This window comes from Bradyrhizobium sp. SZCCT0148, assembly GCF_018129985.1.
In the GTDB taxonomy this organism is placed as follows: Bacteria; Pseudomonadota; Alphaproteobacteria; order Rhizobiales; family Xanthobacteraceae; genus Bradyrhizobium; species Bradyrhizobium japonicum_H.
This window is the reverse complement of record NZ_JAFCKT010000003.1, coordinates 342,501-454,611: the sequence shown is the minus strand read 5'-3', so window position 1 is coordinate 454,611 and position 112,111 is coordinate 342,501. Positions and strand designations below refer to the sequence as shown.

Genomic DNA, 112,111 nt, shown 5'->3' with positions numbered 1-112,111 from the left:
TGGTTCGAGAAGACCGATGTCGACGGCCTCAACGTGGCCTTTGCGATCTCGCCCGGCGATTTCGAGGATATCGCCGATATGCTGGTGCCGGAGCTGACGCGGCGCGGACGGTACAAGCCGGAATACACCAAGGGCACGCTGCGGGAAAAACTGTTCGGCGACGGGCGCGCAAGGCTTGATGCGCCGCATCCTGCGGCAGGATATCGGGTAGGAAAGAAGGGGTAGTTGCCACACCCACGCTGTCATCCCTCGGCTTGACCGGGGCATCCAGTACGCCGCGGCCTATCGAGGAATCACAGCCGTCTCTGGAATACTGGATCCCCGATCAGGTCGGGCGATGACAGCTGAGAACGTGGCGAGTACGAGTACGGCAGCGACCGCCTACACCTTCCCGTCCACCATCACCTCGATCAGCTTCGTGCCCGGCCGATTGAACGCCGACGCCAGCGTTGCCTTCAGTTCGCGGGGATCGCTGATCCTGATCGCCTCGCAGCCCAGCGCCCTGGCGACGCCGGCGAAATCCACCGGCGGATCGATAAAATCCATGCCGACATAATTGTCGTCGCCATGAAAGGCCAGCAGGCGCTGCTTGATGATGCGGTAACCGCCATTGTTGGCGATGACGACGTTGAGCGGCAGCTTGTGATGCGCCGCGGTCCACAGCGACTGGATCGAATACATCGCGCTGCCGTCGCCGGAGAAGCACACCACGGGGCGATCCGGATTGGCGATGCTGGCGCCTACCGAGGCCGGCAGGCCCCAGCCAATGCCGCCGGAGGCAAGCCCGTGATAGCCGTAGCGATCGCGATGCGGTCGAAGCGCCGTTACCTGGCGGCTTGAAGTGAGGCCCTCGTCAACCAGGATGGCGTTGTCGGGCATCGCCTCGACCATCTGCAGCACCAGATAATCGGGATCGATCGGGCTGCGGCCGGCGCTCTTGCCGATCTGCTCGACCAGTGCGGCGCGGCGCGCGGTCCAATTCTGCGGCGCCAATTCGGCGAGGCGCTGCTTGGCGCGGCCCGCGAGCGTTGCGCCGCCCATCTCCTTCAACACCGGAATCAGCGCGCGCAAGGTTTCCTTCAGATCCGCCTTCAGCGCGATCTCGGCGCCGTAGTTCTTGGCGATCTCCCAATCGACGAGGCCGATCTGCACGATACCGAGTCGATCCGGCAGCGCATCGACCTCGCTGTAGACAGACATCCGCAAGGGATCGCCGCCGAGCGCGATCAGGAGGTCGTAAGGTGCAAGCGTATCGCGCGCCACCTTCTGGACGCGTGCCAGCGTGCCGACGAAACTCGGACTCTCCGAGAGGAAATGCGAGCCATAGGGCGTCGAGGACTGGTAGGCGGCAGCGCCAAGCAGCTCGGCGAGTTCAGCCGCTTCCTTGAGCGCGTCGCTCTTCACCACCTCGTCCATGGTGACGATGACGGGACGCTCGGCTTTCAACAGCCGCGCGGCAAACGCCCTCAGCGCCTCGTCCGACGGCCTTGTCCGCGCGTCGATGCGGGTGGAGCGGCCGAGATCGATGCCGGCTTCGCTGTTCAGGATGTCGCCGGGCAGCGAGATGAACACCGGACCGGTCGGCGGCGTGGTCGCGATCTTGGCGGCACGGCGCACGATGCGCGGCAGGTCTTCCAGACGTGTCACCTCCACCGCCCATTTCACCAGCGGCTCGGCCATCCGCACCAGCGGGCCGTAGAGCACCGGCTCCATCAGGCCGTGGCCCTGCTCCTGCTGGCCGGCGGTGAGGATCATCGGCGTGCCCGTGAACTGGGCGTTGTAGAGCGAGCCCATGGCGTTGCCGAGGCCGGGCGCGACATGAACGTTGCAGGCGACGAGCTTGCCCGAGGCGCGGCTGTAGCCGTCGGCGATCGCGACCACCAGGCTCTCCTGCATCGCCATCACATAGGTGAGATCGGGATGGTCCTTCAGCGCATGCATGATCGGCAGCTCGGTGGTGCCGGGGTTGCCGAACAGATGCGTGATGCCCTCGTCCTTGAGCAGCGCGAGAAAGGCGGAGCGGCCGGTGATCTTGTTCTTCATGTTTCCTCCAGGAGCGGACGTTGCCGCAAGGACGAAGGCATGATGGCCGAAGGCGCGGCAGTGACGCAAGGAAGTGTGGTCATGGCTGCGTTGCGTTGGACGGTCTCGTGTCCCGGACGCGGCGCAACGTGCAACGTTGCGCCGCAGAGCCGGAACCCAGAATCCGCACCGCACTCGCTGCTGCATGGGCCCCGGCTCTGCAGCGCGGCACTCGCGCCGCACTGCGTCCGGGGCACGAGAACAGCGTATGTCGAGCTACATCTCTTCCCGCCCCAGCTCGAACGGGTCCTCACCGCCCGCCCGATTTTTCTTTTTCGACCGCTGCCAGACCACGCCCGGAAAGCCTTTCAGCGGCACCAGGGGCTCGCCGGTATAGGCCCACTCCTGCAGCTCCTCGATCGCGATGTGATAGAGCGGCTGGCGACCGGTGCGCTCCCGAAAGAGCGCGCGCGGAATGTTGACCATGTGCGGACCGCGCGGACGTTCGTAGGCGATCGGCGTGCCGCACTGCGCGCAGAAGCTGCGCGTGGTCTTGGTCGTCTTGTCCTCGTAGCGGGCAAGAGCGGTTTTGCCGGATGTGATGCGAAAGCGCTTCTTCCAGCTGCCGACATAAGTGGCGTAGGCGGCGCCGTGAGCGCGGCGGCTGGCGGCCGAATGATCGTGCCAGGCCCAGCGCGCGGGGACGTCGATCTCGAAGGTGACCTTGCCGCAAAGGCATTGCCCGGTGGCGATCCCTGCGGCGGTGGCGGCTTTGGCCATGGTGTCTCCCCGTCGTCAATGTGGGGACAACAATACATCATTGTCATTCCGGGGCGCGACGAAGTCGCGAGCTATGGTGCGCAATTGCGCACTTGAGAATCCATCGCGCGGCAAACCAGGCCTGAAAGGATTCCCGGCTCGACGCTTCGCGTCGCCCGGAATGACGGAGGGACCTAGGCCGGCGCGAGCTCGCCGTAAACGGGATAGTCCGTATACCCCTTCTCCTCGCCGCCGTAGAACGTCGCGCGATTGTACGGCGTGATCGGATAGTCGTGCTCGAGACGCCGCGGCAGGTCAGGATTGGAGATGAAAATGCGGCCGAAGGCGATGATGTCGGCGTGGCCGTCGGCAATCGCAGCGTTCGCGCTCTCGCCGGTGAAGCCGCCGGCGGTCATCAGCACGCCGCTGTAGAGCGGACGGAACAGCACCATCGCCGACGGCACGTTCTGCCAGTTGACCTCGGCGCGACCCGAGCCGCTCGAGCGCGGCTCGATGAAATGCAGATAGGCGAGGCCGAGCTTGTCGAGCGCCTTTACCACGTAGGTGTAGAGCGGCATCGGATCGGGCTCGCCGGAATCATTGGCGATGCCGTAGGGCGACAGCCGTACGGCGACGCGGTTCGCACCCCAGACATCGATCGCGGCCTGCGTGACTTCGAGCAGCAGCCGGGCGCGGTTCTCGATCGAACCGCCATACTGATCGGTGCGCTGATTGCTGCGCGATTGCAGGAATTGCTCGAGCAGATAGCCGTTGGCGCCGTGGATTTCGACGCCGTCGAAACCGGCGGCAAGTGCGTTCTTCGCGCCCTGCCGGAACGCCTCGACGATACCCTTGACTTCATCGGTCTCCAGCGCGCGCGGCGTTTCATAGTCCGAGATCTTGCCATCGGCGGTCATCGCCTTCATGCCCTCGGCCTTGATCGGGATGGCCGAGGCCGAAACCGGCAACTGGCCGCCGTGGAAGGAGGAATGCGAGACGCGGCCGACATGCCAGAGCTGGAGGAAGATGATGCCGCCCTTGGCGTGCACCGCATCCGTCACCCTGCGCCAGCCGGCGATCTGCGCCTCGGAATAGATGCCCGGCGTAGCCGGGTTGCCGCGGCCATGCGAGACCACCGGCGAGGCTTCGGCGATGAGCAGACCGCCCGGCGTGGCACGCTGGGCGTAATATTCGGCGTTGAGCGGCCGCGGCGCAAAGCTCTCGCGCTCGGCCCGCATGCGCGTCAACGGCGCCATCGCGACGCGATGCGCAAGCTTGTACGGACCGACCTGCAGCGGCTTGAACAACGCTTCGAATTTCATGTGATCCCCGGAATGATCGATGAGAGAGCGGGGATCATATGAGAAAGAGCGGCAGCCCGGAAGCCGCCTGGGTGGATGGCTGGCCAGCCGAAAGCTGCGACAGACGCAAAAAAGCCCCGGGCAGGGCCCGGGGACTTGGAGTCCATCCAGAACGGCGGATCAGTATTTTGCGACGACCGGACCGGCACCGAACTTGTAGTTCAGGCCGACCCGCGCGATGTGACCGGTAAAATCCGCGGTTGCGTCGAGGCCGCGCGCCGGGCCCGGAGTGAACGGGAACAGCGGATTGAAGATGGTGTATTTCTCGCTGCCGAGATCATAATAGAGATATTCGAGCTTGACGCTCCAGTTCGACGCAAAGCGGTACTCGCCGCCACCGCCGACGGCCCAGCCCACGCGCCAGCTTTCCGACGTCCCCGCACTACAGATCACGTTGAGGCAGGGCGTGCCGGCCGCAAGCGTGGGATCCACGATCGAGGTCGACGCCTTGACGTGTCCATAGGCAAGACCGCCGGTCGCGTAGAGCATCAAGTCGGGTGTCACGGTGGCACCGATCCGGCCGCGCACGGTCCCCAACCAGTCGACCTTCTGCTCTTGCCTCGTCACGATGTCCGGGAAAACCGGCAGGGTTCGGGAGACCGTCGAGCTGCCCTTGATTCCGGCAGCGGCGATATCGGCTTCGACGCCCCACACCAGGGAGCCTGTCTGCAAATTGTAGCCGGCCTGCACGCCGCCCAGCACACCGCGCGGGTTCGTTGCCAGCGAGGGCGGGATGAGGCCGCCGGCGAGGGCCACGTCGAGCACACCCGCAGTGAAGACTGGATCGTGCGGCGCGAGCTTGATCGCATCATCGCTCCAGCCATAGCCAACATTCACGCCGGCGTAGAAACCCGACCAATTGTAGGCGACCGGCAATTGCGGCGCCTTGTAGAGCGGCGCACGTGCGGCCATATCGGCCGCGAACGCGGGCTGCGCCGCGGCGACGCCCAGAGCCGCGAGCATGATCGAAGCGAAACGGAGCATTCCTGATATCCCAACCCGAACCTTGACGTTGACCAGCACTAACCGGCCGACGTTCGAAATGGGATAACAATCCTTGCGAGATCGCGGACGACGGCCGCTTCTAAATCGCTTGTAGCGTCCGGGCAACAACTTGTGGTCGTCGCAAGCAGACTCTCGTCGCCGCAAGCAAACGAGTCGCTGAAGCCCGGACGCGATGGCGCGTCAGGCCGTCTTGATCCAGACGGACTTCACGTTGAGATATTCCTCGACATGCTGCTTGCCGGACTCGCGGCCATAACCGCTCATCTTGTAGCCGCCGAAAGGCACGGCCGGGTCCATCGCCTGGTAGCAGTTCACCCACACCGAGCCGGCACGCAGCGACTTTGCAACCGCATGCGCCTTGCTGACGTCGCGCGTCCACAGTCCCGAGCCGAGGCCAAAGGTGGTGTTGTTGGCTCGCTTGACCAGCTCGTCCATGTCCTTGAACGCGATCGCGGAGATGACGGGGCCGAAAATCTCCTCCTGCGCGATGCGCATGTTGTCCTGCACGCCCGCAAACACCGTCGGCGAGACGAAGAAGCCCTTCGACAGCGCGCCTTCGGTGACGCGGCCGCCGCCGGCGAGCGCCTTCGCGCCTTCCTTCTGGCCGATGTCGAGATAGCTGGTGACGCGCTCGAGCTGCTGCTCGGACACCAGCGGACCGATCTGGGTGTTGGGATCGAGGCCGTTGCCGATCTGCAGCTTCTTGCCAAATTCGGCGACGCGGCCGACGAACTCCTCGTAGATCGACTGCTCGACGAACAGCCGTGTGCCCGCGCTGCAGATCTGGCCCGAATTGGCAAACACCGCCATCGCCGCACCCGGCACCGCGGCGTCGAGATCGGCATCCGCGAACACGATGTCCGGCGACTTGCCACCGAGCTCGAGCGAGACGCGCTTGAGGTTACCGGCGGAGGCACGGATGATCGACTGTCCCGTGACGTGCGAGCCGGTGAAGGCGACCTTGTCGACGTCGTGGTGCGAGGCGAGCGCGGCGCCCGCGGTCTCGCCATAGCCGGGCACGACGTTGATGACGCCGGGCGGAATGCCCGCCTCCATCGCCAGCTCCGCGATGCGCAGCGAGGTCAGCGGCGCCTCTTCGGCGGGCTTGAGCACCACGGTGCAGCCGGTCGCGATCGCCGGGCCGATCTTCCAGATTGTTGCGGTAAGCGGCCCGTTCCAGGGAATGATAGCGCCGACGACGCCGATCGGCTCCTTCAGCGTGTAGGAGAAGATTTCGCCAGGCAGCGAGTTCTCGATGGTCTCGCCGTGGATCGCCGTGGTCTGGCCGGCATAATAACGCAGCATGCCGACGGCGCGCAGGCGATAGGCGCGGGTGCGGCTGAGCGGCGCGCCCATGTCGAGCGTGTCGAGCTGCGACAATTCGTCGAAATTCTTCTCGACGAGGTCGGCAAGCTTGAGCAGCAGATTCTGTCGCTCGAACGGTTTGACTTTGCTCCAGGGGCCCTCGAAGGCGCGGCGGGCCGCGGCAACCGCACGATCGATGTCTTCCCTGTCGCCCTCGGCGACGGTTGCGAGCAATTCACCGGTAGCAGGGTTATGGGTCTCGAAGCGCTTGCCTGAGGCGGCATCGATCCATTTGCCGTCGATCAGCATCTGCTTGTATGACCCGTTGGCGAACGGATGGCGCGTGATCGGAATAGCCTGCGACACAGCCATGGCTGCACTCCCTGTCAGGTGTTTGAGTGGTTCGATCTGGGCGGGATCGCTGGGCTTGAGGATACAGCCGCGCCGGATAGGCGTAAAGGCAGCGTCGAACGAAGACCTCCCATGCCGACTTGTGCAGGGCCGGACTGCTGCCATGCTATAGTTCGACCGAGAGCTGTTCCCCGGAGACCATCATGCCACATCCCGCCATCGTCAAAGACAATGTCGCCGTGATCACAGGCGGCGCATCCGGAATCGGGTTTGCCGCCGCGGCTGCCTTCGCGCGCGCCGGCATGAAGGTCTGCATCGCGGATGTCGACCGGGAACGGCTGGCGGACGCCGCGACAAAACTGTCATCCATCACGTCTGCCACAAACGTGATGACCTCAGCCGTCGATGTCAGCAGCGCGGAGAGCGTGAGGGAACTGGAACGCACCGTGAGCGCGCAGTTCGGCGGAACGGACCTGCTGATGAACAATGCCGGCATCCAGCCGGGAAGCACGCTGTTCGGCGAACCCGACAATTGGCAACGCATCATCGCCGTCAACATGTGGGGCATCATCAACGGCTCGCGCATCTTCGCGCCCAACATGATCGCTCGCGGCAAAACCGGCCTCATCATCAACACCGGCTCGAAGCAGGGCATCACCACGCCGCCGGGCGACCCCGCCTACAATGTCTCCAAGGCCGGGGTTAAGGCATTTACCGAAGCTCTGCAGCACGAGCTGCGCAACACGAAAGACTGTCGCGTCGCGGCACATCTGCTGATCCCCGGCTTCGTCTTCACCGGCCTCACCGCGAAGGGGCGCACGGAGAAGCCGGCCGGCGCCTGGACGCCGGAGCAGACGGTCGATTTCATGCTGGCGCGGCTGGAGGCCGGCGATTTCTACATCCTGTGCCCTGACGACGACGTGCCGCGCGCGCTCGATGAGAAGCGCATCCAATGGGCAGCCGGCGACATCGTGGAGAATCGCCCGCCGCTGTCACGCTGGCACCCGGATTATGCGGATGCGTTCGCGAAATTTGTGGAGGGGAAGTAACTCTCAACCCTCAAGGTGAGGAGCGCGCCCTTGCGCGCATTTCGAACCATGCAGGCTCTGCTGCAGCGGGCGCGGCTCCATACCTCCAGACACCCTCTTGCTGCCGAATCCTCGGATGAGGGTTTGGAGAATTGGCGGCGCGGCAAATCCGCGCAAAGCGCCCTACAGCGTCTCTTGCTGGTGCCCGCAATTCTTGCAAGCGAACTTGACCCGGGTCTGGCCTTTTTCCGCCTGGACCCGATTCGGCGCGCCGCACTTGCCGCAGACGGCCTCGATGCGGGTCGCGCCCTGCTTGACGACGATGGTCTTCTTTTCCATCGATTCGCGGATCAGGCGCTCGGCCTCCTCACGCAGCGATTGTTTCGACAAAGCTCGTCTCCGCCTCTGGAAAGCGCGAGAGCCATATCGCACCTGCGTTCGAAGTACAATGCGGGATGCGGATCGGAAGGCCCGCTCGGAACGTCATTCCGCATGGTCGGCCAAGAGAGCCGCGGCTCGTCGCTCCGCGGCTCTCTTGCTCGTCGTCCGGATTTGCACAAGGTAGATGTCTCACGCCGCCTTGGAAACCTCCATCAGCAACCGTTCGGCCTTGGCATCCTCGATGCGATTCACCAGCCGGCTGCTCTCGTGATTGTCACGCACGGTCTTGGTCAGGGTGATGCAGGTCTGGATCAACATGACGATGCCCATGGTGAGATAGCCCTTCATCCAGAAGTCGATCGGCAGGAAGAAGATGCCGATGGCGATGAGGAACGCGGAGGCTGCGAAAGACGCGTACGTGAAAGTCACCCAAGCGCTGCTATGGGGTTGGCCGTTCTGGTTCATGATGGTCTCCTGTTGGTTCGAATGATGACGGGGTTGGGATCAGGCGGTCGGCGCGCGCTTGGACTTCAACCGGACCAGCACGTCGTCCGCAGTCGTCTTCAGCCGGGGGCCAAAACCCTGTTCGGCAAGTCTCTCGGCGGTGGCGAGCGGTCCGGTGGCCGCATCGAGCTCGACCAGCACATCATCGGCGGCCTGGGTTTCCATCTGCCGCTCGCGCAGGCGCCGCAGGGTGCTCTCCGCCTCCGGCAGCGTGGATTCGTAAGGCCGTGCCGCCTCGATGCCGCTGCGGCGAAGTGAGCGCACGGCCTCCGAGGCTCGGGCGATGCGGCGGCCGCGATCGAGTTCGGTAATGCGGGCCTGCGCGGTTGCGACGTGGCGTTTCAACCGGGCGATTTCTGTCGCGAACAAGGCGCGGGCCGTCATCGCCGCATCACGGTCGGCCTCCAGGCCTGCGATCGCGTCGGCGGCGTCCCTGGCGAGATCCTCGCGGCCACCGTCGAGCGCCGCAACCGCGCGCGTCTCGAGATCGGCGATGCGGGCGACGGTCGCCTCGAGCTTGCGGCCCTCCTGCTGGTCCTGCGCGATCGCCAGCGCCAGCGTCCGCTTGCTGCGCTCGACGGCGGCAGCCGCATCGCGCATCTGCTGGTCGAGAATGAGGAGGGCGGCCCGGTCCTCCAGTTCCTCGCCGGCGGCGGCCACGCTGCCGCGGAAGAGTGTTACGACGGTCTTGAACATCTGCTGCTCCCTGTTTATGAGCGTTGCTCACAGACTATTTGTAGCAGTATGCTTGAACATTGTTCAAGGAAATTTTGAGCAATGCTCAAATATTTGATGGCGCATGTCTAAGGCCTTGGAACGTCGAGAAAAACTTCGATCCGACCTTATTTTGGCGGCGGAACGGATGATCGCCGACCGTGGATTGTCGGGGCTGAAAACCCGCGATCTTGCCCGCGAGATCGGCTGCGCCAACGGCGCGGTCTATAATCTGGTGGCCGACATGGACGAGCTGATCCTGCGGGTGGGCTCGCGCACGCTGCGGCGGCTCGACGAGACGCTGAGCGCGGCGGAAGGCTCGAGCGCCATCTTGCCCCAGGAGACGCTGGTGCGCATCGCCATCGCCTATTGCGATTTCGCGGCGGAAAATCTTCAGCTCTGGCGGGCACTGTTCGAACACCGCATGGAGGCCGACAAGATCGTTCCCGACTGGTCCGTTGCGGATCAGATGCAGCTGTTCCGCCACATCCACCAGCCGCTGATCTCGCTGTTTCCAGAACGCGGCCCGGAAGAACTCGGAATCACCGCGCGCAGCCTGTTCTCCGCGGTGCATGGCATGGTTGCGCTGGGGCTTGAGCAGAAGCTGGTCGCGGTGCCGCTGCCGGCGCTGCGCAAGGAAATCGCAGGCCTCGTGCGAGCGATGATTGACGGACTGATCGCGCGGCCCGCGCAGAGCCGCGCAGCAGCGGGATCGTAGGGATCTCGCGGCCATCAACGAACGCAACACGCTCTGCTTTGCCCGATCTGAATCTCGACGAGAACTAGGAACGATCATTCCGAGGGCCTGTTGACACGCATAGATTCCCACAGAGCGCGAGCCCTCCCATGTATCACCACGTCAAGAAACTGATGTTCACTGTTCGCGTCGACGAACCCGATCCGCGCTTCGGCAATATGCTGCTCGAACAGTTCGGCGGCGCCAATGGGGAACTCGCGGCGGCGATGCAATATTCGATTCAAGGTTTGAATTGCGAGGATCCCGATCGCAAGGACCTCTTGATGGATATCGGCACCGAAGAGCTTAGCCATCTCGAAGTCGTCGGTTGTCTTGCGCGCTTGCATCTTGCGCCTTCGAAGAACGACCGTCAGGCGGCGGAGGCCGATCCGCTGATTGCGATTGCCGGAGGCGGCGGCGTCAATCTGTTCAATTCACAAGGCAATCCCTGGACCGCCGACTATCTCAAGATCACCGGCGAACTCGACGTCGACCTCCGCAGCAACATCGCCGCAGAAGCGCGCGCGAAGATCGTCTATGAACGGCTGATCAATTTCTGCGACGACTCGGGCAGCAAGGACGCGCTCCAGTTCCTGATGACGCGGGAGATCACTCATATGAAGGCGTTCGCGCGAGCGCTCGAAAGCCTGTCGAAGCCGGCCTTCAGCATCGGCAGGCTCGCGCCGACGCCCGGTCTCGTGAACCAGTATTTCAACGACTCCACCGGCAGTGGCGACCACGGCGAAATCGACACCCGCGGTCCCTGGAATGAAGGCGAGGACTGGGTGTTCACGGAATCACCCGCTCTGCAGTCCACCGATGCCGGCGCCGGCACATCCATCGTAGCAGAGAGTTCATCACCCGTGGACGAGATGGGCCTGACCGAACTCCTGCTCCATGAACTGCGCGACATTCTCCATGCCGAGAAGCAGTTGACCAAGGCGCTTCCCAAGATGGCGCAGGCCGCCCGCTTCGACCAGCTGCGGGAATTGTTCGAGCAGCATCTGGCCGAGACCGAGAATCAGGTCGAGCGCATCAACGAATGCTTCGAACTGCTCGGCGAGACCGCAAAAGCCAAGCCCTGCAAGGGCATGATGGGCCTCATCGAGGAAGGCCAGGAGGTCATGCAGGAAGCCGAGGACAAGGAAGACGCAGCCGCCGACCTTTCACTGATTTCTGCGGCTCAACGCGTCGAACATTACGAGATGTCCGGCTACACCACCGCGCGCAATCTGGCGCAGCAGCTCCGGCATAGCGCGGTGGTCGCCCTGCTATCCAAATCCCTCGCCGAGGAAGAAAACGCCGATCTCCTGCTCAATCAGGTCGCGCGCTCGCTGATGTCGGTTGCGAAAATGCCTGCCGCGGTGGAGCAGGCCGAATAAGAAGCGCCTGTCGCGACGCACGGACGTATCGACTGAAACCGCCTCGCGCAGATGCGCGGGGCGGTCAGCTACGACACCGGCACGATCATCCGTGCCCGGTGGCACACACCTTGCCTCTCGATGCCGGACATTACCGGACAGGAGGCCCCCATGAGCCGTTCGCTCTTTCATATCAGCCGCCGCAGCGTGATCGGCGGCGTAGGCGCCGCCGGCATCAGTGCCGTCGCTCCGCCCCTTGCCTGGGCGCAGGGACGTAGCGAGACGCTGCTGGTGGTGCAGGAGCTGGGTCCGAACTCGCTGGACATGCAGGGCGTCGGCGCCAACCAGACCGTGAACGGGCTCTCGTGGAATTGCTACGACCGCCTCCTTTCCTACGCCTCCAAAACGCTGCCGGACGGAACGATATCGTATGATCGCGAGAAACTCGCGCCCGAACTCGCCGAGAGCTGGGAGGTCGCAGCCGATGGCATGTCCTGCACCTTCAAGCTTCGTAGGGACGCGAAATTCCACGACGGCACGCCTGTTACCGCCAAGGACGTCAAATGGTCGTTCGACCGCGCGGTGAAGGTCGGCGGCTTCCCGACCTTCCAGATGTCGGCGGGATCGCTGGAAAAGCCCGAGCAGTTCTTGGTCGTCGACGATCACACCTTCCGCATCGACTATGTCCGCAAGGACAAGATGCTGCTGTTCAACGTCGCCGTGGTCGTGCCCTTCATCATCAACTCGGAACTGGCGAAGAAGAATGCTAGTCCGGACGACCCCTGGGCATTGACGTGGCTCAGGAACAACGAGGCCGGCGGGGGCGCCTACAAGATCGAAAGCTGGAAGCCCGGCAGCGAGACCGTGCTGGCGCGTTTCGACGACTGGAAGAGCGGACCCTTGCCGAAGATCAGGCGCGTGATCGCGCGAGACGTTCCCTCCGGCGGAACGCGTCGCGCTATGCTGGAGCGGGGCGACGCCGACTTGTCCAGCGGCTTTGCGCCGCGCGATTTCGACCAGCTCATCAGGGAAGGCAAGGTCAAGGTGTCGGGCGTGCCGATCCCCAACGCGCTCTGGTACGTTGCCCTGAACACCGCAAAGCCGCCGTTCGATAATATGAAGCTGCGCCAGGCCGTCGCCTGGGCGATGCCATATGAGCAGATCCAGAGCAGCGCATTCTTCGGCCGTTCCGTTCCGATGTACGGAGGAGCGGCTGAAGTCTCGAAGCCGGTCTGGCCGCAGCCGTTTCCCTATGTCACAGACCTGGACAAGGCCAAGGCCTTGATGAAGGAAGCAGGTTTCGAAACCGGCCTGGAGACGACGCTCTCGCTCGACACGGGCACCGCAACCGTCGGCGAACCCACGGCGATCCTGATCCAGGAGAGTCTCGCCAAGATCGGCATCAAGGCATCAATCGAAAAAATACCGGGCGCCAACTGGCGCACGACACTGAACAAAAAGGAGCTGCCGCTTGCGCTCAACCGGTTCAGCGGCTGGCTCGACTATCCCGAATATTATTTCTACTCGAATTTCCACGGCAACAATTCGATCTTCAACATCTCCTCCTACCAGAACAAGGAGATGGACGCGCTGATCGACAAGGCCCGCTTCACCACTGATACCGCCGAATACGACAAGGCGGTGAAGGATTTCATCGCGCTCTGCATCCGCGACGTGCCGGTCGTTCCGCTCAACCAGCCGATCCACGACGTCGCCATGCAGAAGGGCATCACCGGCTACGAGTTCTGGTTTCACCGCGAGCCTGATTATCGTCAATTCGCGAAGGGCTAGTTTCGACCAGGTGGATCTGGCCCGAGGCGGCCCGCGCCTGCTCGATCGGAAAGCCCCGCGTCAGCCGCGCCTCGCTCGCGCGCAGCGCTGCTGAATCAAGCGTGCCTTTCCGCGAGCCGTCCAGGGCGCAGGCGAAGACGCGGTAGAATTGCGCGCCGTCATAGGCGACCAGCAGCAGGTCGACACCGGCATTGATCGCCTCGACCACGGCCTTGCAGACGTCGTTCTGGTAGATCGCACCCATCACGAGGTCGTCGGTCATCACCACGCCCTGATAGCCCCATTTCTCACGGATAATGCCATCGACGACGCGCTTGGAGTGCGAGGCGGCGCGTTCGGGGTCGACCGCGGTGAGCGTGACATGGCCGACCATCAATGCGCTGCGCGAATGCGACAGCACCTCGCGGAACGGGAGCCAGTCGGTTGCTTCCAACTCCCCGACCGGCGCGTCGAGATTGGCGCTGAAATGATGCGTGTCGGTACGGACGCGGCCGATGCCAGGAAAATGCTTGAGCGTGGCGCCGACGCCGGATTCTTCCAGCCCGCGTACATAGGCGCGCGCGATCGTGCTGACGACGGCCGGATCGGTTGCGATTGCGCGCTGGCCGATCAGCGTGTGGAAATCGAGGCGGTTGCGCCGCGCCGGCGGCTTGAGGTCGAGCACCGGCGCGAGATTGAGGTTGACGCCGAGGTCCGCAAGCTCGCGTCCATGGATTCGACCGAACTCTTGAGCCTTGGCTTGCTGGTCCTCGGGAGCAAGACCGGCGAGCGTCGCCAGCGCCGGCACCTTGGTCAGCGGAGGCGCCAGATGCCCGACGATGCCGCCCTCCTGGTCGGCGGCGACGACCAGCGGCGGCAGGCCCGCCGCGCGCCTGATATCCTGGAGCGCCGCGATCTCGGTCCGCAGCGCCGCGACGGTCCGGCCACGAATGTTGTGCCGGGTCACATAAACACCGCCGATCAATCCCTGCTCGGCAAGGCGCGCGACCTCGGGAAACGAGGAAAAGCCGACCATGAAATGAGGCCCGAGTTGTCGCGCCTCAGCGACACTTGCGCCGAGGACGTCGTGCTTGCGCAGCTCGAACTTCAGGTGCGCCGCGGACATCAGGACCGGCGGCAGGCACCAGAGCGTGACCAGCAGCTTGCCCGTAATGGTTCGCCACCCCCCTTTGCGCAGCAGCAGGATGACGATCGCGATGCTTGCGACGACAAGTGCGATGTTTCCGGCGCCGCGCAATGGGACAAGATAGGGATCGTTTTTGTTCGCGGCCGCGAATGCGACGACGGGCACGGCAAGCCAGAGCAGAATGAGACCGATACGACGGAGGAATTGCATGATGCATCACGCGCTGCGAGGGGCGAATGCTTCGCACCTATCAAAGCAATTGACGCCGGGCGAGAGGCAAAAGCGCGCCTGCACGAAAACTGCAAAAGACTCCTGAAACCGTGCAGACGATGATCCCGGCTTCTGCACAAGCACCGTTCAGACTTCGTGATGCCACCCATCACGAAAGGTCTTTTCGCATATGACAAGCCTGGCTTCGACGATCGTAGAGGACATCAAACCGATCGGTCATGCCTCGATCCCCGCCAAGGTCGGCCTCGCCCTGGTGCTGGCCGCACTCGCCGACTGGCTGTTCTACGGGCAGCGGATCGGGCTCTCGCTGACGCTTTTTGCGATCGCGCTCGCCGGGGTGTCGGCGCTCTTCAATCACATGTCCCTGGACCTGCGCCGCGCCCTGATCGGCTCGGCCGTCCTCGCCGCCGGTCTGGTACCAATTATCGAGGATCTCAACACGCTGTCGTTCGTGATCCTGATCGCGTCGCTGGCGATTGCGCTACTGCTCGTGACCAATGCGGAAACGATTGGGCTCGCCGACCGCGCCCGCGCGCTGCGCAACTTCGTCCTGCTCGGACCCTTCAGGTTTTTCCTCGATGCGCCCCAGGCGTTCAACGCGTCGGCGCTGACCCGCGGCATCGCACGCTGGCTGCTCCCTGCAGCACTCAGCGCGGTTTTCGTCGCGCTTTTCGCCGCTGCCAATCCGGTGATCGAGCAATGGGTTTACCTGCTCAATCCGAAGCTTTTCCTCCAATATGTCAGCGTTCCGCGCGTGCTGTTCTGGGCCTTGATGCTGGCACTGGTCTGGCCGTTCATCCATGTACGCTGGCGTCGCAGGACGATCGTCACCACCGCCGTCGTGGACGGCCCTGTGCCGCCACTCCCGCCGCTGGTCTCGGTGGAGTTTCTCGGTCCCTCCACCATTCTGCGCTCGCTGATCCTGTTCAATTTGCTGTTCGCGGCGCAGTGCATTCTCGACGGGATCTATCTCTGGGGCCATGTGGCGCTGCCGGACAATCTGACCTATGCGGGTTACGCACATCGCGGCGCCTATCCGCTGATCGTGACCGCCCTGCTCGCCGCGGCCTTCGTGCTGGTGGCGATGCGCCCGGGCGGGCCGGCCGAAAACTCGAAGGTGATCCGGCCGCTGGTCTATCTCTGGGTCGGGCAGAACGTGCTCCTCGTCGCTTCCTCCATTCTTCGCCTCGACCTCTACGTCGACATCTACATGCTGACCTACTGGCGGATCGCGGCCTTCATCTGGATGGGGCTGGTCGCGCTCGGGCTGATCCTGATCGTCGCCCGCATCGCCCTCAACCGCTCCAACCAATGGCTCGTCGGCGTCAATCTGCTAGCGCTCGCGATCGTGCTCTACGGCTGCTCGCTCGTGAACTTCGATGCCTTCATCGCCGACTACAACGTCACACACAGCCGGGAGGCATCCGGAAAGGGCCTGCAGATCGATATCAACTATCTCCTGACGCTCGGGCCGCAGGCACTGCCCGCGATCGACAAGGCCATCCTGCTGCGGTCCGGCAATCCCGAGAGCTGTCTTGTGTCGCGCCGCGACCGCCTTGTAGAACAGCAGCGCCAGGATCTGGCCTGGCGGAGCTGGAGCTTTCGGAGCTGGCGGCTGCAGCGCAGGCTGGACGCGCAGGCGAAAGACCAGTCCGGCAGCCCGCCGGCAGGGTGAGCGGAGAGTTTCTTGGCGCATCGCATTCTCATCGTCGACGACGAAGGCCATATCCGCGAGGTCATCCGCGTCGCCTTGAAGAAAGCCGGCATGGACGTGATCGAGGCGCGCGACGGCAAGGAGGCGCTCGCCCGCTTTGCCGTCGACAGGCCCGATCTGATCGTGCTCGACATCGGCATGCCCGAGTTCGACGGCCTCGATGTCTGCCGCGAGATCCGTAGGAATTCCGACGTGCCGATCCTGTTCCTGTCGGCGCGCGACGAGGAGATCGACCGCATCCTCGGCCTCGAAATCGGCGGCGACGATTACGTGACGAAGCCGTTCAGCCCGCGCGAGCTGGTGGCGCGGGTCAACGTCATCCTGCGCCGGCTCAGCCCGCGCAATGGCGAGGCCAAGGCAAGCCCGGCCGCGCTGTCGCAAGGCGGCCTGCTGATCGACCCCGAGCAGCATGTCGCGACCTTCTCAGGCACGCCGCTGAAGCTGACCGCCATCGAGTTCGGCATCCTGCGCGCGTTCCTGGCCCGGCCGACGTCGGTGTTCAGCCGCGAGCAGCTGATGCGGGCGGCCTATCAGCTCAACATCCAGGTCTCCGACCGCACCATCGACAGCCACATCCGCAACATCCGCGCCAAGCTCGCGGCGCACAATTGCGAGAACGTCATCGAGACCATCCACGGCGTCGGCTTCAAGCTCGGCCGCTGTGAGAAGACGGCATGAGCGCAGCGCCCGACAAATGGCGGCCGTCGCTGGGGCTCGTCATCTTTGCGGTGCTGACGACCGTTGGAGTGCTGCCGCTGGTCGGCCTGTTCTTCTTTCGTCTCTACGACAACCAGCTGATCCGCCAGACCCAGGCCGAGCTGATCGCGCAAAGCCGCGTGCTGGCGACGATCTTTGCACAGGAGGTCACGGCCAGGCTTGACGGCGGCCTGACCCTCGGCGCCGAGGTGTCGCCGAACGTGCTGCCCGACCCCGGCGACCAGGTCACCCCGATCCGTCCCGCGCTCGACCTCACCGCCAACGATCTGCTGCGGCGGCGGCCGGACGCGCAGGCCGCGCCGCATCCCGCGCAGGCCGCCTATGTCGAGATCGGCGCAAGGCTGACGCCGATCATCCGCGAGACCCAGAAGGTGACCCTGGCAGGCTTTCGCATTCTCGATCCGCAAGGCGTCGTGATCGCCGGGCGGCAGGAGGTCGGCCAGTCGCTCGCCCATATCGAGGAGGTCGCCGATGCGCTGCATGGGCAATATCGCGCCACGTTGCGCAACCGCGTGCCGGACAAGCCGCCACCGCCGATCTATTCCTTCAGCCGCGGCCTCGGCGTGCATGTGTTCTCGGCGATGCCCGTCATCGTCAACAACCGCGTCGCCGGCGTGATCTACACCACGCGAACGCCGAGCAACATCTTCGACCACCTCTACCAGGAGCGGGCCAAATTCGTGCTGGCGGGGCTCGCCGTCATCCTCGGCACCATCGCGATCGGCCTGGTGTTCTCGCGCACCATCACGCTGCCGATGCGCGAGCTGATCGACCGTGCCGTGCGGATCGGCCGCGGCGACCGCGAGGCCTTCCAACCGCTCCGGCACTACGGCACGCGCGAGTTCGCCCATCTCTCGCACAGCTTCCTCGGCATGGCCGAGCAGCTCGCGCGTCGCTCCGACTATATCGCGACATTCTCGGCCCATCTGACCCACGAACTGAGATCGCCGCTGACCTCGATCAAGGGCGCCGCCGAGCTGCTGCAGGATTCATATCAGGGCAGGTCCGAGGGGCTGACGCCGGCGGAGCAGAAGACGTTCATCGCCAATATCCTGTCCGACACTCAGCGGCTGGAAGCGATGGCGCAGCGGCTGCGGGAGCTCGCCCGCGCCGAAAGCCTGCCGCAGAACGAGCGCACCGAGCTGGCGCCCGTGATCGCCGACCTCAAGAACCGGTTTCCGGCCAGCGCCATCGAGGCCAGCGGCAGCCTCGACCGCCCTATCGGCATGTCCGGCGAAAAGGCGCTGATCGTGCTGTCGCATCTCGCCGACAACGCGATGCGGCACAAGGCCGGGACGATCAAGCTTGAGGCTGTAGACGAGCGTACGACCCTGCGTCTGACGGTGAGCAATGACGGCGAGCCGATTTCGGCGCCGAACCGAGACAGGATCTTCGATGCGTTCTTCACCACCCGCCGCGACCAGGGCGGCACCGGGATGGGTCTCGCAATTGCGCGCGCGGTGATGGCGAGCCATGGCGGCTCGATCAGGCTGACGCCGACCGAAACCGGCGTCGCCTTCGAACTCCAATTCCCGATCGCCTAGATTGCGAACACCCAGGCGGCGACGATGGTGCCAATGGTGACGAGACCAGCGATGGTCCAGCCGGCGGCATATTCCAGCTCAGGATGACCGGTCGCCCGCATGATCTCTGCCGGATCGGCGGTATGCTTGTGTGCCATGACAGCCTCGCATGTTTTTCCCCGCGTCTTATGTAAGTCGCATCAGCCACCATTAGGTTCCATCACGGAAATGCGAGGGAATGACGCAGCTCGGCTTGTTTGCCGTCCCTGACGAAAGCCCGGCCGGCCTTCGCTACACGGACAATTTTATCGAACCCGCCGTCGAGCAATCCTTGATCGGCCGCATCGCAGCATTGCCGCTCGAGCGCTTCCAGTTCGGGGCGTTCGAGGGCAACCGCCGGGTGGCGTCGTTCGGCTATCGCTATGACTACACGCTGCAGCGGCTCGCCAAGGCGGAGCCGATCCCGGACTGGCTCATGCCGATGGCACGTCAGGCCGAGATCTGGGCGGAGCTGCCGGAAGCCAGCATTCGGCAGATACTTTGTACCGAGTACGAGGCCGGAGTCGGCATCGGCTGGCACCGCGACAAGCCGCACTTCGACAAGATCCTCGGCCTGTCGCTCGGCTCAGCCTGCAAATTCCGCTTCCGCCGCCGCAGCGGCGACAAATGGCAACGCCACACGCTCGAAGCCCGGCCGCGCTCGCTCTACATGATAGAGGGCGAGGCACGCTTGCAATGGGAGCACAGTATCCCGCCGGTCGAGGCTCGTCGTTACTCCATCACCTTCCGGACGATGAAGCAGGCGTAACGGGGCCGACAAGCAAAAAATGCGAAAACAACCCCATGCAAAGTAGAACGCCCGTTTTGCCCGCGGCGCGGCCACGCCGCACAAGGGTTTGACACATCGGTGTAAAACCGCCGCCTCGCGCAATCACGCAGGCTTGCCGTCTTGCCTTCCGAATCCGGTTGCATGCTAGATTGGCCCGCATTCCACGGCAGGAGGGACGCATGGCCGACAACAAGGCAAAGCGCGGCGGGACCGATCGGGCGCTGATTGCTCTCAGCGAAAAATATGAAGTCGCCTACTGGTCGAAGAAGTTCAAAGTGACCCCGGCCAAGCTGAAATACGCCGTCAAGAAGGTCGGCCATTCCGTCAAGAAGGTCGAGGCTTACATCAAGCTCCAGAAGCACCGCGCCTCCGACAAGAGCCGGATCGCGCTGGGCGAGGCCTATGAGGTCCGCTACTGGTCGAACAAATTCAAGGTGCCCCCGGCCAAGCTGAAGGCCGCCGTCGCCGCGGCCGGCCATTCCGCGAAGAAGGTCGGGGCCTATCTGGCCGCCCAGAAGGCGGCAAAGAAGAAGAAAGCCGCCAAGACGACGACGAAGAAGGCGGCCAAGCGCAAGAGCGCCGCCTGAGACCTTGGTCCCAGGGAGCCATGGCTTCACACAGGGCTTTGTCATCGCCAGCGCGACCGGAGGCTGCTGGCCGCACGCGCCGGCAAGCGTCTCGCTCCCAAAGCTGGGGGATCGCGTCGGTGTCGCCGTACGAAAGGCGCCCCGAAATCGCCTCAAGGCGGACGAATAAGGCGAATTGAAAAGACAGGCCAAACCTGCGAACCAATATGAGGGACGCAAGGCCGGCATCAAAATGAAGAATTACCTCGCTTTTTTCCTGTTACTGACCCTCACGACGGCCTCCGCGCATGGCCCTGTGCCGGCGCGGTTGACGGCGCCCTCCGACCTCATTCGGACAGGCCTGACCGATTCCGACACTACGGCTGGCGGCACCGCGCGGCTGTGCGAGCAGGTCACCTTCTCCCGGGGCCTGCGGTACGGCGAGAGCGAGGCCAACGTGCTCGACGTCGCCACCAGTACGACCAAGGCGGATACGCCACGGCCGGTGCTGGTGTTCGTGGCCGGCGACACCTTCACCGGCGACCGCGCCGCGCCCGAGCTGTCGCGCCAGATCCAAGACCAGGTCATGTGCTTTGCCGCCCGCAACGAGATGATCGGGGTGCGCGTCAACTATCGCCTGGCTCCCGGCGCGACCTGGCCGATGGGAGCAACCGACGTGGCGGCGGCACTGTCCTGGGTTTACGGCAATATCGACCTGTTCAACGGCGATGCCCGCGAGATTGTCGCGATCGGCTACGGCGCCGGCGCCTTCCACGTCGCAACCCTGCTGGCACATCCCGAACTCCAGGCCGACCGCGCTGATGTCGCTGCCGTCGTGCTGGTGTCCGGCATCTACCGCGCCGGCAAGGACGCCAGCGACAGCGAGAAGGCCTATCTCGGCGTCGACGCCAGCAAGTACAACACCCGCTCGGTCTTTCCCGGCATCCTCAATGTCGATGTGCCGATCGTGCTGGCCTGGGCCGCGGACGATCCCGCCGGTATCGTGGCGCAGGGCGAGACCCTGAAGAAAACGCTCTGCGGCGCCGGCCACTGCCCGCGCGCCTCGCTGCTGCGCAGCCGCGACGGCATCGCCGCCGCGTTCGGATTGGATGGATCGGGCGACAGTCTTGCTGAACCGACCATGCTGCTGGTGAAGCAGCTGGAGGCGCGGGGGCTGCCGTAACGGGGCGGCGGCGACTAACTTCAACCGCTTGCTGGACCAAGCAGGGTCAGAAAAGCGATTCGAGTCAGCGTCACCCTCACACCGGCTTCAGCGAGGCCAGCGCGTTCTCCAGCAGTGAGCGCACGCGGGCGGCATCGCCGGACTTCACCACGGCCGGATCCAGATAAAGCTCCAGCCCCGGCGCGCGCTCGGTGATGACGCCGCTGCGCTCGGCCGCCGCGTCGTCCAGTGCGTCGACGGAATAGGGGATGACCTCGCGGCTGATGCCCTTCATGGTGATCGCGGGCAGCGCGTGGGCGCGGACGATGTCGCTGACCAGCGCAAAGGTCTCGTAGCTCAGCACGATACCGCCGGGTTCGGCGATCGATTGCAGACGCGCGGCGAGGTTCGCCTCCGCACCGATGATGGTGTAGTCCATGCGGTCGCTGCTGCCGAAATTGCCGACATTGCAATAGCCTGAGTTGATGCCCATGCGCGAGCGGAACGGCTGCTCGATGCCGGACGCCCGCCATTTCGCATTGAGCTCGCCAAGCCGCTGCTGCATGCGCCAGGCCATCTGCAGGCAGGCCTGCGCGTCGGCGCGATCGCCCCTGGTCTCGGGATCGCCAAAGAAGATCAGCATGGCATCGCCGATGAACTTGTCGATGGTGCCGCCATAGTCATGTGCGATCGCCGACATCTCGGTGAAATATTCGTTGAGCAGCTGGGTCAATTGCTCCGGCTGCAGCCGTTCGGCGGTCGCCGTGAAATTCTGGATGTCGGAGAAGAAAATGGTGAGCTTCTTGCGCTCGGTGTGGATGGTGACGTCCTTCTGGCCCGAGAAGATGCTCTTGTAGACCTGGGGCGGGATGTAACGCGAGATCTTCATCGACAGCGACGCCAGGAAGTCGTTGGCCGATTCGAGCTCCTTGTTCATGCCCTTGATACGTCTCGCCTGACGACGCTGGAGCGAGAGGAACGACAGGCCGCTGCCCGCCGCGATCAGGAAATAGGCCAGCAGGAACTTGAACGAGAAGATGTTAGCGGCGATCGGCTGCGCGATGATCACCTCCTGGATGCCTCTGACGTCGCCGACCTTCCAGTCCTTCTTGGGGCTTTCAGGGTGGCTGTTGTGACAACTCACGCAGGCGGGCCCCATCGTGACGGGGGCAACGAGGCGGACCTTGTCGTTGAACAGCGAGGTCTCGGTGTCGACGATCTTCTGCTCGGGATCCCTGCGCAGCGCATCCAGCGCGTCCTTTTCGAACTTGTCAAGCTGGTGCGGCGCGCGGTTCTGGAACGGGAAGTCCGAGACGAAGCGGTAGGTGATGTTCTCCTGCTGCGCGCCGATCACCCGGCCGAGCTCCAGCGACAGTGTCGCCGGGATCGGGATCGCACCGGGTACGGACTCGTAATTGTGCACGACCTTGGTGGTGCCATCGGGGTTGGCCAGCACGCGGCCGACCACGTTGGAGGCGTAATAGCCGCGCACGCTGGTGATGACCGAATTGAGATCGACCGCCTGCCGCCGCAGCGCCGTCTTGCTCAGCTCGGCCAGGTCCAGCCACACCGCGAGCGGCAAAGCGAGCAGGAGGAATGCGATCACGATGCCCGTGAGCAGGCCGCTCTTGCGCTGTTCTTCGGAGATCTCTTGTTTCACTCTGTGGCTCCGTTGTGTGCGATTTTGTCGCAAATTGCCAGGAATATGCGACAAGGAATGCGGCGGCACAGAGCCAAGAAACGACGGCCGGCGCAACCCCATTGTATGGTGGTCAGGCGAGACGGCTTTTCGTTTGATCACGGATGCTTAAGATCGGGCCGAACCTGCATCCGCCCCCGCCGGAGAGACCCATGACCGAGACCATCCGCATCAAGCGCTTCAACGCGCGGCCCGTGATCGTGCCGATGAACCTGCCGCTGCAGACCTCGACCGGCTCGGTCGCCAAGGCGCCGCTGGTACTGATCGACTGCGAAACCGACCAGGGCGCGGTGGGGCGCGCCTATCTGTTCTCGATCACGCCGTCGGCGTTGAAGCCGCTGACGGCGATGGTCACGGAAATGTCAGAGCTGCTCACCGGCGACGAGCTGCTGCCGTTCGAGATCGAACGCAAGCTGACCCAACGCTTCACCCTGCTCGGCCTCGCCGGCCTGCAGAGGCTGGCGCAATCCGGCATCGACATGGCCGCCTGGGACGCGCTCGCACGCGCCAAGGGCCTGCCGCTGGCCCGGCTGCTCGGCGGCGCGCCGAAGCCGGTCAGGGCGTACAATTCGAAGGGGCTCGGCATCATGCCGGCGGGGGCCGCGGTCGAAGAGGCGCACAAGCTGCTGGCCGAAGGATTCCAAGCCGCCAAGATCCGCGTCGGCCGGCCCGATGCGCGCGAGGACCTCGCCGTCGTCCGCGCCGTGCGCAAAGCCGTCGGCGATCATGTGACGCTGATGTGCGACTACAATCAGGCGCTGACGGTCTCCGAGGCGATCCGCCGCGGCGAGATGCTCGACGATGAGGGCTTGACCTGGATCGAGGAGCCGATCCGCCACGACGATTATGCCGGCTGCGCCCGCATTGCGGACGCACTGCGCACGCCGGTCCAGATCGGCGAGAACTTCGACAGCGCCTTTTCGATGCAATCCGCGCTCTCGGCGGAAGCCTGCGACTACGTGATGCCCGATGTGCAGCGGATCGGCGGCGTCACCGGCTGGCTGCGCGCCGCATCGCTCGCCCATGCCGCCGGCATCGAGATGTCGACGCACCTGTTTTCGGAGGTCAGCGCGCATCTGCTCTGCGTGACGCCGACCGCGCACTGGCTGGAATATGTCGACTGGGCCGACGCCGTGCTGTCGACGCGGTTGACGGTCAAGGACGGCTTTGCGCTGCCGAGCGAGGAGCCGGGCAACGGCATCGCGTGGGACGAGGCGGCGGTGAAGAAGTATTTGGTCGAGTAGATTGTAGTCCGGGGATGCTCCTTCGCGTGTTCGTCATTGCCTGTCGAACACGCGCTTCAAGAGAGGGCCTTTCGTCGTTCCGCCCTCATTGGATGTTGAATCGCGCGCCCGGGCATTCGTTGGTCACGGTCGTCGCGATGAGCTGGGCAGCGAGCGAGGTCGGTTTCGGGACCGCGACGATCTTCCAACGTCCCTGCTTGTTGAGCCAGAACCGCCCCGTCGTGGTCGCGACGCGGCGCTCGGTGTATTTCTTCGTCGAGATCAACGGAACCTTCGACTTCGGCGCGGGGACTTCCTTCCAGCCCTCGAACGAGTAGAACTCCTGGAAGAAATAGTGCCACTCGATCTTTTGATATTCATGGTGCGAAACGACAACCCGGACCAATGAATTTCCGGTAAGCCATTCCGAACCCATCGGGTCGGGCTCGATCTGCAGGCACCTCGTGTGGAGCGGCTCCTGGACCTGAAGCAAATTCACGCGCTGACTTTGCGTCAGCATCGCCGAGGTCAGTGGCTGCCCCACATTTGGGTCGTTGGCGGGCCCGGAGCAGACCGGCACCGCAGGCGGGCCTTGTCCGGTCCATGGGTTGTTGGTGCAATAGATGTAGCGCGACCAAGACGACCAACCGTTGGACGCCGTTTCCTCCGCCTTGCCCGTCTCGCGGTTCCAAACACCGGTGAACTTGACCGTCTTCGTCGGCGGACAGGCCGTTTGAGGAGGGCCACTCCACCAATGGCTGGTCTCGAACTCATAGATGGACTGGTCCGGATGCGGGTACATCACTGCCTTGTAGCTGGTCAGCGCGTGGTACTGCGAGCACCCTTCGCCCTTCGTGTCGAGCCAGCAGACAATCGGAAAATTCTCGCTCGGCCAGCACCCAGCATGCGCCGAAGACGACCCCAGAATGGCTGACACCAGAGCCAATGCGAAGAGATAAGCCCGCATGGTCAATCCTCCCATCTGCATCTTTTGATTGAGGTTGCCTCGTTTCGTCGCCGCCATCTTGATCAAGATCAACGCATTGATTCCAACGACGGAGCCGTCTGGCAGAGAGGCGACTCCGCCGAACGTCCGTACTCGCGAACTCATGCCAGCGCATCGGTGGGCGCTGCGCATGCCGGTCCAGATCGGTGAGCATTTCGACAGCGCCTTCTCGATGCAGACCGCGCTTGCGGTGAAAGCCAGCGCATCGGCGGCGTCATCGGCTGGCTGCGGGCCACCGCGCTCGCCCATGCCGCCGGCATCGAGATGTCGGCACATCTGTGCTCGGAAATGAGCGCGTATCTGCTCTGCGTGACGCCGACCGCGCATTGGCCGGAATATGTCGACTGGGCCGGCGCCGTGCTGTCGACGTGGCTGACGGTCAAGGACGGCTTTGCGCTGCCGTGCGACGAGCCCGGCAACGGCATCGCGTGGGACGAGGCGGCGGTCGCCAAATATCTCGTGACGTAAAGCGCCTGCTACGGCCGAACGGCGGCGATCATGCTTAGCTCGACCGGAGCGCCCCGCGGCAACTCGGCGACGCCGACGGACGTGCGCGTGTGACGACCACGATCGCCAAGTCGCTCGATCAGCCGGTCGGAGGCCCCGTTCATGACTTGCGACTGCTGGGTAAATCCAGGCGCTGAAGCGACGTATCCCACGAGCTGCAGGACCTGGACGATCCTGTCCTCGCCGCCAGTTGCATGGTTGATGGCGGAAACGCAGAGATCGGCGCAGAGGGCAGCAGCTTCCTGCGCGGCCGCGATGTCGACGCCTGCTCCGACCTTGCCCACATACAGCAGGTCTTCGCCGCGACGCGGCAGCTGGCCACTGACATAGGCGAGCCCGCCATGAATGATCACCGGCAAGTAGTTGCCGCCGGGCTTGTTCACGCTGCTCATCTCAATCGCCTGCCTTCTCTTCACACCCGGCGAAGCGACGCGTTTCACCGAACGCCACAACGCGATCGCACCAAGCTCATTGCCGGGTCTAACGACCGGACAATGGCAGGCGGCCAGTCATGGATCAAGGCTGTGCAGCCGGATCCCGCCTGACTAGAGCTTGCCTCCGCGCATTGCCTAGCGCTGGCGAGCACGATAACGATCCCCCATGACCACCTGGCGCCCTCACCCCCAGATCCGCGTTGTCGCGATCGGCCTGCACTGGCGGAACGGGCGGCTGCTGGCGGCCGAAATCCGCGACGACGCCGGACGCATCAAGGGCGTACGCCCGCTCGGCGGCGAGATCGAGTTCGGAGAGAGCTGGCGGACCGCTCTGGTGCGGGAATTCCACGAAGAGCTCGGCATCGACGTCACCATCACAAGCGAGCCGTTGATGATGGAGAACATTTTCGTGCACGAAGGCACCATCGGACACGAGGTGATGTTCATCGCCGAGGTGACTTTTCCGGACGGCGCGTTCGGCGGCCAGGATCGCATCGATTTCCGCGAGGACAGCGGCGAGCAGATCGTGGCGCGCTGGTTCGACCTCGCCGATCTCGACGTGGAGGGCCGACCTCGCCTCTATCCAACCGGACTGAAGGACGCACTGCTCGGGCCGGCGGGCCGGCCCGTTTGACAGTCGCTCGCTACCACGCCTCCGCGCCGGGGATTTTCTTCCGCACCGCCACGCGCTGGATCCAGATGCAACGACGGACGGATCTGTTGGAGCGGCCGACGGCGGATATCCCCTGGCCGGCCTGAAGCAGCGGCACCACATTCTGGCGCAGCTCACGACAACGCTGAAGCTCGGCCTGCCAGTCGACGATCGCGGCATCGGCGCGCGAGGCGATCAGCGACAGCGCCGCCGCGGCAAGGCAGCTCGCCTGCATCAAACCTTTCACCGGGAGGCGCCTCCATCCCGCCGGTAGCGAAAATTGCATTGAGGCGCGCCCTGCATGATCGTCTGCGTGCGCGTAAGCCTGATATCTGGACCGAACCCTTCCGCGATTGCGAAGTCCGAGCTGCAGACCATGAGAAATCCGAGCTCAGGCTCGCCGAGCGCCTTGTAAAACTCGGCATAGGCGCAGCGCGTGACGTCGATCGCAAAGGCGTCTGCCGTCTGCTCGATGACGTCATAGGCGAGCGCGCCGTCGCTTGCATAGGTCTTGAAGGCCGACGAGACGGCCTTGCCGAGATCGGTCTCGCTCTTGTCTTTGTTTTGAGCCTTCCAGAATTCCTCGCCGAAGCCGCGGTAGAGGTCGCCGAGCGCCTTGCGCACCAGCGCGTCCGCGCGCGCCTCGCCGAGCTCGGCCTGGAGCGCCTTGACCAGCGGCACCAGCACCTGCGCCTGGATTTTTGCTCGCTCGATGACGGATATGCTCATGGGGCGCTCGCGTCGGAAGGCCACATCATAGTGAGGATCAAGCGTAAGCATAACCTCGGCGGCGACGGTTGGCTAACTCTTGGCCGGGTGGGCCAGACGGCCAGCCACGACCCGCGCCCCGGGATTCCTTTCGGCCGGCTTGACCTGTCCGGGTCCGAGAACTTCGAACACCGTCGCCCCGGCAGCGAGCAGATAATCCGTGATGATGCGCCGGTGGCATCGCCGCCACAAAGTCTCCGCGCACATAGTGGCGCAGCGCTGCACCTGCCCGAGAGCACGCAGATGCGCGAGCCCTTCGTGAAAGGCCGTACCCATGGCGTGGTCGGCATGCGGCGGCGGCCGCCTGCGCCCTATGGCTGGCTCAGCTCGTTCGATTGTGAGGAGGCGTAAGACGCGCCGGTCCGTCTTCGCTGTGCGAGCCCGGACACGCTTCGATTGAGATCGTGGCTTGCCGAGCCGTAGCTCGCTGCGGCGGCCCGCCTGCGCCCTATGGGTTTCGGCGCGGCATCCTTCTCTCGCTATCGCGAGCGAAGGATGGTGGGCGCGACAGGGATCGAACCTGTGACCCCTACCATGTCAAGGTAGTGCTCTCCCGCTGAGCTACGCGCCCTAATAGTCCACTTGCGTCGGGTGGGGTCCCTATAACGGACGAGGGGACCCTGTGCAAGGACGGAACAAGGCCGATTTAGGCGGCCAGCATCTTGTTCACTTCGCTGACCAATTCGCGCAGATGCACGGGCTTGGACAGCACCTTGGCGTTCTTGGGGGCGTCCGAATCCGAGTTCAGGGCGACCGCGGCGAAGCCGGTGATGAACATGATCTTGATGTCGGGGTCGAGTTCCGAGGCCCGGCGGGCAAGCTCGATGCCGTCCATCTCGGGCATCACGATGTCGGTGAGCAGCATCTCGAACGGCTCTTCCCGCAGCCGTTGATAGGCGGCCATGCCGTTGTCATGGGACGAGACCTGAAAACCGGCGTTTTCCAGCGCCTTGACCAGGAAACGGCGCATGTCGTTGTCGTCTTCGGCGAGCAGGATCTTTGGCATGGCAGGAATCGTCGCATCCCCAGAGGATATCAGCAGAGATCACTAAGCCCGACAGAGGGTAAATTTGGGGTGAAAATCTTTACCCTGAGCCGGCCGCGCTGCCGGACTCTTGTGAACCGGAAAACCGCTCGAAGCAATCGAGCCGCGGCGACCCATCCTCGCCTCCCTGCCCACACGGTTAAGACCTGTTCCAATCACCATCACATCTTTTCGCTTGGCAGAATGGTTGCGATTCCCGACAATGACGACACATAAGAGCCGCTCGATCGGCCGAATCGATGCGGTCTGGCCGCTGCCAGATCCCGGCGCGAAGGGACGAAGCCTGAGAAGATGACCCGGTTTGACGGCGAGATGTCGCCAGCCTTCGAGATCTTTGAGCCCGCGCAATGGCGCGCGCCCGTCATCTTCAACTCGCCCCATTCCGGCTCGACCTATCCGGACGAATTCCTCGCCGCGTCCAGGATCGACCTGCCGACGCTGCGGCGGTCCGAAGATTCCTTCATGGACGAGCTGATCGGCCATCTCAGCGAGCGCGGCTTTCCGACCGTGCGGGTCAACTTTCCCCGCTCCTATGTCGACGTCAACCGCGAGCCCTATGAGCTCGATCCCCGCATGTTCAGCGGACGGCTGCCGAGCTTCGCCAATACCCGCTCGATGCGGGTCGCCGGCGGCCTCGGCACCATTCCGCGCGTGGTCGGCGACGGCCAGGAGATTTATCGCGAGCGCCTCCTGGTCGACGATGCGCTGGGTCGGATCGAGACGCTGTACAAGCCCTACCACCGCGCGCTGCGCCGGCTGATCAACAAGGTGCACCAGATGTTCGGCACCGTGGTGCTGGTCGACTGCCATTCGATGCCGTCGGTCGGGGTGAGCAGGGACGAGCCGCGCCGGCCCGACGTCGTGATCGGCGACCGCTACGGCACGAGTTGCACCCCGCTGCTGCCCGACCGGGTCGAGGAGACCATGACCGGGCTCGGCTATTCGATCGGCCGCAACAAGCCCTATGCCGGCGGCTTCATCACCGAGCATTACGGCAATCCCGCGAGCGGCCTGCACGCGGTGCAGCTCGAGCTCAACCGCGCGATCTACATGGATGAGCGGCGGCGCGAGCGGGGTGCGCGCTTTGCGCAGGTGGCGTCCGACTTCGGCGTTCTCGCCGACGTGCTGGCGACCACGATTCCGTTCGGCGATCTCGGCCCGTTCCAGGCCGCGGCGGAATAGGGGCCGGCTTTTCGTCGTCAGCTCGTGTGGTGTTGACTGGCGCGAACGCGCCGTCGCTTCGCTTTCGCTGCGCAATTCGAAACGAAACACCTGCCGGAAAAATAAAAAAACCTGCACCAAGAAAAAAGGGCCGCTTCTTATGAAGAAGCGGCCCAAGTCTAGGGAGGAAACGCCCAAGGAGGGCAGCGGTAACGCAAAGCGCTACCGCACCGCAACAATATGCGACCGCGCCGCACAAAGTGCAAGGGCTTTTGAGCGGTTTCCCATGCAATACGCACATGGCTCAATTGCTCCCACGGAAACCCAGATTCAGTTTCTTTGATAAGGAAATTCAATGGGTTGATAGTCATTTGCATACGAACAAGGCATGATCGGAACTAAGTTTTCAACTCTATGATCGATATTTGGCCAGCGGATGACTTCGATAGGGCAGCGGGCTTCGGCATCCAAAATACCAGGGTGCAAATGCAAGACATCGCTGCACGTCGGCGGCGAATTAAGCTAGGCAGAGGAAGCTCATTCCACTTTCGCTTTGAGGATTCGGCTTGTGACGGTGATCGACTTCTCCGCCTTCATCGGACGGCTCGCCACCGCCTCCGGCGAAACCATCCTGCCGTTCTTCCGCACCTCGCTGTCAATCGACGACAAGAGCAAGACCAAGGATTTCGATCCGGTCACCGAGGCCGATCGCGCCGCGGAGGCGGTGATGCGCCGGCTGATCAAGGCCAACTTCCCCCAGCACGGCATCGTCGGGGAGGAATTCGGCAACGAGCGAGAGGACGCCGACTATGTCTGGGTGCTCGACCCCATCGACGGCACCAAATCCTTTATCGGCGGCTTTCCGATCTGGGGGACGCTGATCGCTTTGCTGCACAAGGGCGTGCCGGTGTACGGCATGATGCACCAGCCCTTCATCGGCGAGCGTTTCTCCGGCGACAATGGTTCGGCCACCTATAATGGCCCGTCCGGCGAGCGCCGGCTCCAGGTCCGCCGCTGCGAGTCGCTTTCGGAGGCCACCACCTACACCACCAGCCCGCTGTTGATGAACGAGCGCGACCGCGCCATTTTCAACCGCATCGAGCAGGGCGCGCGCCTGTCACGCTATGGCGGCGACTGCTACTCCTATTGCATGCTGGCGGCAGGTCATGTCGATCTCGTGGTCGAGACCGAGCTCAAGCCTTACGATATCGCGGCACTGATCCCGATCGTGACCGGCGCCGGCGGCGTCGTCACCACCTGGGAAGGCGAGCCGGCCCAGGGCGGCGGCCGCATCATCGCGGCCGGCGACGCCCGGGTTCACGAAGAAGCACTGAAGCTGCTCAACGGCTAATGAGCGGGGAGCCTGCATGAACACTCGCCGCGCGCTCCTCCTCACATTCCTGCTTCTGCTGCCGACGCTGGCATCCGCGCAGAATTTTCCCACCAAGCCGATCAAGCTGATCGTGCCGTTCCCGGCCGGCGGGCCCAACGACATCATCGCGCGTGTGATCGGCCAGCGCATGTCGGAGCTGTCAGGCCAGCCGGTGCTGATCGACAATCGCGGCGGCCAGGGCGGCGTGCTCGGCACCGACGCGGTGTCGAAGGCCGCGCCGGACGGTTACACCATCGCGATTTCCAGCGCCGGCGCGCTCGCGATCAGCCCGAGCATGGAGAAGGTCGCCTACGACACCTCGAGCGATCTCACGCCGGTCACGCTGGTCGCGACCGTGCCGGAAATGCTCGTGGTCGCCACCAACGTGCCGGCGAAAGACATCGGTGAGCTGATTGCGCTGGCCAAGGCGCAGCCCGGAAAGCTCAACTTCGCCTCCTCCGGTCCCGGCAGCCTGCCGCACCTCGCCGGTGAATTGTTCAAGCTGACGGCCAGGATCGACATCGTGCATGTGCCCTATCGCGGCGCGGCGCCGGCGGTGAACGATCTGCTCGGCCAGCAGGTGCAGATGACGTTTCTCGATCTTCCCGTGCTGCTGCCGCAGGTCAAGGCGGGCGCCTTGCGGCCGATCGCGATCGGCTCGGCCGCGCGCGCGCCGACCGCACCCGATGTGCCGACTCTCGCGGAAGCCGGCTTTCCCGATCTGCGCGTCGAGAACTGGTACGGCATGGTCGCGCCGAAGGGCACGCCGACCGAGATCGTCACCGCGCTGCATGCTCTCGCCACCAAGGCCATGGCGGACCCGGCGGTGAAGGAGAAGCTCGCGGCGCAAGGCGCGACGCTGGTCGGCGACGAGCCGGAGCATTTCCGCGCATTCATCGCGGACGAGACGAAGAAGTGGGCCAAGGTGATCAAGGACGCGGGCGTCGAGACGGCGAAGTAGCGCACTCTCCCACCCTCCTCCGGAGGCGTGAAAACACGCGTCGCCTCATACCGCCTCCGCCCTCAAATGCTCAACCAACATTTTGGCCGGCCGTGGCAGCGCCTTGAAGCTGCGTGCGCAGATCACGAGACGGCGGTTGGCGAAGGCATCGCGCAGCCGGATGATGGCGAGCGGCATCAGCTTCGCGCAGCGGCGGGCGGCGGCTTCGGGGATGAGGGCAACGCCGACATCGGCGGCGACCATCTGGCAGATCGCGTCGAAATCGCGCAGGCGCGCGCGGAAATGCGGGCGCATGCCAAGCCTCGCGGCGTGCTTCGCAATATGCATCTGGAGCGCCGTGGCGCTGGTCAGGCCGACGAAGTCGCAACTGCCCGCTTCCTGGAAATCGATCTGGCGGCGGCCGGCGAACGGGCCGCGTTTCGACGTCACCAGCGCCAGGCGGTCCTCGCTGAACAGGAAGCGCTCGATGTGGTCGGGCAGCGCGTGCTCGGCGGCGAAGCCGAGATCGGCGGCTCCGGCCGTGATTGCGGCTGCGATGTCGGTGCTCTCGCGCTCCTCGATGTCGACTGCGACATCGCGATGCTCGCGCAGGAAGCCGGCCAGCGCCTTCGGCAGGTGCTCCGACAGGCCCGAGGTGTTGGCGAGGAAGTGCACGCTGGCGCGCACGCCCGAGGCAAAGCCGGCGAGATCGCCGCGCATGGCGTCGATCTGATGGATCACGAGCCGCGCGTGGTCGAGCAGGCTCTCGCCGGCTGCGGTCAGTTCGACGCCGCGTCGTCCGCGCTTGAGCAGCGCAACGCCGAGCGCGTCCTCCAGCCCCTTGATGCGCGCGCTGGCGGAGGCCAGTGCCAGGTGCGACCGCTCCGCACCGCGCGTGATGCTGCGCTGGTCGGCGACCGCGATGAAGAGCTGGAGGTCGACGAGGTCGAAACGCATGGCAGGTCTCCGCAGACTTCGTCTCAGACGAAGGCTTGCTCCGTAACCTCCAGATTGTGCGGAGGCGCCGCTTCGGTCAATGTGCGGCGATGATCGACCCGCTCCTCATCCTCATCGCCGCCGTCTTCCTTCTCGCCGGATTCGTCAAGGGCGTAGTCGGGCTCGGCCTGCCGACGGTGTCCATGGGCCTGCTCGCGGTGAGCATGGCGCCCAGCCGGGCGATCGCCATCGTGATCGTGCCTGCCATCGTCACCAACATCTGGCAGACCTTCGTCGGTCCGTATTTGCGCGACATCCTGAGGCGGCTGTGGCCGTTGATGATCGGCACCGTGGTCGGCTGCTGGCTCAATGCCGGCGCGCTGACCGGCCCCCATGCACGCTACGGCACGATCGTGCTCGGCGTCCTGCTGGTGATCTACGCCATCATCGGGCTGAACAAATTCCAGTTCCACGTGGCGCCCAGAAACGAGAAATGGGTCGGCGGCGTGGTCGGTGTCGTCACTGGCGTGATCTCGGCCTCGACAGGCGTGCAGGTGATCCCCTCGATGCCGTTCATGCAGGCGATCGGCATGGAGAAGGACGAACTGGTGCAGGCGCTTGGCGTGTTCTTCACGACGGCGACGCTGGCGCTCGCCTTCAACCTCACCGCCAGCGGATTGCTGACGCCGGCCAATGCCGTCCCCGGCGCCATTGGCATGGCCATGGCCTTTGCCGGCATGTTCATCGGCCAGTCGGTGCGCGCACGAATGCCGGCCGATGCGTTCCGCCGCTGGTTCCTGATTGCGATGATCCTGCTTGGTGTTTATCTGGCCGGCAGCGCGCTGGCGAAGGAGTTCGCGTAAAGCGTTTGCTGGGTGGCTTACAAAAGCCCAGCTCCCGTCATTCGTTCGAATGAGCCTATCGCGTCTCCAGCATGGCGACGCGGATGCCGAGATAGATGAAGAGGCCACCGAGCGCGCGATTGACCCAGGCGATCGCGCCTTCGGACTCGCGCAGGCGGTGGGCGGCCTTGGCCGCGAACGCGGCCAGCACCAGGCACCAAAGCGTCCCTGTAAAGATGAAGATCAGGCCGAGCGTCAGGAAGGCGAGCGGCTTGTGTGCGGAATCGACGGCGACGAATTGCGGCAGAAAGGCCAGGAAAAACAGCGCGACCTTGGGATTGAGCGCGTTGGTGAAAACCCCCTGGAGGAAGACCCGCCGCAGCGAGCTCCGAACCGGCTCGTCGAGCGCCGCCGCCAGCACCGGCCGTGACCACAGCATCTGAAGCCCGGTGACCACGAGATAGGCCGCGCCGACCAGCTTCAGGATCGAGAAGGCGGTCGACGAAGCCATCAGCAGGGCCGAAAGGCCGATCGCAGCGGCCGCGACATGGACAAGACAGCCGCAACTGATGCCGAATGCGGCCGCGGCTCCGCCTCGCCAGCCCATCTGCATGCTGCGGCCGATGACGTAGACGGAATCAGGCCCTGGCGTGATGTTGAGCAGCACGCCCGACAGGATGAAGAGCCAGATTTCTTGAATGCCCAACATGCGAGATGCCTCTGCAGCCGCCCGGACGGTCGCGGTTCCGCTTAGTCGGTTCGCCCCTCGCCGTCCACCGTCGGGATTGCGTAGGATTTACCTCGAATTTGCAGGGCGGATCATACTTCCGCTCGGCCACATCTGCTTTATAAAGGCTGGTTCTTGAAATGCGGGATTCGGCCGACCGCCACGCTGGGGTGGGTTTGCCTTCCCTTGGAGCTCCGGACAATGGAAAGACGTCTGGCTGCCATCGTCTGCGCCGATGTCGCCGGCTATTCGCGCATGATGGGTAGCGACGAGGCCGGCACCCATGCTGCCTTCAAGGCCCATCGCAGCGCGATCCATCCCATCATCCTCAATCACGGCGGCCGCGTCGTAAAGAACACCGGCGACGGATTCCTGCTGGAATTCCCCTCGATCGTCGGCGCCACCGAGGCCGCCATCACGATGCAGACGCTGATGGCGGAGCGTAACCACCATCTGCCGGCCGACCGCACCATGCAATTCCGCCTCGGCATCCACATGGGCGACGTCATCGCCGACGAGGACGAGGTGTTCGGTGACGATGTCAACATTGCCGTCCGCCTGGAATCGGTGGCGAGCCCCGGCGGCTTTGCGATCTCGGCCAAGGCGTACAAGGAGGCGAGCAAGCATCTGACTGTCCCGCTGGTCGATGCCGGTAATCATCGCTTCAAGAACATCAAGGACCCAGTCGGGGTCTGGACCTGGACAGCCGAAGGTGCGCCAGCGCTCGCGCCCCAGTTTCGGGAGGCGTCCGCCCTCTCGCAACAGTACCGCACCGCGATCGTCGGCGTGCTGCCGTTCGCCAATCTCAGCGATACCCAGGACGAGTATTTCTCCGACGGTCTCACCGAGGATCTGATCCACGCGCTGTCGCTGCAGTCCTTCTATCGCGTGCTGAGCCGCAACTCGACCTTCGCCTTCAAAGGCACGAACACCAGCACCCGCCTGATCGCACGCGAGATCGACGCCACCTATCTCGTTCAGGGTTCGGTGCGGCGCGCCGGAGCCAAGATCCGCGTCACCGCCGAGCTGATCGCGCCGGAGACCGGCGAGCAGCTCTGGACCGGCCGCTACGACCGCGACATCGGCGACTTCTTCGCGATGCAGGACGAGATCACGACCAATCTGTCCGCCGCCATCGCCACCGAGATCGTCCGGGCGGAAGCCTCGGCGCCCGCGCGGCTCTCGACGGACGTCACCGCCTGGGATCGCTTTCTCAAGGGACTGTCGCATTACTACCGGCAGACCAAGGAGGACCTGACTGCCGCCGTCGACCTGTTCCGGGAAGCCATCAGGGTCGATCCCAAACTGTCGATCGCGCACGCCTATCTCGCCACGATCCAGATCCAGAGCATCCAGTTCGGCTGGGTCAAGGGCACGCGCGAGATGTGGGCCGAGGCGATGAACCTCGCTGAGACCAGCGTCCGGCTTGACCCGCGCTCGTCCTTTACGTTCTCGATCCTGTCCTGGGCACATGCCATGGAAGGGCATTACGAGGCAGCGATGGACGCGGCCAAGCGCGCGGTCGCGCTCAATCCCTACGATATGGGCGCGCGCGGCGTGCTCGGCATCTGCCATTTCGTCATCGGCGAGCACCGGGAGGCGATCGAGCTGTTCTCGATGGCCGCGCAGCGCGACAACAGCGACCCGCGCTACCAATGGGCGGCGCTGAACGCCTTCAGCCATTATCTGTTGCGCCAATATGACGCGACCCTGTCATGGGCGCGAGAGCAGCTCTACATCAACCCGAACCACATGCAGGCGCTGGCGATCCGCGCTGCGGCCCTGGCACAATTGGGGCGGACCGCCGAGGCGAGCGAGGCGACCGGCGTGCTGATGGCCAACTACCCAACCCTCAATGTCGATCGTCACTTGCGCAACTTCCATTGGAAGCGGCCTGAGGATCTCGCCCATTATCGCGAAGGGCTGCTGAAGGCCGGCGTGCCGCTCGCAAAGCTGACCTTGATTCAGAGTGACGTCAAACGGGCCGCGGAGTCCTGACCAGCAGGCCGCGGCTCCCCCTGAAGTTGTCCCGCAGTGCTCCGGCCAGCACCTGCCTGCCCTTGTTGACAGGACAGTGAATTGGGCCACACTTCGCCACACGCTGAAGTAGTATAAGCAGCTGTCGGTTTGTTAGGACTTTTTGCGCTTGATCGGCGCCTCATTTCCGCGATTCGCTGTTTTCAGGATTTTGGGCCATGCATGACCCCGCTTCGAAGCCGCCGCTCGTCCCCTCGATCCAGGTCTCACCCAACAATCCCTGCCCATTTCTGCGCGGCCTTGTCGGCGAAGGTTTTGTCGAGGGTGGCACTGTCCCGCTCGGCAAGCTGTCGGAGACGATCGCGAATGCGACCGGCGAAACCGGCCTGAAGAAGGCGTCTGCCCGGCTCCAGGTCCGCGGCGTGGCGCTCATCGCCAACGGTCTCGGTCACATCCTCAAAAGCATCGGTTCGGGCGCGCAACTCGATGCGCTCCGCGGCGGCCCGCTCGACAAGCACGGTGCCGGCTCGCGCATCCTCGGCGTCGACGGAAAGGTCAACGAGGACGAGATCGCGCGGTTCGCGAGTTTCGGCCGGACTTACGCCGATCCGAACGGCTCCGAGCTGGGCCTCAACGCCTCGGAAATCGACATCTTCATGCGCGACAACCTCAAGCGCGCCGGCAGCGCCGCGCGCTGGTACTACCCGCTGCTGATGAAGTTTGAATGGCCAGTCCTTCTGAAGATCATCGGCAAGGGCACAGGCGATAATCGCTATCTCAGCGTGGCCGACGTGCGCACGCTGTTCAACGAGCGGCAACTCCCCGCGCGGATCAACCAGCGGCTCGTATCGCAACCGATACTGTCGACCTGCCAGCGCGTGGTGCGGGGTGCCCTCAAGCTTGCGGTCCTGCTGATCGCCATCGGCCTTGTCACCCTCGTCGCGGTGGCCGAATTCCCCAATCAGGTTCGTGCCGTGCTGCCGCAGAAGGGAGTTCTCGTAAATCTCTTGCCGCCGCCTTTGCCAGCCGTACCGGAGACCAAGGCCGCCTTCTGGCTCGAGCAGAACTGGTCGCTGAAGGACCGGCACTGGTTCCACCACGCCAGCCAGGGCACCGCAACCTTCCCGGTGCCCTATGACTGGTTCATGGCACTGGAGCAGCCGCGGCTGCATCTGTTCTCGAAGCCGGGCATGATCAAGGAGAGCGCCTATCTCGAACGCTTCGGCTTCATTCCGAGCCCGCAATCGATCCAGACCGACGCCACGACACTGCGCCGCTTCGGCTACGCCAATGTTTATGAGACGGCGCAGGCGCCGGACTGGTCGGCCAGGTGGACGCCGGCGGAGAATGTCGACGGCCTGCCGGTCGGATTCGCGCGAATGACCGGCGTCGTCGATCCCGCGACCGGGCGTCGCGAGGAGGACAAGATCGGGCTGACCTGCGCGGCGTGCCACACCGGCCAGATCCATTACCAGGGCGTGGACGTGCGCTTCGACGGCGGGCCGGCCATGACCGACCTGAAGAAGCTTGAGCTCTCAACCGGCCTGTCGATCGCCTACACCCTGTACGTCCCGTTCCGCTTCCAGCGCTTTGCCGATCGCGTGCTCGGCCCCGATGCCAGCGAAACGGACCGCGCTGCGCTCAAGCAGAAGCTCAGCGCGATCGGCACGTTCCTGATCGATTGGGCCAAAACCCAGCAAAAGACGGTTGAAAGCAAGAAGACCTGGAACGGCAGGCAGCAGCAGGACACGGAGGAAGGGTTCGGCCGGCTCGATGCTCTCAATCGGATCGGCAACCAGGTCTTCTCCCAGGATCTCGCGCTGAGCGGGATCAAGGGGTTTGAGAAGAACCTGCACGCCCAGGACGCGCCGGTCAGCTACCCCGCGATCTGGACCGTGCCCTGGTTCAAATTCGCCCAATACGACGCCTCGATCGAGCAGCCCTTGATCCGCAACGCCGGCGAAGCGCTCGGCGTGACCGCGCTGCTCAACCTGTCCGACGCCTATCCGGAGGATCGGCTGTGGCGGTCGTCGGTGAACATCAGGACGCTCGGCTGGATCGAGGACATGCTGAGAGGCCCAGATCCGTTCAAGACAGCCGATCCTTCCACCGGCCCGAAGTTCGGCGGCCTGCTCGCGCCGAAATGGCCTTCGCAGATCCTCGGCGATGCATGGCGGTTGAAGCCCGATCGCGTCGAGCGCGGCCGCGCCATCTACGCCGAGATGTGCTCCGGGTGCCACCTTCCGGCCATCGACACCCCAGCCTTCTGGTCATCGAAGCATTGGGAGCCGAGCGGCGACAGCAAGGTGCTGAACGCGGTGACGATTCCCCTCAAGGAGATCAACACCGATCCCGAGCAATCCCTCATTCTCAGCAACAGGATCGTCGACGTGCCCGGCTTCCTGAAGGTCAATACGGCCGACCTCCAGACATGGTGGCAATGCGACATCCCGACCGCAAGCAAATCGCCGAATGAGATGGTCTACGCGCTCGGCCTCATGACGGTGGTCGACCTCGTCGCCCGCAAATGGATGGACGACGAGAAGGTCCCCGATGCCGAACGCGCGAAGATATGGAATCTCGCGCGCAAGAATTGTCTCAATCCGGCGCAGGACCCGCGCTATCGTGCGCGGCCATTGAACGGCATCTGGGCAACGGCGCCCTACCTGCACAACGGTTCGGTGCCTTCGCTGTATTGGTTGCTGAAGCCGGCGAACGAGCGCCCGACCAAATTCTGCATGGGCCGCCGCGACTACGATCCCGTGACCGTGGGATTTGCGGTGACCGCGGATGAGACGTGCAAGACGGGTGAAACGCAGTTCTCCGCGGGGTCGGAGAAGGACCCGATCCAGGGCAACAGCGTGCTCGGCCATTCCTTCGAGCGCAAGGAAGGCGAACCGAAGCGCGACGGCGTGATCGGCCGCATGTTCAAGGACGATGCCGAGCGCTACGATCTGATCGAGTATTTGAAGACGCTGTAGGTCTTCGCCTCGCCCCACTTGCGGGACGAGGGAGGATTTCCCTCACTTGAACAGCGGCGTGCCCGGCACGAAGGCGTCGAAGGCGGCCCAGAACTGCGAGCGGTAGCGGTCTTGCTCCTGGAGGATCTCGTGCTTGGCGCCGGCGATCACGAGATGGGAGCCGGCACGTAAGTGATAGGCGAACTCCTCGATCGCCGCGGTCGAGACCACGGTGTCGTTGGACGCCGCCAGCATCAGGATCGGCTGCCGGATCCGCGATGGGTAGTTCACCCGCTTGAAGGTGTGCATCGCGCGGAAGGCGGTATCCGCCCAGGCGACCGTCGGTGATGCCAGCCCGAGCGTCGGGTCCTCCTCCAGGATCGCGGCATTGCGCGCGTAGCGCACCGGATCGCTGGTCACGGGATTGTTGATGAAGGGATCGAGCCCGGTGAGGCGGTCGCTGCCGCCGGGAACATAACGGCCGCCCTGCCCGAGCAGGCGCATGGTCTTGAGCAGCGCACGCACCGGAAGCGAGGTGGTGCGCCCGGGCAGGTCGATCATCGGCGCCGACAGCACCATGCGGTCGAACCAGCGCTTGCCCGCATGCGCCACCCGCAGCATCACGGTGCCGCCCATGGAGTGGGCCAGCGCGAAGAACGGCGGCGGGCAATCGGGCAGCACGACCTGCTGCACGAAGGCCTCGACGTCGACCTCGAAATCGGAGAAATCGCGCACATAGCCCTTGCGCGGATCGCGCAGGCGGCGCGAGGAATGGCCCTGCCCGCGCCAGTCGATCATTGCCACCGCAAAGCCGCGGTCGCGCAGATCACGCACGGTCTCGAAATATTTCTCGATCTGCTCGCTGCGGCCGGTGAAGACACAGACGGTGCCCTTGCGGTTCGCCGGTGGCGCCCAGCGCGCAAAGCGCAGCTCGGCACCATCGGGCGTCTTGATGGTACCGCTGACGACGTCTTCGGGGACGGGATTGGACGGGATCGAGACCAGCGTCATTGGGGGCAGAAGGCTGCAAATCAAGGGGCGGGAGCGCCGAAAAGGCGCCATTGCCGCCCTCTTGAACGCCGTCTCGTTTCACCCATATCACTTTCGTGCAGGCCGCTACCAGTGTTTCGGAACCGGAACATCAGGCTGCACACAGACGAAAGCCCGGCCCGATTGGCGGGCGGGTTACCAACAGTCGCTCAATGGAGGACTTGACCATGCGTAGTTACGATCTCACCCCCTTCTATCGTTCCACCGTCGGCTTCGACCGCCTCTTGAACCTGCTCGACCAGGCCAGTTCGGACGGCAGCCCCGGTTATCCCCCCTACAATATCGAGCGTACCGGCGAGAACGCCTACCGCATCACCGTTGCGGTCTCGGGCTTCGCCAAGGACGAGCTCTCCATCGTCGCGAAGGAAAACACGCTGACGATCAAGGGCGAGAAAGTCGCCAACGAGAACTCGAAGTCCGAAGTGCTCTACCGCGGCATCGCCGCGCGGGCGTTCGAGCGCGCCTTCCAGCTCGCCGACTTCGTACAGGTGAAGGACGCCTCGCTCGAGAACGGTCTGCTTCACGTCGACCTCGTCCGTGAGATTCCAGAGGCGAAGAAGCCGCGCCAGATTGCGATCAATACCGGTGCGCAAGGCGCACAGGTGATCGAGAATTCGGCCGCGCAAGTCGCCGCTTGATCCCAAACGCCACTTCCAGGTTACGAAAACGCCCCGGTGCCCCGGGGCGTTTTTATTTTGCGCTGCATCACAGAGTGGTGAGGGCGCGTAACTCCATCGCCGCACGCTCCGTCCTTTGGACATCGCATTAGAAGTCGACGGAGAACGATCATGACCCTTTGGCGCAGCCTTTTCGTCGCCGCGAGCCTGCTGACGGCCCCCGTCAGTTTTGCCCATGCACAGGCGCCGCAAACGGTGAAGGCGAAGAACGTCGTGCTGTTGCACGGTGCCTGGGCCGACGGGTCGAGCTGGTCGGAGGTGATCCCGATCCTCCAGGCCTCAGGCCTGCATGTCACCGCCGTGCAGAATCCGCTGTCGTCGCTTGCGGACTCGGTCGAGGCGACCAGGCGCGCGCTGGCCGAGCAGGACGGGCCGACCGTGCTGGTTGCGCATTCCTGGGGCGGCACCGTGATCAGCCAGGTCGGCACCGATCCCAAAGTGACTGGCCTCGTCTATATCGCCGCCCGCGCGCCCGATGCGAACGAGGATTTCGTCGCGCTGTCGAAGCAATTTCCGACCGGCCCGGCGCGCGCCGGTGTCGTCGAGCGCGACGGTTACACCAAGCTCTCGGAAGATGCCTTCCTGAAATACTTCGCCAATGGCGTGAAGCCCGAGCAGGCCAAGGCGCTGTACGCCGTGCAATGGCCGACCGCGGCCTCGATCTTCGCCGGCCGCACCACGGAAGCGGCGTGGCATTCGAAGCCAAGCTGGTACGCGGTGTCGAAGAACGACTACACCATCAATCCCGATTTCGAACGCTTTCTCGCCAAGCGCATGAACGCGACCACCGTCGAGCTCGATGCCGGCCACCTCTCGCTGGTATCGCATCCGAAGGAAGTCGCGAATTTGATCCTGGACGCGGCGGGATATCCGCGGAGCTGAGGCGCAAGTGCCGAGATGCAAAAGGCGCCCGAGCATCTCAGGCGCCTTTTGTTCTGCTTAACTCTCTCCCCGTGAGTCGTCCCCGCGAAGGCGGGGATCCATGACTCCGGGAAGCAGCTTGCCGGGGGCTAATCCAGCCCCTGCGCCGCAGGCATCTCCTGCGTGGGCAGAATTGCAGGAGCAGGCTTGGCCTGCCCGACGGTCGATGCAGCGACCTCGGCCGGCTTGGCCGCCGCTGTCGCGGTCTGCTGCACAGGCTGTGGCTTCGGTGCCTGAGCCTGCTGAGTCACCGGCTCGGCCGGCTTGGCTGCGACCGGCGTCTGCCCGCGCGGCGGGGCGGCCCTCGGCAGCGGCACGGTACGGCTGGCCATGTGAGGGATCAGGCCCGGTGGGCGGGGCGGCCCGCTGCGGATCACGGTCGGCGGCGGCAACGCGCTCTGCGGGCCATAGGGGCCGATTGCGGGCTCCGCGACGGCGGGGGCCATGCCGTAGGCGTCGGCGGCCGGCATGAAACGGATGATCCGCCCGTCGCGGGCATCGATCACGAGCCGGCCGTCATCGCCGCGACGGTCGATCACCGCGATGGTATAGACGCTGCCGCGCAGGCGCGGGATGCCGAGCGGCGAGAAGCCGTTTTCGCGCAAGACCGTATAGACTTCGGTCGATGGCAGCAGCGCCGGACCCCGCTCGTCGTCGTCATAGCTGTAGCCGTAGCCCTGTCCGTAACGCGGCGGCATTGGCGGGGCGGCTTCGGGCGGCGCGTAGGGTCCGTCGAAATCCGACACCGTGATCACCGCCCCTCTCGCGATACCGTTCGCGGGACCTTGCGCCAAAACCTGCCCGTGCCCGGCGCTGATGGCGAGCACCAGCGTGGCGGCAGCCACACATCCTGTGAAAAACTTCATGATCGACACGCTCCTGTCAGGCCCCCGAAGGCGTCGCGCTCTTTCGCTTCTTGCGGCGTGGCGCGCCTTTCGAAGGGTTGATCCGAAGCTTCATTCGGGATTTCGGCGCCCACAGGGCCGGATCAGGGCGCGTTTGCTTCAAAACAGGGGCTGCGCAACTTTCGGAAAGCGATTGATTGACATATCGGCAATCGGGACTTCCGCGCGCTTGTGTGATAGACAAAAATTTGGCAAGGTGACGTTTAGGACAGGAAGACTGTCTCAATTTTGCTTGCGGTTCCGGCATAGGGATTGCAACGAAAATCGGTGCTTTCGAGCGCCATAAGGCAACAGGCAAAGCCGTTCTCGGGGACGAAGAACGCCTAGGCCTGAATTTAAGAAAATGCGGCTCGCAGCGGACGAGCGGTGACCCAGAGGCGGGTGCCGCGGACCGCCCAAGGTGCGCCGAAGGTGGCGGTGAGGCAGCTTGCCGCATGGAGAGGATTGGAACAATGACCGGGTCGCAATTCGAGAGCGCAAACATCGTGGCAGAACAACTGTCGGCGACGGTCGCTTCGAAAACGACCGATCCGATCACCGCACCGATTCAGGAACACAATTCGCGCCCGCCGGCCGTTGGCCTCTACGATCCGAGCCTGGAGAAGGATTCCTGCGGCGTCGGCTTCATTGCCAACATCAAGGGCAAGAAGTCCCACGAGATCGTGGCGGACGCGCTGAGCATCCTCTGCAACCTCGAGCACCGTGGCGCGGTCGGCGCGGACCCGCGTGCCGGCGACGGCGCCGGCATCCTGGTGCAGATCCCGCATGCCTTCTTCAGCCGCAAGGCCGCAGAGCTTGGCTTCACGCTGCCGGCGCCCGGCGAATATGCCATCGGCGCGCTGTTCATGCCGCGCGACACCGCATGGCGCAACGTCATCAAGAGCATCATCGCTGACCAGATCAAGGAAGAGGGCCTGACCCTGCTCGGCTGGCGCGACGTGCCGACCGACAATTCTTCGCTCGGCGTCACCGTGAAGCCGACCGAGCCCGCCTGCATGCAGGTGTTCATCGGCCGCAACGGGACCGCCAAGACCGAGGACGATTTCGAGCGCCGGCTCTACATCCTGCGCAAGTCGATCTCGCAGGCGATCTACCAGCGTCGCGATCGCGGACTTGCAGGCTATTACCCCTGCTCGATGTCCTGCCGCACCGTGATCTACAAGGGCATGTTCCTCGCCGACCAGCTCGGCAAGTACTATCCCGATCTGCACGAGAAGGATTTCGAGAGCGCGCTGGCGCTGGTTCACCAGCGCTTCTCGACCAACACCTTCCCGGCCTGGTCGCTGGCGCATCCCTATCGCATGATCGCGCATAACGGCGAGATCAACACGCTGCGCGGCAACACCAACTGGATGGCCGCGCGCCAGGCTTCCGTCAGCTCCGAGCTCTACGGCAAGGACATCAACCGGCTCTGGCCGATCTCCTACGAGGGACAGTCGGACACCGCCTGCTTCGACAACGCGCTCGAATTCCTGGTGCAGGGCGGCTACTCGCTGCCGCACGCCGTGATGATGATGATTCCGGAGGCGTGGGCCGGCAATCCTCTGATGGATGAGAAGCGCCGCGCCTTCTACGAATATCATGCCGCACTGATGGAGCCGTGGGACGGCCCCGCCGCGATCGCCTTCACCGACGGCCGCCAGATCGGCGCCACGCTCGACCGCAACGGCCTTCGTCCGGCGCGCTATCTCGTCACCAAGGACGACCGCATCGTGATGGCGTCCGAGATGGGCGTGCTGACGATCCCCGAGGACCAGATCATCACCAAGTGGCGGCTGCAGCCCGGCAAGATGCTGCTGGTCGATCTCGAGCAGGGCCGTCTCATTCCAGACGACGAGATCAAGGCCGAGCTCGCCAAGAGTCATCCCTACAAGGAATGGCTGGAGCGGACCCAGATCGTGCTAGAAGAGCTGCCGAAGGTGCCGACCACAGGCGTGCGCTCCAACCTGTCGCTGCTCGATCGCCAGCAGGCGTTCGGCTACAGCCAGGAAGACATCGCGATCCTGATGACGCCGATGGCAGCAACAGGCGAGGAAGCCGCCGGCTCGATGGGCAACGACACTCCGATCTCGGCGCTGTCGGACAAGGCCAAGCCGCTCTTCACCTACTTCAAGCAGAACTTCGCGCAGGTCACCAATCCGCCGATCGATCCGATCCGCGAAGAGCTGGTGATGAGCCTCGTCTCCATCATCGGGCCGCGGCCGAATCTGTTCGACCTGCAGGGCATGGCCACCACCAAGCGTCTCGAAGCGCGCCAGCCGATCCTGACCGATGCGGACCTCGAAAAGATCCGTTCGATCTCGGACGTGGCCGACACCCACTTCAAGTCGCGCACGCTGGACACCACTTTCCACGCCGGTCTCGGCGCGGCCGGCATGGACCAGGTGCTGGACGAGCTCTGCGCGCGCGCCGAGAGCGCGGTGCGCGAGGGCGTCAACATCATCATCCTGTCCGACCGCATGGTCGGCACCGACCGCGTTCCGATCCCGTCGCTGCTGGCCTGCGCCGCCGTGCATCATCACCTGATCCGCACCGGCTTGCGCACCTCGGTCGGCCTCGTCGTCGAATCCGGCGAGCCGCGCGAAGTGCATCACTTCGCCTGTCTTGCCGGTTACGGCGCCGAAGCGATCAATCCTTACCTCGCGTTCGAGACCATCATCGCGATGAAGGACCGCCTGCCTGGCTCGCTTGACGATTACGAGATCGTCAAGCGCTACATCAAGTCGATCGGCAAGGGCCTTTTGAAGGTGATGTCCAAGATGGGCATCTCGACCTACCAATCCTATTGCGGCGCGCAGATCTTCGACGCGGTCGGCCTCAAGGCCGAGTTCGTCGGAAAGTTCTTCGCCGGCACCCATACCCGCATCGAAGGCGTGGGTTTGACGGAGATCGCGGAAGAAGCCGTGCGCCGCCATGCCGACGCGTTCGGCGAGTCACTGGTCTACAAGAACGCGCTCGACGTCGGCGGCGAATATGCCTATCGCAGCCGCGGCGAGGATCATGCCTGGACCGCCGAGTCGGTCGGGCTGCTGCAGCACGCCGCCCGCGGCAATTCGCTGGAGCGCTACCGCGCCTTCGCCAAGATCCTCAACGAGCAGTCGGAGCGGCTTCTGACGCTGCGCGGACTGTTCCGGATCAAGAACGCCGAAGAGGAGAAGCGCAAGCCGATCCCGCTCGACCAGGTCGAGCCGGCCAAGGACATCGTCAAGCGTTTCGCCACCGGCGCGATGAGCTTCGGCTCGATCTCGCGCGAGGCGCACACCACGCTCGCGATCGCCATGAACCGGATCGGTGGCAAGTCGAACACCGGTGAAGGCGGCGAGGAAGCCGACCGCTTCAAGCCGATGCCGAACGGCGACAGCATGCGCTCGGCGATCAAGCAGGTCGCCTCGGGCCGCTTCGGCGTTACCACGGAGTATCTCGTCAACTCCGACATGATGCAGATCAAGATGGCGCAGGGTGCCAAGCCCGGCGAAGGCGGCCAGTTGCCCGGCCACAAGGTCGACGCGACCATCGCCAAGGTTCGGCACTCGACGCCGGGCGTCGGCCTGATCTCGCCGCCGCCGCATCACGACATCTACTCGATCGAGGATCTGGCGCAGCTGATCTACGACCTCAAGAACGTCAACCCGACGGGCGACGTCTCGGTCAAGCTCGTCTCCGAGATCGGCGTCGGCACGGTCGCCGCGGGCGTCGCCAAGGCGCGCGCGGACCATGTCACCATCGCGGGCTTCGAAGGCGGCACCGGCGCTTCGCCGCTGACCTCGATCAAGCACGCCGGCTCGCCCTGGGAAATCGGCCTCGCCGAAACCCACCAGACGCTGGTGCGCGAGCGGCTGCGCAGCCGTATCGTGGTCCAGGTCGACGGCGGCTTCCGCACCGGCCGTGACGTCGTGATCGGCGCGCTGCTCGGGGCCGACGAGTTCGGCTTCGCCACCGCGCCGCTGATCGCGGCCGGCTGCATCATGATGCGCAAGTGCCATCTCAACACCTGCCCGGTCGGCGTCGCGACTCAGGATCCCGTCCTGCGCAAGCGCTTCACCGGCCAGCCCGAGCACGTCATCAACTACTTCTTCTTCGTCGCTGAGGAAGTCCGCGAGATCATGGCGAGCCTCGGCTTCCGCACCTTCAACGAGATGGTCGGCCAGGTTCAGCTGCTCGACCAGACCAAGCTGGTCGCGCACTGGAAGGCCAAGGGCCTCGACTTCTCGAAGCTGTTCGTCAAGCAGAAGGAAGAGAAAGGCCAGAAGATCTATCACTCCGAGCGCCAGAACCATCATCTGGAAGCCGTGCTCGACCGCACGCTGATCGAGCAGGCGCAGCCCGCGCTCGATCGCGGCGCGCCGGTGAAGATCGAGGCCAAGATCAACAGCACCAACCGCTCAGCGGGCGCGATGCTGTCCGGCGCGGTCGCCAAGATCTACGGCCATGCCGGCCTGCCGCACGACACCATCCATGTCAGCCTCAAGGGCACCGCCGGGCAGGCCTTCGGCGCGTGGCTTGCCCACGGCGTCACCTTCGAACTGGAGGGTGAAGGCAACGACTATGTCGGCAAGGGCCTTTCGGGCGGCAAGATCATCGTCAAGCCGCCTGCCAACAGCAGCATCGTGCCGGAAGAAAGCATCATCGTCGGCAACACCGTGATGTATGGCGCGATCCAGGGCGAGTGCTACTTCCGTGGCATCGCCGGCGAGCGTTTCGCCGTGCGCAACTCGGGCGCGGTCGCCGTGGTCGAAGGCGCGGGCGATCATTGCTGCGAATACATGACCGGCGGCATCGTGGTCGTGCTCGGCAAGACCGGGCGTAACTTCGCGGCCGGCATGTCCGGCGGCATCGCCTATGTGCTCGACGAAACCGGCGATTTCGACCGTCTCTGCAACATGGCGATGGTCGAGCTCGAGCCTGTGCTGTCGGAGGAAATGATAAACGCCGACACCTATCACGCCTCCGGCGACCTCGAGGCGCACGGCCGCGTCGACGTGTTCAAGAACCTGCTCGCCTCCGACGTCGAGCGGCTGCACGTCCTGATCTCGCGCCACGCGAAAGCCACCGGCTCCAAGCGCGCCGCCGACATCCTGGCCAATTGGAAGGAATGGCTGCCCAAATTCCGCAAGGTGATGCCGGTCGAGTATCGGCGCGCGCTGCGCGAAATGGCCGCCAACGCGGACGCCGAGCCGAAAATCGCGATCGGGGCGTAGTACTATCAGCGCCCGTCATTGCGAGCGCAGCGAAGCAATCCAGACCTTCTCCTCGGCATCAGACTGGATTGCTTCGTCGCTTAAGTGCAAAATTGCTCCGCAATTTTGTCACGAGCTCCTCGCAATGACGGTGGGGAAGCAACAAACGACCAAGCGGCAGGGACTTCGGATTCAATGGGCAAGATCACGGGTTTTCTTGAAATCGAACGGCACGACCGCAAGTACGCTCCGGTCGCCGAGCGCGTGAAGCATTTCCACGAGTTTGTCGTTCCGCTCTCCGAGAAGGAAACGCGGGACCAGGCCGCGCGCTGCATGAATTGCGGCATTCCCTATTGCCACGGCACCGGCTCCGTCGCGCCCGGCACGCCCGGCTGTCCGGTCAACAACCAGATCCCCGACTGGAACGACCTCGTCTACCAGGGCAACTGGGAAGAAGCCTCGCGCAACCTGCACTCGACCAACAACTTCCCGGAGTTCACGGGACGTATCTGTCCGGCGCCGTGCGAAGCGTCCTGCACGCTCAACATCGACGACAACCCGGTCACCATCAAGACCATCGAATGCGCGATCGTCGACCGCGCCTGGGACAATGGCTGGCTGAAGCCTGAAGTCGCGGCCCACAAGACCGGCAAGAAGGTCGCCGTGATCGGCTCGGGCCCGGCCGGCATGGCCTGCGCACAGCAGCTCGCGCGCGCCGGCCATGACGTGCACCTGTTCGAAAAGTACGCCAAGGCCGGCGGCCTGCTGCGTTACGGCATTCCCGACTTCAAGATGGAGAAGGGCATCATCGACCGCCGCGTGGCGCAGATGGAAGGCGAAGGCGTCACCTTCCACTACAACAGCCATGTCGGCACTGAGGGCAATGTCGATCCGCGCGAGATGCTCAACGAGTACGACGCGGTTGCGCTGACCGGCGGCGCGGAAGCCCCCCGCGACCTGCCGATTCCCGGCCGCGAACTCGCCGGCATCCACTACGCCATGGACTTCCTGCCGCAGCAGAACCGCCGCGTCTCCGAGGAGCCCCTGAACGGCGTCCAGGAGATCCTGGCCGGCGGCAAGCATGTCGTCGTCATCGGCGGCGGCGACACCGGAAGCGACTGCATCGGCACCTCGTTGCGCCAGGGCGCACTGTCGGTGACCCAGCTCGAGATCATGCCCGCTCCGCCCGAGCGGGAGAACAAGGGCCTGACCTGGCCGAACTGGCCGCTGAAGATGCGGACGTCCTCCAGCCAGGCCGAAGGCGCGGTGCGCGAATTCGCCGTGTTGACGCAGAAGTTCTCGGGCGAGAACGGCCAGATCAAGAAGCTGCACTGCGTGCACGTCGACGACAAGTTCAAGCCGATCGCCGGCACCGAGTTCGATCTCGATGCCGATCTCGTCCTGCTCGCGATGGGCTTCGTGCATCCCGTGCACGAGGGCCTGCTCAAGCAGCTCGCGGTCGAGCTCGACCCGCGCGGCAATGTGAAGGCCAACACGCTGGACTACCAGACCTCCCGCCCGAACGTGTTCTCCGCCGGCGACATGCGCCGCGGCCAGTCGCTGGTGGTGTGGGCGATCCGCGAGGGCCGGCTGTGCGCGCGGTCGATCGATACGTTCCTGATGGGGAAGACGGATCTGCCGCGGTAGGTCCTGTCATTCCGGCGCGCGCCACTTGGCGCGAGCCCGGAAATCCATCGGGCCCCGGCGCTTTTAGATGAATGGATTCCGGGCTTGCGCTTCGCGCGCCCCGGAATGACTGGAGCAAGGGCCCCTCCCCGTCGCACGGAATGCGCACGGCAGCATGCCCGCCCCCTAATTCTGCAACCTCACCCCGACCAACATCACCGTCCCCTGCGAGCTCGACCCCGGCTGGTTCGAATCCAGGATGTCGTGGCGCAGGGTGCCCTTGACCCAGATGTTGCGGTTGAGCTTGTAGATCAGATTGCCTTCGAGCGAGTAGGTCTTGTCGTTGCGGTTCTGGCCCTGGTAGTCGAGCGTGCCGTAGGTGAACTTGCCGACGGCCGTCAGCCAGCGGCGGAAGTCGTGATCGACTTCCGCCGCGTAAGTGCGCACCAGCACGCCGGAGGAGCCGGGGACGGTGGTCTCGGCGATCTGCGTGTCGGTGAAGAATTTCACCGTGGTGAGGCCGCTCGCATTCCAGATCAGCGAGCCCGTGGTGAGGAAGCCTGCGAGCTGGCTGAGGCGCGGGTCGGTATAGTTGCGCGCGGAATAGCCGACCGAGATTTCGCCGGTGAGGATGCGCGAGAACTCGAAGGACGTGCCGGCCTTGGCGTAGCCACCGTTTGAATCGCGGAAATAGCCGTTGCGGTCGGCGGCCTGGTCGTGGACGCGGGTGTCACCCTGAATCTCGACGAACGGCTTCAGGCCCGGCTTGAGGTCGTAGGAGAAGCGCCCGATGCCGCCATACTGGTTGAAGTCGCGATCACCGTTTCCAAAGGTCGAGCCGTCGGTGAGCCTGGAGTCCGTGTAGGCGGTGCGATCGACGGTGGCGCCGGCGGCGACCTGGAAACGATTGAAGGTCTGGTCGAAGCCGACAGTGGTGCCGTAGGCGGCGTAGACGGGATATCTCTGCAGGCCGGCCTGCACGTTCGGGCTGCCGGGATTGTCGGTCGCGAGCCGCAGGCGCAGCTGCGAGGTCAGCTTGAGATCGCGGCTGACGTCGAGGCGGCCATCGACATGGCCGGTAAAGTCGGGGCGATCGGCTTCGACCGGCGAAGGCGAGGCAAAGCCGTTGATCGTCGCCGGCATGTTTTGGGTGTAGCCGGAGAACGAGCCGCGCAGGTCAGCCACCAGCGCGTGGCGCTCCCAGTCCGACGCCACCAGGAGATCCGGAGCGACGACATAGACCGGGGAGCCGACCGGCCTGTTCAGACGCGTGGGATTGGTGTCGTAGCCGGTGGAGAGCTCGAGCCCGCCCTTGATCAGGAAGCTGCCGGCGTAGTCGCCGACGGCACCGAACGGATCATCATCCGCCTTGAGGCGGCGGCGCAGCGGCTGTCCGGGCACGGTGCCCGCCATCGCCGCCGACACCGGCGCCTTGTTGGCGGAGGCGGAGGGCGGCGGCGCAATCTTCGGCAGGCCGAGCGTCCGCGGTGGCGGCGCCGTGGTCGGCACCGGCGAGCCGGGACCGGCGGCGCGCTTCGGCTTCGCCTGGCCGGGATAGAGCTTGGGCTGTTGCCGCTTGCGGTTGAGCGAGTCGTAGCCGGAGCTGCTCGCGCCGGTGGCGGCAGGCAGTCCGTAAGTCGGGACCTGACCGATGCGCGAGGTCGCCGGCTTCTCGCGGGCCTTGCGCGGATCGGCACCGGGATCGGGCAGCGCCGGCAACGTATCCGACGGCGCCTGCGGCACGCCCGCCGTGCGGCGCGTCGGCAGCGTGTCAGGCGAGGCGAAGCCGCCGCGGTTGGGATTGAACAGGTCGGGCGTGAGGCTTTGGGCGGCCGCGGGCGCGCTTCCCAGGGCCGTCAGCGCAAAGCACGGCAAAGCCGCACGCAGGAATTGCGCGCGTTTGCTCCGGCCCATGCCTGGAGACGACCCCACGATGGAAAAACTCCAACGAAATCAAACACTTTCACGATGACCTCCGCCGGCTGGCGGAAACCATCGTTAATGGACTTAAAACAATTATGGTTAACGACCGGTTGAGGGTTCTGGCGCGCTCGTCGCCTCCGCCGCCGCGGCGTGCTAATGAGGCGTCGACCGGGCAAACGCCCCCTCCTCCCTGGACCAGAACATGCCGAGTTCGAAACCGCTGATGACCGCATCATCCGGCCCCATCTCCGACAGCGTCGAATCCGCGCTCCGCACGCTGGAGACGGAGAGCGGCGGCATCAACGCACTCGCCGCCGCCCTGCGCGGCCCGCTGGGCGCGACATTCGCGAAAGCGGTCGATCTGATCCGCAACGCCAAGGGCCGCGTCATCGTCACCGGGCTCGGCAAGTCAGGCCATATGGGGCGCAAGATCGCGGCGACGCTGGCCTCGACCGGCACGCCGGCGTTCTTCGTGCACGCCGCCGAGGCCGGCCATGGCGACCTCGGCATGATCACCACCGACGACGTCATCATGGCGTTGTCCTGGTCCGGCGAGCAGCCGGAGATGAAGAACCTCGTGAACTACTCGGCGCGCTTTGCGATTCCCATGATCGCAGTGACGTCGAACGCGGCCTCCTCGCTGGGACAGGCCGCCGACCTCGTGATCGAATTGCCGAAGGCGCGCGAGGCCTGCCCGCACAATCTGGCGCCGACCACCTCGACGCTGATGCAGGCCGCGATCGGCGATGCGCTCGCGATCGCGCTGCTCGAAGGCCGCGGCTTCACCGCGCTGGAGTTCGCGCATTTCCACCCCGGCGGCAAGCTCGGCGCGATGCTGAAATTCGTCCGCGACTACATGCGCACGGGTGCCGAGATCCCGGTCAAGCCGCTCGGCACCAAGATGTCGGACGCCGTGGTCGAGATGTCGGCCAAGGGCCTCGGTTGCGTCTGCATCGTCAACGCAGCGAACGAGGTTGCGGGCATCATCACCGACGGCGACCTGCGCCGCCACATGCGGCCGGACCTGCTGACGGCATCGGTCGACGACATCATGACGAAGCAGCCGAAAACGGTACCGCCCTCGATGCTCGCCACCGAGATGATCGAGGTGCTGAACACCCGCAAGATCACGACGCTGGTCGTGACCGAGGCCGGCAAGGTGGTGGGCATCGTGCATCTGCACGATCTGCTGCGCGCGGGCGTGGCCTAGGTCTCTCCACCGCATTGCGGGGAGCGAAGCGACGAAGCACTCCAGCGTCGCTCCGCAGAGACACTCTGGATTGCTTCGTTACGCTCGCAATGACGGCGGTTAGAGCGGCGCCGGAAACCGCGCCGCCGTCTCCTCCAGCGGCAATCGCAGCCCGTTCGCCAGATACGACACCGTACGGTAGAAGCCGCACAGCAGCATGATCTCCAAAATCTGCGCCATATCGTAATGCGCCGACAGCGCGGCAAACTCTGCATCGCTCAACGTCGCGCGATGATGCAGCGCGTCGACCGCTGCGATCATCGCCTGCTCGCCCGGTGACCAGCATGACGACGCGGCATCGCCCTGCACCGTGGCACGCACCTCGTCTTCGGTGAGCTTCGCCGGCCCGGCGAAGGCCGCGACATGCACGCCCCATTCGTACTCGCATTGGTTCAGCGCGCAGGTGCGGTCGATCACGATCTCGCGCTGGCGCAGGGAGAGCGGACCGGGATCGAGCAGGCCGCCGGCACGAAACTTGTCCCAGGCGCGGCCGTGGCCTGCCATCACCCGGAACAGCAGCAGCGGCGGCGCGCCGCGCATGATGCGGTCGAACTGCGCCTGGATCTCCGGGGGATAAGGCGGGGTGAGCGGGGCGATGCGCGGCGTCGGAGATGACATGAGCGATCTCTTTGCTACAATTACCGTAGCAAAACGCTACACTATCTGTAGCGACCCGCAAGAGGGGAACGATGGCGAAATTGGCCGGCTTGAAAACACGCAGCATCCGCGGCTCGCGCACCGGCCGGCCGGTCATGGCACTGCTCGACCTCCTCGGCCGCCGCTGGGCCTTGCGGATCCTGTGGGAGCTCCGCGACGCCCCCCTCACCTCCCGCGCATTGCGATCGGCCTGCGACGAGGCCTCGCCAACAGTGCTGCAGACGCGGCTGGACGATTTGCGCGAGGCGGGTTTCGTGGAACTGGGCGAAGGTGGCGGCTATGGGCTGACGGCGCTGGGACGGGAATTGTGCGAGATGGTCATGCCGCTGCACCGGTTTGCGGAGAGGTGGAACAAGACCTGAGACGGTGTTTTCCCGCCCGTTCTTACGGGGAGACGTGAAGAATTGTCAGGCCGCCGCCACGGTCAGGTTCGCACCGTCCACCTGCACCACCTTCACCCGCGTTCCCGCCGGCGTATCGGGGCCGGCGACGCGCCACACCGTGTCGCCGATGCGCATGGTGCCGCTGCCGTCGACGATCGGCTTCTCCAGCGTGAACTCGCGTCCGAGCAGCGCATCGGCGCGCTTGTTGAGGAACGGGCTGGCGCTTGCATCCGACTTCGGTCGCGCAAGGCGGCGCCATATCGGCACGGCGGCGGCGGCAAACAGCGCGAACATCACGAGCTGGATCTGCCACGATAGGGCGACGGTGAACGAGATCAGGCCGACGAGCAACGCGGCGAGCCCGAGCCAGAACAGGAAGACACCCGGCGCCAGCACCTCCAGCGCCATCAGGATGAAACCGAAGATCAGCCAGTTCCAGGTGCCGAGCGATACGAACATGTCGGTCATGACACGACCTTTTATCATGGTGGATGCCCCTGTCGAAGGGGCATCCACCAGGGACTATCCCTGCCGCGGCGGCACCGCCGGCGGCGTGCCGCCGGTCGTCGGCACCGAGCTCGGACGGCGCGCGGCGGCAGCGGAGGCCGCGCTTTCGCCAAACGTTGCCTTTGCGATCTCGCCGATGCCGGCGAGCGAGCCCAGCATGCTCATCGCCTCGACCGGAAGCATGATGACTTTCTGGTTCGGCGATTCGGCCAGTTGCCCGAAGGCCTTGATGTATTTGTCGGCGATGAAATAATTCAGCGCGGCCACGTCGCCCTTGGAAATCGCTTCGCTGACCATCTGGGTCGCCTTGGCCTCGGCCTCGGCAGACCGCTCGCGGGCCTCGGCGTCGCGGAACGCGGCCTCCTTGCGGCCTTCGGCCTGGAGGATCTGGCCCTGCTTGGCGCCCTCGGCGCGCAGGATCTCGGATTGGCGCTGGCCCTCGGCGGCGAGGATGTCGGCGCGCTTGACGCGCTCGGCCTTCATCTGCCGGCCCATGGCTTCGACGAGGTCGGCCGGCGGCACGATGTCCTTGATCTCGATGCGGTTGACCTTCAGGCCCCAGGGCGAGACCGCGGCATCGACCACGCGCAGCAGGCGCTCATTGATCTCGTCGCGGTGCGACAGCACCTGATCGAGATCCATCGAGCCCATCACGGAACGGATGTTCGTCATGGTCAGGACGGTCACGGCCTGGGTCAGGTTGGAGACCTCGTAGCTCGCCTTGGCGGCATCAAACACCTGGTAGAAAGCAACGCCGTCCACCGTCACGGTGGCGTTGTCCTTGGTGATGACCTCCTGCTCCGGGATGTCGATCACCTGCTCCATCATGTTGATCTTGCGTCCGACGCGATCGAAATAGGGCACGATCAGGTTGAGGCCGGGGCTCAGCGTCTGCGTGTATTTGCCGAACCGCTCGATGGTCCAGTCATAGCCCTGCGGCACCGTCTTCACGCCGGCGATCAGCGTGACGATGACGAGCAAAACCAGAACAATCGCGAAAATGTCGAAACCGCTCATATTTCCTCCAAGGCAGGAAAAACGACCTTTCCCGCGCCGTATGTTGGTCGGTATCGCAACCCTACCGGTTCAGCGGTCGCAATTCACGTCGGTATCGGCTCAATTCTGCACAAGTCGTCCAGGCAGGGAATGGCCACGATATGTATTTACGAGAGACCCTTGAAAGCGTGCAGGCGCAAGCCTAGCAGCGGAAATTAGCGAATCCGAACGGCCCATCGGACGACTTCATTCGATGACGTCATTCGCGAGGGTGATGAGGCCCGGGTGAACTGTCACGCCGAACTCCCTGGCCGTCTTGAGATTGACCGTGAGTTCGAACTTGGTGGGGTTCTGCACGGGCAGGTCGGCTGGCCGCGCGCCTTCAGGATGCGATCGATATAATCGGCGGCACGGCGGAGCTGCTCGGCGCTGTCGGTGCTTTAGGACAGGTGACGACGACGAACACGATCGGATGGTCGTGGTGCGGCGGCGCAGCTCCTCGACCGAAGGCGTGCCGAGCGGGAGCAAGACTTCGGGCTTCAGCGCGATCAGTTCGTCGGCGAGCCGGGCGATGCGGGCGCGGTCGCCGCCGCTGCGCCAGTCGATCTCGGGATTGTCGCGCTTTTTCAGCCAAGGCCGGCGAGCGCGTCGACCAGGCGGGCTTGGTCGATCTCGTCATCGGAGGCGATCACGGAGAGCACGCCGAGCCGGCGCACCGCGCGCGGCTGCTGCGCCATGACCGAGACCGGCAGCACCGCGATCGTCCCAGGAAGCGCCACACACTCGCGGCGGCTCATAGGACGCCCATCAGATCCAGCCCTGGAGCTCGCGCAGCACGAGGGTGCGGATCACATCCATGCCGGGATCGCTGTCGTTGAGGCAGGGAATGGCGGAAAACTCCTCGCCGCCATTGTGCTTGAAGATCTCGGCATTCTCCTCCGCGATCTCCTCCAGCGTCTCCAGGCAGTCGGCGGAAAAGCCGGGCGTCACCACCGCAAGCCGACGCACGCCTTCTTTCGCGAGCCGCTCCATGGTCTTGTCGGTATAGGGCTGGAGCCACTCGTCGAAGCCGAAGCGCGACTGGAAGGTCAAGAGCAGTTTGGTTTCGTCCATGCCGAGCCGGCGGCGCAACGCCTGCGTCGTGGCGACACAATGGCTCTGATAGGGATCGCCCTTCTCGACATAGGTTTTCGGCATGCCGTGGAAGGACGCGACGATCAGCTCCGGTGCGAAGGACAGGGTTGAAAGATGCGTCTCGATCGAGGTCGCGAGGGCGTCGATGTAGGCCTCGTCCTCGTAATAAGGCGGCGTGACGCGGAGCGTCGGCTGGTTCCGCAGGCTGGCAAGCACGCGGAATACCTCGTCGCAGACCGTTGCCGAGGTCGAGGCCGAATATTGCGGATACAGGGGAACGGTGAGGATGCGCTCGCAGCCCCTGGCGATCAATCCGTCGATGCCGGCTTTGATCGACGGATTGCCGTAGCGCATCGCCCAATCGACCACGACATGGGCATGGCTCGACAACGCCGCGGCGAGCTTGTCGCTCTGCGAGCGCGTGATGGTCTTGAGCGGGGACTCGTTCTTTTCGGTGTTCCAGATCTTCAGATAGTCGCGCGCCTTGGCCCGCGGCCGGGTGTTCAGGATGATCCCATTGAGCACGGCCTTCCAGATCAGCCCCTGGTCCTCGATCACCCGGGCGTCGGAGAGGAATTCCTTGAGATAGACCCGCACGCCCCGAGCGTTGGCCGTATCGGGCGTGCCGAGATTCACCAGCAGCACGCCGACGCGCGGCAGGGCGGATTGGGCGGCCGGTCTCGCGGCCTCGATGGGAACGACACTGGTCATGGCTCTGTGGGTCGCGCGTTGCTCCGAACTTGTCAAGATGAGGCCGGTTTCGTTAGGGTCCCACCCCAGGCTGGGGAGGAAAGATGACACTCGCGGAATGGTTCGTCTTCGGAGCGCTGCTGCTCTATCTGTCTACGATCGCCGCGATCAAATGGATCAGGTTTCGGCGCTTCGACAATGCCCGGCCGCGCGACCCCGCCTTCTACGAGGACGCGCTCTCGCAGCGCGCGCTCGGCGCGCACCAGAACGGCATCGAGACCTTCCCGTTCTTCGCCTTCGCGGTGCTGCTCGCCGAATACCGGGACTCGCCGCAGCGGCTGATCGACGAACTCGCGGCGCTGTTCCTCATCGTCCGCCTCGCGTATGTGCTGACCTATCTCGGCAACCGCCCGACGCTGCGCTCGATCCTCTGGACCCTCGGCTTTGCGATCAATCTCGGGATCTTCTTCATGCCGGCGCTGAAGCGGTTCTTGCCTGTGTGAGCCCCCGCGTCCGGGGCACGAGTTTGCCTAGAAGCACGTCGTCCGTTCGGCCGCGATGTAGCCCAACAAGAGACCTGTACCGAACAGCAGCACGACGCCCGCGGCCGCGAGTTCGATGCCGCGCATGAACAGCGCACCGCCGCCGTCGCGTCCTGCGCTGAGGCGGGCGGCGATGTCCTTGGCGGAGACGGCGATGACCGCGATGGCCGCGACCGTGATCGCGGTGCCGAGCCCCATCAGGAACGTCGCGGCGATGCCGGCCCAGAACAGGCCCTGGGCCAGCGCGAACACCAGCACGAGGATCGCGCCCGAGCAGGGGCGGATGCCGACGGTGAGGATCGCGGCGAACCCGCGCCGCCAGCCGCCGGGGCCGGCGAGTTCGCTCGGCGTGGGGCCATGGGAATGGCCGCAATGCTCGTCGTGAACGTGGTCATGGCCGTGATGGGTTCGGGCGTGAGCATGATCATGACCGTGCCGATGATCATCATGTCCGTGATCGTGACGATCGTGGGCGTCATGATGATGGTGGTGGCCGTGATCATGATCGTGCGGCACGCCGGCGAGCGCCGGCACTGGCTGGGCCGCTTGCAGCGCCCTGATGAACGTGCGGCCCTTGACCCACACCAGCCGCAGGCCGAACAGCGCGATCAGGCCATAGCTCGCGATCTCGATCACGCCTTCCGCCTTGCACATGGTCTTGGCGGTCGCATTCAGCACCCAGGCCGATATCCCGACGATCAGGATCGCCACCAGCGACTGCATCAGCGCCGAGGCGAACGACAGCGCGATGCCGCGCCGCGCAGTCTCCCGGTTGGCGACGAGGTAGGAGGCGATCACCGCCTTGCCGTGGCCGGGGCCGGCAGCGTGGAAGATACCGTAGGCAAAGGAAATGAAGAGCAGCGTCCACACCGCCGAGCCGTCGGACTTCGCGGCGCGGATGGTCGACGACATCTGGCGATAGAATTCCGACTGCTTTGCCAGCAGCCAACCGATGATCCCGCTGGCCTCGGGTTCAGCCGCTTGCGCCGGCTTCGGCGCGCCGAACGGATTTTGCGCGAGGACATCGTGAAGCGCGGCATCGGCCACCGCCAGCACGGCGATAACCACGGCGCAGGCAAAAAGCCCGCGGGCAAGCGGGGAAAGCTTTGGCGTCAAGGGCAATCCACCGTGATCTTGTTGGCGAACATCATGCCGAAATTGCTGTTCTCGCCGTTCAGGAACGTCTGCTCATTGAGCTTCTGGGCCATGGCGGAGCCGTCGTTCGGCCGGTCCAGCTTCATCTGGCAGCCTGCGGGCGCGCCCACCAGCTTGACCGGATTGTCCTTGGCCATCTGGAAGTCGATGAAGAAGGAGCGGTCGAACACTTCGAGCACCAGCTGCTTGGACTTGACCGGGTTCTTCAGCGGCAGCGTGAAATGCAGCGTCAGGACCGTATCCTTGTAGTCGAGGAAATAGTCGACCGGCTCCTGGAATCGCTCCTTCTTGCCGTCGGCTCGCGCAAAGGTGAAGTAGGCGTATTCCTTCAGCGACTCGACATTGGTTTGCGCCAGCGGTCCGAGCTCCTCGCGCGTATAGGCGCCCTTGGTCTTGCTCTCGAGCCCCTGCACCGCATAGGCAGAGAACATGTCGTCAAACGTCCAGGCGTGGCGGACGCCGGTGATGGTGCCGTCGGGGGCGTAGAGCAATTCGCTGGTCGCGGTGATCCAGACATGCGGATGCGCATGCGCCGTGCCCGCCGCGAGTGACAGGCCGGCGGCGAGCAGCAAGCCGAACAGGGCGCGCATGCCCATCAGGCGGCCTTCGCGTCGTCGAGCAGGCCGCGGCGCCGCAGCAGCGCGTCGGGTTCCGGAGGACGGCCGCGGAAAGCCTCATAGGCAGCTTCCGGATCGAGCGATCCGCCACTCGAATAGATGTCGTCATGCAGACGCTTGGCGACGGCGGGATCGAAGATATCACCGGCCTCCTCGAACGCGCCGAAGGCATCGGCGTCCATCACCTCCGACCACATGTAGCTGTAATAGCCGGCGGCATAGTGGTCGCCGGTGAAGATGTGACCGAACTGGGTCGGACGGTGGCGCAGCGCGATCTCCTCGGGCATGCCGATCTTCTCCAGCTCGCGTCTCTCGAAGGCGCGGACATCCTGTGCGGCGGCGGCAGGCTGGGTGTGGAATTCGAGGTCGATCAGCGCCGAGGAGACGAACTCCACCGTGGCAAAGCCCTGGTTGAATTTTCGTGCGGCCAGGAAGCGCTGCAACAGCTCGTCGGGCAGCGGCTCGCCGGTCTGGTAGTGGCGGGCGAATTTCTGCAGCACCTCGGGCCGTTCCTGCCAGTGCTCGTAGAGCTGCGACGGCAGCTCGACGAAATCGGTGAACACGGAGGTGCCCGACAGCGACGGATAGGTCACGTTGGAGAGCATGCCGTGCAGGCCATGGCCGAACTCGTGGAACAGGGTGCGGGCGTCGTCGGGCGACAGCAGCGAAGGCTCGCCGCCGGCGCCCTTGGCGAAATTGCAGATGTTGAGAACCAGCGGCGCGACCTCGCCGTCGAGCTTCTGCTGATCGCGCAGCGAGGTCATCCAGGCGCCGGAGCGCTTCGACGGCCGGGCGAAGTAGTCACCGTAGAACAGCGCCTTGTGCTTGCCGTCCGGCCCCTTCATCTCCCAGACCCGGACGTCGGGATGCCAGACCGGAACGTCCTTGCGCTCATCGAAAGTGACGCCGAACAAGCGCGTGGCACAGTCGAAGGCGGCGGCGATCATGTTGTCGAGCGAGAGATACGGCTTGATCGCGGAATCGTCGAAATTGGCGCGCTGAAGGCGCAGCTTTTCGGCGTAAAAGCGCCAGTCCCAAGGGGCGAGCTTGAAATTGCCACCCTCTTCCGCGATCAGCGCCTGCATGTCGTCGCGGTCGGCAAGCGCCCGCGCCCGCGCCGGCTTCCAGACCCGCTCCAAGAGGCTTCGCACCGCGTCCGGCGTCTTGGCCATGGAGTCTTCCAGACGGTAAGCGGCAAAGGTCGGATAGCCCAGCAGCTTGGCGCTCTCTTCGCGCAGCTTCAGGACCTCGACGATGGTTCCATTGTTGTCGTTGGCATTGCCGTTGTCGCCCCGCGCGATGAAAGCCTTGTAGACCTTCTCGCGCAGATCACGCCGGGCGGAGCTCTTCAGGAACTGTTCGACCGAGGAGCGCGACAGCGTGACGATGGCCTTGCCTTCCATGCCGCGCTCTTCTGCCGCAGCCTTGGCGCTGGCGACGAAGCTCTCCGGCAGGCCCTGGCGGTCGGCCTCCCCGAGCTCCATGACCCAGTCCTGCTCGTCGCCGAGCAGATGATGGCTGAAGCTGGTGCCGAGCTGGGCGAGCCTCTCGTTGATCTCGGCCATCCGCGTCTTGGCCTCATCGGAGAGGCCGGCGCCGGCGCGATGGAAACGGGTATAGGTGCGCTCCAGCAGGCGAAGCTGCTCCGAAGATAGATCCAGATTGGCGCGATTCTCGTGCAGCTGGGCGATGCGGCCGAACAGCACGGCGTTCATCATGATCGGATTCCAGTGCCTTGCCATCCGCAGCGAGACCTCCTTGTCGATCTCCAGGATCGCCGGGTTGGAATGCGCCGACACGAGGTCGTAGAACACGGCCGCCACTTTGCTCAGCAGCTTGCCCGAGCGCTCCAGCGCCGTGATGGTGTTGGCGAAGTCGGGCGCAGCCGGATCGTTGGTGATCGCCGCGATCTCGGCGGAATGGTCGGCGAAGGCCTGCTCGAAGGCCGGCAGGAAGTGCTCCGGCTCGATCTCGTCGAAGGGCGGGGTCGCAAACGGCGTCACCCAGGCCTTCAGCAGCGGGTTGGTCTCGGAGTCGGTAATTTGGCGGGTTTCTGACATCACAAGTCCCAATTTCATGGCTCAATTGTTGCGGCCAGCTATAGCACGCGATGGGGCTTTTTTGGGCCATTTGCCCTTGCCCCCGGCCGCCTTTTCGAGGAGATTGCGGCCCTCGACAGACCCTGGACCCCTGAGCTCATGAACGCGCCTTCTTCCTCTTCCCGTCAGATCGTCTGGCCAAGCGTCATCACCGTCATCAGCGCCGCCATCCTGATTGGCGCCGAGGTGTTCGGCGCGGCATTCGCTGGCGGCTGGGCGCTCGCGATCCTGTTCGGGCTCGGCGATCAGGGCACGCACATCCTGCAGGCCGTGCTGTTCGCGCTCGGCGTGCTCGTGATGACCGCGTTCATCCGCGCAGCTCAGCGCGTCGAGCCCTTCACGAAGCGCGGCTGAATTTGTTCGCGCGAGTGACGCGCGAATTGGGCTCAAAAACTTAACGCCCGTTCATCTTTCGCGTCGCGCGCGCCACACTGCGCAAGCAGATGTTAGGCAATTCTGTTCTCAGCCTAAAAAAATTCTTGCGAAGCAGAGTCAAAACGCTTATGTGCGCCCTTGCCCAATTTCGCACGTGCCTGTGGTCGTGTGTCAGTCGGTAGGTATCCGGACAAGAGGCCGGACAGCCGCCAAGGGGTGAAGAAGCCGAGGGGCTCTTCGGAAGTGCGGAAGTCAGAGACCGAAGGTCGCAAGACCTGAAGTTGGAAGACGAAGCAAACCCGGAGGGTCCAGCATCTCTCTCAAGAGATGCCTTGTCGAAGGTGACTTCACTTCTTGCAACCGTGACTGGCAGCCGGAGGCGAACCGGCGCACCCCGCTCTCAACGGGGGACGCGACTTAAAGCAACGACGGATCGGGCTTTTTTGGTCTCTACCGGCATTCCAACGCCGGCGCGGGCTACTGAAAAGGCTTGTCCTTCATTGCCAGGTGTGCGGGCGGGAAATTCCCAACCAATCCACGGCAGCACAGTCTGATTTGAGTCTTTGGCTCGTCGCGCCTCCATCGCGCGATCTGGCCGGGGCGCTTATCCGACGACATTTTTTGAACGGATCCCCGTCGCTGGGCCGTTTGGGAGAGTGCTATGACCGAACGTATTCAGGAATTCCTGCGCAACCGCCGCAGCGAGGGCCAGGACACCGAGCCTTGCCTCGTGGTCGACCTCGAAGTCGTGCGCGACAATTACCAGACCTTTGCCAAGGCGCTGCCCGACAGCCGAGTGTTCTATGCCGTCAAGGCGAACCCGGCGCCGGAAGTGCTGTCGCTGCTCGCGTCCATGGGCTCCTGCTTCGACACCGCGACGGTCGCCGAGATCGAGATGGCGCTGGCCGCGGGTGCGACGCCCGACCGCATCTCTTTCGGCAACACGATCAAGAAGGAGCGCGACATCGCGCGCGCCTTCGCGCTCGGCATTCGCCTGTTCGCTGTCGATTGCACCGCCGAAGTCGAGAAGATCGGCCGGGCCGCTCCCGGCGCGAAGGTGTTCTGCCGTATCCTCTATGACTGCGCCGGCGCCGAGTGGCCGCTATCGCGCAAGTTCGGCTGCGACCCGGAAATGGCCGTCGAGGTGCTCGACGTCGCCAAGCGCCTGGGCCTGGAGCCGTGCGGCATCTCCTTCCATGTCGGCTCGCAGCAGCGCAAGGTGAAGGCGTGGGACCGTGCGCTGGCGATGGCTTCGCAGGTGTTCCGTGACTGCGCCGAGCGCGGCATCAACCTGACCATGGTCAACATGGGCGGCGGCTTCCCGACCAAGTACCTGAAGGACGTGCCGCCGGTGGTGACCTACGGCCGGTCGATCTTCCGCGCGCTGCGCAAGCACTTCGGCAACCAGATTCCGGAGACCATCATCGAGCCGGGCCGCGGCATGGTGGGCAACGCCGGCATCATCGAATCCGAGGTCGTGCTCATCTCGAAGAAGAGCGACGAGGACGAGGTGCGCTGGGTGTACCTCGACATCGGCAAGTTCGGCGGTCTCGCCGAGACGATGGACGAGTCGATCCGCTACGCCATCCGCACCCGTCACGACGGCGCGGACATGACGCCGTGCGTGCTCGCAGGCCCAACCTGCGACAGCGCCGACGTGCTGTACGAGAAGAGCCCGTATCCGCTCCCCGTCACGCTCGAGATCGGCGACAAGGTGCTGATCGAAGGCACCGGGGCCTATACGTCGACCTACTCGGCAGTCGCGTTCAACGGCATCCCGCCGCTGCGGACGTACCACATCTGATCCGCCTCTTTCTCTGAGGCCTGACGAACCCGGGAGCCGGCTTGCCGGCTCCTCCCCTGACATTGCCATTCTGATGACGCTTGAACCCGCGTGCCGTTGGCGCACGAATTCAAGCGAGGACTGACGCGCCATGACTGCTCCTCGGAAGCCACAGATCGCCCTCACCTCGAAAGCCGCTCCGTTCGTGATCCGCGCGGAGCGTGCTGCCGACGTCGCTGAGCGTGAAGCGCTGCTCGATGCCTGCTTTGGCGAGAACCGCCACGGCCGCACCTGCCAGCGCCTGCGCGACGGACGCGCACCTGCCGCGGGGCTGGCCCTGTCGGCAGTGCGCGAGGGCAACCTCGTGGGAACCGTGCGGCTGTGGCACGTCAGCGCCGGAGGCAGGCCCGCTCTGGTCCTCGGACCGCTGGCGGTAGATCCTGCCTGCCGCGAGCTCGGGATCGGCGCCGCGCTGATGCGTCATGCGCTGGCCGCCGCCCGGGCGCGCGGGCATGAAGCCGTGATCCTGCTCGGCGACGCCCCTTATTATGCCCGCTTCGGCTTCTCGGGCGAGAAGACGGCTGAGCTCTCGCTGCCCGGCCCGTTCGAACGCGACCGTCTGCTCGCGATCGAATTCACCGGCGGCGCGCTCGACGGCGCCGAGGGGATGATCATGCCGACCGGCGCGACGCTGTCCAAACGGAGGTTGGCTCGTCCCCTCCAGGCGCGCGCGGCCTGAGGGATTGCCATGATGCGACGACCGAAGCCGCGTCAAGCGGCAACGGCGAGCTGCGCCCGGACAAACGCCCGTTCTTTCGGGGTTGCGTGAGCGCCGGAAACGCCCTTTAAACCCCGCAATACACCCCTTTCAGTCGAGGTCCAAAACATGTCCCGTCGCCTGATCTCCACCGGCTCCCCGTTCGAGAAGACCGCCGGCTACAGCCGCGCCGTGATCGACGGCGATTTCGCCTTCGTGGCAGGAACCACCGGCTATGACTACACGACGATGACCATGCCGGCCGACGTCACGAGCCAGTCACGCAACTGCTTCAAGACCATCGAAGCTGCCCTGAAGGAGGGCGGATTCGAGATGGCCGATATCGTCCGCGCGACCTACTACGTCACCGACGCCAGCAGCGTAGACGCCCACTTCGCCGTCTGTGGCGAGGTCCTCGGTGACATCAGGCCGGCGGCGACGTTGTTGGTCGTCAGCGCTCTCGCCAAGCCCGAGATGAAGGTCGAGATCGAAGTCACCGCCAAGCGCCGCAGCGTCTGAAGCGCCGCAGCGCCTGATCAATCCCCTCGCCATTTGTTTGCCAGTTCCGGAGAAACCATCCCATGAGCCCCGCCTCGCAGATTTACGCGAAGATCACCGGTCCCATCGTCATGGTCGGCTTCGGCTCCATCGGCAAGGGCACGCTGCCGCTGATCGAGCGGCACCTCGACTACGACAAGTCGCGCGTCACCGTGATCGATCCCAAGGATGAGGGCCGCAAGGCGCATTGCGAGAAGCAGAACGTGCACTTCATCCAGAAGGCCGTGACAAAGGACAATTATCGGGAGTTGCTGACACCGCTGCTCACCGAAGGCGGCGGCCAGGGCTTTTGCGTGAATCTCTCCGTCGACACAGGCTCGACCGACATCATGGAGCTCTGCAACGAGCTTGGCGCGCTCTATATCGACACCGTCAACGAGCCCTGGCTCGGCTTCTATTTCGATGCCTCCAAGGGCCCGGAGGCGCGCTCCAACTACGCGCTTCGCGAAGCGACGCTGGCTGCCAAGAGGGCGCGTCCCGCGGGCTCGACGACGGCCGTCTCCTGCTGCGGCGCCAATCCCGGCATGGTCTCCTTCTTCGTCAAGCAGGCGCTACTCAATGTCGCCGCTGACCTCAAGCTCAACGCGCCCAAGCCTAAGACTAAGGCCGAATGGGCGGATCTGATGCGGCAGGCCGGCATCAAGGGCATCCACATCGCCGAACGCGACACCCAGCGCTCCAAGAAGCCAAAAGAGCCCGACGTCTTCGTCAACACCTGGTCGGTGGAAGGCTTCCTCTCGGAAGGCGTGCAGCCGTCAGAACTCGGCTGGGGCACCCACGAGAAATGGATGCCCGAAAATGCGCGCACCCACGAAGCCGGCTGTGGCGCCGCCATCTATCTGATGCAGCCCGGTGCCAACACGCGCGTGCGGACCTGGTGCCCGACCCGCGGCGCTCAATATGGATTCCTCGTTACCCACAACGAGTCGATCTCGATCGCCGACTACTTCACGGTGCGCGATGCCTCGGGCACCGCGGTCTACCGGCCGACCTGCCACTATGCCTATCATCCGGCGGACGATGCCGTGCTGTCGCTGCATGAGATGTTCGGCCGCGCCGCCAAGATGCAGGAGAAGCACCACATCCTCGACGAGAACGAGATCGTCGACGGCATCGACGAACTCGGCGTCCTGCTGTTCGGCCACGACAACAATGCCTATTGGTACGGCTCGCAGCTCTCGATCGAAGAGACCCGCAAGCTCGCGCCCTATCAGAATGCCACCGGGCTGCAGGTGACCTCCGCCGTGCTCGGCGGCATGGTATGGGCGCTGGAGAACCCGAACGAGGGAATCGTCGAAGCCGACGAGATGGATTTCGATCGCCTGCTGGAAATCCAGCTGCCCTATCTCGGCCCGGTCAAGGGTTTCTACACCGACTGGACGCCGTTGACGGACCGCCCGGGCCTGTTCCCGGAAGATATCGACACCAGCGATCCCTGGCAGTTCAGGAATATCTTGGTGCGGTAATCACTCGCCATCATGCCCGGCTCGTCCCGGGCATCCACGGCGCTCGCTTTGCCGCATACCGAAAACGTAGATGGCCGGGACAAGCCCGGCCATCACGCTGCAAGCACGAATTCCCTACTTCTTCTCGATCGGCGGCGCGATCTTCTCGGCCGGCGCCGGTGGCAATGCCGGCTTCGCCGCGCCCTGCGTCTGGGGATCGGGACGCGCAGGCTCTGGAGCCGGCGTGGTCGGCCGGTCGCCGCCGGGCTTGGCTTCGGCAGGCTTGTTCTGGTCGTCGGACGGCGTGCCCTGGAGCGGTTGCGTCGCCTGCGCCAGCTCCACGCGACCCTCCGCGCGGATTTGCGCGATCGACACCCCCGAAATCACGACGCCCGCCGCAAGCATCGAGCATGCGATCATGAAGTCGAGTTTCAGTCTGCGCTTGTCATTGCCGATCATGTCGATCACCGCCTTTGTCCGCGATACCAACGAAGTCGCCGGGCCGAGGTTCCGTAGCCGGTCGGGCGGGAACCCCACGTTCGCGCGCCAAAACGCCGCGCTTAGTCCGAAGTGCTGACCTCCCAGGTGGCGTGGCGTACGCCCGGCAGATGCTGGAGAGCGGTCGCAACCGCGTTCAGCTCGTTCGGATCGACTGCCGTCGCGACCAGCTTGGCCACGATCTCCAGATTGTCTTCGCCGATCTCGGCGACCTCGATGTCGGCCACCGGATATTTCGCCGCCTCCAGTTTTTCGACGAGACGATCACGCATGTCGGGGAGCGCGTCGGTGGCGACCGCGAGCTTGAAATAATAGGTCGCCTCGGAGGCCTTCTCGTTCAGCGGGATGCGGTTGATGGCGTTGACCAGCGGGCGAAGCATCGTGTTGCCGGCGATGACGAACACGGTCAGCGCTGCGGCCTGGGCGACCATGTCGGCCCCCGCGCAGGAGCCGACCGCGGCCGAGGCCCACAGCGTCGCCGCGGTGTTGAGCCCACGCACGTCCATGCCTTGCTTCATGATGACGCCAGCGCCGAGGAAACCGATGCCTGATACGACATAGGAGATCACCCGGACTGCACCATCGGAGCCGGTCAGATGCATGGCGAGATCGACGAAGGCGGCGGCACCGACCGCGACCAGCACGTTGGTGCGCAGGCCCGCGGTGCGCTGCCGGTACTGCCGCTCGGCGCCGATCAGCGTACCCAGCACGAAGGCCGTGGTGAGGCTGACCAGCGTGTCGGCAAAATCGGCGAGCTGGAACGTCGTCAGAAACCGCATGGTCCCCTATACGGTCAGAACGATGACAGATTAAAGCTCGAGAAGGCCGCCGTCCCCGTTTTCATCGGCAAAGGCCAGCAGCGTGCCCTTGGCGTTCCAGGCGAGCGCGGCGACCGGCGGGGTGCCGTTGCGGCGGACCAGGATTTCCGCACCATCCTCCAGCCGCACCATCAGCACGGTGCCGTCGCTGTAGCCGGCGGCGAAGATGTCGTTCTTCGGATGGCAGGCCACCACGGACACGCGCGCCTGCAGTGGCGCCAGCATGGCCGGCTCCTTGCCCATCGGGCCGTCCTTGCTGGCGAACGGCCAGATGATGACGGTGTCGGCACCCGAGGTCGCCAACCCCTTGCCGCCCGCGCTCCACGACATCGAACGGACGCGGCCGGGATAGCCGGTCATGCGCATGTGACGGTTGTCGGCAAGCCGCCAGCCGTGCAGCGCCGCCTCATGCATCGTGGTGACCAGGAATTTGTTGTCCGGACTGAAGGTGACGCCGAGATGCGACCCGGCCCAGGGCAGAAATTCGGCCGAGTCAGCCATGTTGGGAAACCACAGCGTCACGCCGTTGTAATGGGCGATCGCGAGCCGTAGGCCCTTTGGCGCGAACGCGAGGCCGCCGACGGTGGAGGGCACCTCGAGCGACTTCTCTTCGTTCTTGCCGCTCTTGACGAAAGCGAACTTCCCGGCCGACCAGGCATAGGCACCGTCGGGATGCAGCGCCACCGCGTCGATCCAGCGCCGCTTCGGGTCGGTCGCGAGCAAGGTCACCTCGCCCTTGGCGTCGAGCGATACGACCTTGCCGTCGTCGCCGCCCATCACGAGGCGGTTGCCGTCGCAGGCGGTGGAGAGAATGCCGCCACTGTGCACGGTGACCGTGCTGATCTCACCCTTGTCATCGACGAAGGCGACGTTCTCTTCGCCGCCGACGAAGGCGGCGCGATGCCCGAGGAAATGCGCCGAGGTCACGCTCATGCCGAGTGTAACTGGCTTGACGCGATCGGTGACGGAGACGATCGAGGCGGAATCGGGGGCCGGCGTAAACTCTTTCATCACGAGACGATGCAGCTCTCGAAACCCTCGCGGATGGACTTCTCCGGCAATTCGCGGCCGATGAAGACGAGACGACTCTCGCGCTTCTCGCCCTCCTTCCACTTCCGCTGGTGGTCGCCCTCCAGCATCATGTGGACGCCCTGGAAGACGTAGCGGTCGTCGTCGTCGTGGAAGGCAAGGATGCCCTTGGAGCGCAGGATCTTGCCACCCTCGACCTGCACCAGGTTCTGCAGCCAGGGCATGAACACGTTGGGATCGAGCGGCTTGTCGGTCTTGAGCGACAGCGACTGCATGTCCTCGTCGTGATAGTGCTTCAGGCCGTGGCCATGATCATGATGGTCGTGGCCGTGGTGGTGATGATCATGGTCGTGGTCATGATCATCGGCATTGAGAAAGTCCGGTTCGACCTCGAGGATGCGGTCGAGGTCGAATGCGCCGCGGTCCAGCACATCGGCCAGGGCCACCGAGCAGCGCTCGGTGCGGTGGAGTTTCGCATAGGGGTTGATGGCGCGGATGCGGGCCTCGACCTCAGCGAGTTCGCCCTTGCTGACGAGATCGGTCTTGTTCAGCACGATGACGTCGGCAAAGGCGATCTGGTTCTTGGCCTCGGGCGCGTCCTTGAGCCGGTCCGACAGCCATTTGGCGTCGGCCACCGTGACCACGGCGTCGAGCCGCGCATTCTTCTGCACGTCCTCGTCGACGAAGAAGGTCTGGGCGACCGGCGCCGGATCGGCAAGGCCGGTGGTCTCGACGATGATGGCGTCGAACTTGCCCTTGCGCTTCATCAGGCCGTCCATGATGCGGACGAGGTCGCCGCGCACGGTGCAGCAGATGCAGCCATTGTTCATCTCGAACACTTCCTCATCGGCGCCGATGATGAGGTCGTTGTCGATGCCGATCTCGCCGAATTCGTTGACGATGACGGCGTATTTCTTGCCGTGGTTTTCCGACAGGATGCGGTTGAGGAGCGTGGTCTTGCCGGCGCCGAGATAGCCGGTCAGGACGGTCACGGGAATTTTCTGGGACGCTTCAGACATAGCAACTCCGACATCGGGCTTTTTCGCGCGACGCGAGGCGGGGTGGCCCCTGCCTTAGTGGTCAAGCGCGCTGGTCAGGGCCTTTATATTGTGCCTGACCATATCAATGTAAGTGGGTGCAGGCCCCTTTTCGCCCGTCAAACCGTCCGAAATCAGGGTCCCGCCTACTTTTGAGCCGGTCTCCGCTGCGATCCGCCGGATCAGCCGGTCATCGCTGATATTTTCCAGGAACACGGCCGGGATTCTCTGGGCCTTGATCTGGCCGATGATGGCCGCGATGTCCCGGGCGCTCGGCTCGGATTCGGTGGAGACCCCTAGGGGAGCGATGAACCGGATACCGTATTCGGCGGAAAAATAGCCGAAGGCGTCATGGGTCGAGATCACCTTGCGCCGGTCCGCCGGGATCTTGGCCAAGGCCTCGCGGACCTCACGGTCGAGCGTTTCGAGCTTGTCCAGATAGGTTTTTGCCTGCGCCCGGAAGAACTCTGCATCATCCGGGGCGGCCACGGCCAGTGCATTGGCGATATCGGTCACGTAGACCCTGGCGTTGGGGACGGACTGCCAGGCATGGGGATCGGCGGCCGCGCCGAGCTTCAGCGGCGTGATGCCGGCGCTCGCGGTGACGACCGTTGCCTTGCTGCCGGAGGATTGCACGAGGCGCGGCAGCCAGCCTTCGAGACCGAGCCCGTTGACGACGACGAGCTTCGCATCGGCGATCCGCTTCGCATCGCTCGGCGCCGGCGTGTAGACGTGGACGTCGCTGTCGGGACCGACCAGCATCGTGACGTTGACCCGGTCGCCGCCGATGGTGCGGACGAAGTCGCCGAGGATCGAGAAGCTCGCGACGACATCGAGCCTCTCGGCGGCATGAAGCGGCGAGGCAATCAGCAGCAGCACGCACAACAGGAGACGGTGCATCGTCAGGCTTCCAGATGACGTCCGGGAAACATCTGGCGGACCAGGCCACCGACGCTGCCGAACAGAACCGAGACGATGTAAATCATGGTCGCCACCAGGATGATCGCGGGGCCCGAGGGCACGCGGGTCTGGAACGACAACACGAGGCCGGCATAGCCCGAGATCGCAGCCGCGACCACCGCGATGCAGATCATGGCGGTGAGATCGCGCGACCAGAACCGCGCGATTCCCGCCGGCAGGATCATCAGCCCGACCGCAAGCAGCGTGCCGAGCGCCTGGAAGCCGTTGACGAGGTTGACCACAACCAGTGCCAGGAAGGCGAGATGCGCGGGACCGCCGGCGCGGCTCACAGTCCGCAAGAACAAGGGATCGACACTCTCGATCACCAGCGGGCGGTAGATCACGGCGAGCACCAGCAGTGTCACGGTGGCGTTGAAGGCCACCACCAGCAGCGTCTGGTCGTCCATCGCGAGGATATTGCCGAACAAGACATGGAGCAGGTCGATATTGGTGCCCTTGATCGAAACGATGGTGACGCCGAGCGCCAGCGAGGCCAGATAGAAGGTCGCGAGCGAGGCGTCCTCCTTCAGCCCGGTCGAGCGCGCGACCACGCCGGCGAGGATGGCAACCGCAAAGCCGGCGATCAGGCCGCCCGCGGTCATCGCGAACAGGTTGAGGCCGGAGAGCAGGAAGCCGACAGCGGCGCCCGGCAGGATCGCATGCGCCATGGCATCGCCGACCAGGCTCATCCGCCGCAGCATCAGGAAGACGCCGATCGGCGCGCCGGCCAGCGCCAGCGCGATCACGGCGGCCAGCGCGCGCCGCATGAACTCGAATTCGGTGAACGGGCCGATCAGCGCGTCATAGAGCATCGCAGGTCACGCCGCCCGCGAGCTGATATCGTCGCCTGCGCAGGCTGCGGCGGTGTCGTCGAACGCCTCGCACATCCGCATCGCCACCAGCAGGTTTTCCGGCGTCAGCACCTCCGCGGTCGGCCCCCACGCGACGGGGCCGCGCGCCAGCACCAGCGTCTCGCTGAAATGGTTGCGCACCATCTCCATGTCGTGCAGCGCGGCCAGCACGGTGCGGCCCTCGCCGTGCCAGCGCTCGACCAGCGCGAGCAGGTCGGTCGTGGTCTTGCTGTCGATGGCGTTGAAGGGCTCGTCGAGCACGATGAGCGAGGCGTCCTGCAGCAGCACGCGCGCGAACAATACGCGCTGCATCTGGCCGCCCGAGAGCGTGCCGATCGGGCGGTTCTCGAAACCGTTGAGGCCAACGGCGCCGATCGCGCCCAGGATCTTCCCGCGCGCGGCCTTGCCGATGCCGCCGAACAGGCCGGTCCCGCGCCACAGCCCGGTGCCGACGAAGTCGAACACCGAGATCGGGAAGCTGCGGTCGATCTCCGCGCTCTGCGGCAGATAGGCAATATCGCGGGAGTCGAGGCCGCCGAGATGGATGCTGCCGTCGAGCGGACGGAGGATGCCGACGATGCCGCGCAGCAGGGTCGACTTGCCGGCGCCGTTCGGGCCGATCACGGCGACCAGGGCGCCCCGCGCGATCTCGCCGCTGAGATGGTGCACGGCCGGGTGCCGGTCATAGCCGAGCGTGACGTTGTGGAAATGCAGAGCCGCCATGGTCACCTCATCGCCAGGAAAACCACGCCCCAGAGCACGGCGCAGACAGCAAGCGCCGCGGCGAGGCGTCCGGCCATGGTCATGCGCAGGATCGACCAGGGCGCCGCCTGGGCGGGATGCGGGGAGGCAGCGTCATGGACATGGGCATGGCTGTGGTTGAGCCCATGCGCATGCCCGTGGCCGTGGCCGTCGGCATGGTCGTGGTGATGGGCGTGGGAGGTGCCGGGAACCATGCCAAGAACGTTATATTATAACATTACTCCTGTCCACGCCGGCTCACGGCTTGCCGATCACCATCGCGATGGCCGCCGCCACGAACGGAAATGGCAGCGACACCGCACAGCGGAACCAGACGAAACGGGCCGGCATGAACGGGATTTCCCACAAGATCACCCGCTGGAAAGCAAACAGGGCCCAGGCGACGACATAGGCGACCACCTGCGGCACCCCACCACCCGACTTCAGTGCGACCGTGCCGATCGAGAAGCCGATGACGGGTCCGCCGGGCGTTGCCGCGCCGGCGATCACGGCGGTTGCGATGCCGAGCCAGCCACTGTCCGGGCCGAGCCAGCCGGTGATCACCTCCTGCGGGATGATGGCGGCGATGTAGCCGGAGCCGATCACCCCCAATGCGATGCGCGGCACGATGTTGATGAAGTCCATCGAGCCTTCGCGCAGCGAGGCCTTGAACACCGGAGGGCCGCGGCGAAAGGCGATCAGGCCGACGCCGAACACCGAGCCCCACAACAGGATGTCGATGAAGAGCGCGGCGCTCACGTCTCGTCGCCCTTCGGCTCGGGCTGCGGATATAGCCGGACATAGACGAAGCGGCCGAGGGCGCCTGCGAGCACCGGCAGCGGCAGCGAGATCAGAATCCGCCACAGCGTGAAGTCGGTGCCCATGATCGGGATTTCCCAGGCGACCGCGCGGCCATAGCCGATCAGGGTCCAGCTCACGACCATGGCGATCGTCGCGCCGAAATCGGCGCCGACGGCAAGCAGCGCGCTGGCGACGGGATAGGCGGTGAATGGCCCGCCGGGCAGGATCGCACCGAAGGCGGTGCCGATCAGCAGCCCCGTCAGGCCGGATTTCGGCCCGAGCGAGCGCGACACCTTTTCGTGCGGCAGGATCTCCGAGATGAAGGCGCCGAGCAGGCAGCCGGCAAGCACGCGCGGCAGGATGCCCGAGAACAGCGAGAGGTCGTGGGTCAGAATGTCGAGAACGCCGTCGGTGCCGTCACGGCGCCAGACCAGCGCCGCACTCACCGCAACCAGCGCTGCGATGATGATCGTCGACCAGCCGATCGGCTTGCGGACCCGCCCCGGCCGCGGCTCGGACTCCGCGTCCTCTGCAGGCGCCGGGTTCTTCGGGGGAGGTTCTGACAATGGGCCCGAGTCGGATCGAGGGTGAGGCTATCCTGATTAAGGGCGGTGTTCCCCCGATGCAAACGGTACCATCACAGGCCGATGCGCGTACCGTGCAGGACTCGTTCAATCAATTCCGCACAGCAAAAGGGCGGCCGCGCATGCGACCGCCCTTTTGTCGTTCCGGGCGGCGAAGCCGGATCCGGAAATGCATGTATCTGCTCGGGCCGACACCCGATGGATTCCGGGGCCGCGCTTCGCGCGCCCCGCAACGACGCTTACGCCTTCTCGAGCAGGGACTCGACGTATTCCCAGTTCACGAGGTTCTCGACGAACGCCTTGAGATAGTCGGGGCGGCGATTGCGGTAGTCGATGTAGTAGGAGTGCTCCCAGACGTCGCAGCCGAGGATCGGGGTGGCGCCATGCACCAGCGGGTTCTCGCCGTTCGGGGTCTTGGAGATCTCGAGCTTGCCGTTCTTGACCTGGAGCCAGCACCAGCCGGAGCCGAACTGGCCGACGCCGGCCGCCTGGAAGTCGGTCTTGAACTTCTCGAAGCCGCCGAGGTCCTCGTTAATTTTCTTCTCGATCTTGCCCGGCAGCTTGGTGCCGCCGCCATTGGGCTTCATCCAGCTCCAGAAGTGGATGTGGTTGTAATGCTGACCGGCATTGTTGAACACCGCGGGGTTCTTGCCGAACGAGCCCTTGACGATCTCCTCAAGGGGCTTGCCTTCCCATTCGGTGCCCTTGAGCGCGTTGTTGCCGTTGGTGACGTAGGCCTGATGATGCTTGTCGTGGTGGAATTCCAGCGTCTCCTTCGACATGAACTGGCCGAGGGCGTCATAGGCGTAAGGGAGTGGGGGCAGCGTAAAGGTCATGGGATTTTGTCCGCGACTGATGGGGAACTGAATTAACGGGGACACTTATAGAAGGTTCCGGTGCCGTAAAATACCGCCAATTTGCGAAAAGGCCTGATGGGACGGCTTGGCCGGATTGCAAAAACTTCGCCGCACCAAGCGACGATCAACCCGGGCCGGTCGGCCGCCGCAAAATCTCATTGCCTTTGAACCGTTTATGACAGAACGAATGGACCGCGCAGCCGCGTTGCGAGAGACACAGTCATGAGCATCGAGATCGACATTTTGAACGGTGACGCTTCATGGCGGATCGCAGAGCCGCTCCATCAGGCGGTCTGGGGTCTAGACAAGATCGCTGGCAAGCCCTGGGCCCACGTCAAATGGGCCAATGCCGATCTGCGCGTGCTGATCGAGACGCCCGAGGACGGCCTCGTCTGCCATGTCGGCATCTATTTCCGCACCGTCACCTGGAATGGGCAGAAGGTCCATATCGGCGGCATCGGCGGGGTCTGCACCCGCGAAGACCGTCGCGGCCGCGGCTATGCCACCGTGGCGATCGACGCGGCGGTTCATACCATGCGCGCCAACGAGGCGGTCCGCTTCGCGCTGTTGTTCTGCGAACCGCATAATTTCTCGTTCTACCAGACCCGAAGCTGGCTGCCCTTCAACGGCGAGGTCTATTGCGAACAGCCGGAGGGGCGGGTCCGCTTCACCCACATGGCGCCGTACGTCTTCAACATCGTCCGCGCGCCGACGCTGGGCACCATCGACCTCTGCGGCCTGCCCTGGTGAGCCCTGCATGACAGGGGGTGGTGCGGGTATCGCGCGCCCCTTAATATGTTGGTCATCATCCAATATTCCGTCCGGTGACAGATGACGATCGACGCTCCCCTAGACGCCGTCCCGCCGCTTGCACCGGTCGCCTCCCCGATCGCCAGCCTGCTGAGCGCGCCAATCCTGCCGACGCTGCTGCGGCTCGCGATCCCCAACATGATCGCGATGGTCGGCAGCACGCTGGTTGCGATCGCCGAGACCTCCTACATCGGCCGGCTCGGCACCATTCCGCTGGCCGCGATCGCACTGGTGTTTCCGTTCGCGATGCTGACGCAGATGATGAGCGCGGGCGCGATGGGCGGCGGCGTTTCGTCCGCGATCAGCCGCGCGCTCGGCGGCGGGGATCGCGACCGCGCCGCAACGCTGGCGATGCATGCCGCCATCATCGGCCTCTGCGGCGGGCTGTTCTTCACGGTGATGATGCTCGTCTTCGGCCACTCGTTCTTCACCCTGCTCGGCGGGCGCAATCGTGTGCTCGAGGAGGCCAGCGGCTATTCGCAGGTGCTGTTCTCCGGCGCGGTCGCGATCTGGCTGGTCAACACGCTGGCCTCGGTGATCCGCGGCACCGGCGACATGCGCCTGCCCTCGATGACCTTGATTGGGGCGAGCGTCCTCCAGATCGCGCTCGGCGGCACGTTGGGGCTAGGCCTGTTCGGCGTGAAGCAATATGGCATGCCGGGCGTCGCGGCCGGCCAGTTGATCGCGTTCACCTGCGCCGCGATCTTCTTCCTCTGGTATCTTGCGTCCGGCCGCAGCCGGCTGCCGCTGAACTTTCGCGCCTTCCATTTCGAGCGCGCAATGTTCCTGGACATCCTCAAAGTCGGTGCGGTGGCCTGCCTGTCGCCGTTGCAGACCGTGCTCACCATCCTGATCTTCACCAAGATCCTGGCGACGTTCGGCACCGAGATGTTGGCCGGTTACGGTATCGGCTCGCGGTTGGAATTCCTGCTGATCCCGATCACCTTCGCCTTCGGCATCGCCTCGGTGCCGATGGTCGGCATGGCGATGGGCGCGGGACAAGTGAAGCGCGCAAGGCGCGTGGCCTGGACCGCCGCTGCGGCTTCCGGATTGACGGTCGGTCTGATCGGGCTCGCTGTCGCGCTCGCTCCATCGCTGTGGGTCGCACTGTTCACGCGGGATCCCGGCGTCACCGCCGCCGCGCACAGCTATTTCCACTGGGCCGGCCCGACCTTCGTATTCTTCGGCATCGGCGTGTCGCTCTACTTCTCCTCGCAAGGCGCCGCGCGCGTCGGCGGCCCCGTGCTCGCTTCCACCGCGCGGCTTCTGATCGTGGCCATCGGCGGCGTCGTCCTGATGACGGCGCAGGCGCCGGCCTGGACCTTGTTCGCGCTGGTCGGCGGCGCCATGGCGGTGTTCGGCCTGTCCACCGCGGCGTCGGTCGCCTTCGCGCGCTGGGACAAATGATCGCAGGTCGATATGCAGGCCAAGGACGCAGGAATGTGATTCCTGCCGGCGTTGCACTATCCCGCCGGGCTGCTATGGAGGCGCTCCATTTTTCGAGGCCCTCTCCCATGACGTCCAGATTCGCCGCTCTCATCGTCCTTCTCGCTGCGCTGACAGGCGCACCGGCCGCGCATGCGCAGAGCGCCGATGGGACATGGCTGACCCAGGCAGGCGATGCGCGCGTCAAGATCAGCAGATGTGGCGGCGGCATCTGCGGCGTCGTCGCCTGGCTGCGCGAGCCCTACGATACCGCGACCGGCCAGCCCGCCACCGACAGCAAGAATCCCAACCGTGAGCTCGCCCGGCGCCCGATGATCGGCTTGCCGCTGTTCAGCGGCATGCAGCCGTCCGGTCCGAACAAATGGTCCGGCCAGATCTACAATGCCGACGACGGCAGCACCTATGCCAGCAGCATCTCCGTAACCGGAGCGGATTCGCTGCGGGTCGAAGGCTGCGTCGGCGCGCTCTGCGGCGGCGAGACCTGGACGCGGGCCGGGCGCTAAGCGCCCTCGTGTCCCGCACGCGATGCAGCGCACAGCGCTGCTTCGCGGAGCCGGCACCAGAAAGCAGCTCAGTTCGAAATGGAAAGATGGGCCTCGGCTCAGCAGCACATCACTGCGTGCCGCGCGGCATCCGGGGCACGAGGAGCAGTTACACCGTCATCGCCTTCAGGGCTGTCGCGGCCGAGGCGTAGCCCCCGCGTGCACCGTCGATGAAATGGACATGATCGCTGCGCAGCGCCGACGGCGTGAAGCAGGTCATCATGGCGGCGTCCTGCTGATGGAGGCCGTAGCGCACGATGCCCTCGCGCGCGGCCGCCGCCAGACGGTCGCTCAGCGCGCGTTCGAGCTGCTGCGTGCAGTCGAGGATCATGCGCAGCCCATCGTCATATTTCCTGAAGTCTGAATTCTCGACCACCTGCCGCCTGTAGGCCTTCGGCACGAAGCCGCCCACGTTGAGATCGAAGCGCATGATGAGATAAACGAACAAGGTGTAGGCCAGCACGCTGGCACGGCGCGCGAAGAGCGGACCGCCGCGTTTGGTGCGGGCCTCGTAATCCAGCCCCTGCGGCGGCCATTTCAGCGGCGGTCCCTGTGACGGCACCGGGCGCGCACCGTCCGGGCTGCGATCGACGAGGTGGATGATGTCCTCAATCACCTTGCGGAAGGCATGCGGATCGGCGCCGCGCGCCGGCATCACCAGAACCGACAGGATCAGCCCACGCGAGGCCGGCATCACTTCGAAGCGGCAGGACAGACCGGAAAGGTCGGGCTGCGTGCCCGCCGGGGCTTCCGGCACGGCAAACTCGCCGCGTTTCATCGCGGCATCGGCGAAGGCGAGCCCGCCGCCCGAAAACATCGCATAGGACAAATTGGCCGACGGGCCGAAGCGCGCAACGCGCACGTCGAAGCCCTGCGCGCGGATGGCGCCGACCGGCACCAGCGCGACGCGCATCGTCAGATCGAGATCTTCCCGCACCCATATCGCGGTGGCCGCCAGCGCCTCCCGGGCAGATTCGAGATCGCCTGGCGCAACTGCGAAGCTGGCGCCGTCGCCGCCGAACACGAAGGGGAATTCGCGGCCCTCCAACGCGTTTGTCACCGCCGCAATCACGGCGGCGCCGGCCATGTTCACCGCCTTGTAGCGCTGCGCCGCGATCGCCTTGGTGGAATCGACGATGTCGGCAACGCCGACGCTCCAGTCATCCGGCAGCGGCGCATAGAGCGCAGGGTCCATCAGGCTGGTGAAGCCGCGGAAGACCGGAATGCCGCCATAGAAGGATTCGCCTGAGCTCATCGGGAATGCCGTATGGTTGGAATGTGAAACAAATACGTAGCGGGATCGATCCGGGTTCGCCGGCCCCGGCTCCTCCTTGCAATCATTGGCCGAAACGGGCCGGGACAACAAGATATGGCCGCGACAGGATGCGGCCGCGTTGCAATGCCGCAGCGTGTCATTGATCGGCATCAAGCAACCGGCCGGGAAGAGCGGCTATCGTCCCCAATTCCAAGGGTTGCATGGGGTGATCGAAGTGTCCGACTTCGACAGCAAGAACTCCGCCTCTCCGGTCCGCCGCCGCACGGGCATCGAGCCGATCAGCGCGGTGAAGATGCCCGAAAGATTGACGGCAGCCGTCGATGCCTGGGCTGAATCACATCAGCTGACCCGGTCGGATGCGATCTGCAAGCTGATCGAGCTGGGCCTGAAGACGGCGCCCCCGGCCCTCTCCTTGGTGCACCCGATCGCATCGGACGCGACCAGGATCGAAGAAATCGCCGTCCACGAGATCGAGGCGCTGCTCGATCCGGCATTGCCGGCCGACGAACGCGAGCGCCGCATCCGCCGCCTTACCGAAGGGCCGCCGGAATTTTCGCACGAGCGGATCGACTTGCCGAAAGACCCGAAGCACCGGACGTGAGATAGCTAATGCAGCCTCTCGTCCTGGCACTTTCGCAAGACTTCGACAGACGCATCGTGGCAGCCGACCAGGCGCACGAATTGCTGCGGATACATCTCGTGGCCGTGACCACCGGAATTCTGATGCGTCATCGGCGGGCAACGGACATCGTGCGGCTTGCCGCGCGGTTGCTCCGTCCGGTCCTGACATGAAGCGGTTACGTTGGGCATGGTCGTGCACTGCTCCCTGTCGATTAGGGCAGATCGATTGACGTAACCCAATCGATTGCGAGGCATCTTACGACCAAATCCGGCTGAATGTCATTGCGCCGGATCAATTCAATTATGGCTGCGGAGTTCCGCTCACGCCGTGTTTCCCGCATCGATGGTGAACACCGTCCCGGTGACGTTGCGACCGCCCTCTCCCAGGAGATAGTCCACCATGCGCGCGACGTCGTCCGTTTCGGGCAGGCGGCGCAGCGCGCTGCGGCCGGCGATGCGCTTGCGCGCCTCGTCGGACAGGTTATGCGTAAGCTCGGTGTCGATGAAGCCGGGCGCGATCGCGTTCACGGTGATGCCGAGCTTGCCGACCTCGCGCGCCAGCGAGCGGGTGAAGCCGGTGGCAGCCGCCTTGGTCGCGCCATAGACGGACAAGCCGTTGTAGCCGGTGGTCGCGATGATCGACGAGATGTTGATGATGCGGCCGACACCGTCGGCCATCATCTGCCGCGCGACGTATTTGGTGAGGATGATCGGCGACAGCACGTTGAGCTGCACCAGCGCCTCGATCTCGGAATTGTGCATGGTGGCAAGTAGGCCTTCGGTGCCGAGGCCGGCGTTGTTAACGAGGCCGTAGGTCGGGCCGAATTCATCGCGTACGCGTTTTGCAAACGCCGGAATGGCGTCGATCACGGCAAGATCGCAAGCACGGAAATGCAGGCGCCCGGCCGACTCGGCAATCGCCGCCTTGAGCTCGTCGCTCTCGCGCCGCGCCGCCGCGATCACGTTGTAGCCGGCGCCGACCAGGCGTCTGCCGATCGCAAGACCGATGCCGCGGCTGCCGCCGGTGACGAGGACATTATGCATCGGTGCGCGCCAGTTTTCCGGCCGGAGTGACGTCGAGGGCCTCGACGAAGCGGATCACCGCCGGCACCTTGTGAGACGCGAGCTGCGCGCGGCACCGCTCCAGGATCTGGTCGCGGATCTCCTTCGCGCGGGCGGGATCGGTGCCCTCGGTAAGGATCACGTCGGCGACGACGATGCCGCCGGTGATCGGGCTCTTGCGCGATTTGGCCCGCGACATCCGCACGTCGGCATGGCGGTTGATGACCGCTTCGATTTCTTCGGGGTGGACCTTCAGCCCACCGATATTGATGATGCCGCCGCGGCGGCCCACGAAATAGTAGCGCTCGCCGCGCAGCTCAACGATATCCCCGCTGTCGACAAATCCGTCGTCATCGGTGAGCGCGGAGGCATTGCGGCCGACATAGGCATGCGCGGTACGCGTCGAACGGATACGGAGCGAACCGTCGACCACTTTCATCTCGACGCCGTTGCGATTGCCGAGATAGTCCGCCGGAAAACCTTCCAGCCCATCATTGACGGCGAAACCGACACCGGCTTCGGTCGAGGCATAGGCATGACCGACGGAGGAATTGGGGAACGCAGCCTTCAACCCGTCCAGCACCGCCTGGTCGGCGATCTCGCCGGAGAGGCGAACGTAAGCCGGGGCGAATTGCGCGGCCGAACCGCTCATCAAGAGCTTGCGCCAGTGCGAGGGGGTGCCGGAGATGTGCGAGACGCCGCGCGCCTTCAGCCGCGCGACGTGGTCGCTGAGCGCTTCGTGCGGGTCCGACAGCACCATCGAGCCGCCGGAGAGGACCGCGCGGAGGAAGATCTGCAGGCCGCCATAGCGGCGGATATCGTAAAAGGTCGCCCAGACCGGCGCAGGTCCCCGTGCGGGGCCTTCGGCAACGATCGCACCGGTCAGCGCCTCCAGCGTGTGGCCGACGATCTTCGGCACGCCCGAGGTGCCCGAAGTGAGCATCAGCCATTCCGTCGCGCGTTCGGTGCTGGCCGGCGTAGTGGCTTCGAGCGGCAATTGCGCGGTGACGACGAGCGGGACACCTGTGCCGGCCCAGCGATCGGGCTCATCGGTCACGACGGCGTCGATTCCGGCATCGGCGATCAATGCCGCCAGATGCGCCGGGTTGAGATCGGGTGGGCACAGCAGCAGACGACGGGCGATGCCGTCGAGCTCTATCATGGCAAGGCCCGACCGCAGCTGATCGGACAATTTGAGCAGCACGGAGCGGCCGCACAGCTCGCGCAGGCGGCCGCCCAGGACCGTCTGCGACAGGATATCGGTCAGCGACACGCAGACGTTTGCGTCCGACAGCGTCCGGCCGGTCAGCTGCGCGCCGAGATGGTCGCGAAGCGCAAAGATCTCACGCGGGGACATTTTCGTAGGCCCGCACGAAATCGCCCACGGTGGCGGGAAACGCTGCGTCCTCGGAAATGGTGAAGGGGTCGACGCCGGTCTCATCCTCGAGACGCGCAACCAGAATGGCGAAGGCGAGCGAGTCGAAACCCGTCTCGTGCAGCGACAGATCGTCGGAGAGTGCGGGAAGCGTGACGTGCTGCTCTTTGGCGATCTGCTGGATCGCTTCAATGACCTTAGACCTTACCGACATGGCTGGCTCGCTTTGTTATCATTGGTGTTGCGGCGGCTCTTGCTGGCCGCCTCCCCATGGGCGCTTGTTTACCCGAGAGAAGTAAATGTCTTCTTGGACAATTCAGGTAAAATTGGACCTATCTGCGGATTTTGGCAGGTTCACAGCCTGATCGTGCCGTCCACGATCCGCCCATGAGCCTGCGTATCGAGCGCCACATAGGCTCCGGACTTCGGGTCTGCCATGAACAGCGGATCGGAGATCGCGGCGGGATCGAAGCCTTCCCGTGCGAGATCGCCCTTCTTCTGCTTGAACGTCTCGGTCGCATCGATCTCGCTGGAGATGCGAATGAAGACCGGGCGCGCATAGGCCGGCAGGCGCTGCGCCAGATGCGCGGGCAATGCCTCGATGTCGAAGCCCTCATTGACGACGATCGCGCTCATGCCGGCGCGGCCATCCGCGCCGGGAATGCTGACGCCGTAGGTGGTGGCGTCGACCACACCGGTAAAGTCGCGCATCGCGTCGTTCACCTCCGAGGTCGCGACGTTCTCGCCCTTCCAGCGGAAGGTGTCACCGATCCGATCGACGAAATGGAAGAAGCCCTTGTCGTCGATCCGCATCAGGTCGCCGGTACGGAACCAGGCATCGCCTTTGGCGAAGACGTCCCGTAAAATCTTCTTCTCGGTCTCGCCGGTGTCAGTGTAGCCCTCGAAGCGGCCGCCGCCTTCATCGGCGGTGCCGATGCGGCCGATGGCCTCACCAGCCTCACCACGGGCGCAGGCGAGGCAAAACCCCTCCTCGTTGCGCAGCGGCACGCCACTGTCGGGGTCGAGCTTGACGAGATTGGCGGGAAAGCGATGCGCCAGCAACGGCGGGATGCGGCCGATCGCGCCCGGCTGTCCCTCGACGTTGAACAGCGAGAAATTGCCTTCGGTGGCCGCATAGAATTCGAGGATACGCGGAATGGCAAAGCGTGCCTGAAAGTCTTCCCATATGTCGCCGCGCAGGCCGTTGCCGCAGACGAGGCGGAGGCGATGTCGGTTCTCGTATTCCGAGGGTGCCGCCTTGAGCAGGTAACGGCAGAGCTCACCGATATATTGAAACAGCGTGCAGTCGTGCCGCACGATGTCTGACCAGAAGTGTGAGGCCGAAAATTTCTCCGCGATCACCACCGAGCCGCCGGCGGCGAGCATGCTGCACGGCGCGACAATGCCGCCGACCGAGTGGAACAGTGGCAGGCAATCGTAGAGCCGGTCTTGCGGGCTTGCGCCGGTGAGACCGGCGAACCAGAAGCCCCAATTGAGAATGCGGCGGTGGCTGATGCTGGCGGCCTTCGGCAGGCCTGTCGTGCCCGAGGTGTAGATCAGCAGGGCACGGTCGTCGATGGTGACCTCACCGCGCTCCTCCGGCGACATGGGAGCGTCGTCCAGCGCCGCAAGCGCAACGTCGATGGCGCGCTCGCTGCGGGCATCGCCGTGGGTCCAGATCTTGGCCTGCGCCTTCAGATGCGGCCTTGCACTTTCCAGCATCTCCGTCAGTTCATGCGCAACGATGATATGCGAGGGCTTTGCGACGTCGAGGCAATGCGCGAGCGACTGTCCCACCAGCTTGGTGTTCAGCAGCGCGGCCACGCCGCCGATCCGGCTGATACCGAGCCATGCCGCGACATAATCGGTGCCGTTCGGCATGATCAAGGCGACCGTATCACCCTTGGCGACGCCGGCCGAGCGCGCCCAGCGCGCGTAGCGATTGATGCGCTTCGACAGGCCTTCGTAGTCGAGACTTGTGCCGTCCGTGATCAGCGCGACGCGGTCGGGCTGGCGCTGCGCCCAATCGTCGATGACGTCGGCGAACAGACGTCCCGGCAGCGTCTCGATCCGCGCGGTGAGCTCGATGGCCTTGAGCCAGATCTTTGAAGCCGAAGGCGCACGCGCGGCTTTCGGGCGCTCGATGATACCGGTCGTCATACCGTTCAGGCCTTCGGGCTATCTGCTTTCTTCCCAACTTAGCCCGCGCGCCCTGCCCAGGTGTTAAGAGACAAGGTAAAACCCGGTTAGTATGCGATTAACTCTAGCGATCCTTTACCACGCCAATGGGATCGGCGTGCGCGGCTGCACGATTCTTGCGATAGCAAGGCGAGAATGGGATGCAGACCATGATCACCAGACGACATTTCCTACAGACCGCCGCCTGTGCCACAGCCGCGCTGGCCGCGCCGCGCGCTTTTGCCCTCGGCAACCCCTCCTATCCCTCGCACAGCGTGAAATGGGTGGTGCCTTATGCGCCGGGCGGCGCCACCGACGTGCTGTCGCGGCTGCTTTGCCAGCGCCTGTCCGAGCGGCTCGGACAGACCTTCGTGGTCGAGAACAAGCCGGGTGCCGGCAGCAATATCGGGACACAGGCCGTGATCACCTCGGCACCCGACGGCTACACGCTGCTGCTGACCTCGACCGCGAATGCGATCAACGCCTCGTTCGATCCGGCGCTGCCGTATGATTTTGCCAAGAGCATTGCGCCGGTCGCCGGCGTCGCTCGAATTCCGCTGGTGCTGGTCGTCAACAACGACCTGCCGGTCAAGACGGTCGCCGACTTCATCGCCTACGCCAAGGCCAATCCCGGCAAGATATCGATCGCCTCCTCGGGCATGGGCACCTCGCTGCACCTCTCGGGCGAATTGTTCAAGTCGATGGCCAGCGTGCAGTTCACTCACGTCCCCTATCGCGGCTCGGCACCGGGCCTGACTGACGTGATGAGCGGCCAAATCCAGGGCATGTTCGACAACGTCACCTCGTCTTTCGAATTGGTGCGCGCCGGCAAGTTGCGCGCGCTCGGCATCACCACGCGCGAGCGCTCCGGGATCCTGCCCGACGTGCCTCCTATCGCCGACACGCTGCCCGGCTATGAGACGAGCTCGTTCTACGGCGTTGGCGCCCCGCACGACACGCCGCGCGAGATCGTCGACCTGCTGAATCGCGAGATCGACGCCGCGCTGTCCGATCCAGCCATCAAGGCCCGCATCGCCGAACTCGGCGCCGTCCCGCTGCACGGCACCGCCAATGAGTTCGGCGGCATGCTGACCGACGAGACCGGCCGCTGGCGCAAGGTGGTGGAGCTATCGGGGATCAGAAAAGAATAGCGTCCCCGTAGCGCAGACCACGCGCGATGCACAGCCTCGCGCTGCCTCAATCCGCCGTGAATTCGAGATTGAACCGGATCGGATTGATCGGCTTCGTGACGAATCCGACCGTCTTGCCGTTCAAGCCGGCGAACGGGCCGGATGCGAACTTGACGATTCCCTTGCCCAGGGATTCGACCCCAACCGGCTTGCCGTCTTTCATCACGGCCTGGGCAGAGCCTTCGGTCAGCTGTGTCACGAGGCGGCCGCCGGGAATGCGGTGCACGCCGCTCCCGATCACCATCGTCGCCTTGGGGCCCTCCCACTCGACGACATTCGACGCGGAATAGACCGCGCCCTTCAGCAATCCCTCGACGCCGACGCAGACATAGTCCTGTGCCACCAGATTGTGGTCGGGACGGTCGCCAATCGGCTCCTGGGTGAAGAAGCCGGCAAGGCTGCATTCGTAGCGCGCGATCACGTCCGCGCGGGCCGGCTGGAAAGCGATCATGACAAGGGTCGAGGCAATGAGCGCCGTAAGGGTGCACCTGTTCATGGAAATCTCCTCGCGTCATGCGCCCGATCTGAAGGGCCGGCATGATGCCGGACTCCTGACGTCGGGCTGCGCGCCGAGAGTGCCCGGGAAGGCAGCTGCACGCGTTGACCTGGCTCAACCTTCGTGGCTGACGGGAAGCTCGACGGCTAGCGGCCGCGCGTCTTGGGGGAAGGGTACGATGCCGGCGCGTGCACCGGATAATACGGGTTGAGATCGCAGATTGCGGAACGGCCGGAGGCGGTGGCGCGGCACTGCGGTATCGAGGAGAAGGAGCAGTCGTACCACTCCCCGCCTCCCCCATTCGCACCTGAGTAAACGTGCATGCAGACGGGGTATCGCGGATCGAAGGTCTGCGCCTGCGAGGACGCGGACGTGAGCAGCGTGCCGGCGATCATGATCAGGCCGAACGAGAAGCGCATGAACTGTGTTCCGATATCCTGCATCGCGGACGTCAATACTGTTTCTTGTGACGCCGGCGTGGCTGCTGCGGCGGCTGGTCGAAGCGGTAGTAGGGGTTGACGTCGCAACTGGCCGAGCGGCCCGACGCCGTCGCACGGCACTGCGGCAGCGAGGTAAAGGAGCAGTCGAAATAGTCGCCGCCGCCACCGCCAAAACCACCGGGCGTGTAGACGTGCATGCACACGGGGTAGCGCGGATCGTAGGTCTGGGCACTGGCATCTGCCGCGACGAACAGTGCAGCCATCGCGGTGAGAGTCAGAATCGGCAAACGCATGGACTTCATCCTCGAATCGACGGCCCGGCTGATGCCGACGACCTGCTATGGCATAACACGAGGCCGGCCGCGACCGTTCCTGGGACAGATGACGGCAAGGTGAGTGTCGGGACTGCGGCGCTAGGCGCCGAGCCCCTGCAACACCAGCCGGTTCAGCCTCGCCGCAAACGCGGCCGGATCCTCCGGCAGTTCACCGTCCAGGATCTGCGCCTGCTCGAGCAGGAGCAGGCTGAGATCGTCGACCGCCTTCGAGCCGGCTTGCGCCTTGGTGATCGCACCCACCATCGGGTGGCGCAGATTGATCTCGAGGATCGGCTTGGTCTTCATGCCGCGGTTCTGCTGCGACAGGATGCGCTCGAGTTCGCGGCTCGGGCCCTGGCTGTCGGCGACGAGGCAGGAGGCCGAGCTGGTGAGGCGCGTCGAGGCCTTGACGTCGCTGACGCGCTCGCCAAGCGCGGCCTTGATCACGGCGATGGTCGCCGCTTCGTCGGCCTCCGGCTCGTCCTTCTTTGCCTCGTCGGTGTTGTCGACGCGCGGAATCAGGTCGAGATTGAGATCGCCCTGGCTCAGCGACTTCAGCGGCTTGCCGTCGAACTCCGACGGCATCGACGTCCAGAACGCATCGACCGGATCGGACAGCAGCAGCACCTCGATGCCGCGCGCGGTCGCGGCCTCCAGCCGCGGATTGGATTTCAGCCGCTCGATGCTGTCGCCGACGAGATAATAGATCTCGGTCTGGTTCGGCTTGAAATCGGCGATGACCTGCTTCAGCGACCGCTTCTCGCCTGCCGTCGTTGTGAAGCGCGACAGTGCCAGCAGCTTTTCGCGGCGCTCGAAATCCTCATAGATGCCTTCCTTGAGCACCGCGCCGAAAGCGTCCCAGATCTTCGCAAAGTTCTCCGGGTCCTTGTCGGCGAGGCTTTCGAGCTCGGACACCACGCGGGTCGCCACGGCTTTGCGGATCTGCGCCAGTTGCGGATTGTTCTGCAACATCTCGCGGGAGATGTTGAGCGGGAGATCCTCGCTGTCGACGACGCCGCGGATGAAGCGCAGATATCCCGGGAGCAGGTCGGCATCGTCGGTGATGAAGACGCGGCGGACGTAGAGCTTCACTCGGCCCTTGCGGTTCGGCTCGAACAGGTCGAACGGCTTCGTCGAGGGCGCGAACAGCAACACGGCGTAGGAATAGCGGCCCTCGGCGCGGTAATGCAGTGTCATCGCGGGATCGTCGAAGGCGGTCGCGATCTGCTGATAGGCCTTCTTGTAGTCGTCCGCCGTCAGCTCGGATTTCGAGCGCTGCCACAGCGCGCTCGCCGAGTTGATCTGGCGCGGCTCGCCCTCTTCCGGCACCAGCTCGATCGGGAACAGGATGTTGTCGGAATAAGCCCCGATGATGCGCTCGATCTCGAAGCCCTCGAGATATTTCTTCGCATCGTCCTTCAGGTGCAGGACGATCTCGGTGCCGCGCGTCAAGCGCGCCGCCTCCCCGTCGCTCGCACGTGCGATCTCGAAGCCGGAGCCGCCGGAGGACGTCCAGGTCCAAACGTCGCTCTCGCCGGCGCGGCGGCTGACCACGACGATCTTCTCTGCAACCATGAAGGCGGAATAGAAGCCTACGCCGAACTGGCCGATCAGACCGAGGCCGTCCTTGGCCTCCTTCAGCTTGGACACGAACGCTTTCGTCCCGGAGCGGGCGATGGTGCCGAGATGGTCGATCAGCTCCTGCCGCTCCATGCCGATGCCGTTGTCGGCGATCGTGAGCGTTGCGGCCGTCTTGTTCGGAATGATGCGGATCTTGAGCGCGTCGCCCTCGCCGAGCAGGGAGGGATTTGCAATCGCTTCATAGCGCAGCTTGTCGCAGGCGTCCGAAGCGTTGGAGACGAGCTCGCGCAGGAAGATGTCCGTCTCCGAATAGACGGAGTGCACCATGAGGTGCAGGAGCTCGGAAACCTCGGCCTGGAAGGGCTGCGTATGCACAGCCGTATCTGACGTCGTCATGCGTTTACCCGGTCAAGAATGAGGAGGAACCCGGGATATAACGCGATCGGAGTTGGGATCAAGAGGACGTGAACGCTCGCCCTGTCCGCGGACGGGCGGATTGCCAATCGGGACGATGCGGATCAGGTCACGCAACGGCCGGGCTGGAGCAATTTGGCGACCTCGGTGAGGGAGCTGACCATCGGCTCGCAAGCGATCGTCGGCCTGTTTCGGCCCTGCTTCTGCAGCGTGAGCGGCTGCTTGGCGCTGCCGGTCTCGATGACTGCGGGAACCCGGAGAAGCACCGACGTTGCGGGAAGGTCGTTCAGCCGCATGGAAACCGTGCGGGTGGGAACTCCCTGCTTGATGTCGGCGAGCCGGTCGGACTTGCCGGAGCGGTTGATGTTGTGGCCGGGCTGATCGGCCTTGTCGGTCACCTTCTGCCAACGATCGGCCAAATCATGGCCGGAGGCCAACTGCGCAGCTCCGAGCGCGAATGTAATCGCGGCGGCACCGAAAAATGCTTTGTAAATCTGTGACATGGATGCCGGTCCCTCGCCCCATGGCGATCGCGGGAACAACGCATGCAGCGGACCACAAGTTCTCAGCCGTTAAGATCACTTAACCGTGTGCGAAAAATCGCGCTGGCTGGAAAAATTTCACATCCGCCTGGAACGACTCCGGCGCCCGCGAGTCGTCTCAACAGCCGGCTATTCCCCCCTGCCCCATAAGCCGGCGACGTAGGGCGCGACTGTGGTGATGCCAGTCGCGCCTTACTTTTGTCTGGGGTTCACTTCCCCGCCAGCCACTCCCGCCCTTCGCCGTAGAGTTTCTCGACCTCAGGACCGATCAGGCCCGGCATGTCGCGCTTGACCTTGTAGCCGATCAGCTCCTGCATGTAGGCGAGATGGCGATAGCCTTCAGGCAGCGCGGCGAGCGCTTTCGGGTCGAGGCGGAGCTGTGCTGCGGGATCGACCGGGTCGATCCGGTCCTTCTCGTAGATCGGCTGGCGGCGGACGATGCCCCACCGCCCAATACCTGATTGGTCCTGCCGCTTTTCCAGGAAATCGTAGAAGCGGCCGGTACAGACGACATCGCAAACCACGTCGTGCACTGGGGCGCGCTGCGAAATCGTCATCTTGGTCTGGGCGATGGCCCGCGCGCCTGCGAGATCGATGCTCGTGCCGCCGAGGAAATGCAGGATACGAACACCCTTGGCAAACCCCTCCTGGCTAACGCGCATGAAATCCCGCGCGGGCCCCTGAAACCAGGTGGCGGACATCCAGCCCTCGTCGTGCCAGACCGTCGCAAACCGCTCCCAATCACCGGCATCGCGCCAGACCGCCCAGTTCTCGACGAGATCGCGGATGGCGAGGCGGTCGAGCAACTGCTGGTCCATGGGCACATCCCTTCTCCGGCGAGGATCTGCAGGAGGTATGAGCGGCGAATCCGGCAGGCGTCAAGCACGGCGGGCGGTCACGAAAAATCCGGCGCGCCTTGCAGCACGCCGGATTGGATCGTTTCGCCAAACAGGCTGGCGCTATCAGGCCGCCGGTGCCTTCGGCGCGCGGTTGCGGGAATTGCGCTGGAAGAACAACGCCTGGCTCGCCACCGCCGAAACCATCGCGGGCTGGAACGGCTTCGAGATCAGGAACGCCGGCTCGGGGCGTTCGCCGGTGAGGAAGCGCTCGGGATACGCCGTGATGAACACCACGGGCACCTCGAAGGTGCGCAGCAGCTCGTTGACGGCATCCAGGCCCGACGAGCCGTCGGCGAGCTGGATGTCGGCCAGGATCAGGCCGGGCCGCTTGTTCTTGGCCAACGCCACCGCATCGGCATGGGTGCGGGCGACGCCGACGACATTGTGGCCGAGATTCTTCACCAAGCTCTCGAGGTCCATGGCGATGAAGGTCTCGTCCTCGATGATCAGCACGTCGGTGGCAATCTCGGCAGCCATCTCGCGTCCGGCCGCATCCGCAAGCCGCCGGGTCTCGGCGACGTCAGTGCCGAGGATATAGCCGACCTCCTCTTCCGAAAATCCTTCCAGCGAGAGCAGCAGGAATGCCTGCCGCGGCAGCGGCGTGATGTTCGACAGCCGCCGCTCCGGCGGCATCGGCAAGGTCGCTACCTCGGTATCGTCGTTGACGGAGACCGAATTCCAGATCTGGGTGAACAGCCGGAAGAGGCCGGCGCGCGGGCCGTGGCTCTCGTCGAGCACCGCCGGATCCCCCAACATGGCTTCCAACATGGCTGCGACATAAGCGTCACCGGAGGTCTGGCTGCCCGTCAGGGCGCGTGCGTACCGGCGCAACAACGGCAAGTGTTCAGCAACAAGCTGTGAACGGGACATCCCCACTCCATTATTCATATTCGGACCTACCTTGACGTCCAGGCATCGGAGGGGGGCCCGGGTTCCCCTGCTGGGCTGTTTACGCCTCAGGCCAAGAAAAGTTCCGCTTCAGCGGGAACTATTTATCGAACCTGGAATTGAGCCTATCCAGGGAACGGCTCCCGGTTGAGAAAACTTCTCGATTTTACAGTCACTTAACTCGGGGAAACGTGGAACAGGTCATGAAAGATCTCAAGTCTCAAGCCAGCAGAAGCACGACCCCCGGCAAGGGAGGCCTCACTCCGGAGATACAATCCCGGATAGGGCATCAGTTGCGCGCTATGTACGACGATGTCGTACGACAGGGGGTTCCGGACCGGTTCGCCGAACTGATCAAGAAGCTTGATGCGCCAGGGGCCACCCCCCAACTGGGCGAAGAGGGCGGATCCAACGACAACACCAATGGGAGGGATTAATGCCTCTCACGGATTCCCTGCGTAACGACATCCTCGCGAGCGTACCGAGCCTGCGCGCGTTCGCCATTTCGCTCAGCGGTAATGCGGACCGCGCCGATGACTTGGTCCAGGAGACGCTTCTGCGCGCCCTCGCCAACATCGACTCGTTCCAGCCCGGCTCCAATCTGCCGGCGTGGCTTTTCACGATCCTGCGCAACCTGTTCCGCTCCGATTATCGCAAGCGGCGGCGCGAGGTCGAGGATGCCGAAGGCAACTACGCCAAGACGCTGAAGACACAGCCATCGCAGAACGCGCATCTCGAATTCGAGGAGTTCCGCACGGCGCTCGAGAAACTTCCGCAGGACCAGCGTGAAGCGCTGATCCTGGTCGGGGCCTCCGGCTTCTCCTACGAAGATGCGGCCTCGATCTGCGGCTGTGCGGTCGGAACGATCAAGAGCCGCGTCAACCGCGCGCGCTCGAAGCTCGCCGCCCTGCTCTATGTCGACGGCGCCGAGGACTTCGGGCCCGACGAGACCATTCGCGCCGTGATCGGTGGCAGCGGCGGCTAGCGGCCGGCCTCAATCGATCCGACTCCGATGTAAAGGCGGCCGTTATCGCGGCCGCCTTTATGCGTCTCGATCACTTGTCGACGAAGGTTACCGTTTCAGCCACGCTCGCACGCGAGGTGCGGTAGCTGTTGATCTTGTGCGCATTGTCCGCGTAGCCGAACGAGATGCCGCACACGATGCGGCGATCGTCAGGCAGATTGAAGTGCCGACGGATCAGGCCGGAATGCCGCGCGAGCGCCGCCTGCGGAATCGTGCCGAGGCCGAGCGCCTGCGCAGCCAGCATGAAGTTGGAGACATAGGCGCCGCAGTCGATCGCACCATAGATCCCGAGCGGCTCGTTGGTGTGAATGACGGCGACATGCGGCGCGCCGAAGAAATTGTAGTTCTCCAGAGCCTGTTTGGCGTACGCCATCTTGTCGCCGCGGGCGATGCCGAGCGTGTTGTAGAGCTGAAAGCCGCTTTCGCGGCGGCGATCGAGATAGACGCCGACATATTCGCGCGGCGGGGTGAAGTCGTAATCGTCACCGAGACCGCCCGAGGCTTCCTTGTAGATCGCCTGGCGAAAGCGCTCCTTGGCCTCGCCGCTGGCGATGATCACCTGCCAGGGCTGGCTGTTGCACCAGGACGCCGTGCGCTGTGCGGTCGTCAGCACATGCTCAATGGTCGCGCGGTCGACCTCTTTGGGCAGGAAGGCGCGGACGGAGTAACGCTCGTTGAGCAGCTCTTCGAGCACGCCGATGCGGTCGTTCTGATTGACGGTAGCGTCCATGGTTCAGCTCGCGCTCTTCTCGTAGGGTGGGCAAAGGCGCATTGCGCCGTGCCCACGGACAGACTTACTCCAGCGCATCTGCATAAAGTGGGCACGCTTCGCTTTGCCCACCCTACGAGATACAGCGGGAGGTGATATCACCGCCCCTTGGTCGGGATCTTGTTGTACGGCACGTCCTTGTCCACTCGGATGTCGCCTGGCAGGCCCAGCACACGCTCGGCGATGATGTTGCGCAGGATCTCGTCGGTGCCGCCGGCGATGCGCATCGAGGGCGACGACAGCAGCATCTGCTGGAACTGGCCCTGCACCGTCTCCTCGTCGTTGCCGGTGAGAACACCGGCCGCGCCCTGCAGGTCCATGGCGTAGGTCGCGATGTCCTGCAGCATCATGCCCGACACCAGCTTGCCGATCGAATTCTCCGGGCCCGGCCGCTCGCCTTTCGACAGCGCCGAGATGGTGCGATAGCTGGTGAATTTCAGCCCGTTCGACTTCGCCGCCCAGCTCGCGAGTTTCGAACGCACCGCAGGATCGTCGATGGCGAGACCGTCCTCCAGCATCAGATTGGAGCAGAACTCGAACATCTCGGGCACGCCGGTCGCAAGGCGCGAGCCGATCGACATGCGCTCGTTCATCAGCGTGGTCAACGACACGCTCCAGCCCTCGCCGACGGCCCCGAGCCGCTGGCTGTCGGGAATCACGACGTCGGTGAAATAGACCTCGTTGAACTCCTGCATGCCATTGGCCTGCCTGATCGGTCGGACCTCGACGCCGGGGCTTTTCATGTCCAGGAAGAACATGGTGAGGCCCTTGTGCTTGGGCACGTTCGGATCGGTGCGCGCGATGAGCAGGCCGTAATCGGAATAATGCGCGCCCGAGGTCCAGATCTTCTGGCCGTTGACAACCCAGTTGTCGTCCTTCTTCTCCGCGCGCGTGCGTAGGCCTGCGACGTCGGAGCCGGCGGACGGCTCGGAGAACAGCTGGCACCAGATCTCCTCGCCCGAAGCGAGCTTCGGCAAATAGCGGCGCTTGGCATCCTCGCTGCCGAACGCCATCACGGTCGGACCGCACATGCCCTCGCCGATCTGGAACGGCTGCGTCAGCTTGCCGTAGACGCCCTCTTCCTGCTGCCAGATCACCTTCTCGATCGGCGTCGCACCACGGCCGCCATACTCCTTCGGCCAGTGCAGGCAGGCCCAATTGCCTTCGAACTTCTTCTTCTGCCAGGCCTTGCCGACCTCGACGATGTCGTGGCTCGCAAGCCGGATGCGGCCAAGCGAGGATTTCGACAGCTCGGCATGCAATTGCCTCGGCGCATTCGCATCGATCCATTGTCGCGCGGTCTGACGGAATGCGGCTTCCTGCGGGGTGTCGTCGAAATTCATCTTCGAACTCTCCTCTCTCGTGCCACCCCGGACGCGGCGCAGCGCGAAGCGGTGCGATGCAGAGCCGGGGCCCATCGTAGCTTTCTGGGTCCCGGCTCTGCGAAGCGGCATGAGATGCCGCATCGCGTCCGGGACACGGACTCATCTTCCCTTGGTGGGGATCTTGTTGAACGGCACGTCCTTGTCGACACGGATGTCACCCGGCAGGCCCAGCACCCGCTCGGCGATGATGTTGCGCATGATCTCGTCGGTGCCGCCTTCGACGCGCGTGCCAGGCGCACGCAGCAGCATCGCCTGGAAACGGCCGGCAAGCTCGCCGTCCTCGCCGCTGACGACACCGCTCGCGCCCTGCAAATCCAGCGCGTAGGTCGCGACGTCCTGGATCATCGAGCCCGCCACCAGCTTGCCGATGGAATTTTCCGGGCCCGGCCGCTCGCCCTTCGACAGCGCCGAGATTGCGCGCATGCTGGTGTATTGCAGCCCGCTCGCCTTCACCGCCCAGTTCGCCAGCTTCGAGCGCACAGCGCGATCCTCGATCGCCGGGCCGTCGTCGAGCATCAGGCTTGAGCAGTATTCGAACAGCTCGGGGAAGCCGGTCGAGACGGCCGCCCCGATCGCGCTGCGTTCGTTCATCAGCGTGGTCAGCGAGACATTCCAGCCATCACCGACCTCGCCGAGGCGCTGGTGATCGGGAATCCTGACATTGGTGAAATAGACCTCGTTGAAGTCGGAGGCCCCGCTCGCCTGCTTGATCGGCCGCACCTCGACGCCGGGGCTCTTCATATCCAGGAAGAACATGGTGAGGCCCTTGTGCTTGGGCACGGTCGGATCGGTGCGGGTCAGCAAGATGCCGTAGTCGGAATAATGCGCGCCCGAAGTCCAGATCTTCTGGCCGTTGACGACCCAGTCGTCGCCGTCCTTCTCCGCGCGGGTGCGAAGCCCCGCGACGTCGGAGCCGCCGGCCGGCTCGGAAAACAGCTGGCACCAGACCTTTTCGCCGGAGGCGAGCGGCGGCAGGTAGGTGCGCTTATGCTCCTCGCGCGCGAACGCCATCATGGTCGGCCCGCACATGCCGTGGCCGATGATGAACATGCGCGACAACTGGGCGAACGGCCCCTCTTCCTGCGACCAGATCACGCGCTCGATCGGTGACGATCCGCGACCGCCATATTCCTTGGGCCAGTGCAGGCAGGCCCAGCCGGCGTCGGCCTTCTTCTTTTGCCAGGCTTTCGCCACTTCCAGGATATTGGCGTTCTTTAGCGCGGTGCGCCCGAGCGAGGATTTGCGCAGCTCGTCCTCATATTGCTTGGGCGCGTTGGCGCCGATCCAGGCGCGGGCGGTGGCGCGAAACTCGGCTTCGTGCGGCGTGTCGTCGAAGTTCATGCTCTTATCTCTCGGTTCGTTCCCCGGACGCTGCGCAGCACGAAATCATACGTTGCAGATCCGGGGTCCATTGCGACCCTCGGTCCCGGCTCTGCGACGCCTTGCGCCGCGTCCGGGACACGATCATCATTACGCCGCGTTCTTCTTCCGCATGCGGTTGATCAACTGGTCTTCCCAATAAGAGAGACTGCCGAGCCCGAGCGCCATCGCGTTGGCGCGGCGGTAGTACATGTGGCAGTCGAACTCCCACGTGAAGCCCATACCGCCGTGAACCTGGATGTTGTTCTTGGCGCAGTGCTGGAACGCCTGCGTCGCGCTGATGCGCGCGGCCGCCGCGGCTTCCGGCAATTCGGCTGCATTGGTCGAGAGCGCCCAGGCGCCGTAATAGCTGTTGGAGCGCGCCAGCGTTGCCGAAACATACATGTCGGCCAGCATGTGCTTGACCGCCTGGAACGAGCCGATCTGGCGGCCGAAGGCGATACGGTCCAGCGCATAGTCGCGGCCCATTTCCAGCGCACGGTCGGAGCCGCCGACCTGCTCGAACGAGCAAAGCACGGCGGCGCGATCGAGCACCTGGGTGAGGATGCTCCAGCCTTCGCCGGCAGCGCCGAGCGGCTCGGCCTTGCAATCGCTGAAGGTGATCTCGGCCTGTCCGCGGGTCGGATCAAGATTGGAGAGACTCTTCACTGCAACGCCGGCGCCCTTGAGATCGACCAGGAACAGCGAGATGTCGCCGTCGCGCCCGCTCGATCCCGTCCGCGCGGCGACCACCGCGAAATCCGCGATCGCACCATCGGGGACCGGCTTCTTGACGCCATTCAAGACGCCGTTCGCAGCCGTGAGCTTGACGTGCTTCGGCGCCGGATTGCCCTTGCCCTCGAACAGCGCCAGCGTGCCGATCGCCTCGCCCGAGGCAATCGCCGGCAGCCACTTCTTCTTCTGCGCGTCGCTGCCCGAGATCAGCAGCGCCTCGGCGGCAAGGTACACGGTCGAGGAGAACGGCACCGGCGCATTGGCCCGGCCCATCTCCTCTGCGATGACGCAGAGTTCGAGATGGCCGGCGCCGGCGCCACCGAACTCTTCGGGGATCGCGACCCCTAAGAAGCCCATCTCGGCGAGGCCCTTCCACAGTTCCTTGTCGTAGGGCGCCTTGCCGTCGAGCACCACGCGCACGGCCTTCGGGGAGCACTTTTCAGCGAGGAATTTGCGCGCCTGATCGCGGAGCTGCTTCTGGTCGTCAGAGAAGTCGAAGTTCATGGCGGACTACCTTCGTTTATTCGTTGTCATTCGTTGGCACCGTCATTCCGGGGCGCGCGTGGCCGGGGGTATGGATTCCGGGCCTGGCCCTTCGGGCCATCCCGGAATGACGGGGTTGAGCGAGTTGTGTACTCATTTCAGCACGATCACATCCTGATCCGGATTGTCGGCATAGAGCCGTTCGACCAGCGCCGCGCGGCGCTCGAGGCCCGCGCGCTGGTTGATGTAGCCCTTGTCGGTGAGTTCGTTACCGTCGATCGAGGGAGGCTCGGCCATCAGCATCGCGCGCGCGATAATGCGGCTGCTGGCGCCCTCGCAGTCTCGATTGTGCGCTTCCAGCCCGCGCCTGAAGCAGGCGATCACCTCGGGATGCTTGACCGCATCCTCGAAGCTCAGATCTGGATTGCCGACGAGCTGGCGGCAGGCGTGAAGGTTCGGCCAGGCCAGAAGGCCGATGAACGGGCGATCCTGCCCGGCGACCAGCGCATCATGCACGACAGGCGTCGCGGCTGCGATCGCATCGGTGCGGAGCGAGCCGACATGGACGAAAGTGCCGGTGGTGAGCTTGAAGTCCTCGACCACGCGGCCTGCGAAGATGATGCCCTTCACCGGATCGGCATCGTCGACGAAGATGCCGGCATCGCCGATGCAATAATAACCCTCGTCGTCGAACATCTTCTTCGTCAGCTCAGGCTGGCCGAAATAGCCGGGCGTGACGTTGACGCCGCGCAGCCGCAATTCGTATTTCGAACCGCACGGCACCATCTTCAACTCGACGCCGGGGAACGGCAGGCCGATCAGGCCGACGCGTTCGGTGTCCCAATAGGTACCGGTCGAGGTCGGCGCGGTCTCGGTCGAACCCCAGCCGGTATAGAACACGATGCGCTCGCCGGTGGTCTTCACGGCCAGGGCCTGCATGCGGTCGTAGAGATCGTCAGGCAGACGCGCGCCGCCATAGGCCATGATCGAGAGATTCTTGAAGAAGGAACGACAGAGCGCGTCGTCCTTCTCCATGGCGGCCGCGAGCGCCGCATAGCCGGCCGGCACGTTGGCGTAATAGGTCGGCGAGATCTCGCGCAGATTCCGCAACGTCTCCTCGAACTGGCCCGGCATCGGCCGGCCATCATCGATATAGAGCGTGCCGCCGTCGACCAGCACCGGATGGAAGGCCGCATTGCCGCCCATCGTATGGTTCCACGGCATCCAGTCCAGCATGGTCGTGGTCGGGCCGCTGGGATCGCGCGGACGAACCTGCATCATCATCGCCGCATTGGCGCACATCATCGCCTGCGTGTTGATGACGGCCTTGGGCATGCCGGTCGAGCCTGACGTGAACAGCAGCTTGCCGACGGTGTCGGGTGTGATCCTTGCGATGGAGGCTTCGACATCAGCGGTGACAGGCGTTGCGGCGAGATCGGCAAAGCTGACGCTGCTGATCCCCTCGCAGGGCCGCGCAACATGAATCACGGTGACGCCGGCGAGGTCGATCGCCTTCAGCGCCTTCTCGAAGGTCGGGCCGTCCTGCACCATCACCACGGCCGGCTTGATCAGGTCGAACAGGTACTTCAGCTTGACGTGATCGTGGCTCATCAAGGAATAGGCCGGCGAGACCGGCGCCGCGGGTGAGCGGGCCTGCATCGCGGCCTGCGTCATCAGCGCATGCTCGATGGAGTTGCCTGAGAGGATCGCAACGGGACGACCATCGAGCGCGAGATTGAGCAGGCCTTGCGTCAGCGCATCCACGGTGCGCTTGGCCTCGCCATAGGACACCTTGCGCCACTCGCGATTGGGACCGCCGCGCTGCGCCAGCCAGATACGCTCCGGCGCTTCCTTCGCCCATTTCGCCAGCGAGGCCGGAATGTGCGTCTCGTAAGCTTGCAGCGGGATGCGCGACTTCAGCACCACCGTGCCGTCGCTGCGGCGCTCGACGTCGATGTCGCGCGCCAGCCACTCCACTTTGCGAAAGGCGGGCTTCGTCATCACGGCCGCCGCGCTTCCACTCATTTTGCGTCTCCCGGAATTATCGTCCTTTGCGGATCGTTCTCGTTCAGCGCTTGATATAGACAGGCTTTCGCTTCTCAAGGAAGGCCCTGATGCCTTCCGAAAATTCCTCGGAGCGGCTGCACAGGACCTGGTTGCGATCCTCCAGGGCGATCACGGCTTCAAGCGATCCCGCGTCGACACTGATGTTGAGACATTCCTTTGACAGACGCAGGCCCACCGGCGAAGCCGTCATCATCGCGTCGACATAAGGTTCGGCCGCCGCATCGAGCTTGTCCTCCTCGACGACTTCCGAGACCAGCCCGACCGCCAGCGCGCGTTCGGCACCGATGAAGCGCCCGGTGAGGATCAGTTCCGATGCGACAGACACACCGACCAACCGCGGCAGGAAATAGCTGGTGCCGATGTCACAGCCGCCAAGCCCGAGCTTGATGAAGGCGCAATTCATCCGCGCCGATTTCGTCGCGATGCGGATGTCGGACGCCAGCGCCAGCGCAAAACCGCCGCCGGCGGCTGCGCCCTGCACGAGAGAGATGATCGGCTGCGGACAACGACGCATCAGCATCACGATGTCGGCGATGCGCCGCTGCGAATCGAGTGACTCCGTGACACCGGGCGGCTCCTGTTGCCCGGCCCGGCGAGCCATCGCCGCCTTGAGGTCGAGACCGGCACAAAAATTCTTGCCCGCGCCCTTCAGCACCACGACGCGCGTGTCGCGGTTGCGCTGCAGGCCCTGGAAATAGTCGTTAAGAGCGTCGATCAGCGCGGCGTCGAGCGCGTTGAGGCTGTCGGGACGATTGAGCGTCACACGGTCGACGCCGTCGTCATGTTCGATCAGCAGAGGTTGGGACATGGGCCTCTTCATCCGCGCGTGAGATGGCTGTTGATGCGCCCTCTCCCCTTGTGGGAGAGGGCATGCACACGCTTGCAACATACTCTCTTGGGTGAGGGGTCTGTCTCCGCGGATACGTACCCCTCATGCGGCGCGACGCGCCACCTTCTCCCACAGGGGGAGAAGGAAGAGCCTATCGCGGAGCCATGCGGATGGCGCCGTCGAGGCGGATGGTCTCGCCATTCAGCATCGCATTCTCGACGATGTGCACAGCGAGCGCGCCGTATTCCTTGGCATCGCCGAGACGCGAGGGATGCGGCACCTGCGCGCCCAGGCTCTTCCGAGCTTCCTCGTTTAGTCCCATCAGCAGCGGCGTGAAGAACAGGCCGGGCGCAATGGTGTTGACGCGGATCTTCTGGCTGGCGAGGTCGCGCGCGGCCGGCAGGGTCAGGCCGACGACGCCGCCCTTCGACGCCGAATAGGCGATCTGGCCGATCTGGCCTTCGTAGGCCGCGACCGACGCCGTGTTGATGATGACGCCGCGTTCTTCACCGACCGGCTCGATCGTGACGAGGCGCTCGGCGAACAGCCGCAGGCAGTTGAACGTGCCGATCAGATTGACATTGATGATGCGCGCGAACTTTTCCAGGGGATAGACGCCGTCGCGGCCGACGATGCGCTGCGAGCCGCCGATGCCGGCGCAGTTCATCAGCACGCGGGCAACGCCATGCGCAGCTTCCGCCTTGGCGATCGCCGCCTTGATCTGCTCCTCGCTGGTGACGTCGGCATGCAGCGCGACGCCCTTCACTTCGGCGGCAACCTTCTCGGCATTGTCCTTGTTCTGGTCGATCACGCCGATCTTGGCGCCCTTGGCCGCCATGGCGCGGGCAGTCGCTTCGCCGAGGCCCGAACCGCCGCCGGTGATGAGAACGGCTACGTCTTTCAATTCCATCGCTTGTACCTTTCCTTGGGCGTTTCTTCTCTGGACTTCGATAGTGATGGCCGGATTATCCGGCCGCCGCGGGCTCCCCGGCTTGCGTGAGGATGCCGCCGCAGATCAGCGTTTCCATGTGCTTGATGTATTGCCGGCAGACATCGTCGGTGACCGGGCCGACGCCGGTCGCGCGAGACATCGCGTGCCGGCCAAAGAACAGGTGATCGCAGGCCCCGATCAGGGAGGTGTAGAACAGCACCGGATCGGTGGCCCGAAATTCGCCGCGGCTGACGCCATCGGCGAGCAGGCGACGATGAAAGTCGAGCAGCGGCGCAACGAAGAATTTCGAGACTTCGTCGGCGGAGCCGGCGCTGGTTTCATGCAGCAGATAGTGGATCAGCCGGTTCATGTACGGGAACCGGTGATAGGCCCGGATGATGCCGGCGATATGCAGCCTGAGCTTCGCCGTCGCCGTGATCGGCTGCGCCAGCAGATATTCGAGATTGGACATCTCGGTCGCCGCGTCCCGCGCGAGCAGCGCCAGCAGCAGGCCGTCCTTGTTGCCGAAATGATATTTGACCAGCGCAGCGTTGGCGCCCGACTTCTGCGCGATGTCGCTGAGCGAGATCTCGATCGAGGAGCGTTCGATCATCAACTCGCTCGCGGCCACGAGCAATTTCTCTGCCGTGGAATTCTTCCCGCTGGGGAGCCTGGTCGGTACGCTGGTGGCCACGGAGATCCCTGTTCTCGCCGCATGAACGGGCCGCAGATAAGCCGAAGCAGCGCCTCATCACAAGAGTTAATTGATCGATTGACTAAACGATCGCCCGTCCCTTAAATCCGTCCCCGACAACCAACCCAATCAAGAATTCAGGGAGAGACCGACATGGCCGAGGCTTATATCGTCGCCGCTGCGCGTACCGCCGGCGGGCGCAAGGGGGGCCGCCTCGCCGGCTGGCATCCGGCCGATCTCGCCGCCAAGGTGCTCGACGAGCTGGTCGACCGCACCAAGGTCGATCCCGCCCTGGTCGAGGACGTGATCATGGGCTGCGTCATGCAGGTCGGTGAGCAGTCCAACAATGTCGCGCGCAACGCCATCATGGCCTCGAAGCTGCCGGAGAGCGTGCCGGGCACCTCGATCGACCGCCAGTGCGGCTCCTCGCAGCAGGCGCTGCATTTTGCAGCGCAAGCCGTGATGTCCGGCACCATGGACGTCGTGATCGCCGCCGGCGTGGAATCGATGACGCGCGTGCCGATGGGCCTGTCCTCGCAGCTGCCGGCCAAGAACGGCTTCGGCAATTACAAGAGCCCGGGCATCGAGGCGCGATATCCCAATATCGTGTTCAGCCAGTTCACCGGCGCCGAGATGATGGCCGAGAAGTACGGCCTGTCGAAGGATGACCTCGACGAATATTCCTACAACAGCCATCAGCGCGCGATCGCGGCGACGCAGGCCGGCCACTTCAAGAAAGAGATCGTGCCGCTGGAGATCACCCGCGCCGACGGCAGCAAGGACACCCACCACATCGACGAGGGCATCCGCTTCGACGTCACGCTCGACGGAATCAAGGGCGTCAAGCTGATCGCGGAGAACGGCAAGCTCACCGCCGCCAGCGCCAGCCAGATCTGCGACGGCGCCTCCGGAGTGATGGTCGTCAACGAGCGCGGCCTCAAGCAGCTCGGCGTCAAGCCGCTGGCGCGCATCCATCACATGACCATGACCGGCGGCGACCCCGTCATCATGCTCGATGCGCCCCTGCACGCCACCAAGAAGGCACTGGAGAAGGCCGGCATGAAGGTCGATGACATCGACCTGTTCGAGGTCAACGAGGCCTTCGCCTCGGTGCCGACCGGCTGGCTGAAGACCACCGGCGCCGACCCGGCGCGCCTCAACGTCAATGGCGGTGCCATCGCGCTCGGCCATCCGCTCGGCGGATCCGGCACCAAGCTGATGACCACGCTGGTGCACGCCCTGCACCAGCGCGGCAAGCGCTATGGTCTTCAGACCATGTGCGAAGGCGGCGGCATGGCCAACGTCACGATCGTGGAGCGGCTGTAAGCCGTCTCGTGTCCCGGACGCGCTGCAGCGTGAAACGCTGCGGCGCAGAGCCGGGACCCATGCCTCACAATGGACCCCGGATATGCGGCGCAACGCTGCGGGCTGCGCCGCGTCCGGGGAACGTCACATCCATTTGCCGCTACATTGAAACATCGCCATGACCCACCCCGCCATCCACGCCCAGACCACGCCCGACAAGATCGCCTACCGGATGGCCGGCACCGGCAAGGCGATCACCTATCGCGAGCTCGACGAGCTTTCGAACCAAGGCGCGCAGCTGTTCCGCTCGCTCGGCCTCAAAGCCGGCGACCACATCGCCCTGCTGATGGAGAATCGCCTCGCCTTCATGGAGCTGTGCTGGGCCGCGCAGCGGAGCGGGCTCTATTACACCGCGATCAGCCGCTATCTGAAGCAGGACGAGATCGACTACATCATCGCCGATTGCGGCGCCAAAATCGTGATCACCACGCCGAAATGCGCCGATCAGATCAAGGATCTCGTCAAGGGCGCCGCCGGCGAGCCGCTGTTCTACATGATGGACGACCCGCTGCCCGGCTTCCGCTCCTACGACAAGGAAGCCGCCGCGCAGCCGACCACGCCGATCGCCGACGAGGTCGCCGGCTACGACATGCTGTATTCGTCGGGCACCACCGGACGCCCGAAGGGCATCAAGAAGGCCTTCGAGGGCAACAGGATCGACGCGCCGAACGCCTTCCTGCGCGTGCTCTGCGCCGACATGTGCGGCATGAACGCCGACAGCATCTATCTCTCGCCGGCACCGCTCTATCACGCGGCCCCTCTGCGCTTCAACATGATGGCAATCGTGCTCGGCGGCACCTCCATCATCATGGAGCACTTCGACGCTGAGGAATTCCTGAAGCTGGTCGAGAAGCACAAGGTGACGCAGTCGCAGCTGGTGCCAACCATGTTCGTGCGCATGCTGAAGCTGCCCGATGAGGTCCGCTCGAAGTACAATGTCTCCACGCTCAAGGGCGCGATCCACGCCGCAGCCCCCTGCCCGGTCGACGTCAAGGCGAAGATGATCGAGTGGTGGGGCCCGATCCTGATCGAGTATTATGCCGGCTCGGAAGGCAATGGCGTCACCGTCTGCAACTCGCAGCAATGGCTGGAGCATCGCGGCAGCGTCGGCCGCGCCGTGGTCGGCAAGATCAAGATTCTCGACGAGAACGACGAGGAACAACCCACCGGCGAGATCGGCACGGTTTATTTCGCCGGCGCCCCCGCGTTCACCTATCATAACGATCCCGAGAAGACGAAGAAGGCCTACAACGCCAAGGGCTGGTCGACGCTCGGCGACGTCGGCTACCTCGACAAGGACGGCTTCCTCTATCTCACCGACCGCAAGTCCTACATGATCATCTCCGGCGGCGTGAACATCTATCCGCAAGAGACCGAGGACGTGCTGATCACCCACCCCGACGTTGCCGATGTCGCCGTGTTCGGCGTGCCGAACGAGGAGATGGGCGAAGAGGTGAAGGCGGTGGTGCAGCCGCATGACATGGCTCGCGCCGGCAGGGCGCTTGAGGCCGATTTGATCGCCTTTTGCAAGACGCGGCTGTCGGCGATCAAGTGCCCGCGCTCGATCGATTTCGAGCCCGAGCTGCCGCGCACGCCCACAGGCAAGCTGGTGAAGCGGCATCTGCGGGACAGATATTGGCCCAAGACGGTGGCGAAGATTTAGAAGGTCTCGTGTCCCGGACGCGGTGCAGCGCGCAGCGTTGCACCGCGGAGCCGGGTCCCATCTCTCGGCAGTGGCCCCGGATCTGCAATGCGTCACGACGTGCCGCACCGCGTCCGGGGCACGAGAGCTTCGCCTCAATCAAACAAGCTCGGCGTGTGGTTCACCAGCGCGCCTTCGATCTCCAGCATTTTCAGCTTCGTCACCACGCCGCCATTGGCCGAGAAGCCGCCGGGCTTGTTGCCGGCCGCGAGCACGCGATGGCAGGGCACCACGATCGGGCACGGGTTGTGGCCGAGCGCCTGGCCGACGTCGCGCGACAGCTGGACGCCGCCGAGCTGCCTGGCGATGTCGCCATAGGTGACGGTCTTGCCGGGCGAAATCGCGCGGGCAATCGCGTAAACGCCACGGTTGAAGTCAGGCACGCCGTCGAGATCGAGCTCGATATCGGTGAGGTCGTCCGGCTCGCCCGCGAGCAGCTTGACGATGCGGTCGATCGCTTTCCGCACCGCGGCGGTCGGCTCGGCCTCGACGGCATCACCGTGGCGCTGGCTGATGCGGGTACGGATCTTCTGCTCCCCGCCCATCGGCAATTGCGTGCCGTTGATACCGCGCGGGCCCCAGGCGATGGCGCAGAGGCCGATCCTGGTATCGAACAGGGCGAAATGCTGGTCGGTCATGACCTGGTTCCTGAGGTTGCGTTGCCGTCGCATGCCCCCAATGTGATCCCGGGCCAAATCTAGGCTTGGAAATAGTTGCGATCCACCCGGTTTCCGGGGATCGTGCACAGGAGTCCGCCCGCCTCGCGAGTCCCGAATGCAAAGCCTCCACGTCAACGGTTACGACATGCCCTATCTCGACGTGGGCGAGGACAGCGGCCGGCCGCCGCTGGTCTGCGTGCACGGCTCGCTCAACGACTTCAGGGTCTGGGGCTGCGTGCTCGGCCCGCTGTCCCAGCGGCATCGGGTAATCGCCGTCAGCCTGCGGCACTTCTTTCCGGAGAAATGGGATGGTGTCGGCGACACCTATTCGATCGCCCAGCACGTCGACGACGTCATCGCCTTCATCGAGACGCTCGACCTCGGCCCGGTCGACCTGATGGGTCATTCCCGCGGCGGCCACATCTGCTTCCGCGTGGCGCAGCGGCGGCCGGATCTGCTGCGGCGGCTGGTGCTGGCTGAACCGGGCGGTGAACTCGATGCGAGCCTCGATCCCGACTATGCCGGCGGCCCCTCGCCATTGCTGGCGCGCTTCACGGCCTCGGCCGAGAAGATCGCGGCCGGCGATGTCGACGGCGGCCTCGCCGTCTTCGTCGACACGCTGGAAGGCGCCGGCACCTGGCCGCGGCTGCCGGCGCTGGTGAAGCAGAACCTGCGCGACAACGCCGCTACGCTGATCGGCCAGGTCCGCGACAATCGTCCGCCGTTCTCGAAGGCGGATGCGGAGGCGATCAGGATGCCGACGCTGTTCATCCTGGGCGCGCGGACCAAGGGCCTGCTGCCGAAGGTGCTGCATGCGCTTGCGGCGCATGTGCCCTACTCAAAGACGGCGACAATTCCGAACGCGACGCATCCGATGTTCGAGCAGGCGCCGCAGAAATACTCCGAAGTCGTCCTGGATTTTCTGGCGAGCTGATCATGCAGAGCTTTCGCGTCAACGGTTACGACATGGCCTATCTCGAAGTCGGACAGGGTCATCCGCTGGTCTGCGTGCACGGTACGCTCGGCGACTTCCGCACCTGGTATGCGGTGCTCGGGCCATTGTCGAAGAACCATCGCGTGATCTCGGTCAGCCTGCGGCATTTCTTTCCCGAGCATTGGGACGCCGTCGGCGACGATTACAAGATGGCGCAGCACGTCGCTGACACGATCGCCTTCATCGAGCAGGTCAAGCCCGGCCCCGTCGATTTGATGGGCCACTCGCGCGGCGGCCACATCGCATTTCGCGTGGCGCAGGCCCGGCCGGATCTGGTGCGGAAGTTGGTGCTGGCCGAGCCGGGCGGCGATCTCGACCCATCCCTGCCGGTGCCGGAAGGCACGCCCGCGCATCCGCCGCTGGCGGCGCGCACCGCGCGATCGGTCGAGATGATCCGCGCCGGCGATGTCGAGGCCGCGCTGCAGAATTTCTACGAGGGCATCGAGGGCGACGGCGCGTGGCGGCGCGTGCCCGCGGCGGCCAAGCAGCAACTGCGCGACAACGCGCTGACACTCCTCGGCCAGATCAACGAGCAGCGCCGGCCCTACACGCTAAGCGACGCGCAGGCGATCAAGACCCCGACGTTGCTGATCGGCGGCGGCGCGACCACCGGCAGCCTGTCGGTGATGTGGCGCGTGCTGGCCAAGCACATCACCGGCAGCAAGACGGCAGTGATTCCGAACGCCGGCCACTGGATGTTCGAGCAGGCCCCGCTGGAGTTCGGCGAGCAAGTGGACGTGTTTCTGGCGGAGTAGACCCTCCCGCCCGAACCCATTTTTCGCGAAAACAACCCCATGCACAGTAGACCAGGCCAATGAAATCAGTGACTTATCAGGTATAAGGTCGCGCAGTCTTGACGCCTTTCCCATCCTGCAATACCTTCGAATACGGAATTCCGTATTCCCTCGCAGGAGCACTTGGCGTGATCCCCCTCGACCCGCTCCCGAACCTGATCGATCAGGTCTATGCCCGTATCCTGGAGGCGATCTCTGACAGCACGCTTCAGCCCGGCCAGCGCATCCGGCAGAACGAGCTGGCCGACAAGCTCGGCGTCTCGCGCCAGCCTGTCTCGCATGCGCTGCACCTGCTCCACCGCCAGGGTCTGGTCGCCGAGAGCGGCAAGCGTGGCTTCGAGGTCACCCAACTCGATCCCGCGCGCATCCGCCAACTCTACGAGGTCCGGGGCGCGATCGACGCGCTGGCAGCCCGGCTCGCGGCTGAACGCGCACGATATGACGCGGCCGGCCGCGCGCGGCTGGAGGCGGCACTCGCCGCCGGACGCGGCATCGACCGCAACACGACCCTCGCAGAGCTGATCGTGCGCGACGTCGATTTTCACCGCGCGATCTATCAGCTCGCCGGCAATCCCGTGATTGAGGAAACCATAGCGCCGCAATGGCCGCACATGCGGCGCTCGATGGCGACGGTGCTGTCGGAGCTCGACTATCGCGGCAGCGCCTGGGCGGAGCATGCGACGATTGCCGGACACATTTTCGCGGGCGAGGTGAACGCCGCCGAAGCCGCAGCGCTGGCGCATGCACAGACGGCGGGACGGATGACAGAGGAGAGATTGAGGGCGACGGACGAGGCAGCGGCGTAACGGCCGCTTCCGTCATGCCCAGGCTTGTCCCGGGCATCCACGTTCTTCGAGCGTGGAGCGAAGACGTGGATGCCCGGGTCAAGCCCGGCCATGACGAGAGATAGAACAAACAAAATCAAGGAGGACGACCCATGAGACTGTCTCAGGAGCAATTGGAGTTCTTCCACCGCGAGGGCTGGCTGTTTTTGCCCGAGCTGTTCAGCCAGGAGGAGGTCGATTTCCTCGCGCGCGAGGCGGTCGGCATTTACGACGCCAACCGGCCCGAGGTCTGGCGCGAGAAGAGCGGCGCGCCGCGCACGGCATTTGCCGCGCATCTCTACAACGAGGCGTTCGGTCTCCTCGGGGCCCATCCGCGCATGATCGACCCCGTCGAGCAGCTGTTCGGCGAGCCGGTCTACATGCACCAGTTCAAGATCAACGCGAAATCGGCATTCACCGGGGACGTCTGGCAGTGGCACCAGGATTACGGCACCTGGAAGCGCGACGACGGCATGCCTGAGCCGCGCGCCATGAACATCGCCATCTTCCTCGACGAGGTGATGCCGATCAACGGCCCCCTGATGCTGGTGCCGCGCAGCCAAAACGCCGGCGATCTCGCAGCCTCGCACGACCTCGCCACCACCTCCTATCCGCTGTGGACGCTGGACGAGGCCACCGTGACGCGGCTCGTCGCGCAAGGCGGCATCGTGGCGCCGACCGGAAAGCCCGGCGGCATGCTGATGTTTCATGGCAATCTCGTGCACGGCTCGGCCGGCAACATCACGCCCTACCCGCGCAAGATCGTGTACCTGACCCTGAACGCGGTTTCGAACCACATCCGCAATCCCACGCGGCCGGACTACATCGCGCATCGCGACTTCACCCCGATCAAGACGGTGGACGACGACGCGCTGTTGCGTCTCGCACGTGCGCCACGACAGGCGGCGGAGTAGGCTGTCGTTCCGGGTCGCGCGTAGCGCGAGCTATGGTGCGCAATTGCGCACCTGAGAATCCATTCATCCACAGTCTCTGCGGTTCAATGGATTCCGGCTCGCGCTGCGCGTCGCCCCGGAATGCCGAACGTTGATAGTTCGCGTCACCCAACAGCCATTTGCACTCGGACATCCCCCATGAACCTCTACCGCCTTCTCCAGGCCCGCGCGTCCGCCGGCAAGCCTGTCCGTGTCGCGCTGATCGGCGCCGGCAAGTTCGGCTCGATGTTTCTGGCGCAGGTGCCGCACACGCCGGGGCTGGAGGTGCCCGTCATCGTCGACATCGACCGCGACCGCGCACGCGAGGCCTGCCGCACGGTCGGCTGGAGCGCCGAGCGGATCGCCGCCACCGTCTTCACCGATGATGGCGCGCGCGCCATTGCCGGCGGCGCGATGGACGTGGTGGTGGAAGCGACCGGCAATCCCGCCGTCGGGATCAAGCATGCGCGCGCCGCGATCGCCGCGGGCAAGCATATCGTGATGGTGAATGTCGAGGCCGACGTGTTGGCAGGTCCGCTGCTGGCGGAGGAAGCGCGCAAGGCGGGCGTGGTCTATTCACTCGCCTATGGCGACCAGCCGGCGCTGACCGCCGAGATGGTCGACTGGGCCCGCGCCACCGGCTTCCGCGTCGTCGCCGCCGGCAAGGGCACGAAATACCTGCCGGCCTATCACGACGTCACACCGGATGGCGTCTGGCAGCATTACGGCCTCACCGCGGGCGAGGCGCAATCGGCGGGCATGAATCCGCAGATGTTCAACTCCTTTCTCGACGGCACCAAATCGGCGATCGAGATGGCCGCGATCGCCAACGCCTGCGCCCTCGACGTGCCCGCGGACGGCTTGCTGTTTCCGCCCTGCGGCGTCGATGATCTGCCGCACATCATGCGGCCGCGCTCGCGCGGTGGCGTGCTGGAGCGGTCGGGCCTGGTCGAAGTCGTGTCCTCGCTCGAGCGCGACGGACGGCCGGTGTTTCGCGACCTGCGCTGGGGCGTCTATGTCGTGCTGGAGGCGCCGAACGACTATGCCGCCGACTGCTTCAGGCAATACGGCCTGAAGACCGACGCCAGCGGACGTTTCGCGGCCATGTACAAGCCCTACCATCTGATCGGGCTCGAGCTGAACATCTCGGTGCTGTCTGCCGCGCTGCGCGGCGAGCCGACCGGCCAGGCCAGCGGCTTCCGCGGCGACGTGGCGGCGGTCGCCAAGCGCAATCTGCGCGCAGGCGAGATGCTGGACGGCGAAGGCGGCTACACGGTGTGGGGCAAGCTGGTACCAGCGGCAGCGAGCCTGAAGGCCGGCGCATTGCCGATCGGCCTCGCACACCGCGTGAAGCTGAAACATGACGTCGCACACGGCACGGTGGTGCGCTGGAGTGACGTCGAGTTCGACGCCGGCAACGAGACGGTGAAGACGCGCAAAGCCATGGAGAGTGCGTTCGCAGCGCAGCATTGAGCGGCGATACCGCGAGCACAACCAAAGTGCGCTTGCTTTGCGATCCTCGTTTGGCCATCCTGCCCCCCGATCCGGAATACAGAATTTCGGGCGCCTATAACGTCGGCCGCCGGCGAAGACAAAGCGACGACAAGATCGCGATCCCTCGTCGAGGACTCGGCATCACAGGGAGGGAAATGCATGGAACGTCGTAAATTCCTGACGGCCGGCGGATTGGGCTTGGCCGCAAGTGCCGTTGCTGCACCGGCCATCGCACAATCGATGCCGGAGGTGAAATGGCGGTTGACGGCGAGCTGGCCAAAAGCGCTGGATACGCTCTACGGCGGCTGCGAATATTTCTGCAAACGCGTCGCCGAGATCACCGACAATCGCTTTCAGATCCAGCCCTTTGCCGCTGGCGAAATCGTGCCAGGCCTGCAGGTGCTCGACGCCGTTTCGAACGGCACCGTCGAGATGGGCAACACCGCGCTCTATTACTATTGGGGCAAGAACCCGGCATTCACGTTCGGCACCTCGCTGCCGTTCGGCCTCAACACGCGCCAGCACATATCCTGGCTGTTGTGGAACGGCGGCCAGGATCTGCTCAACGACCTGCTAAAGGAGCACAACGCGTTCGGCGTCCCGACAGGTTCGACCGGGGCGCAGATGGGCGGTTGGTTCCGCAAGGAGATCAAGACCGTCGATGATCTCAAGGGCCTGAAATTCCGCGTCGGCGGATTTGCCGGGACCATCATCGCCAAACTGGGTGGCGTGCCGCAGCAGATCGCGGCGGGCGACATCTATCCTGCCTTGGAGAAGGGCACGATCGACGCAGCCGAATGGGTCGGCCCCTACGACGACGAGAAGCTCGGTTTCGTCAAGGTCGCGAAGTACTATTACTATCCGGGCTGGTGGGAAGGCACGGGCCAAGGCCATAACATCATAAATCTCGAGAAGTGGAATTCACTGCCGAAGCATTATCAGGCGGCGGTTTCCGCGGCCTCGCTCGATACCTTCACCTGGGTGACCGGCAAGTACGATTCGGTGAACCCACCTGCACTCAAGCGCCTGCTTGCGGCCGGGGCGATCCTCAAGCCGTTCCCCCAGGAGGTGCTCGAAGCCTGTTACGGCGCGGCCAACGAGGTCTATGCCGATCTCGCCAAGACCAATCCGCATTTCGGCAAGATGTATTCGAGCCTCACCGCGTTCCGGGCCGATTCGCTGGCCTGGATGCAGGTGGCAGAACTCAGCTTCGACAGCTTCATGATGCGGATGCGGACGCGGACGTAACTGCGTCGCACTTCAAGGCGCGAAACGAAAAGGCCCCGGAGACGTCTCCGGGGCCCTTTGATTTGGCGGAAGGCCCGCGCTCGCGTGCCCGCACGCGGCGCGGCGTCCTTTCGACGATGCGCTGCAGAGCCGCGGCACGGGTCAGCGACGGTCGATGGCGGCAAGGTCCCGAGTCTGCGCAGCAAGGCCAAGGCATTGCAGAGTGTCGGGAGGTGCGACCTCAGTTCTCCTCATCGCCGAGCGCGGCGATCAGTTTGTCGTAGTACTTGGCGACCAGATCGATATTGCCTTTGTTCTCGACCGCCGGAGCCGGCGTCTTGAGTGCCTCGTTGAGCTCCTCAAGCGCTTCCTTCTTGTCCTTGGCCGGCATTTTGGTGTCGGCCTGGAGCTGCGCGATCTGCGCCTTGATCACGGCTTCGGGGCCGACATACTTCTTGGTCGCGGGGTCGAAGCCGCCGATCACCAGGCTGATGTTGTCGACGACGTTGTTGTAGTCGTCGTAGCTGGCAAAGCCGTGCTTCTTGGCGACGCCGTCGAGCTGAGCGATCACCTTCTGGTCGGGCGCAGTGTTCTCCGGGAGTTTCTCCGTGATCACGTCCATGTCCTTTTGCGCGGCGAGCACGCCGTCGAGCTGCTTGTCGGTCAGCGCGATCTGCTTGAGCGCCGGAGCCTGGGCGGGCGCGGCTTGCGGGGCCGGTGCGGTCTGCTGTGCCGGCGCGGCCTGCTGTTTGGCTTGCGCGAATGCGGAATTGGACGAGGCGAGCGATGCTGCGGACAAAACGCACGCGACGCCGAACGCGGCGAGGGCGGGACGAAGCAATGCTGGCATGGAAGGTCTCCTCGGATATTGGAATGGGGGTTTCGCAGCCCGGGATTCCGAATATCGGCCGAGACGTGAACGGCCTGTGAACT

The 112,111-nt window shown here is 64.6% G+C and carries 111 protein-coding genes and 1 tRNA gene (1 of these 112 running past the window's edge); 47 read left to right on the top strand and 65 right to left on the bottom strand.

All coding sequences use genetic code 11. The features are described from left to right. Window positions 1-225 carry the 3' portion of an LLM class flavin-dependent oxidoreductase gene (locus JQ580_RS13965; protein ID WP_212280598.1) on the top strand. 1,155 nt of this gene lie to the left of the window's left edge, so only the last 225 of its 1,380 coding nucleotides appear in the window; its start codon lies off the left edge, out of view; it ends in the stop codon at window positions 223-225. Between the two features lie 156 nt (window positions 226-381). On the opposite strand, the gene JQ580_RS13960 is transcribed toward JQ580_RS13965, so the two are convergent. The 5 genes from JQ580_RS13960 to JQ580_RS13940 all read right to left on the bottom strand — a co-directional run bounded on the left by JQ580_RS13960 (window position 382) and on the right by JQ580_RS13940 (window position 6,824). After that, entirely contained in the window at window positions 382-2,043 is a 1,662-nt protein-coding gene (locus JQ580_RS13960; RefSeq protein ID WP_212280597.1) for a thiamine pyrophosphate-binding protein, read from the bottom strand. Between the two features lie 255 nt (window positions 2,044-2,298). After that, a complete protein-coding gene (locus JQ580_RS13955) occupies window positions 2,299-2,802 on the bottom strand; it encodes a GFA family protein (RefSeq protein WP_212280596.1) in 504 nt (167 codons plus the stop codon). Between the two features lie 173 nt (window positions 2,803-2,975). Then, window positions 2,976-4,103 carry an alkene reductase gene (locus tag JQ580_RS13950; RefSeq protein WP_212280595.1) on the bottom strand — a complete coding sequence of 376 codons (1,128 nt, stop codon included), beginning with the start codon at window positions 4,101-4,103 and terminating at the stop codon, window positions 2,976-2,978. A 159-nt stretch (window positions 4,104-4,262) separates the two neighbouring features. Continuing rightward, a complete protein-coding gene (locus tag JQ580_RS13945) occupies window positions 4,263-5,126 on the bottom strand; it encodes an outer membrane protein (protein ID WP_212280594.1) in 864 nt (287 codons plus the stop codon). 201 nt (window positions 5,127-5,327) lie between these two features. After that, complete coding sequence (locus JQ580_RS13940) at window positions 5,328-6,824, bottom strand: aldehyde dehydrogenase family protein (protein ID WP_212280593.1); 1,497 nt, start codon at window positions 6,822-6,824, stop codon at window positions 5,328-5,330. A gap of 182 nt (window positions 6,825-7,006) precedes the next feature. On the opposite strand from JQ580_RS13940, the gene JQ580_RS13935 reads away from it, so the two are divergent. After that, window positions 7,007-7,852 (top strand): SDR family NAD(P)-dependent oxidoreductase, encoded by an 846-nt coding sequence (locus tag JQ580_RS13935; protein WP_212280592.1) that lies wholly within the window; start codon window positions 7,007-7,009, stop codon window positions 7,850-7,852. Between the two features lie 162 nt (window positions 7,853-8,014). Here the strand turns inward: JQ580_RS13935 and JQ580_RS13930 are convergent, their stop codons facing one another. The 3 genes from JQ580_RS13930 to JQ580_RS13920 all read right to left on the bottom strand — a co-directional run bounded on the left by JQ580_RS13930 (window position 8,015) and on the right by JQ580_RS13920 (window position 9,412). Beyond that, entirely contained in the window at window positions 8,015-8,221 is a 207-nt protein-coding gene (locus tag JQ580_RS13930; protein WP_008145196.1) for a hypothetical protein, read from the bottom strand. A 180-nt stretch (window positions 8,222-8,401) separates the two neighbouring features. Next, window positions 8,402-8,677, bottom strand: a complete 276-nt coding sequence (locus tag JQ580_RS13925) for a YiaA/YiaB family inner membrane protein (RefSeq protein WP_091966026.1) — start codon at window positions 8,675-8,677, stop codon at window positions 8,402-8,404. 39 nt (window positions 8,678-8,716) lie between these two features. Continuing rightward, the gene (locus tag JQ580_RS13920) at window positions 8,717-9,412 is read right to left on the bottom strand and encodes a PspA/IM30 family protein (RefSeq protein ID WP_212280591.1); all 696 of its coding nucleotides are present in this window, start codon (window positions 9,410-9,412) and stop codon (window positions 8,717-8,719) included. A gap of 103 nt (window positions 9,413-9,515) precedes the next feature. Between JQ580_RS13920 and JQ580_RS13915 the strand changes: the two genes are divergently transcribed. The 3 genes from JQ580_RS13915 to JQ580_RS13905 all read left to right on the top strand — a co-directional run bounded on the left by JQ580_RS13915 (window position 9,516) and on the right by JQ580_RS13905 (window position 13,318). Next, complete coding sequence (locus JQ580_RS13915) at window positions 9,516-10,148, top strand: TetR/AcrR family transcriptional regulator (protein ID WP_212280590.1); 633 nt, start codon at window positions 9,516-9,518, stop codon at window positions 10,146-10,148. 128 nt (window positions 10,149-10,276) lie between these two features. Further along, window positions 10,277-11,548: a DUF892 family protein gene (locus JQ580_RS13910; protein WP_212280589.1), complete on the top strand. Its 1,272-nt coding sequence runs from the start codon at window positions 10,277-10,279 to the stop codon at window positions 11,546-11,548. A 150-nt stretch (window positions 11,549-11,698) separates the two neighbouring features. After that, entirely contained in the window at window positions 11,699-13,318 is a 1,620-nt protein-coding gene (locus tag JQ580_RS13905) for an ABC transporter substrate-binding protein (protein ID WP_212280588.1), read from the top strand. Here the strand turns inward: JQ580_RS13905 and JQ580_RS13900 are convergent. Further along, a complete protein-coding gene (locus JQ580_RS13900) occupies window positions 13,257-14,654 on the bottom strand; it encodes a glycoside hydrolase family 3 N-terminal domain-containing protein (protein ID WP_212280587.1) in 1,398 nt (465 codons plus the stop codon). The genes JQ580_RS13905 and JQ580_RS13900 overlap by 62 nt on opposite strands. Before the next feature lie 190 nt (window positions 14,655-14,844). Between JQ580_RS13900 and JQ580_RS13895 the strand changes: the two genes are divergently transcribed. Genes JQ580_RS13895 through JQ580_RS13885 form a run of 3 tightly spaced genes read left to right on the top strand, consistent with a single transcriptional unit; the run spans window position 14,845 to window position 18,650 of the window. Then, window positions 14,845-16,350, top strand: coding sequence for a DUF4153 domain-containing protein (locus tag JQ580_RS13895; RefSeq protein ID WP_212280586.1), 1,506 nt, complete (start codon window positions 14,845-14,847; stop codon window positions 16,348-16,350). A gap of 12 nt (window positions 16,351-16,362) precedes the next feature. Then, entirely contained in the window at window positions 16,363-17,067 is a 705-nt protein-coding gene (locus tag JQ580_RS13890) for a response regulator (protein ID WP_212280585.1), read from the top strand. Next, window positions 17,064-18,650: an ATP-binding protein gene (locus JQ580_RS13885; protein WP_212280584.1), complete on the top strand. Its 1,587-nt coding sequence runs from the start codon at window positions 17,064-17,066 to the stop codon at window positions 18,648-18,650. Before JQ580_RS13890 ends, JQ580_RS13885 begins: the two co-directional genes overlap by 4 nt. Here the strand turns inward: JQ580_RS13885 and JQ580_RS13880 are convergent. Further along, window positions 18,647-18,787 (bottom strand): hypothetical protein, encoded by a 141-nt coding sequence (locus JQ580_RS13880; protein WP_018321489.1) that lies wholly within the window; start codon window positions 18,785-18,787, stop codon window positions 18,647-18,649. The two genes, JQ580_RS13885 and JQ580_RS13880, sit on opposite strands and share 4 nt — an antisense overlap. An 80-nt stretch (window positions 18,788-18,867) precedes the next feature. Here JQ580_RS13880 and JQ580_RS13875 point away from each other — a divergent pair, with 80 nt between their 5' ends. From JQ580_RS13875 to JQ580_RS13865, 3 genes are all read left to right on the top strand, one after another. After that, a complete protein-coding gene (locus tag JQ580_RS13875; protein ID WP_212280583.1) occupies window positions 18,868-19,437 on the top strand; it encodes an alpha-ketoglutarate-dependent dioxygenase AlkB in 570 nt (189 codons plus the stop codon). Between the two features lie 200 nt (window positions 19,438-19,637). After that, window positions 19,638-20,045, top strand: coding sequence for a DUF3606 domain-containing protein (locus JQ580_RS13870; RefSeq protein ID WP_212280582.1), 408 nt, complete (start codon window positions 19,638-19,640; stop codon window positions 20,043-20,045). Window positions 20,046-20,277: 232 nt separating this feature from the next. Then, entirely contained in the window at window positions 20,278-21,207 is a 930-nt protein-coding gene (locus tag JQ580_RS13865; RefSeq protein WP_212280581.1) for an alpha/beta hydrolase, read from the top strand. A gap of 76 nt (window positions 21,208-21,283) precedes the next feature. Here the strand turns inward: JQ580_RS13865 and JQ580_RS13860 are convergent, their stop codons facing one another. Beyond that, window positions 21,284-22,846 carry an adenylate/guanylate cyclase domain-containing protein gene (locus JQ580_RS13860; protein ID WP_212280580.1) on the bottom strand — a complete coding sequence of 521 codons (1,563 nt, stop codon included), beginning with the start codon at window positions 22,844-22,846 and terminating at the stop codon, window positions 21,284-21,286. Window positions 22,847-23,037: 191 nt separating this feature from the next. Here JQ580_RS13860 and JQ580_RS13855 point away from each other — a divergent pair, with 191 nt between their 5' ends. Then, the gene (locus JQ580_RS13855) at window positions 23,038-24,129 is read left to right on the top strand and encodes an enolase C-terminal domain-like protein (protein WP_212280579.1); all 1,092 of its coding nucleotides are present in this window, start codon (window positions 23,038-23,040) and stop codon (window positions 24,127-24,129) included. A gap of 85 nt (window positions 24,130-24,214) precedes the next feature. On the opposite strand, the gene JQ580_RS13850 is transcribed toward JQ580_RS13855, so the two are convergent. After that, entirely contained in the window at window positions 24,215-25,363 is a 1,149-nt protein-coding gene (locus tag JQ580_RS13850) for a hypothetical protein (RefSeq protein ID WP_249134151.1), read from the bottom strand. Here JQ580_RS13850 and JQ580_RS13845 point away from each other — a divergent pair. Next, complete coding sequence (locus JQ580_RS13845) at window positions 25,319-25,582, top strand: enolase C-terminal domain-like protein (RefSeq protein ID WP_311982453.1); 264 nt, start codon at window positions 25,319-25,321, stop codon at window positions 25,580-25,582. The two genes, JQ580_RS13850 and JQ580_RS13845, sit on opposite strands and share 45 nt — an antisense overlap. An 8-nt stretch (window positions 25,583-25,590) precedes the next feature. On the opposite strand, the gene JQ580_RS13840 is transcribed toward JQ580_RS13845, so the two are convergent. Continuing rightward, on the bottom strand, window positions 25,591-26,013 hold the full coding sequence (locus JQ580_RS13840; RefSeq protein WP_212280578.1) for a RidA family protein: 423 nt from the start codon (window positions 26,011-26,013) through the stop codon (window positions 25,591-25,593). Between the two features lie 208 nt (window positions 26,014-26,221). Between JQ580_RS13840 and JQ580_RS13835 the strand changes: the two genes are divergently transcribed. Then, entirely contained in the window at window positions 26,222-26,689 is a 468-nt protein-coding gene (locus tag JQ580_RS13835) for an NUDIX hydrolase (protein WP_212280577.1), read from the top strand. 10 nt (window positions 26,690-26,699) lie between these two features. Here JQ580_RS13835 and JQ580_RS13830 read toward each other — a convergent pair whose 3' ends face one another. From JQ580_RS13830 to cpdR, 5 genes are all read right to left on the bottom strand, one after another. Further along, entirely contained in the window at window positions 26,700-26,942 is a 243-nt protein-coding gene (locus JQ580_RS13830) for a hypothetical protein (protein WP_212280811.1), read from the bottom strand. An 8-nt stretch (window positions 26,943-26,950) separates the two neighbouring features. Then, on the bottom strand, window positions 26,951-27,436 hold the full coding sequence (locus JQ580_RS13825; protein ID WP_212280576.1) for an L-2-amino-thiazoline-4-carboxylic acid hydrolase: 486 nt from the start codon (window positions 27,434-27,436) through the stop codon (window positions 26,951-26,953). A gap of 72 nt (window positions 27,437-27,508) precedes the next feature. After that, window positions 27,509-27,751, bottom strand: a complete 243-nt coding sequence (locus JQ580_RS13820) for a DUF488 domain-containing protein (RefSeq protein WP_249134150.1) — start codon at window positions 27,749-27,751, stop codon at window positions 27,509-27,511. A gap of 220 nt (window positions 27,752-27,971) precedes the next feature. Continuing rightward, a tRNA-Val gene (locus tag JQ580_RS13815) sits at window positions 27,972-28,046 on the bottom strand. A 75-nt stretch (window positions 28,047-28,121) separates the two neighbouring features. Then, window positions 28,122-28,481, bottom strand: coding sequence for a cell cycle two-component system response regulator CpdR (gene cpdR / locus JQ580_RS13810; protein WP_007597092.1), 360 nt, complete (start codon window positions 28,479-28,481; stop codon window positions 28,122-28,124). A gap of 330 nt (window positions 28,482-28,811) precedes the next feature. Here cpdR and JQ580_RS13805 point away from each other — a divergent pair, with 330 nt between their 5' ends. The 3 genes from JQ580_RS13805 to JQ580_RS13795 all read left to right on the top strand — a co-directional run bounded on the left by JQ580_RS13805 (window position 28,812) and on the right by JQ580_RS13795 (window position 32,014). Further along, complete coding sequence (locus JQ580_RS13805) at window positions 28,812-29,702, top strand: N-formylglutamate amidohydrolase (protein ID WP_212280575.1); 891 nt, start codon at window positions 28,812-28,814, stop codon at window positions 29,700-29,702. Window positions 29,703-30,249: 547 nt separating this feature from the next. After that, window positions 30,250-31,032, top strand: a complete 783-nt coding sequence (hisN, locus tag JQ580_RS13800; RefSeq protein ID WP_212280574.1) for a histidinol-phosphatase — start codon at window positions 30,250-30,252, stop codon at window positions 31,030-31,032. Window positions 31,033-31,048: 16 nt separating this feature from the next. Then, window positions 31,049-32,014 carry a Bug family tripartite tricarboxylate transporter substrate binding protein gene (locus JQ580_RS13795; protein ID WP_212280573.1) on the top strand — a complete coding sequence of 322 codons (966 nt, stop codon included), beginning with the start codon at window positions 31,049-31,051 and terminating at the stop codon, window positions 32,012-32,014. Between the two features lie 45 nt (window positions 32,015-32,059). On the opposite strand, the gene JQ580_RS13790 is transcribed toward JQ580_RS13795, so the two are convergent. Then, window positions 32,060-32,950 (bottom strand): LysR substrate-binding domain-containing protein, encoded by an 891-nt coding sequence (locus tag JQ580_RS13790; RefSeq protein ID WP_212280572.1) that lies wholly within the window; start codon window positions 32,948-32,950, stop codon window positions 32,060-32,062. Between the two features lie 89 nt (window positions 32,951-33,039). Between JQ580_RS13790 and JQ580_RS13785 the strand changes: the two genes are divergently transcribed. Next, window positions 33,040-33,792: a sulfite exporter TauE/SafE family protein gene (locus JQ580_RS13785; RefSeq protein ID WP_212280571.1), complete on the top strand. Its 753-nt coding sequence runs from the start codon at window positions 33,040-33,042 to the stop codon at window positions 33,790-33,792. A gap of 55 nt (window positions 33,793-33,847) precedes the next feature. Here the strand turns inward: JQ580_RS13785 and JQ580_RS13780 are convergent, their stop codons facing one another. Then, the gene (locus JQ580_RS13780; RefSeq protein ID WP_212280570.1) at window positions 33,848-34,480 is read right to left on the bottom strand and encodes a LysE family translocator; all 633 of its coding nucleotides are present in this window, start codon (window positions 34,478-34,480) and stop codon (window positions 33,848-33,850) included. Window positions 34,481-34,699: 219 nt separating this feature from the next. Between JQ580_RS13780 and JQ580_RS13775 the strand changes: the two genes are divergently transcribed. Continuing rightward, entirely contained in the window at window positions 34,700-36,496 is a 1,797-nt protein-coding gene (locus tag JQ580_RS13775) for an adenylate/guanylate cyclase domain-containing protein (RefSeq protein ID WP_212280569.1), read from the top strand. A 197-nt stretch (window positions 36,497-36,693) separates the two neighbouring features. Further along, window positions 36,694-39,456 carry a di-heme-cytochrome C peroxidase gene (locus JQ580_RS13770; RefSeq protein WP_212280568.1) on the top strand — a complete coding sequence of 921 codons (2,763 nt, stop codon included), beginning with the start codon at window positions 36,694-36,696 and terminating at the stop codon, window positions 39,454-39,456. Between the two features lie 42 nt (window positions 39,457-39,498). On the opposite strand, the gene JQ580_RS13765 is transcribed toward JQ580_RS13770, so the two are convergent. Beyond that, complete coding sequence (locus tag JQ580_RS13765; RefSeq protein WP_212280567.1) at window positions 39,499-40,446, bottom strand: alpha/beta fold hydrolase; 948 nt, start codon at window positions 40,444-40,446, stop codon at window positions 39,499-39,501. Window positions 40,447-40,652: 206 nt separating this feature from the next. On the opposite strand from JQ580_RS13765, the gene JQ580_RS13760 reads away from it, so the two are divergent. After that, a complete protein-coding gene (locus tag JQ580_RS13760) occupies window positions 40,653-41,123 on the top strand; it encodes an Hsp20 family protein (protein WP_212280566.1) in 471 nt (156 codons plus the stop codon). A 150-nt stretch (window positions 41,124-41,273) separates the two neighbouring features. Continuing rightward, the gene (locus JQ580_RS13755; protein WP_212280565.1) at window positions 41,274-42,044 is read left to right on the top strand and encodes an alpha/beta fold hydrolase; all 771 of its coding nucleotides are present in this window, start codon (window positions 41,274-41,276) and stop codon (window positions 42,042-42,044) included. A gap of 128 nt (window positions 42,045-42,172) precedes the next feature. On the opposite strand, the gene JQ580_RS13750 is transcribed toward JQ580_RS13755, so the two are convergent. Next, window positions 42,173-42,949 (bottom strand): hypothetical protein, encoded by a 777-nt coding sequence (locus tag JQ580_RS13750; RefSeq protein WP_212280564.1) that lies wholly within the window; start codon window positions 42,947-42,949, stop codon window positions 42,173-42,175. 491 nt (window positions 42,950-43,440) lie between these two features. On the opposite strand from JQ580_RS13750, the gene gltB reads away from it, so the two are divergent. Both gltB and JQ580_RS13740 read left to right on the top strand, forming a co-directional pair. Further along, window positions 43,441-48,186, top strand: a complete 4,746-nt coding sequence (gene gltB, locus JQ580_RS13745; protein ID WP_212280563.1) for a glutamate synthase large subunit — start codon at window positions 43,441-43,443, stop codon at window positions 48,184-48,186. 174 nt (window positions 48,187-48,360) lie between these two features. Next, window positions 48,361-49,812, top strand: coding sequence for a glutamate synthase subunit beta (locus JQ580_RS13740; protein ID WP_212280562.1), 1,452 nt, complete (start codon window positions 48,361-48,363; stop codon window positions 49,810-49,812). Between the two features lie 165 nt (window positions 49,813-49,977). Here JQ580_RS13740 and JQ580_RS13735 read toward each other — a convergent pair whose 3' ends face one another. After that, complete coding sequence (locus JQ580_RS13735; RefSeq protein WP_212280561.1) at window positions 49,978-51,723, bottom strand: outer membrane beta-barrel protein; 1,746 nt, start codon at window positions 51,721-51,723, stop codon at window positions 49,978-49,980. A gap of 193 nt (window positions 51,724-51,916) precedes the next feature. On the opposite strand from JQ580_RS13735, the gene JQ580_RS13730 reads away from it, so the two are divergent. Then, window positions 51,917-52,924 carry a KpsF/GutQ family sugar-phosphate isomerase gene (locus JQ580_RS13730; RefSeq protein ID WP_212280560.1) on the top strand — a complete coding sequence of 336 codons (1,008 nt, stop codon included), beginning with the start codon at window positions 51,917-51,919 and terminating at the stop codon, window positions 52,922-52,924. A 99-nt stretch (window positions 52,925-53,023) separates the two neighbouring features. Here the strand turns inward: JQ580_RS13730 and JQ580_RS13725 are convergent, their stop codons facing one another. Continuing rightward, the gene (locus tag JQ580_RS13725) at window positions 53,024-53,581 is read right to left on the bottom strand and encodes a carboxymuconolactone decarboxylase family protein (protein WP_212280559.1); all 558 of its coding nucleotides are present in this window, start codon (window positions 53,579-53,581) and stop codon (window positions 53,024-53,026) included. Window positions 53,582-53,652: 71 nt separating this feature from the next. Here JQ580_RS13725 and JQ580_RS13720 point away from each other — a divergent pair, with 71 nt between their 5' ends. Further along, complete coding sequence (locus tag JQ580_RS13720) at window positions 53,653-53,982, top strand: winged helix-turn-helix transcriptional regulator (protein ID WP_212280558.1); 330 nt, start codon at window positions 53,653-53,655, stop codon at window positions 53,980-53,982. A 45-nt stretch (window positions 53,983-54,027) separates the two neighbouring features. Here the strand turns inward: JQ580_RS13720 and JQ580_RS13715 are convergent, their stop codons facing one another. From JQ580_RS13715 to hemH, 4 genes are all read right to left on the bottom strand, one after another. Continuing rightward, the gene (locus JQ580_RS13715) at window positions 54,028-54,471 is read right to left on the bottom strand and encodes an NfeD family protein (protein WP_212280557.1); all 444 of its coding nucleotides are present in this window, start codon (window positions 54,469-54,471) and stop codon (window positions 54,028-54,030) included. A 54-nt stretch (window positions 54,472-54,525) separates the two neighbouring features. Next, window positions 54,526-55,527: an SPFH domain-containing protein gene (locus JQ580_RS13710; RefSeq protein ID WP_212280556.1), complete on the bottom strand. Its 1,002-nt coding sequence runs from the start codon at window positions 55,525-55,527 to the stop codon at window positions 54,526-54,528. Window positions 55,528-56,132: 605 nt separating this feature from the next. Further along, window positions 56,133-56,303 (bottom strand): hypothetical protein, encoded by a 171-nt coding sequence (locus JQ580_RS33815; RefSeq protein ID WP_249134147.1) that lies wholly within the window; start codon window positions 56,301-56,303, stop codon window positions 56,133-56,135. A gap of 10 nt (window positions 56,304-56,313) precedes the next feature. After that, entirely contained in the window at window positions 56,314-57,351 is a 1,038-nt protein-coding gene (hemH, locus tag JQ580_RS13700; RefSeq protein ID WP_212280555.1) for a ferrochelatase, read from the bottom strand. 83 nt (window positions 57,352-57,434) lie between these two features. Here hemH and JQ580_RS13695 point away from each other — a divergent pair, with 83 nt between their 5' ends. Beyond that, entirely contained in the window at window positions 57,435-57,833 is a 399-nt protein-coding gene (locus tag JQ580_RS13695) for an MAPEG family protein (protein WP_212280554.1), read from the top strand. A 27-nt stretch (window positions 57,834-57,860) separates the two neighbouring features. On the opposite strand, the gene JQ580_RS13690 is transcribed toward JQ580_RS13695, so the two are convergent. From JQ580_RS13690 to JQ580_RS13680, 3 genes are read right to left on the bottom strand one after another with little or no spacing between them, the layout of a single operon-like run. Next, window positions 57,861-58,988 carry a nickel/cobalt transporter gene (locus JQ580_RS13690; protein ID WP_212280553.1) on the bottom strand — a complete coding sequence of 376 codons (1,128 nt, stop codon included), beginning with the start codon at window positions 58,986-58,988 and terminating at the stop codon, window positions 57,861-57,863. Next, window positions 58,985-59,623, bottom strand: coding sequence for a DUF1007 family protein (locus tag JQ580_RS13685; protein ID WP_212280552.1), 639 nt, complete (start codon window positions 59,621-59,623; stop codon window positions 58,985-58,987). The genes JQ580_RS13690 and JQ580_RS13685 overlap by 4 nt, the downstream gene beginning before the upstream one ends. Beyond that, window positions 59,623-61,704 carry a M3 family metallopeptidase gene (locus tag JQ580_RS13680; RefSeq protein WP_212280551.1) on the bottom strand — a complete coding sequence of 694 codons (2,082 nt, stop codon included), beginning with the start codon at window positions 61,702-61,704 and terminating at the stop codon, window positions 59,623-59,625. Before JQ580_RS13680 ends, JQ580_RS13685 begins: the two co-directional genes overlap by 1 nt. A 138-nt stretch (window positions 61,705-61,842) precedes the next feature. Between JQ580_RS13680 and JQ580_RS13675 the strand changes: the two genes are divergently transcribed. From JQ580_RS13675 to JQ580_RS13655, 5 genes are all read left to right on the top strand, one after another. Beyond that, window positions 61,843-62,097, top strand: a complete 255-nt coding sequence (locus JQ580_RS13675) for a hypothetical protein (RefSeq protein WP_106949259.1) — start codon at window positions 61,843-61,845, stop codon at window positions 62,095-62,097. Window positions 62,098-62,779: 682 nt separating this feature from the next. Beyond that, window positions 62,780-63,922 carry a type III PLP-dependent enzyme gene (locus tag JQ580_RS13670; RefSeq protein WP_212280550.1) on the top strand — a complete coding sequence of 381 codons (1,143 nt, stop codon included), beginning with the start codon at window positions 62,780-62,782 and terminating at the stop codon, window positions 63,920-63,922. Between the two features lie 130 nt (window positions 63,923-64,052). Beyond that, the gene (locus JQ580_RS13665; RefSeq protein WP_212280549.1) at window positions 64,053-64,640 is read left to right on the top strand and encodes a GNAT family N-acetyltransferase; all 588 of its coding nucleotides are present in this window, start codon (window positions 64,053-64,055) and stop codon (window positions 64,638-64,640) included. 147 nt (window positions 64,641-64,787) lie between these two features. Then, window positions 64,788-65,177, top strand: coding sequence for a RidA family protein (locus JQ580_RS13660; protein WP_212280548.1), 390 nt, complete (start codon window positions 64,788-64,790; stop codon window positions 65,175-65,177). Window positions 65,178-65,239: 62 nt separating this feature from the next. Then, a complete protein-coding gene (locus JQ580_RS13655; protein WP_212280547.1) occupies window positions 65,240-66,682 on the top strand; it encodes a homospermidine synthase in 1,443 nt (480 codons plus the stop codon). 114 nt (window positions 66,683-66,796) lie between these two features. Here the strand turns inward: JQ580_RS13655 and JQ580_RS13650 are convergent, their stop codons facing one another. The 11 genes from JQ580_RS13650 to JQ580_RS13600 all read right to left on the bottom strand — a co-directional run bounded on the left by JQ580_RS13650 (window position 66,797) and on the right by JQ580_RS13600 (window position 74,816). Continuing rightward, window positions 66,797-67,120, bottom strand: coding sequence for a hypothetical protein (locus JQ580_RS13650; RefSeq protein ID WP_212280810.1), 324 nt, complete (start codon window positions 67,118-67,120; stop codon window positions 66,797-66,799). A gap of 101 nt (window positions 67,121-67,221) precedes the next feature. Next, window positions 67,222-67,938, bottom strand: coding sequence for an MgtC/SapB family protein (locus JQ580_RS13645; protein WP_212280546.1), 717 nt, complete (start codon window positions 67,936-67,938; stop codon window positions 67,222-67,224). 30 nt (window positions 67,939-67,968) lie between these two features. After that, window positions 67,969-68,988, bottom strand: a complete 1,020-nt coding sequence (locus JQ580_RS13640) for a WD40 repeat domain-containing protein (RefSeq protein ID WP_212280545.1) — start codon at window positions 68,986-68,988, stop codon at window positions 67,969-67,971. Beyond that, entirely contained in the window at window positions 68,988-70,025 is a 1,038-nt protein-coding gene (locus JQ580_RS13635; RefSeq protein ID WP_212280544.1) for a CobW family GTP-binding protein, read from the bottom strand. The genes JQ580_RS13640 and JQ580_RS13635 overlap by 1 nt, the downstream gene beginning before the upstream one ends. A gap of 54 nt (window positions 70,026-70,079) precedes the next feature. Next, a complete protein-coding gene (locus JQ580_RS13630) occupies window positions 70,080-70,943 on the bottom strand; it encodes a metal ABC transporter substrate-binding protein (RefSeq protein WP_212280543.1) in 864 nt (287 codons plus the stop codon). A 2-nt stretch (window positions 70,944-70,945) separates the two neighbouring features. After that, entirely contained in the window at window positions 70,946-71,815 is an 870-nt protein-coding gene (locus JQ580_RS13625; protein WP_212280542.1) for a metal ABC transporter permease, read from the bottom strand. A 6-nt stretch (window positions 71,816-71,821) separates the two neighbouring features. Next, a complete protein-coding gene (locus JQ580_RS13620; RefSeq protein ID WP_212280541.1) occupies window positions 71,822-72,577 on the bottom strand; it encodes a metal ABC transporter ATP-binding protein in 756 nt (251 codons plus the stop codon). A gap of 2 nt (window positions 72,578-72,579) precedes the next feature. Continuing rightward, window positions 72,580-72,810, bottom strand: a complete 231-nt coding sequence (locus JQ580_RS13615; RefSeq protein WP_212280540.1) for a hypothetical protein — start codon at window positions 72,808-72,810, stop codon at window positions 72,580-72,582. A gap of 43 nt (window positions 72,811-72,853) precedes the next feature. Continuing rightward, a complete protein-coding gene (locus JQ580_RS13610) occupies window positions 72,854-73,354 on the bottom strand; it encodes a hypothetical protein (protein ID WP_212280539.1) in 501 nt (166 codons plus the stop codon). Further along, window positions 73,351-73,962: a permease gene (locus tag JQ580_RS13605; RefSeq protein WP_212280538.1), complete on the bottom strand. Its 612-nt coding sequence runs from the start codon at window positions 73,960-73,962 to the stop codon at window positions 73,351-73,353. The genes JQ580_RS13610 and JQ580_RS13605 overlap by 4 nt, the downstream gene beginning before the upstream one ends. 257 nt (window positions 73,963-74,219) lie before the next feature. Further along, window positions 74,220-74,816, bottom strand: a complete 597-nt coding sequence (locus JQ580_RS13600) for a superoxide dismutase (RefSeq protein WP_212280537.1) — start codon at window positions 74,814-74,816, stop codon at window positions 74,220-74,222. A 243-nt stretch (window positions 74,817-75,059) separates the two neighbouring features. Here JQ580_RS13600 and JQ580_RS13595 point away from each other — a divergent pair, with 243 nt between their 5' ends. The 3 genes from JQ580_RS13595 (at window position 75,060) to JQ580_RS13585 (ending at window position 77,596) form a co-directional block, all read left to right on the top strand. Next, window positions 75,060-75,587, top strand: a complete 528-nt coding sequence (locus JQ580_RS13595; RefSeq protein WP_212280536.1) for a GNAT family N-acetyltransferase — start codon at window positions 75,060-75,062, stop codon at window positions 75,585-75,587. Between the two features lie 81 nt (window positions 75,588-75,668). Then, a complete protein-coding gene (locus JQ580_RS13590; RefSeq protein ID WP_212280535.1) occupies window positions 75,669-77,054 on the top strand; it encodes an MATE family efflux transporter in 1,386 nt (461 codons plus the stop codon). A gap of 107 nt (window positions 77,055-77,161) precedes the next feature. After that, window positions 77,162-77,596: a DUF2147 domain-containing protein gene (locus JQ580_RS13585; RefSeq protein ID WP_212280534.1), complete on the top strand. Its 435-nt coding sequence runs from the start codon at window positions 77,162-77,164 to the stop codon at window positions 77,594-77,596. Between the two features lie 148 nt (window positions 77,597-77,744). On the opposite strand, the gene JQ580_RS13580 is transcribed toward JQ580_RS13585, so the two are convergent. Then, the gene (locus JQ580_RS13580; RefSeq protein ID WP_212280533.1) at window positions 77,745-78,890 is read right to left on the bottom strand and encodes a DUF3095 domain-containing protein; all 1,146 of its coding nucleotides are present in this window, start codon (window positions 78,888-78,890) and stop codon (window positions 77,745-77,747) included. Between the two features lie 226 nt (window positions 78,891-79,116). Here JQ580_RS13580 and JQ580_RS13575 point away from each other — a divergent pair, with 226 nt between their 5' ends. After that, window positions 79,117-79,512, top strand: a complete 396-nt coding sequence (locus tag JQ580_RS13575) for a hypothetical protein (protein ID WP_212280809.1) — start codon at window positions 79,117-79,119, stop codon at window positions 79,510-79,512. Between the two features lie 5 nt (window positions 79,513-79,517). On the opposite strand, the gene JQ580_RS33810 is transcribed toward JQ580_RS13575, so the two are convergent. From JQ580_RS33810 to JQ580_RS13555, 5 genes are all read right to left on the bottom strand, one after another. Beyond that, on the bottom strand, window positions 79,518-79,721 hold the full coding sequence (locus tag JQ580_RS33810; protein WP_249134146.1) for a hypothetical protein: 204 nt from the start codon (window positions 79,719-79,721) through the stop codon (window positions 79,518-79,520). A gap of 132 nt (window positions 79,722-79,853) precedes the next feature. After that, window positions 79,854-80,576, bottom strand: coding sequence for an SDR family NAD(P)-dependent oxidoreductase (locus tag JQ580_RS13570; protein WP_212280532.1), 723 nt, complete (start codon window positions 80,574-80,576; stop codon window positions 79,854-79,856). Then, window positions 80,569-81,951, bottom strand: coding sequence for a class I adenylate-forming enzyme family protein (locus JQ580_RS13565; RefSeq protein WP_212280531.1), 1,383 nt, complete (start codon window positions 81,949-81,951; stop codon window positions 80,569-80,571). Before JQ580_RS13565 ends, JQ580_RS13570 begins: the two co-directional genes overlap by 8 nt. After that, entirely contained in the window at window positions 81,938-82,183 is a 246-nt protein-coding gene (locus tag JQ580_RS13560; protein WP_015688794.1) for an acyl carrier protein, read from the bottom strand. Before JQ580_RS13560 ends, JQ580_RS13565 begins: the two co-directional genes overlap by 14 nt. A 140-nt stretch (window positions 82,184-82,323) precedes the next feature. Continuing rightward, a complete protein-coding gene (locus tag JQ580_RS13555; protein WP_212280808.1) occupies window positions 82,324-84,138 on the bottom strand; it encodes a long-chain-acyl-CoA synthetase in 1,815 nt (604 codons plus the stop codon). A 179-nt stretch (window positions 84,139-84,317) separates the two neighbouring features. Between JQ580_RS13555 and JQ580_RS13550 the strand changes: the two genes are divergently transcribed. Next, complete coding sequence (locus JQ580_RS13550; protein WP_212280530.1) at window positions 84,318-85,298, top strand: Bug family tripartite tricarboxylate transporter substrate binding protein; 981 nt, start codon at window positions 84,318-84,320, stop codon at window positions 85,296-85,298. 46 nt (window positions 85,299-85,344) lie between these two features. On the opposite strand, the gene JQ580_RS13545 is transcribed toward JQ580_RS13550, so the two are convergent. From JQ580_RS13545 to JQ580_RS13515, 7 genes are all read right to left on the bottom strand, one after another. Beyond that, complete coding sequence (locus tag JQ580_RS13545; RefSeq protein WP_212280529.1) at window positions 85,345-85,833, bottom strand: hypothetical protein; 489 nt, start codon at window positions 85,831-85,833, stop codon at window positions 85,345-85,347. A gap of 146 nt (window positions 85,834-85,979) precedes the next feature. Beyond that, on the bottom strand, window positions 85,980-86,252 hold the full coding sequence (locus JQ580_RS13540; protein ID WP_212280807.1) for a DUF3551 domain-containing protein: 273 nt from the start codon (window positions 86,250-86,252) through the stop codon (window positions 85,980-85,982). Window positions 86,253-86,284: 32 nt separating this feature from the next. Then, entirely contained in the window at window positions 86,285-86,566 is a 282-nt protein-coding gene (locus JQ580_RS13535; RefSeq protein ID WP_212280528.1) for a DUF3551 domain-containing protein, read from the bottom strand. 120 nt (window positions 86,567-86,686) lie between these two features. After that, a complete protein-coding gene (gene htpG, locus JQ580_RS13530; RefSeq protein ID WP_212280527.1) occupies window positions 86,687-88,564 on the bottom strand; it encodes a molecular chaperone HtpG in 1,878 nt (625 codons plus the stop codon). Window positions 88,565-88,686: 122 nt separating this feature from the next. Beyond that, window positions 88,687-89,085, bottom strand: a complete 399-nt coding sequence (locus JQ580_RS13525; RefSeq protein ID WP_212280526.1) for a hypothetical protein — start codon at window positions 89,083-89,085, stop codon at window positions 88,687-88,689. A gap of 248 nt (window positions 89,086-89,333) precedes the next feature. After that, complete coding sequence (locus JQ580_RS13520; RefSeq protein ID WP_212280525.1) at window positions 89,334-89,942, bottom strand: nuclear transport factor 2 family protein; 609 nt, start codon at window positions 89,940-89,942, stop codon at window positions 89,334-89,336. A 144-nt stretch (window positions 89,943-90,086) separates the two neighbouring features. Continuing rightward, window positions 90,087-90,893 (bottom strand): response regulator, encoded by an 807-nt coding sequence (locus tag JQ580_RS13515; protein ID WP_212280524.1) that lies wholly within the window; start codon window positions 90,891-90,893, stop codon window positions 90,087-90,089. A gap of 221 nt (window positions 90,894-91,114) precedes the next feature. On the opposite strand from JQ580_RS13515, the gene JQ580_RS13510 reads away from it, so the two are divergent. After that, window positions 91,115-91,348 (top strand): NepR family anti-sigma factor, encoded by a 234-nt coding sequence (locus JQ580_RS13510; RefSeq protein ID WP_212280523.1) that lies wholly within the window; start codon window positions 91,115-91,117, stop codon window positions 91,346-91,348. Continuing rightward, entirely contained in the window at window positions 91,348-91,896 is a 549-nt protein-coding gene (locus tag JQ580_RS13505) for a sigma-70 family RNA polymerase sigma factor (RefSeq protein WP_094895961.1), read from the top strand. Before JQ580_RS13510 ends, JQ580_RS13505 begins: the two co-directional genes overlap by 1 nt. A 70-nt stretch (window positions 91,897-91,966) precedes the next feature. Here JQ580_RS13505 and JQ580_RS13500 read toward each other — a convergent pair whose 3' ends face one another. From JQ580_RS13500 to JQ580_RS13465, 8 genes are all read right to left on the bottom strand, one after another. Next, entirely contained in the window at window positions 91,967-92,665 is a 699-nt protein-coding gene (locus JQ580_RS13500; protein WP_212280522.1) for a nitroreductase, read from the bottom strand. Window positions 92,666-92,802: 137 nt separating this feature from the next. Further along, window positions 92,803-94,047, bottom strand: a complete 1,245-nt coding sequence (locus JQ580_RS13495; protein ID WP_212280521.1) for an acyl-CoA dehydrogenase — start codon at window positions 94,045-94,047, stop codon at window positions 92,803-92,805. Window positions 94,048-94,188: 141 nt separating this feature from the next. Then, on the bottom strand, window positions 94,189-95,430 hold the full coding sequence (locus JQ580_RS13490; protein WP_212280520.1) for an acyl-CoA dehydrogenase: 1,242 nt from the start codon (window positions 95,428-95,430) through the stop codon (window positions 94,189-94,191). A gap of 129 nt (window positions 95,431-95,559) precedes the next feature. After that, the gene (locus tag JQ580_RS13485) at window positions 95,560-96,687 is read right to left on the bottom strand and encodes an acyl-CoA dehydrogenase family protein (RefSeq protein ID WP_212280519.1); all 1,128 of its coding nucleotides are present in this window, start codon (window positions 96,685-96,687) and stop codon (window positions 95,560-95,562) included. Between the two features lie 132 nt (window positions 96,688-96,819). Then, a complete protein-coding gene (locus JQ580_RS13480) occupies window positions 96,820-98,691 on the bottom strand; it encodes an AMP-binding protein (protein WP_212280518.1) in 1,872 nt (623 codons plus the stop codon). A gap of 43 nt (window positions 98,692-98,734) precedes the next feature. Next, entirely contained in the window at window positions 98,735-99,541 is an 807-nt protein-coding gene (locus tag JQ580_RS13475; RefSeq protein WP_212280517.1) for an enoyl-CoA hydratase/isomerase family protein, read from the bottom strand. A 172-nt stretch (window positions 99,542-99,713) separates the two neighbouring features. Further along, window positions 99,714-100,472, bottom strand: a complete 759-nt coding sequence (locus JQ580_RS13470; protein ID WP_097657345.1) for an SDR family NAD(P)-dependent oxidoreductase — start codon at window positions 100,470-100,472, stop codon at window positions 99,714-99,716. Window positions 100,473-100,527: 55 nt separating this feature from the next. Continuing rightward, on the bottom strand, window positions 100,528-101,106 hold the full coding sequence (locus JQ580_RS13465) for a TetR family transcriptional regulator (protein ID WP_249134145.1): 579 nt from the start codon (window positions 101,104-101,106) through the stop codon (window positions 100,528-100,530). A gap of 234 nt (window positions 101,107-101,340) precedes the next feature. Here JQ580_RS13465 and JQ580_RS13460 point away from each other — a divergent pair, with 234 nt between their 5' ends. Further along, a complete protein-coding gene (locus tag JQ580_RS13460; RefSeq protein WP_097657343.1) occupies window positions 101,341-102,513 on the top strand; it encodes an acetyl-CoA C-acetyltransferase in 1,173 nt (390 codons plus the stop codon). Between the two features lie 157 nt (window positions 102,514-102,670). Beyond that, window positions 102,671-104,215: an acyl-CoA synthetase gene (locus JQ580_RS13455; protein WP_212280515.1), complete on the top strand. Its 1,545-nt coding sequence runs from the start codon at window positions 102,671-102,673 to the stop codon at window positions 104,213-104,215. 134 nt (window positions 104,216-104,349) lie between these two features. Here JQ580_RS13455 and JQ580_RS13450 read toward each other — a convergent pair whose 3' ends face one another. Continuing rightward, complete coding sequence (locus JQ580_RS13450) at window positions 104,350-104,892, bottom strand: methylated-DNA--[protein]-cysteine S-methyltransferase (RefSeq protein WP_212280514.1); 543 nt, start codon at window positions 104,890-104,892, stop codon at window positions 104,350-104,352. Window positions 104,893-105,028: 136 nt separating this feature from the next. On the opposite strand from JQ580_RS13450, the gene JQ580_RS13445 reads away from it, so the two are divergent. The 6 genes from JQ580_RS13445 (at window position 105,029) to JQ580_RS13420 (ending at window position 111,199) form a co-directional block, all read left to right on the top strand. Continuing rightward, window positions 105,029-105,847 (top strand): alpha/beta fold hydrolase, encoded by an 819-nt coding sequence (locus tag JQ580_RS13445; protein WP_212280513.1) that lies wholly within the window; start codon window positions 105,029-105,031, stop codon window positions 105,845-105,847. A gap of 2 nt (window positions 105,848-105,849) precedes the next feature. Next, window positions 105,850-106,662, top strand: a complete 813-nt coding sequence (locus JQ580_RS13440; RefSeq protein WP_212280512.1) for an alpha/beta fold hydrolase — start codon at window positions 105,850-105,852, stop codon at window positions 106,660-106,662. Window positions 106,663-106,829: 167 nt separating this feature from the next. Beyond that, entirely contained in the window at window positions 106,830-107,507 is a 678-nt protein-coding gene (locus JQ580_RS13435; protein ID WP_212280511.1) for a GntR family transcriptional regulator, read from the top strand. A 131-nt stretch (window positions 107,508-107,638) separates the two neighbouring features. Continuing rightward, window positions 107,639-108,439 (top strand): phytanoyl-CoA dioxygenase family protein, encoded by an 801-nt coding sequence (locus tag JQ580_RS13430; protein WP_212280510.1) that lies wholly within the window; start codon window positions 107,639-107,641, stop codon window positions 108,437-108,439. A gap of 177 nt (window positions 108,440-108,616) precedes the next feature. After that, on the top strand, window positions 108,617-109,930 hold the full coding sequence (locus tag JQ580_RS13425; protein ID WP_212280509.1) for an NAD(P)H-dependent oxidoreductase: 1,314 nt from the start codon (window positions 108,617-108,619) through the stop codon (window positions 109,928-109,930). Between the two features lie 180 nt (window positions 109,931-110,110). Further along, window positions 110,111-111,199, top strand: a complete 1,089-nt coding sequence (locus JQ580_RS13420) for a TRAP transporter substrate-binding protein (RefSeq protein ID WP_212280508.1) — start codon at window positions 110,111-110,113, stop codon at window positions 111,197-111,199. A gap of 220 nt (window positions 111,200-111,419) precedes the next feature. Here JQ580_RS13420 and JQ580_RS13415 read toward each other — a convergent pair whose 3' ends face one another. Then, window positions 111,420-112,028 (bottom strand): hypothetical protein, encoded by a 609-nt coding sequence (locus tag JQ580_RS13415; RefSeq protein WP_212280507.1) that lies wholly within the window; start codon window positions 112,026-112,028, stop codon window positions 111,420-111,422. Window positions 112,029-112,111: the final 83 nt, after the last annotated feature.

Coding starts and splice junctions, on each gene's coding strand:
- JQ580_RS13960 (WP_212280597.1), bottom strand. CDS start 2,043: ATGAAGAACAAGATCACCGGCCGCTCCGCCTTTCTCGCGCTGCTCAAG.
- JQ580_RS13955 (WP_212280596.1), bottom strand. CDS start 2,802: ATGGCCAAAGCCGCCACCGCCGCAGGGATCGCCACCGGGCAATGCCTT.
- JQ580_RS13950 (WP_212280595.1), bottom strand. CDS start 4,103: ATGAAATTCGAAGCGTTGTTCAAGCCGCTGCAGGTCGGTCCGTACAAG.
- JQ580_RS13945 (WP_212280594.1), bottom strand. CDS start 5,126: ATGCTCCGTTTCGCTTCGATCATGCTCGCGGCTCTGGGCGTCGCCGCG.
- JQ580_RS13940 (WP_212280593.1), bottom strand. CDS start 6,824: ATGGCTGTGTCGCAGGCTATTCCGATCACGCGCCATCCGTTCGCCAAC.
- JQ580_RS13935 (WP_212280592.1), top strand. CDS start 7,007: ATGCCACATCCCGCCATCGTCAAAGACAATGTCGCCGTGATCACAGGC.
- JQ580_RS13925 (WP_091966026.1), bottom strand. CDS start 8,677: ATGAACCAGAACGGCCAACCCCATAGCAGCGCTTGGGTGACTTTCACG.
- JQ580_RS13920 (WP_212280591.1), bottom strand. CDS start 9,412: ATGTTCAAGACCGTCGTAACACTCTTCCGCGGCAGCGTGGCCGCCGCC.
- JQ580_RS13915 (WP_212280590.1), top strand. CDS start 9,516: ATGTCTAAGGCCTTGGAACGTCGAGAAAAACTTCGATCCGACCTTATT.
- JQ580_RS13910 (WP_212280589.1), top strand. CDS start 10,277: ATGTATCACCACGTCAAGAAACTGATGTTCACTGTTCGCGTCGACGAA.
- JQ580_RS13905 (WP_212280588.1), top strand. CDS start 11,699: ATGAGCCGTTCGCTCTTTCATATCAGCCGCCGCAGCGTGATCGGCGGC.
- JQ580_RS13900 (WP_212280587.1), bottom strand. CDS start 14,654: ATGCAATTCCTCCGTCGTATCGGTCTCATTCTGCTCTGGCTTGCCGTG.
- JQ580_RS13895 (WP_212280586.1), top strand. CDS start 14,845: ATGACAAGCCTGGCTTCGACGATCGTAGAGGACATCAAACCGATCGGT.
- JQ580_RS13885 (WP_212280584.1), top strand. CDS start 17,064: ATGAGCGCAGCGCCCGACAAATGGCGGCCGTCGCTGGGGCTCGTCATC.
- JQ580_RS13880 (WP_018321489.1), bottom strand. CDS start 18,787: ATGGCACACAAGCATACCGCCGATCCGGCAGAGATCATGCGGGCGACC.
- JQ580_RS13875 (WP_212280583.1), top strand. CDS start 18,868: ATGACGCAGCTCGGCTTGTTTGCCGTCCCTGACGAAAGCCCGGCCGGC.
- JQ580_RS13870 (WP_212280582.1), top strand. CDS start 19,638: ATGGCCGACAACAAGGCAAAGCGCGGCGGGACCGATCGGGCGCTGATT.
- JQ580_RS13865 (WP_212280581.1), top strand. CDS start 20,278: ATGAAGAATTACCTCGCTTTTTTCCTGTTACTGACCCTCACGACGGCC.
- JQ580_RS13855 (WP_212280579.1), top strand. CDS start 23,038: ATGACCGAGACCATCCGCATCAAGCGCTTCAACGCGCGGCCCGTGATC.
- JQ580_RS13850 (WP_249134151.1), bottom strand. CDS start 25,363: ATGGGCGAGCGCGGTGGCCCGCAGCCAGCCGATGACGCCGCCGATGCG.
- JQ580_RS13840 (WP_212280578.1), bottom strand. CDS start 26,013: ATGAGCAGCGTGAACAAGCCCGGCGGCAACTACTTGCCGGTGATCATT.
- JQ580_RS13835 (WP_212280577.1), top strand. CDS start 26,222: ATGACCACCTGGCGCCCTCACCCCCAGATCCGCGTTGTCGCGATCGGC.
- JQ580_RS13830 (WP_212280811.1), bottom strand. CDS start 26,942: ATGCAGGCGAGCTGCCTTGCCGCGGCGGCGCTGTCGCTGATCGCCTCG.
- JQ580_RS13825 (WP_212280576.1), bottom strand. CDS start 27,436: ATGAGCATATCCGTCATCGAGCGAGCAAAAATCCAGGCGCAGGTGCTG.
- JQ580_RS13820 (WP_249134150.1), bottom strand. CDS start 27,751: ATGGGTACGGCCTTTCACGAAGGGCTCGCGCATCTGCGTGCTCTCGGG.
- cpdR (WP_007597092.1), bottom strand. CDS start 28,481: ATGCCAAAGATCCTGCTCGCCGAAGACGACAACGACATGCGCCGTTTC.
- JQ580_RS13805 (WP_212280575.1), top strand. CDS start 28,812: ATGACCCGGTTTGACGGCGAGATGTCGCCAGCCTTCGAGATCTTTGAG.
- JQ580_RS13795 (WP_212280573.1), top strand. CDS start 31,049: ATGAACACTCGCCGCGCGCTCCTCCTCACATTCCTGCTTCTGCTGCCG.
- JQ580_RS13790 (WP_212280572.1), bottom strand. CDS start 32,950: ATGCGTTTCGACCTCGTCGACCTCCAGCTCTTCATCGCGGTCGCCGAC.
- JQ580_RS13785 (WP_212280571.1), top strand. CDS start 33,040: ATGATCGACCCGCTCCTCATCCTCATCGCCGCCGTCTTCCTTCTCGCC.
- JQ580_RS13780 (WP_212280570.1), bottom strand. CDS start 34,480: ATGTTGGGCATTCAAGAAATCTGGCTCTTCATCCTGTCGGGCGTGCTG.
- JQ580_RS13775 (WP_212280569.1), top strand. CDS start 34,700: ATGGAAAGACGTCTGGCTGCCATCGTCTGCGCCGATGTCGCCGGCTAT.
- JQ580_RS13770 (WP_212280568.1), top strand. CDS start 36,694: ATGCATGACCCCGCTTCGAAGCCGCCGCTCGTCCCCTCGATCCAGGTC.
- JQ580_RS13765 (WP_212280567.1), bottom strand. CDS start 40,446: ATGACGCTGGTCTCGATCCCGTCCAATCCCGTCCCCGAAGACGTCGTC.
- JQ580_RS13760 (WP_212280566.1), top strand. CDS start 40,653: ATGCGTAGTTACGATCTCACCCCCTTCTATCGTTCCACCGTCGGCTTC.
- JQ580_RS13755 (WP_212280565.1), top strand. CDS start 41,274: ATGACCCTTTGGCGCAGCCTTTTCGTCGCCGCGAGCCTGCTGACGGCC.
- JQ580_RS13750 (WP_212280564.1), bottom strand. CDS start 42,949: ATGAAGTTTTTCACAGGATGTGTGGCTGCCGCCACGCTGGTGCTCGCC.
- gltB (WP_212280563.1), top strand. CDS start 43,441: ATGACCGGGTCGCAATTCGAGAGCGCAAACATCGTGGCAGAACAACTG.
- JQ580_RS13740 (WP_212280562.1), top strand. CDS start 48,361: ATGGGCAAGATCACGGGTTTTCTTGAAATCGAACGGCACGACCGCAAG.
- JQ580_RS13730 (WP_212280560.1), top strand. CDS start 51,917: ATGCCGAGTTCGAAACCGCTGATGACCGCATCATCCGGCCCCATCTCC.
- JQ580_RS13725 (WP_212280559.1), bottom strand. CDS start 53,581: ATGTCATCTCCGACGCCGCGCATCGCCCCGCTCACCCCGCCTTATCCC.
- JQ580_RS13720 (WP_212280558.1), top strand. CDS start 53,653: ATGGCGAAATTGGCCGGCTTGAAAACACGCAGCATCCGCGGCTCGCGC.
- JQ580_RS13715 (WP_212280557.1), bottom strand. CDS start 54,471: ATGACCGACATGTTCGTATCGCTCGGCACCTGGAACTGGCTGATCTTC.
- JQ580_RS13710 (WP_212280556.1), bottom strand. CDS start 55,527: ATGAGCGGTTTCGACATTTTCGCGATTGTTCTGGTTTTGCTCGTCATC.
- JQ580_RS33815 (WP_249134147.1), bottom strand. CDS start 56,303: ATGAGCCGCCGCGAGTGTGTGGCGCTTCCTGGGACGATCGCGGTGCTG.
- hemH (WP_212280555.1), bottom strand. CDS start 57,351: ATGACCAGTGTCGTTCCCATCGAGGCCGCGAGACCGGCCGCCCAATCC.
- JQ580_RS13695 (WP_212280554.1), top strand. CDS start 57,435: ATGACACTCGCGGAATGGTTCGTCTTCGGAGCGCTGCTGCTCTATCTG.
- JQ580_RS13685 (WP_212280552.1), bottom strand. CDS start 59,623: ATGGGCATGCGCGCCCTGTTCGGCTTGCTGCTCGCCGCCGGCCTGTCA.
- JQ580_RS13680 (WP_212280551.1), bottom strand. CDS start 61,704: ATGTCAGAAACCCGCCAAATTACCGACTCCGAGACCAACCCGCTGCTG.
- JQ580_RS13675 (WP_106949259.1), top strand. CDS start 61,843: ATGAACGCGCCTTCTTCCTCTTCCCGTCAGATCGTCTGGCCAAGCGTC.
- JQ580_RS13670 (WP_212280550.1), top strand. CDS start 62,780: ATGACCGAACGTATTCAGGAATTCCTGCGCAACCGCCGCAGCGAGGGC.
- JQ580_RS13665 (WP_212280549.1), top strand. CDS start 64,053: ATGACTGCTCCTCGGAAGCCACAGATCGCCCTCACCTCGAAAGCCGCT.
- JQ580_RS13660 (WP_212280548.1), top strand. CDS start 64,788: ATGTCCCGTCGCCTGATCTCCACCGGCTCCCCGTTCGAGAAGACCGCC.
- JQ580_RS13655 (WP_212280547.1), top strand. CDS start 65,240: ATGAGCCCCGCCTCGCAGATTTACGCGAAGATCACCGGTCCCATCGTC.
- JQ580_RS13650 (WP_212280810.1), bottom strand. CDS start 67,120: ATGATCGGCAATGACAAGCGCAGACTGAAACTCGACTTCATGATCGCA.
- JQ580_RS13645 (WP_212280546.1), bottom strand. CDS start 67,938: ATGCGGTTTCTGACGACGTTCCAGCTCGCCGATTTTGCCGACACGCTG.
- JQ580_RS13640 (WP_212280545.1), bottom strand. CDS start 68,988: ATGAAAGAGTTTACGCCGGCCCCCGATTCCGCCTCGATCGTCTCCGTC.
- JQ580_RS13635 (WP_212280544.1), bottom strand. CDS start 70,025: ATGTCTGAAGCGTCCCAGAAAATTCCCGTGACCGTCCTGACCGGCTAT.
- JQ580_RS13630 (WP_212280543.1), bottom strand. CDS start 70,943: ATGCACCGTCTCCTGTTGTGCGTGCTGCTGCTGATTGCCTCGCCGCTT.
- JQ580_RS13625 (WP_212280542.1), bottom strand. CDS start 71,815: ATGCTCTATGACGCGCTGATCGGCCCGTTCACCGAATTCGAGTTCATG.
- JQ580_RS13620 (WP_212280541.1), bottom strand. CDS start 72,577: ATGGCGGCTCTGCATTTCCACAACGTCACGCTCGGCTATGACCGGCAC.
- JQ580_RS13615 (WP_212280540.1), bottom strand. CDS start 72,810: ATGGTTCCCGGCACCTCCCACGCCCATCACCACGACCATGCCGACGGC.
- JQ580_RS13600 (WP_212280537.1), bottom strand. CDS start 74,816: ATGACCTTTACGCTGCCCCCACTCCCTTACGCCTATGACGCCCTCGGC.
- JQ580_RS13595 (WP_212280536.1), top strand. CDS start 75,060: ATGAGCATCGAGATCGACATTTTGAACGGTGACGCTTCATGGCGGATC.
- JQ580_RS13590 (WP_212280535.1), top strand. CDS start 75,669: ATGACGATCGACGCTCCCCTAGACGCCGTCCCGCCGCTTGCACCGGTC.
- JQ580_RS13585 (WP_212280534.1), top strand. CDS start 77,162: ATGACGTCCAGATTCGCCGCTCTCATCGTCCTTCTCGCTGCGCTGACA.
- JQ580_RS13580 (WP_212280533.1), bottom strand. CDS start 78,890: ATGAGCTCAGGCGAATCCTTCTATGGCGGCATTCCGGTCTTCCGCGGC.
- JQ580_RS33810 (WP_249134146.1), bottom strand. CDS start 79,721: ATGCCCAACGTAACCGCTTCATGTCAGGACCGGACGGAGCAACCGCGC.
- JQ580_RS13570 (WP_212280532.1), bottom strand. CDS start 80,576: ATGCATAATGTCCTCGTCACCGGCGGCAGCCGCGGCATCGGTCTTGCG.
- JQ580_RS13565 (WP_212280531.1), bottom strand. CDS start 81,951: ATGTCCCCGCGTGAGATCTTTGCGCTTCGCGACCATCTCGGCGCGCAG.
- JQ580_RS13560 (WP_015688794.1), bottom strand. CDS start 82,183: ATGTCGGTAAGGTCTAAGGTCATTGAAGCGATCCAGCAGATCGCCAAA.
- JQ580_RS13550 (WP_212280530.1), top strand. CDS start 84,318: ATGATCACCAGACGACATTTCCTACAGACCGCCGCCTGTGCCACAGCC.
- JQ580_RS13545 (WP_212280529.1), bottom strand. CDS start 85,833: ATGAACAGGTGCACCCTTACGGCGCTCATTGCCTCGACCCTTGTCATG.
- JQ580_RS13540 (WP_212280807.1), bottom strand. CDS start 86,252: ATGCGCTTCTCGTTCGGCCTGATCATGATCGCCGGCACGCTGCTCACG.
- JQ580_RS13535 (WP_212280528.1), bottom strand. CDS start 86,566: ATGCGTTTGCCGATTCTGACTCTCACCGCGATGGCTGCACTGTTCGTC.
- htpG (WP_212280527.1), bottom strand. CDS start 88,564: ATGACGACGTCAGATACGGCTGTGCATACGCAGCCCTTCCAGGCCGAG.
- JQ580_RS13525 (WP_212280526.1), bottom strand. CDS start 89,085: ATGTCACAGATTTACAAAGCATTTTTCGGTGCCGCCGCGATTACATTC.
- JQ580_RS13520 (WP_212280525.1), bottom strand. CDS start 89,942: ATGGACCAGCAGTTGCTCGACCGCCTCGCCATCCGCGATCTCGTCGAG.
- JQ580_RS13515 (WP_212280524.1), bottom strand. CDS start 90,893: ATGTCCCGTTCACAGCTTGTTGCTGAACACTTGCCGTTGTTGCGCCGG.
- JQ580_RS13510 (WP_212280523.1), top strand. CDS start 91,115: ATGAAAGATCTCAAGTCTCAAGCCAGCAGAAGCACGACCCCCGGCAAG.
- JQ580_RS13505 (WP_094895961.1), top strand. CDS start 91,348: ATGCCTCTCACGGATTCCCTGCGTAACGACATCCTCGCGAGCGTACCG.
- JQ580_RS13500 (WP_212280522.1), bottom strand. CDS start 92,665: ATGGACGCTACCGTCAATCAGAACGACCGCATCGGCGTGCTCGAAGAG.
- JQ580_RS13495 (WP_212280521.1), bottom strand. CDS start 94,047: ATGAATTTCGACGACACCCCGCAGGAAGCCGCATTCCGTCAGACCGCG.
- JQ580_RS13490 (WP_212280520.1), bottom strand. CDS start 95,430: ATGAACTTCGACGACACGCCGCACGAAGCCGAGTTTCGCGCCACCGCC.
- JQ580_RS13485 (WP_212280519.1), bottom strand. CDS start 96,687: ATGAACTTCGACTTCTCTGACGACCAGAAGCAGCTCCGCGATCAGGCG.
- JQ580_RS13480 (WP_212280518.1), bottom strand. CDS start 98,691: ATGAGTGGAAGCGCGGCGGCCGTGATGACGAAGCCCGCCTTTCGCAAA.
- JQ580_RS13475 (WP_212280517.1), bottom strand. CDS start 99,541: ATGTCCCAACCTCTGCTGATCGAACATGACGACGGCGTCGACCGTGTG.
- JQ580_RS13470 (WP_097657345.1), bottom strand. CDS start 100,472: ATGGAATTGAAAGACGTAGCCGTTCTCATCACCGGCGGCGGTTCGGGC.
- JQ580_RS13465 (WP_249134145.1), bottom strand. CDS start 101,106: ATGATCGAACGCTCCTCGATCGAGATCTCGCTCAGCGACATCGCGCAG.
- JQ580_RS13460 (WP_097657343.1), top strand. CDS start 101,341: ATGGCCGAGGCTTATATCGTCGCCGCTGCGCGTACCGCCGGCGGGCGC.
- JQ580_RS13455 (WP_212280515.1), top strand. CDS start 102,671: ATGACCCACCCCGCCATCCACGCCCAGACCACGCCCGACAAGATCGCC.
- JQ580_RS13450 (WP_212280514.1), bottom strand. CDS start 104,892: ATGACCGACCAGCATTTCGCCCTGTTCGATACCAGGATCGGCCTCTGC.
- JQ580_RS13445 (WP_212280513.1), top strand. CDS start 105,029: ATGCAAAGCCTCCACGTCAACGGTTACGACATGCCCTATCTCGACGTG.
- JQ580_RS13440 (WP_212280512.1), top strand. CDS start 105,850: ATGCAGAGCTTTCGCGTCAACGGTTACGACATGGCCTATCTCGAAGTC.
- JQ580_RS13430 (WP_212280510.1), top strand. CDS start 107,639: ATGAGACTGTCTCAGGAGCAATTGGAGTTCTTCCACCGCGAGGGCTGG.
- JQ580_RS13425 (WP_212280509.1), top strand. CDS start 108,617: ATGAACCTCTACCGCCTTCTCCAGGCCCGCGCGTCCGCCGGCAAGCCT.
- JQ580_RS13420 (WP_212280508.1), top strand. CDS start 110,111: ATGGAACGTCGTAAATTCCTGACGGCCGGCGGATTGGGCTTGGCCGCA.
- JQ580_RS13415 (WP_212280507.1), bottom strand. CDS start 112,028: ATGCCAGCATTGCTTCGTCCCGCCCTCGCCGCGTTCGGCGTCGCGTGC.